Source organism: Phyllobacterium pellucidum, assembly GCF_013327855.1.
Taxonomy (GTDB): Bacteria; Pseudomonadota; Alphaproteobacteria; order Rhizobiales; family Rhizobiaceae; genus Phyllobacterium; species Phyllobacterium pellucidum.
This window is the reverse complement of sequence record NZ_JABUMX010000005.1, coordinates 114,796-230,138: the sequence shown is the minus strand read 5'-3', so window position 1 is coordinate 230,138 and position 115,343 is coordinate 114,796. Positions and strand designations below refer to the sequence as shown.

Genomic DNA, 115,343 nt, shown 5'->3' with positions numbered 1-115,343 from the left:
ACCCTCGCCAGGCACGATCGACTGGTCGTTGAGCTCAGACCCAAAATAGCGCGCATGCACGTCTGCCTCGACCGTTCGAGGATCGTTGGCGGCTTGCAGATACCGGGCAATAATCGCGTTCATGGGCGCGCGCTCGGGGCCGGCAATTTCCATCGTTCCGTTGAGGGGCTTGCTGGTGGCTACATCGGCCATCACATCGGCAACGTCGTCCGAGGCGATGGGCTGGAAAGCTGCGGGAGAAAGACGAGCGACGGTGCCGACTGTCGCCTCATCGGCGATGCCCTTCAGGAATTCAAAAAACTGGGTGGAATGGACGATCGTGTATGGAATTGGCGATTCCTTGATGAGTTTTTCCTGGGCAAGTTTGGCCCTGAAATAGCCATTTTCGGGCAGCCGTTCCGTTCCGACGATCGACAGGGCGACGTGGTGCTTTACGCCGGCCTTGGCTGCGGCGGCGAGAAGGTTGCGGCCCGACGTTTCGAAGAACTCAAGCACAGCCTTGTCTTCCCATGAAGGCGCGTTTGCCAGGTCGACGACGACCTCGGCGCCGACGAGCGCTTCCGCCAGGCCTTCACCTGTGATGGTGTTCACACCGGTGTTTGGCGACACGGCGAGCACCTCGTGTCCCCTGTTGCGCAGGCGTAGCGCGGTCTTCGACCCTATGAGCCCGGTCCCACCAATAATGACAATCTTCATAACCTATCTCCTTCGTTGTCGGCGTTTTCGACAATGAATGGAGAGACAAAATCATTCTATAATACGCGGGGCGTAGCGACCTAACCGCATTGGTTAGCAGCATCATGCCTAATTATAGGAGTGATCTAGCTGCCGGGTGTCACCAGCGTCAGTGTTGGAAAGTAGGTACGGTATCGTCCGACGTCACGCGTAAGCAAAGTCAACCGGGCCACGGCCGCCTGGGCCCCTATGAAAAAGTCAGGCAGCACGCCTGTGCGGGCCCCACCTGCCTTGCGATATTGCATGAAGACTTTACCGGCAAGGAAGAGTGCTTCTCTCGGGATCGGTATTATTTCCAGTCCGGCCTCATCAATGAATGCGTCGAGGTGTTCGATGCGATTGTAGCGAACCGCAAGTTCGGCGTAGACAACGTCGTTGATCAGCAGGGGGCCCCGCAACGACGCGGCCTCCAACTGCGCGATCGACCAGTCGGCCCATTTCGGGTCGTTGGTGACAAGATCGAGCAACACATTGGTATCAACGAGGATCACTTCTCACCGCGGGTGAGGGCAAGGATCGCATCCGTATCGAGACCCGAACCAGCGTGGCCGCGCAGGCTCCCAAAGCGGCTCTTCGGCTGCTTGTTGTCTGCGCGGGTAATGACGACGCTGCCATCGACCGCGCGGTGGAAATCGACCTTGCTGCCCGGCCCGATTCCCAGGAAGTCACGCACGGGCTTGGGGATCGTAACTTGCCCTTTCGTCGTCACGGTGGTGGTCATTCTGTGCCTCTGGTAATGCTCTTGTCGTAGAAGGTATTACTTTTGGGCAGGGGATTCAAGCGGTCAGTGGAGCCTATGGCGCCACGCGCCACGTGCGGATCATCGACACACTCTATGTGCCGGATTTACGGTCATCGTCCGCTGACGCCCTGCCGCTGCGGCCTTGCGTCGCCCGCAAAAGGTTGTCGCGCAGTTTCGTCACCGATTTCTGCACTTCTGGAAAATCCTCACCAAGTCCGGTGGCGTCAACAACCGACGCGGCAGGAATCTTATCGAGAAGTTTCCGTCCGGCAGGCAGTAGGCTCACGCGCACCTGCCGTTCGTCCGCTGGATCGCGGCGACGTTGCAGATAGCCTGTTGTCTCGAGTTTCTTGAGAATGGGCGTCAGCGTATTGGATTCGAGAAATAATTTCTCACCAAGCGCGCCAACGGTCAGATCGTCCCCTTCAGAAAGCGCGACCAGAGCGATATACTGGGTATAGGTCAGGCCAAGCTTGTCGAGAATGGGTTTGTATGCACGGCCAAACGCCAAATTTGCCGAGTAAACTGCGAAACACAGAAAATTCGACAGCTGTCGACGCTCGTCGGCGGGCACCGTGGAAGAGGGCGCGGTTAAGTCCGGGGCTTTGGCTTTCGAAACAGACATGACGCCTCCTGGGACATAATTTGGATTAATCCTATATAGATCGCATACGATTAAATCGCAATGGTATTGACATCAGGGTTGCATCTGACTATTTACATCGCATCCGAAAGGATCGGATACGATGTAATAACACGAGGATTTGACGATGACCGAGAAGCTCCTTTTTACTGGAAAGACCCATAACACGAGCGGGCGCGACGGCAATACGCGCAGCAGCGACGGCAAGCTAGATCTCAAGGTTCCGCAGCCGCATCCTGCCGCCGAAAATCTGTTCGGCGCCGCTTGGTCCGCTTGCTACATGGGAGCGATTGAGGTCGCCGCCGCCCAAAGGAATATCAAGCTTCCAGCAGCAACGGAAGTTGACGCCGAAATCGACCTGAATGTCGATGAGGGCTCCTATTTTCTCCGGGCGCGACTCAATGTAAGCGTGCCGGGAATCGACCGCGCTCTAGCCGAAGAGTTGCTCGAAGCGGCTCATTCGATTTGCCCCTATTCCAAGGCGGTGCACGGCAATATTGAAGTCGCGACCAAACTCCTATGAGGCAGATCGGCCGGTCTGTTCAAACATGGCGGGCCGACCACTTTGGTAAAAGTGACATCCCAACAGGAGCGCGTTCGATGATCGATGACTATGGAAGGTCAAGCCCGGCCTACAGCGAGTTTTCGCGCGTGCTGGACCCCGCCATCTATGAGGCTTTGCCGGACGATTGGATCATCGGAATAACGGACGTCATCGATTCAACCTCTGCGATCGGGTCAGGGCGATATGAAGACGTAAACTACGCCGGGGCGACGATCATAGCCGCGCTCGGAAATGCTTGGGAGTCGTTCGATTTTCCGTTTGTGTTTCGGGGCGACGGAGCCGCTTTCGCATTGCCGCCACACGGCCATAGGATCGCAACATCGGTGATGCGGCAGGTCTCAAGATTTGCGCAAAGCGATCTCAATCTCAAGTTGCGAACTGGTCTAGTGCCTATAGGAGACATTCGCGCCGCTGGACGCGATGTCAGAATCGCCCGCTACGCGGCGTCGGAACAGGCCACCTATGCGATGTTTGCCGGAGGCGGGGTGAAATGGGCCGAGCAGCAAATCAAGAGCGGGCGTTTTCTCGTCGAGCAGGGTACAGACAAGACCAAGCCTGACCTGTCTGGACTTACCTGTGACTGGACACCCTTTCCCAGCCGGCGAGGGAAGATCCTGTCACTTCTGGTAGAGCCGTCGGAAAATACGCACCCCGAAGCCTTCGCCAAGGTCGCGCGAGCGGTCCTTGCAGTCTTCGATACCGGTTCGCGCCGCTCTCATCCGCTTCCCGAGGAGATAGGCATCCCAAGGGACAGCAAGAAATACATCGATGCGAAAATGTGGGCGGAGATCGCTTCCAATTCCGATTTCCGCAAGTTTGACGATGGGTTGCGCCTGACGCTGGATTGCACAACCGAACAAATCGAGACAGTGGAAGCCTTGCTCATCGAGGCAAGGGCGCGCGGCGAAATCAACTTCGGACTGCATCGACAGTCGCATGCCCTGATGACCTGTCTGGTACCATCGGGACAGCCCAATTCGCATTTGCATTTCCTCGACGGATTGGGCGGGGGCTATACCAAGGCGGCGCAGATGCTGGAAGCAGCTGAGCGCCGTGAAACGTCAACATCGGGCAGGGGTTAGTCACCGGGTTGGGACGACCGCCATCGGCGCGTCGATACAAGCGCCAAGGCAAGCGATGTTACCGTAACGTACTTGTCGGTGGATATGTTTGCAAAGGATCATCGATCCCGCACGCACGCCGTTCATTCCTGTTGTTGGCATCGCGGCGTGGTGATTTTCGCACGGGCCACATCTTCAGAGTGCATGAGATGCTACCGGCGTAATCTTAAGCGTATCACGTGAAGGACATGTCTCTCTGTTTGGGCCCGACCAACGGGAGCACTACAATGGCAGACACAGAATATCCCAACGAGCATTCATCAGTGCCGGCGGTCAGACCTATCCGACAAAGCCGGCGCGAATTCTTGAGCACTGTCTCACTGGGGATTGCGGCTGCAACCACGGCGAGCCTTTTTGCCGGACCGGACGCCATGGCCGCGACGGAAGAAATCCGCCCGTTCACGGTGAACATTCCGGACGCCCAACTCGAAGATCTGCGTCGACGCATCGCCGCTACCAAACTGCCGCCGCAAGAAGTGGTGACGGATGCAACACAAGGTGTGCAACTCGCGACGATCAAGGCACTCGCCGGCTATTGGGGAACGGATTACGACTGGCGCAAAGTCGAGGCCCGGCTCAACGCCTTGCCGCAGTTTACAACCGAGATTGACGGGCTGGAGATTCACTTTATCCACGCCCGTTCTAAACATGAGAACGCATTGCCGCTCATCGTCACACATGGGTGGCCCGGCTCGATCATCGAGCAATTGAAGATCATTGACCCGCTCACAAATCCGACAGCATACGGCGGCACCGAAAAGGACGCCTTTCATGTCGTCATACCGTCGATGCCCGGCTACGGCTTTTCCGGTAAGCCGACCACTACAGGCTGGGACGCCGTCCGCATCGCAGCCGCCTGGACCGCGTTGATGAAGCGCCTCGGCTACACGAAATTTGTCGCGCAGGGCGGTGATTGGGGCGCGCTAATTGTCGATCAGATGGGCGTGCAGGCGCCGCCGGAACTGATCGGCATTCATACCAATATGGCCGGCGCAGTGCCGCCTGAGATCGATAAGGCGGCTTTCGCAGGAGCGGCGCCTCCCGAGGGACTCTCGCCTGAAGAGAAGAATGCCTATGACCAGCTTGCCTTCTTCTACAAGCATGGGCTGGCTTACGCGCAGGAGATGGGGAACCGACCCCAGACCCTTTATGCGATTGAGGATTCGCCCGTCGGTCTCGCCGCCTGGATACTCGATCACGACATCCGCAGTTATGAACTCATCACGCGCATCTTCGACGGTAAAACCGAGGGCCTTACGCGAGACGACATTCTCGACAACATTACGCTCTACTGGCTGACGAATACGGGCGTATCTTCGGCTCGTCTCTATTGGGAAAACAAGCTTCCATTCTTCGCGCCGAAGAACGTCACCATCCCGGTGGCAGTAAGCGCTTTCCCCGACGAGATCTATACGGCGCCGCGTAGTTGGGTGGAGAAGGCGTATCCCAAGCTGATCCACTACAACAAGCTCGACAAGGGCGGCCACTTCGCCGCCTGGGAACAGCCGGCGCTGTTCACTACCGAACTTAGAACGGGGCTCCAGTCGCTGCGCTAACCAGCAATCAACGGGGCGGCGGCAATGTGCGGCCGCCCCATTGTGCCGCGAAGTCTTGGAAGAGTTCCGTCGATGCCTCGGCTTTTCCTGGAGGTTCAGCCCTTTGCTGCAGCTTCCAGTCCGGCAATGTCGAATTTCTTCATCTTGAGCATGGCTTCGGTGACACGCTTGGCCTTCGCCGGGTCCGGGTCGCTCATCAATTCACCGAGGCGCTTGGGGGTGATTTGCCAGGACAACCCCCAGCGATCGCGCAACCATCCGCATTGCTCCGTCGAGCCTCCGTCCTGCAATGCTTCCCAAAGGCGGTCGATCTCACCTTGGGTCTCGCACTCGACGATGATCGAAAAACTGTGATTGAACGGATCGAGCGGTCCGGCTTCGATAGCCATGTAGCGCTGATCGCCGAGGGTAAAGCCTGCGAGTTTAACGCTCCCCGCCGGTCCGCTTGGCGTATCTGCCGGAATGGTCGAGACCCATTCGACGGAAGAGCCGCCAATCAGCGAGGTGTAGAAGCGGACTGCCGCCTCCATGTCTTTCTCGAACCAAAGATGTTGCGTAACCTTCATCGTGTAACCTCCTGTTGAATGGACTTCTGTCAGTAGGACGAAGTTGGAGCTTCCATACCGACAGTTCCCACGCAAAAAATCGAACGAAAGTTTGGTATGGCCCCACGTGGGCACGATACCGTTGTCCGCGTCAACTGTCCGGTTGATGCGAACGCCTGGAGGGATGATGAAACCCGTAAATCCTTGATCGACTGGGCTATTCATGTCTCTATTCAGCCTTCGATCGGGCGAGGCATGCTGCGGGCGTCAAGTATCAGGGCAGCCAGCCAAAAAGGTGCAGGACTGGGCAACAGAAGAAAGTGGAGCGGGCACTGTGCAAAAGAACTTGACTCGGGTCGGACCCGGCTACCCGCAGGTCGTTGTCCTCTTCGGGGCAACGGGCGATCTCTCCCGTCGCAAGCTTCTGCCGGGCCTGTTTCATCTCGTCAGGGCTGGCTTTATACCCGGGTGCCGCATCGTCGGTGTTTCGCTCGATGAGATCGATGCCGACGGTTTCCGCGCCATCGCACGCGAGTCGCTCAGCACGTTCCTGACCCGCAAATTCACCGAGACCGAATGGGAAGATTTCTCTTCATCGCTTGACTATGTCCCGCTTTCTGCCGGCGCGGGCTTGTTGAAGGAAGCGGTGAATAAGGCAGAGGAGGCGCTTGGGCCGGAAACGCGGCGCGTGCATTATCTTTCCGTGCCGCCAAGGGCGGCGCTCTCGGCCGTGCAACTCCTTGCTGAGGCGAAACTCGTTGAGGGTTGCCGCATCATTATGGAAAAGCCGTTCGGCACGGACCTTGTCAGTGCGATGGAACTGAACAAGAGACTGCACGAGGTTTTCGACGAAAAGCAGATTTTCCGTATCGACCACTTCCTCGGCAAGGAACCGGCGCAGAACATCCTCGCTTTCCGCTTCGCCAACGGGCTTTTCGAGCCAATCTGGAACCGCAACTTCATAAACCATGTGCAGATCGACGTTCCGGAGACGCTGGGCCTTTCCACCCGCGCGGCCTTCTACGAGACGACGGGCGCCTATCGCGACATGGTGGTGACCCACCTCTTTCAGATCCTGGCCTTTATGGCGATGGAACCGCCCACGGCCTTGGAGCCGGCGCCGATCTCGGAGGAAAAGAACAAGGTGTTCCGCTCCATGCTGCCGATCGAGCCACGCGATGTCGTGCGCGGCCAATATATCGGCTACCGCAAGGAGCCGGGAGTTGATCCGGAGAGTGACACCGATACCTTCATCGCCCTCAAATGTGCCATCGACAATTGGCGCTGGGCGGGCGTGCCCTTCTTCCTGCGCACGGGAAAACGTCTTGCGGAGGGCCAGCGCATCATCTCGATCGCCTTCCGAGAGCCTCCCAAGTCGATGTTTCCGGCCGGCTCGGGTGTTGGGGCGCAAGGACCGGACCACCTCACGTTCGACCTTGCGGATGCCTCAAAGGTCTCGTTGTCCTTCTATGGCAAGCGACCTGGCCCAGGGTTCAGGCTCGACAAGCTGTCGTTGCAGTTCGCAATGAGCGAAACCGGTCTGATCGGCGAAGTGCTCGAGGCCTACGAGCGCCTGATCCTCGACGCCATGCGTGGCGATCACACGCTGTTTACCACCGCCGAGGGTATAGAGCGGCTCTGGGAAATCTCGCAACCGCTCTTGGAAAACCCGCCGCCGGTGCGCCTCTATGATCAGGGCGGCTGGGGCCCGAAATCGATCCACCAACTCATCGCGCCTCATGCCTGGCGCCTGCCGTTCGAGCGGGCCTGGCGAGATCCGGCGAAGGAGTAGTCGGCGGACTTGTCAGCCTTTCCAGGCGAATGCATTCCGCGACAGCTTTGCGCCCACGTCCGACCTTAAGCCAGTGATGTTGGGACCCGGCAACAAATACAGCGCCTAGCCGAAACCTGCCGGAGCCATCGCGTGGCGGGGTGGGGCTCCAACCCGTCTACCACTTGAATTGTACGCATTGACCGTCGCGCAATTCTGGATCAACCTAAACGTGCAGAGATACGCAGCGGCCGTGGGCGGAGGCGGCTGTGATGCTCTCCGTCGAACGGACAGGGCCACAATTGCTCTCGCCCTGCAACGGCTGAAAGCCTCATATTCAATCCGCATTGGAAAACCGCGTTTCAGACAGCCAACAGGCATAGGCGATCAGCAGTGACAACAGCTGCCGGACCATTGAGGCGTAGCTTATTCAGGAAATACTTCACAACGATTTTTGCTGCAGTTCTGCTGCCCATCATTGTCGGCGGAACGATCGAGGCCTGGCTTGGGTATCGCGACCAGCGCGCCTCCATTGATTCCAGGCTCTTGTCGGAGGCGCGCGCATCGTCGGAACGCATCAGCAGTTTCCTGAACTCAATCATTGACCAGATGGGATGGGCCGTCCAGTTGCCCGTCGCCTCTGTGAGCCCTGAAGAACGGCGGTTCGACGCCCTTCGCCTGCTGCGCCAAGCGCCCGCCATCACCGAGTTCGCGCAGGCAGACCGCCAGGGCAAGGAACTCCTGCGCGTCTCCCGCATCGTGCCGGACATCATGGACAGCGGACGCGATCTGTCGCGCGAAGCCAGCTTTCAGGAGCTGATGGAAAACGGGAGCCGGTTTGGGTCGGTCCATTTCTCGCGAGGATCGGAGCCTTATATGGCTATCGCGATTGCCGGCGAGAAGAGCAGCACCGGGGTGGCGATCGCGGAAGTCAACCTGAAGCTGATCTGGAGCGTGATCGCCAACATCAGGGTCGGCCAGAAGGGACACGCCCATGTCCGCGACCGCATAGGGCGGCTGATCGCGCACCCCGAAATTGTCCGGGTGCTTCGTGGCGAGGACCCGGGAGACCTTATGGCAGTTCCCGAACGGCCGGCTGTGGCCGATGATATAACGCAGGTGCCCGTCGGTTCGAACCCGGTGATAGTCCGGCGCGGGGATAGCGGGGCGTGGGTGATCGCCGGTAGCGCCATCGTTCCCGGACCAAATTGGACCGTGTATGTCGAGCAACCCCTATCGGAGGCGTTCGCACCCATCTACGCCGCGTTGTGGCGGACGGGCATCCTCCTGATCGCAGGTATTGCGGTGTCGGCTGCACTCGCATACGTGCTCGCAGGCAGAATCACCGGTCCCATCCGCCTGCTGGAACAGGGCGCCACCAAAATCGGTGCGGGACAGTTCGATCATCGCGTTCGCATCGACAGCGGCGATGAACTCCAGGAACTGGCGGAACGATTTAACACAATGGCGGATGAAATCGCGCTTTCGAAAGAGCGTTCGGAGCGCATCGCCCGACTGAGGCAGTTTCTTGCGCCGCAAGTGGCGGAGTTGATTGAGATCGAGGGCTCCGAGAAACTGCTGGAGAGCAAGCAGGCCGATGTCGTGGTGGTGTTCGGGGACCTGCGCAATTTTACAGCCTTCTCGGCGAAAGCGGAGCCGGGCGAAATCATGGCGGTGCTGGAAGAGTTCTTCACCGTGCTCGGTCAGCTGGTGCAGAAGCACGAAGCGACGCAAACCGGCTTTTCTGGTGATGGTTTTATGCTGCTATTGAACGCCCCCGTGCCCTGTGACGATCCAGTAGGGCTTGCAGCGCGCATGGCGGTGGATATACAGGAGGCGGTTCAGGAACTCGTCTTCCGCTGGACTTCCGTCGGCTATGGCATTGGGTTCGGGATGGGGATGGCAGCCGGTGCCGCGACGGTAGGTCGGATCGGCTATGAGGGGCGGCTCGAATACACGGCTATCGGACCCGTGGTCAATCTGGCGTCGCGCCTTTGCTCCGCGGCGAAAGATGGGCAGATCCTCATCGACGCTGCTACCGCACGGCAGATCGGACCTGCTTTTCCACTGGATGACCTTGGAGAGCGCCTGTTGAAAGGGTTCGAGGCAGACACCCGCGTATTCGCCATCAAGATGAAAGAGGGACGGGTGTGCGAATAGATGAGCTTACTCAATCACCTCGTCCGCCATCAGTAAAATCGAGCGGGGCACTTCTATTCCGAGGGCTTTGGCTGTGGAAAGGTTGACCGCAAGTTCAAACACGGTCGGCTGGATGACCGGCAATTCAGAAGCAGCCGCGCCCTTGACCATTCGCGCGGCATAGACGCCCGCCTGACGATAGGCCTCCGAGAAGCTCGAGGCGTAACTGATTAGACCGCCGTCGATCACATAGTCCTTCTGGTCATAGATGGCGGGGAGCTTGTGCTTGGCCGCGAGTTTGACGATCGTAGAGCGCTGGCTCGTCAGGAAGGGACTGCCGCCGATCACGACCGCGTCGGCTCCTGCTGCGGACATCCGATCGAAGGCAGCTTCAAGCTCCTCGACGCCACTGACTTCTGCAACAATCAGCCGCCGTCCAATCGAGGTAATTGCAGACTCGGCCTTGGCGCGATTTGCTTCGAACCCGGGATATTTCGTGTCAATCAGCAAGGAGACATCGACCGCGGTGGGCGCCAGTTCCATCAGGATTTCGGTTCGCTTACCCGCAAGCTCGCCGCCGCCGAAGAACGTGACCCCTGTCAAATTGGCGCTCGGCCGGGCCAGATTATCGACGAGGCCCGCCTTGACCGGATCGTCTGCCGACACGAAAACGATGGGGATGTCGGATGTAGCGGCTCGCGCCGCTTCCACAGCGACGCTGTTGCCCACGATCACGGAGACTTTGGCAGACACCAGTTCCGCTGCGATCTGCGGCAGCAGTTCCGGCTTGTTGTCGGCCCAGCGATATTCGATCACGACGGTCTCGCCCTCAACCAGGCCTTCTTCGGCCACCCCCTTGCGGAAGGCCTCCACAAGGGAAGCGAAGGGTCCGGCAGGCGAACTCCTGAAGAAGGCGATCACCGGCAGATCGGCGGCGCGGGCCGGCGGCGCGCCCTTAAATGGGAGCACAAGAAATGCTCCCGCCATCGCCCCGACCAGCGCTCGACGCCCGATCCCCGCACCCTGTTTCATGGATTTGCCCCCAGACCTGAATGGCGCTGCCCTGTGGCGGGGCATCTCGGCTCCGCTGCCCGCACGTTCGTGAATTTAAACATCCCTCCGAGCTCCTCACATCCTATCAGCAAGCAGCCGAACGGCAACGGGGGCGGCGGTACCCACAACGGGAATGATTTTCGCTTTGCGCCCGCGTATCGGTGTCGCAGCGGCTCTCATAGAGCGCGGTCAATAGGGCCAATACCGGCGGATAGCCTCAAGTTGTCGCGGAGCGATCACACTTGAGGCGTCGCAGTGCAGGCCAAGCCGGTCGATAAGCGCGCCACTCCGGCCAATGATTCCGTTCGGTATATGGCCTGTCTGGCATTCGACCGTGAAACTGCGCACGGCTTGCCCGCCTATGCCTTCTTGCGGGCGGAATACGCCGGATGGTGCACTGTTCGCCAATGTGCGACATTGAATTTCAATGTGATTGACGATCTCGAAACGGTCGACGAAGACATTCAAACGCGCAACGAATGTGTTGGCGCCCATACAGTTCACGCGGTTCGAGTGACCACCATTGCCGCCGGTTGCGCCGGGATTGCTGATCGGCATCAGTGTCGTACCGTCTGCCTTAAGTCTTTTGCAGGCCGGTGCAATTGCGTCGAGTGCACTGCCCGTTCTCATATTAAAGCCGATCAGGACATGATTTGGGGGACACAAGATCTTGAAGGGGCTGCCCCCGGAGCCGCCGACTTGCGTTGTCTGGCTTGCGCCATGGGCGACCGTTGTCAGGGCAAAGAAAATTAAGCCGACGCTGCGAGCCAAAGCGCTCATGGAAACCTCCTTTATATCTCGGACTGTTCGCTATGATCTTGTTCTACCAGCGACACATCTTGTCCGCGTCAACCGTTCGGTTGATGCGGGCCAGATCCGTATGATCCGAGGGGATTAGCCGACGAGGGCGTTGGAGTAGCCGGCAACCAATTTCACCAGATCGGACTGCCGGGCGCTGCCAGTCTTGTGGAACAGGCGTTGGAGGTGCGTCTTCACCGTTGCCTCAGAAAGTCCAAGGACCGCTGCCACGTCCGCAACGCCGCCGACCTCGATGATTGCAAAGAGAACCCGCAATTCCGCCGGCGTCAGGCGAAACTCCTGCGCGACCGCCTCCGGCGGCGAGGGCAAATCCAGTGCAGCTTTGTGAATGAAGACGGTTGCCACGGCCTCGTAGGAGATACCCGCCCGACGCCGCGCACCGGAGGTCAGGGTTAGCACGTTGGCGACATACCGCTCACCATTGTGCGCCCTTAGCGGCACTGCGATGCCCCTCCGGCCCAACGTCGCATCGCCGCCGCCCGAAGCGTTGAAGCTGTCCAGCAACGCCCGGTCAGCCGCCTGGTCGATCGCCCCAAGTCGGCCCTTGCGCGCTCTCACAACACTCGCTTCGGCCACCATGATGTGGCCGCTGACATTGGCGTGGACGACGCGGCCGGTGCCGTCGACCATGAACATCGCGGACGCAAGCGTATCGAGGCTGTCCGCAAGCGCTGCGGCCTCGACCTTCTTGAGATCGATCACTCTTCCGATCAGAAGCGCCCGACGGACATGCGGGACGATGAGGTCGAACCGTTGGCGCATCCGGTCGTCGACCATACCGTCGCTCATCCGGCGGAATACGGTGAAAAGTGCGCAACCGGTCGGCGTTTTTTCGAGGTTTGTGAACAGACCATCCATGTAGCCCTGGGGCAGCAGGAATTCCTTAAAAAACCGCGTCCGGCAGAACTCTTGGCGTGGGAGGACATCAGGAACCCAGTGTGTCTCTTCGACATCGAAAAATATCACGGTTGGAAAGATCGGGTTAATCTTAAAGTATTTATCAGAATAGAGTTGAATATACTGAGGATCTTGATTGGCAGCGAAGTAAAAATCAGGGTTTTTTCCAACCGCACTGTGCGAAATAAGATTGGCCGAGCACCCGCCGATGAACCCGCAGGCGAGATCAAACACTCTTGGCCACAGGTCAGGGTTTAGTGCGGCATCATAAATTTTGCCGACCAGCGTCGAGAACCCCTCAATCTCGGACATGTGAACAATCCGTGTTCTGGCCCCGTATTGATAGACAAATAGCACAAGGTGCACGTGGCCGCATCCCGTTCGTGATTATCCGAGAAAGTTCGTCAAGCCGCGAGCCAGACAGGAAAGTGCACCTTGGGGCCGGCCAGTGCGGGTAGGCAGAAGCCTCTCTTCACTTTACTGGCTAACACTGAATTATATGTATAATACGAGTTATTCAGGAAAGGTTCGCCCCATTACGATGAAAGTCACCACCGCCGAATTCATCCGCCATTTTGGCCGGTTCCACGATCAGGCGCGAAAAGAGCCAGTCATCCTGACCAAGCACGGACAACGCCTGACCGATCCCCCCGGATGAGCCGACGACGACCGCGTTATAATTTTCTCGAAGGCTATTCATTGATGTCGCCGGCAATTGGAAGACAAAGAACGCGCGGGCCTCACTTGCGAAATTCGACGTGGGTTCGCGCCACTGGAAACCCGTACTTGCTCACCCACGCATCGTTGATCAACAACCCATTGCTCTGCAACGTCATCCTGTCATGAAACCGGACGCGATTTTTACGGGTGTTGCCGTCAAGATAGACGTCATAGCTGAAGCGCGCCGTGTCACCGTTCACCCTTACAAAAGCACGCCCGACCACGTCTTCGCGGGTGCCAAGGTATGTCGTGGGGCTTGTCTTGACGAATTGCCAGGTCTTGCGGTCCTTCTGACCGTCCGCGTAGGTGAAATCCTCTCGGAGAAGCAGACGCTTGCCGTTCCACCGGCCGGTCAGCCGAACTTTGAAGCTTTTTTTAACGCCGTTGATGGCACTGAATTGTCCCTCCGCGCGAGTATGCCCGATGAAGTACTTCTCCAGCACAAGGTCGTTTGCCGAAGCGGTGGTGAAAAGGCTGCTGGCAATGAAGGCAATGGCAATCGTCAAACACTGGCGCAAGGTTTTCTCCTTCGTCATTCGGATACGTCTGGATACGCAAAGCGCTCGGTTTTGGATGACGAGCGCGATTTCTGGGATCGTTCAATGTTTTGGCGCAGCTTGTGCTGGGCTGCCTCGTCAAGCGGGAAGTTCCACATGATGCCAATCGCTGCCAGTTTGAAGGCGATCGGTAGCCAGGCATAGAGCGTGCTCAACACATGAAGAGCGAATGCGCCGGATTGGCCCTGAGCCTGTGCATGAAAACCGGACCACTGCAGGATCGGAAACACCAGCCCGACCGCAAGAGCCAGTGAAAACTTGGTGGCCAGACTCCAGGCCGCGAAATATATCCCCGTTCTTTGACTGCCGGAGGTGGCTGTATCGATGTCAACCACATCCGCCTGGATCGAAGCGGGCAGGGCGAGGTCAAATCCGAGAAGCAGTCCGGTGAAGCCGCAGATCGCGGCAAAGGGGCCGACATCACCCCGGTCAAGAAAGCCGCTGAAGGCAAACACCAGACATGCGACGCCCATGGCATAACACCATGCCCTATGTTTGCCGACGATCTTTGCCGCCCATGCGGCAAGCGGGACGCCCACAATCCCGCAGATAAAATACAGAAAAAGCAACGGACCGCGCATACTCGGTGCGTCCAGGCGGTCCGATACGAAATAGAGAAAAAGGGTGGCGGGAATGGCGTTGGCAAGACCATTGAGGACGAATGCCAGCAGGAGGCGCAGGAATGCATGGTTGCCGATTAGCGCTTGCACGCCTTTCATCAGGGTGACGCTTCTCGTGGATCGATTGCGCGGCTCGGCCACGCACCACACCGCAATTAAGCCGGCAACCGGTAGCAACACCGCGACGACGACCCCGACAGCCGCAAGTCCGTGGAAGGTGAGGGTGAGGTCGAGCCCGACGGCAAAGGGCAACACTATAGCGAGCAGGGTGCCGGCCAGTGTCGCGCTTTCACGAAACGCGGCAACTGTCGAGCGGCCTTTGTAATCGGTCGCGAGCTCGGCGCCCCAAGCCGTATAGGGAAGGATTGTGGCGGTATGTCCAACCGACAGGACGACGCCCCAACTGAACAGATAGTACACGCCGGCGTCTGTCGGCGGCCAGAAGACCATGAGCGCGGCGGTTGCGGTGACGGGTATCGACAGGACGAACAGGCTGCGCCTTCGCCCGAAAGCCGGGGAATAGCGATCCGAAAACCACCCGATGATTGGATCGCTTGCAGCATCGAAGAGCCGTATTAGAAGCAGCACTGAACCGAGCGTCGCAAGGGATATGCCCGTAACCTCGCTGTAAAACGTGGGCACAATCATATAGAGCGGCAGCGTAAGAGCGGCGATGGGAATGGCCGGCAAGGCATAGGCGATGTACCGACCCAATCCGATGGGCCTCAATGAATTTGTCATCCGCCTATGCGGGCTGTGCCGGCCGTCCCGTCGTCCCGCAGCCACGCAATCCTATTGATGGCGATCTTGCGGACTGCAAAACAGAATTGCTTCCCGTCGTACCATGTCGGCCATTTCTGGCACAGCACATTGCCTTGGATCCACCATTTTCCCGCTTCCCGCGGCGCGAACATCCGAGCAATGGATATCCCTGAAATATTGCCGATGACTGTTCCGTTGGATTGATAAATCAGCGGAAGCTCGACACCAAACGGTGTTGAGAGATAAACCCTTTGACCGCTAATCAGCTCTCTGATGTCGGCTCCGGACAAGCTTTGAGCCTTCGTTGGATGGACTAGCGCCAAGACGATAAGCGCCGACGGGAGAACAGATCTTTTGAGACGTACAACCATTTGCAAAACCCTTCAGCAGCGACGAATTGGGTACAGGCGTTGTAGTCATCGGCATTGTCCAAAATTATTTTGGGCCAAGCTGATTTCGAACGCTTTAATTACGTCGCGACACGGGCGTTGGATTACCCTTGAGCAGGATTTTCCAAGTCTTTTATTCAACAGGTGGTTTTAGACATGCCTGAGATATTTCGGTGTACAAACGTGGTTTCGGTTTCGAAAATGACTGCGTAAACATCAGCTCCCATGGATCGATAGGCTTTTGCAATGGATGGCCTCGCTCATATGGAACGGGCGAATTTCCGATGCCGTCAACGAATTGACTTTACTGCGAAAGGTCTGCGCGCGCTCGGGATTGGGGCATTGCTGGGGAAAGCGGAAGGCGGCACGTCGTGGTTGACTATGCGCAAGGTAACTTGCGATCCGCTCGATTACTCGGGATAGGACTCAGCGCCCTCGGGCATCGACTTTTTGAAAAGAATGAATACCAAGGGGTTTCCGGGCTCCGACATTGCATCGCTGCGCTGGCCTGTTACCTCCCCGGCAACGCTGCTCGTATACTCCGCAACAACCTCGCCGAAGCTATTGCGCTGGATGGCAACTTTTTGTCCGGCTTCAACTTTGTCGTTAAGTTTGACCAAATGCTCGACCAGCCCGCCTGCGGTCGCCAGGACCGGGAAGGCGCTGTTACCGACAAAGACAGTCACGTCCTTGCCTGTACGCCCCATTGACCCGGCGATGATGCCATGATGCTTGAGGACGTTCATCGTGCCTTCGACGAAGAGGGAGCTCATCTCGGTATCGAGGTGGCGCGCAGCACCGATTTCCGGCGTAAACGACGGAATGCCCACGTCCATGAACGCGTTGTGCAGAACGCCGGGATAAACGTGATTGTCGAAAATCTGACCGACGGGATAGAGCTCCACCATCGCCTTGACCTCCGGCACATCCATGCCGCCGAGGTTAAATGCAGTGACTTCAAATCCAGTTGTCCCGGTGTGGAAATCGATCGCGAAGTCGGCATTCGGCCGCAACAGCCGGTTGAACAAAAGCCCGGCGTGCCGGCTGGGTGCGGTGGCGCCGTTCTCGTTGCCGGGCCACTCGCGATTCATATCGGTGAGATCAATGCCTCTGCCCTGATTGGGCCATCTCCGCTGCATGCTCTCGAGGGCGGGGCGGGAGATATCCGTGACCGCCATCACAGTACCCGACATTTCCGCAGGATTGAGCTGGTTCATCACTGTCTGGACCGTATGCACAGAACTCATCTCATCCCCGTGCACGCCACTTGTCAGGATGCCGTGCTTCCCCGGTTTTGCTCCCTTAGCCACCGTCACAGAAACATACCAATGCTGTCCAGTCGGCATCTCAACACCCTGAAAATACAAAAGGTGCTTCTTGCCTGGCTCCAGGTCATTGACGTCGAGCCTACTGATGACCTTTTTGCCTTCGATGACATCGCCAGTGTAGACGGTTCCGGAGGCCGGATTGGCAGGGGGTGTGGCTTGGGCTTGAGCATTCGCAGTGCCAGCGTTGCCGGCGAGCGCCGCCGACGCGCCGACCGTGGCAATGGATGCGATCATGAAATCGCGGCGATCGAGGCGGCCTTTCGATTTGTCCGACATGAGGGATCGTCCTTTGTCATCTGAGAAACTGCGTAAGAACAACGACGTACACGTGGTCACAGGTATCTTCCGCAACCTAGACCACAACCAGCTACTCGCAAAGTTGCTTATTTCTGTGGGGCTGTGCGGGAGGGGCCCAAGCAAGTGGTGGAGCGGGCACAAAAAGAAAGAACAGCCAACCAAATTGACTGGCGCCCGGCGCTTTGCGAGTGCCGGGTAAATTAATCACAAAGGGGAACGACTTCTGTTTGAGATGGTTAGCTCTTAAATAGGAGCTACCGACATGCGTGCACTTTGCTGGCATGGAAAGGGCGATGTCCGAATTGACACTGTTCCCGATCCCAAGATTGAACATCCACGTGATGCGATCATCAAGATAACCTGTTGTGCGATATGCGGGTCCGATCTGCATCTGCTGGACGGCTACCAGCCCACGATGGAAAAAGGCGATATTCTCGGCCACGAGAACATGGGTGAGGTTATTGAACTTGGTTCTGACGTCACCAATCTGAAAATTGGTGATCGCGTTGTTGTACCTTTTACAATCAGCTGCGGCGAATGCTGGTTTTGCAAGCAAGGAATGTTCTCGTGTTGCGATCGCACCAATCCCAACGCTGAGTTGGCTGTCAAAGCCATGGGTCACTCGCCCGCAGGCCTGTTCGGGTTCAGTCACATGCTTGGTGGGTATAGTGGCGGCCAGGCGGAATATCTGCGGGTTCCGATGGCGGATATCGGGCCTATCAAGATTCCCGACAGCGTGACGGACGAACAGGCCCTGTTTTTGTCCGATATTTTTCCGACCGGATACATGGCCGCTGAAAATGCGCAGATCGAGCCGGGTGATACGGTTGCGATCTGGGGATGCGGACCGGTTGGTCAGTTCGCCATCCGCTCCGCGCTCATGATGGGCGCTGGGCGGGTCATTGCGATCGACGAAGTTCCGGAAAGGCTTGCGATGGCCGAAGAGGGTGGAGCCGAGACGATCGATTTTTCCAAAACGGATGTCTACGACGAGTTGATGGCAAGGACCGAAAAGCGCGGACCTGATAGCTGTATTGATGCTGTCGGCTGCGAGGCCTCCGGCCATGGTGCGACGGACGCGATAATCGACAAGGTCAAGGCCGCGACGTACCTTGCTACTGATCGGGTCCACGTCCTTCGAGAAGCCATCATGAGCTGCCGCAAGGGCGGAACCCTCTCGATACCGGGTGTGTACGTCGGTATGGGCGACAAGATTCCACTTGGTGCCGCGATGAACAAAGGGTTAACCTTCAAGATGGGGCAGACACACGTTCAGAAATATACGAAACCATTGCTGGAGAAGATCGAGGCTGGCGAAATAGATCCGAGCTTTGTCGTCACACATCCCTCCGCACTTGAAGACGCGCCTGAAATGTACAAGAAATTCCGCGACAAAGAGGATGGCGTAATCAAAGTAGTGCTGCGTCCATAATTACAGTGCCGCACATAATAAAGACCTAGACCGGCCCGCATGTTTCTTGACTAAACAAACTGCAAGCCCGCCACTTCCGTCGGTTCCACCCAATGCGTTTTTACTTTGACGGATTGGCGGAACAGTGGGACCGCAGGGACCGGCCCTTGGCTTTTATCGAAAGACCACGCCCGCCCGCCGGCCACAAGGCCACCGGAGCCACTGCCAGAGAGCGATCGAGTAGGTTGCTTGACCTTTTTTGGTGCGGCCGTGGTGAATATCTGCGCGGCTCGTCCTCCGGAGAAGACATCATTCTCTGTTTCATCTACTCTCGATCCAGTTTGGAGAACTACCATGTTGGGTCATCTATCGATCGCGGCAATCAGCGCCTTGATGCTTGTAAGCAATGAGCCATCCACGCCTGGAGCGTCGGTGGGCGTGGGCAACCCCTATCCGGTCAGCAACTACAAGTGCGAGGACGGCACGCATCTGGCAGTACGTCTCCTTGGCGATCGGGCTTCGGTATCCGTCAACGGCGCGACAGAGGTCGAGCTGCCCTTGATGGGGCCCGGTGGAACGACTTTTTCGAATGGCCGCCAGACGCTGAGTATCGTGCAGGGGAAGCTATCGTGGGGCGTTGGCCGAGCCGTGCCGTCCGAATGCACTGGAGGTTGAGCGCTTCGTCGCCAGGGCTTGATCGGTCTTCCTCAAGCCGTCGCAATAAGAGGCGATACAGCCGGCGGCCCCTCCCATCATGCCTCATCGGGATTTCGATCTTCACCGGTGAAGTCGACTGAGGTAAAACGCCCGTGCGGAGGGGGCGCTTTCGGTCGCGCGTCGATCGCCGCGCGCAGCAAGAAAGAACATTCTGACATTCGCTCCTGGCTCAACATTGGCGCTGCGCTGCACCGGCCGGCGTCGAAGCACGTGCCGCGACGGAAGTCACGCTTGGGCGAAGGTTACAGCCCAGATTTCTCGATGAGAAATTCATTCAATGCGTTTGACATGGTGGTCCGGCGATGGGCTGCGTAAACCTTCAGGAATTTATAGTTTTCCTCATCGAGGTTCTTGACCGGCTTTCGATCTGATTCCGCGCCGGAACCACATTGGTTCTGGGCTGCGACGATGCCGGCGGCTCACTTGTTTACACCGCATCCGCCTTTCGCCCTGACCGAGCGGGCGAGCAAGACGTTCCGGCAGCCGCCCCGATGGGCGTCCGGAATGAGCAAAGGCAGAAGGCAAGTCGAGAATGGCGCGGCAAGAGACCAAAACCCGGGCAATGCATGTTCGCCCTTGGCTTCCACTTTAGCAATGCCTGTCACCGCTCTTGCACAGGGGGCAAAGGCGCCGCTTTCCTCGTGGTCCGACGGTGATGCCAAGGCAAGGATCATCGATTTCGTGAAGGCCGTTACCACCGAAGAGAATGCCGACTTCGTCGACCTCGACAACCGAATTGCCGTCTTTGACAATGACGGCACGCTCTGGGGCGAGCAGCCGATGTATGTCCAGCTCGCATTTGTCCTCGACCGCGTGAAAGCCCTCGTGCCGGAGCATCCGGAATGGCAGACCACCGAACCGTTCAAATCTGTCCTTTCAGGAGATTTGAACGGTGTCGCGGCGTCGGGCGAGCGCGGACTTGTCGAACTTGTGGCGGCAACCCACGCCGGCATGACAAGTGAGGAGTTCAGCAAGATTGTTGCTGACTGGATCGCCAAGGCACGTCATCCCAAACTCGACAAACCGTACACGTCGCTCATCTTCCAGCCTATGCTCGAGGTCATCGACTATCTCAAACAGAACGGCTTCAAGGTGTTCATCGTATCCGGCGGTGGCATTGAATTCATGCGTCCATGGACTGACAAAGTCTATGGGATACCAGCCGAGAATGTCATAGGATCGAGTATCAAGACCAAGTACGAAGTTCGTGACGGGAAGCCTGTAATCATTCGCCTGCCGGAGATCGATTTCATCGACGATAAGGCCGGCAAGCCGGTTGGCATTAACAGATTCATCGGGCGGCAGCCGATTGCAGCTTTCGGCAATTCCGACGGTGACTTCGAAATGCTGGAATGGACGACATCCGGTTCCGGCCGGCGACTGGGCCTTCTTGTTCACCACGATGACGGAGAACGGGAATACGCCTATGATCGCAAGTCACACTTTGGCCGCCTCGACCGTGGTCTGGACGAGGGTCCGAAGCGAGGATGGACCATCGCCAGCATGAAGACCGATTGGAAAAGCATCTATCCCGAATAGGTTGGACTTGTGCCGCCAACCAGAATGTGAGGAGAACCATGATGCCATTTCACAGGAATGCGATTGCTCTTATCGCAACGGCGGCCTTGATGCTGTCGGCGGCACCATGGTGCAGCGCCTTGGCTCAAACCCAACCTGCGCCGGCAACGGCGACCGCCGCGATTGAAGAGCCATCCTTGCTGACGGAGGACGAACTGGAAACCCTTGTTGCGCGCATCGCCCTTTATCCCGATGATCTTGTCGCGCTGGTGCTCTCCGCAACAGTCAATCCATTGCAGATTGTGCAAGCCGCGCGGTTCATGGACCAGGTCAAAAGCAAGCCCGAGCTGAAACCCGATTCCAGTTGGGATGGCAGTATCGTTTCCCTGCTCAATTATCCGACCGTTCTGACCATGATGAACGACGATCTCGCGTGGACCGAGCAGCTTGGCGAAGCCGTCGCCAACCAGCAGAAGGATGTTCTCGTCGCAATCCAGCAGTTGCGTGACAAGGCGGTGGCCGACGGCACGATCAAATCGGACAGCAAGGTGATCGTCGAAACCAAGAATGACAATGTCATCATCCGGCCGGCGCAAAAGGAAGTAACCTACGTTCCGACCTACGACCCGGTCATTTTGACCAACCCGACCTATGTCGCGACCGCGCCGATCGTCTACGGCGACCCGTATCCTTCCTATTATTATCCTTACGCTCCCTATTGGAGCGGCTTTGTCACCGGTGCGGTCTTTGGCGCAGCGGTGGACTGGGACAACTGGCATTCCTGGAGCGGCGATGACATCGATATCGACATCGACAACATCAACCGCAACGACTTCAACTTCGACAGGAACAACATCAACAACCTCAACTTCGACAGGAACAAGTTCAATTTCGATCGCGATTCCGTCGCCAATAACATTCGCGAGAACCGGGGCAACCGCCTCGATGTGAAAAACAATCTGCAGAACCGCGAACGGACGGGTAACCTGGCTGGTGCGAAATCCAAGATCCAGGCCAGCGATATTCGGCGCGATGTACAGCAGGGCCTCAAGCAGAAAGGCGGCGGCAACATCGCCAACAAGGTTCAGGGGCAGGTTGCAAACCGCGATATCGGGCAGAGAGCAGGAGCCAATCGCCCAAACAAGGGTCAGGTTGCCAATCGGGACCGACCCGGCAATGCGGGACAGCTCAAGAACGCCAACCGTCCGACCAACAGGGCGGCCGGGCGCATTGACAACCGTCCGAGGCAGCCAAGCGCGCTGGGCAACTACGGTGCCGGCCGCGACACGCGTATTGCATCGCAGCGTGGCAATGTCAGCCGCAATGTCGGCGGCGGAGCGAGGGTCGGGCACGGTGGTGGTGGACCGCGCATTTCCCATGGTGGTGGAGGCCGACGGCAGGGCGGCGGCGGCCGAGGTGGCGGTGGTCGAGGCGGCGGGCGCCGTTAGCTCGAACGCTGCCAACCGAGTTTCGTTTTGAAGGGATTTCAAAATGTATCGCACAACTCTGAAAATGTTCGTCCTCGCCGCAGTGCTTGCAGCGCTGCCCGTGACCACGTCGTTCGCGGCGGAACAGTCGCTCCAGCGCTTTGTCGGCCCGGAGGCTGAAACATTCAAGGATCCGGGCGACGCGCTCGATGCGCTGAAGAAGGGGCTGGAAGCCAAGGACGTTGACGCTCTGGCGAAGTTGCTCGGACTGAATGCCGAGCAGGCCAGGAAATCGGAAGATTTGGGCGATCGGCTCGCGGAACTGCTGCAGGCATCGAAGGAACGCACGGAGCTGAAAGATCGCGATGACGGCGCCAAGGAAGTCATCCTGGGCAGCCGTGTCTGGCCGTTTCCGTTTCCACTGGTCAAGCACGATGCGGGCTGGCAGTTCGACACTGTTGCAGGTCTTGAGGAAATCCTCTCGCGCCGGATAGGCGAGAACGAGTTGCAGGCGATCCAGACCGCTCGCGATGAAGTTCGCGCCCAGGATACCTACGCCGAGGAAGATCATGATGGGGACGGCGTTCTTGAATTTGCGCAAAAACTCATCAGCGAGCCCGGAAAACAGGACGGCCTCTATTGGAAATCTGATGGCGGCGAAGAAAGTCCGGCCGGCAGCTTTGCCGATCCGGCTAAGGTCGAGGGTGCAGCCGCATCGGACCATGGCTATTTCGGCTATCGTTATCGCATCCTCAAGTCCCAAGGCAGCAATATTGCCGGTGGCAAATACGATTTCGTCATCAACGGCAACATGATTGCCGGACATGCCTTGATCGCCTGGCCGGCAATCTATGGCGAGACCGGCGTGATGACCTTTGTCGTCAGTCATCACGGGACGGTCTATGAAAAGGACCTTGGGCCGCAAACCGCCAAGCTGGTCAAGCAAATCAACGTCTTCAATCCCGACAAGACCTGGGAGGAAGTCGAAGAATGAGTGAAACCAGGGCGCGCATTGGCAAACAAGTTGCTGCGAGCGAAAGCACGCTTGCTCAACCAAGCGCTGCCGCAAAACGGAACGACGCCACAAGCCGGGCAGGCATGGTCCGCATCGATGCAAAGACATTCCTGATGGGATCCAACGACCATTATCCGGAAGAGGCGCCAGCGCATCCCGTATATGTTGACGGATTCTGGATCGATATCATGCCGGTGACGAACAGGCAGTTCCTGGAGTTCGTCAACGCTACCGGGCATGTAACTGTCGCGGAGAAAAAACCGGTTGCTGCGGACTATCCCGGTGCGGCGCAGAAAAACCTCCGGGCGGGTTCCATGGTCTTCATCGCGCCGTCGCACATCGTCAGCAAGCCTGATATCTATCAATGGTGGAACTATCTGCTTGGCGCAAGCTGGCGCCATCCCTATGGCCGCAAAACCAGCATCGCTACCATCCTTGACCATCCCGTCGTCCACGTCGCCTATGATGATGCCAAAGCCTACGCGGCCTGGGCAGGCAAGGAACTTCCGACCGAAGCCGAATGGGAACTTGCCGCGCGGGGTGGACTGGAGGCTGCGGAGTATGCCTGGGGAAGCGAATTTATCCCCAATGGCCAACACATGGCGAACACGTGGCAGGGCCGTTTTCCCAACGAGAACCTCGAAGAGGACGGATTCTACCGAACCTCGCCGGTGGGGCATTTCCCGGCCAACTGCTATGGCATTCATGACATGATCGGGAATGTCTGGGAGTGGACAGTAGACTATTGGTCGGATGCCCATCCCGAGCCGGCCGCGAAGGCCTGTTGCATTCCGGAAAATCCACGGCGTGCTGAAGCGCAGGCGAGCTTTGATCCCAGTCAACCTGAAGTCAAGATTGCCCGCCGCGTTGTAAAAGGCGGTTCGCACCTTTGCGCGCCAAACTACTGCCGCCGCTATCGGCCGGCCGCGCGCCACGCGCAGCAGGAGGAATCGGCGACATCACATATCGGTTTCCGCTGCATCGTGAGGCAATAGCTGTATCGTAAGCGGCTGGCGGCTGGCTGGGCGCTAGTTCCATAATACGCCTTATGCAAGTGTGTGTAGCCGCAAAGTTGAAGTGTCCTGTTTCTGCAAAGTAAGAATGTCACTCTTCCGGCGTTTTTGATGACGTGGGAGATGCGGATGGGACTGATTGTAATGAGCGAGCGCGATTTGCAGCGGATCGAGGTTTGTCGAAGGTGGTCGACGACCGGATGACGATTGCTCCGACGTCGCCATTCAGCGAGAACTCACATGTTCAATATTACACCGATCGTACACTCATGCCTATTTACGAGAGCCAGGACTTCAATTCGCACTTGTCACTCGCTGCGACCGCACAAAGTTTCTTAAATTCTTCCTTTGCAATCATGCTTACTCAGCGTTCTCTGCGGCCAACTCCAGAGCGATCAGAAGTTTTATCATCTTGTGCTTCTGGAGAGCACGTTGATAGTCTTTGGTCATCCGAACATTTTGTGCTTCTGCCAATTCACAATTCAATCTCGACAGTTCGAACGTAGCAACAGTGTTGTCATCGACCAGAACGGTAAAGATGTCCTCCCCTTGCTCTGGTATCCAATCCAAGACATATGCCGAATACATTTTCGGAAACGCGCGTCTAATTGAGTTCAGCAGGCGACGATTAGCGCTGTCGTTGAAAAGCGCATGGTGACTGCTCTGAAGTTCATCACTCTCACGTCCACTCCGAATCAGCTTCATTCAATTCTCACCGGTGTAACCGTAACAAGATTGCCGAAGCGGTCCGTCAATATTGTCATTGTTGACGCCACTTGAAACCCATTAAATCGGCGCGTTATCGACACCGGTGCCAATTTAACGAATACACCGACTGGTAACGACGTTTTCTATATCAAGCCCGATCGCAACAAACGGCCTTGTCATTTATCGGTCCTCCATAGAGTTTGTGAGGGGCTGATTTTGGGGGGAATCGATGACCGGGCTGTTGATGAAACTTGACTATGAAGAAGAGCGTCCAGCGGCGACATCTGACACAGCGCCATGAGGCACCATTGCCAATCCTTTTCTTTGGGAGATGCGTAGATGTGGCGGCTTGTTCCGACGAAGTATCAGTTCGGCCTGGTTCTCGCTGGCGTGGTGCTGAGTTTCTACCTCGCCCAGTATGCATATGGATATGTGTTCGGTGACATGCCCGCGACCCCTGAAAATTGGTCGCTCGTATTTCTGGCGTCAGCGGCGATCCTTGCTGGTCTCGTGCAGTTGATTTGGAGCCTTGCCTGGCATTGGCTTCCCTCGCTGCAGCGCCACACCTTCCCTGATCTCAATGGCACATGGACCGGCCAAGTGGTCTCGACCTATTCGGATCCGGCGACTGGAATTCAGGTGCCGCCTATTCCAGTCGCGATTGCCATACGGCAGGGATTCTTCTCCACGTCGGTTACGTTCAAGTCCGGGGAGACGAAGTCGCAAACGACGCAATGCTTCCTGAAGCCGTTCTACCAGATTGGCAAGTTTCGTATCTGGTATATCTACGATACCGATCCCCAGGCGCAGTTTCGCAGCCGCAGCATGCCGCATGAGGGCGTGTGCTACCTCGATCTCTACTTCGATGAAGATAGAAACAAATTGCGGGGGACCTATCATACCGAGCGCAAGACGACCGGCGAGATCGTCGTCGCACGGTCCTTCAACCGGCAGCGCTGATCGAAACAGAGGCGCGGCAGGCCGTTGGCCAGCGCCGCAGCGCCGGCCCTCGCCTAACGAATGCCAGCGCGCAGGAATGCCTGGATGAATTGTCTCTGAAAGATTAGGAAGGCGATCATCAGCGGAGCGACGACCATGACCGTAGCCGCGCTGATCGTCGAGATGTTAACGCCGCTCTCTGGTGCGCCAAACAACGAAAGACCAACGGTAACGGGCCGCGTTTCGGCGGAATTAGTGACGATCAATGGCCACAGGAAGTTGTTCCAGTGGGTCGCCACCGAGACCAGAGCATAGGCGAGGTAAACCGGCTTCGCGGCAGGAACATATACCCGCCAGAGCACGCCAAGCCAGCTGCAGCCTTCGATGCGCGCGGCTTCCTCGAGTTCGACCGGAACCGATTTGAACGCCTGGCGCAGAAGGAAGATGCCAAAGGCGCTGGCGACGTAGGGCAAGCCCATGCCTGCAATCGTGTCGAAGAGGGACAGGCGCGAAATCATCGCATAGTTCTCGACGATCAGGACTTCCGGCAGGATGAAAAGCTGCAGGAGGACGAGCATGAAAACGAGTTCCCGTCCAATGAATTCGAAGCGTGCGAATGCATAGCCGGCAAGGGTACAGAGGATAAGCTGGCCGACCAGTGTGAAGCTGACCAGGAGCAGCGTGTTGCGGAAGTAGAGCCCCCAGGGCGCGGCATTCCAGGCGTTTTGATAATTGTCCAGCGTCGGCGCGACGCTGCCGCTGAAATCGAGCGCATGGCCGGAGGGCATCAACGACGCCCAAACCGCAAAAAGCAGCGGCGCGATCCAGATCAGGGCCAGGAGCCACGCTCCAGCGGCATCAAGGAAACCGTCGAGCCGCAGGCTGCGACGGGCGGTGGGAACAGCAATGGTCATCGGTAATGTATCCGGCGGTCGAGGACGCGGAATTGAAAGACCGCCACTGCTCCAAGCGCGAGTAGAACCAAGGCCGTCATGGCGGCTGCGTGCGGACGGTCGAAATAGGCAAATGCCATTTCCCAAATCCAGTAGAGCACCAGCTTGGTGGCGTTGTTCGGTCCGCCCTTGGTGAGAATGAAGAGATGGTCGATCAGTTTGACTGAGTTGATCAGCGCGTTGATGAAGATGAAAGCGGTCGTCGGCATCAAAAGGGGAAACAGTACGCGCCTCGCATAGGAGATCCGGCCCGCGCCCTCGATGGCTGCGGCTTCCTTGAGATCGGGAGGTATCGTCTGCAGGGCGGCGAGATAGAAGATCATGAAGAAGCCGGCTTCTTTCCAGATCGTGACGACGATCACCGCCCACAGCGCCGTGCCCGGCTGGCCCAGCCAGTTCGTCGGTGCAATGCCGAAGAGGCTCGTGATGCTGTCAATCACGCCAAGGCCCGGCGTATAGAAGAAGAGCCAGATATTCGCGGCGGCTATCATCGGCAGCATCGTCGGGGTGAAATAGGCACCGCGCACGATACCGCGCAGCGGAATGCTGGCATTGGCCCAGAGAGCCATGGCAAGGGCGATCGCAATCGAAAAGGGAATTGTAACCCCGGCATAGACCGCATTGTTACGAACGACGGTCCAGAAGGCGGGGTCATTGATCAGGTCGGAATAGTTTCCGAGGCCGGTGAACGCCGCCGGAAGCCTCGCCGTTTCCGACGAGAAGAAACTCGACCACACTGTGGTGATCGTCGGAATGAATGCGAAGATCGTGAGCAGGATCAGAGCGGGAGCCGCCAGCATCCATCCATAGAGTGATTGCCTGCGTTTTTGATAGACGGCTATTTGATCCATGCGACTGCTCTCGAGTAGTGTCTGAAATTGCTGGAACGGAGGAACTCCTCCGTTCCAGCCTGGCATGCGTTACTTCTGATAAGGCTTGAGCAGGTCGTCGGCGGTCGCCTGTGCGGCCTTCAGCGCATCGGCTGAGCTTTGCGTGCCGGTCAGGGCAGCCTGGACGGCATTGTTCAAGGCTTCGCGAACGCGGGCTGTTTTCCAGGTGGAGAACTCCGGAATTGCAACCTTGAGCTGGTCACGGGCGACCAGGGCTTGCGGAAACTCCTTACCATAGGCCTTAAGCTTTTCCGTCTCGTAGGCGGCTGGGCTGACGCCGACATAGCCGGTCTCGATCGACCACTGCGCGGCGCGCTCCGGCGCGGTCAGATAGCGGATCAACTTGAGCGAAGCGGCGCGTTCTTCCTCGGAAGCCTTCTTGAACAGGTAGAAGTTGCCGCCACCGGTTGGCGAGCCGGGCTGCTTGTTGGCCGGGAGCTCGGCAACGCCGAAATCGAATTTCGCCTCTTTCTTGACAGCGGCAAGGTTGCCCGTCGTATGCCACATCATAGCGGTCTGGCCCTGGACGAACGCCTGACGCAGTGTGCCCCATTCGATGAGACCTTCCGGCGAGATTTTCTTCTCGGTCGAGAATGAACGCCAGAATTCGAGCGCTTCGACGACGGCAGGATCATCGAAACTGACCTTCGTGCCATCCTTGCTCATCAGTTCCTTGCCGTTCTCGATGGCGAAGCACTGCAGCATCCAGTAAGGATAGCCGGTGCTCGGGACCATTAGGCCGTAATGCCCGTCCTTGGTCAGGGCCTTGGCCGCCATCACCATTTCGTCCCAGGTCTTCGGCGCCTTCTCGGGGTCGAGGCCAGCCTGGCGAAACATGTTCTTGTTGTAGAACATGACGATCGTCGAACGCTGGAACGGGATGCCCCATGTCTTGCCTTCGACGCGGCCATTGGCCATCAATGCCGGATAGAAACTGTTCAGCCATTTCTTTTCGTCGTCCGTCTTGACGATGTCTTCGAACGGTACGATCAGGTCCTGTTCGATCAGATCGTAGGCGTCGATCGAGAAAAGCACCGAAAGTTGCGCCGGCTGGCCACTCTGAATGGCGGAGAGCGCGCGAACGCGCGTATCGTCATAATTGCCGGAATAGACGGCGTTGACCTTGATCTCCGGATTTTCCTTCTGGAAACCTTCGATCATTCCGTCGACAACCTTGGTGAGCGGGCCACCGACGGCGATCGGGTAATACATGGTCAGTTCAGTCTGCGAAAAGGCCGGCATGGCGGTGGCCGTCAACAATGTCGCCGAAAGAAGGGCAGCAGTTGTGAAATGTCTCATGAAAAGTTTCCTCTTTGAATGATTAATTGAAAGCAGTCAAGGATGTTGGGGGCAGCGTTTTTACGGCTGACTGACCAATTGGAGTGTATTTGGCAGGCATCGGCCGCTTTCGCGGTCAAACCAATTGGCGGAGGCAGGCGACCAGTTGAGCGAAAGGCGAGTTCCCGGAGCCTTTTCGTTTCGACCTGGCAACCGCGCTATCACTTGCTCGGCGCCGTCGACAGCAAGATAGACATAGGTTTCGGCGCCAAGAAACTCGCTGAAGACAACCGTGGCAGGGAGTCGGCCGCTGCCCTCGGGTAAAAGAATGAAATCTTCGGCCCTGACGCCAAGCTGAAGAGATTTTGCGTTGAGGCCGGCGGGCAAGATTCCCGCCGCCTGCAGGTTGAAAGGCAGAATATCGGCCGGGAGTAGCGTCATCGCCGGACTGCCGATGAAGCTCGCGGTGAAGGCGCTTGCCGGCCGCTCGTAGAGCTCGGCGGGCGGTCCCATATGTTCGACACGTCCCTGATTGAGGAGCACGATCTGGTCGGCCATGCCCATGGCTTCCGTCTGGTCATGGGTTACGTAAACCAGCGTCATGCCGAGCCGGCGCTGCAGGGAGCGTATCTCCTGGCGTACGGAGTGCCGGAGCTTGGCGTCGAGATTGGAGAGCGGCTCGTCCATCAGGCAAAGTGGCTGGCGGGCGACGATAGCCCGCGCGAGGGCAACGCGTTGCCGCTGCCCGCCAGATAACTGGGCGGCCTTCCGGTCGGCGTAGCCGTTGAGACCGGTTAGGTCGAGGGCTTCGGCAAGGCGCGCTTCTCGTTCCTTCTTGGCCATGCCCCGCACGCGCAACCCGAATACGATGTTCTCGGCGACATTGAGATGGGGAAAGAGAGCATAAGATTGAAATACCATCGTCAGTCCGCGCTCCGAGGGACCCAGAGCCGTAACATCGCGCCCGCCGATTTCGATACGGCCGCTGTCCGGCGGCTCAAGCCCGGCTATCAGTCGAAGCGTCGTCGACTTTCCACAGCCGGACGGGCCGAGCAGGACCGTGAATCCACCTTCGGGGATATCGATCGAAAGGCTGTTGACCCCGCCGCCTCCATCGAACCTGCGGGTAATATTCTTGAGGCGAACGAAGGGTTGTCCGGTCATTTTGAATCTTCGTTCGCCAGGCGCAGCTTTGCCGCAATGGTGCTGTCAGCAAGGAGCGGAGTAACGGCGACGTCCGGCAATGCGTTGAGTACGATCATGTCGGGGTCGGCGAGAGACCCTCCGCGCGCCGGCGCCAGACGGCCAAACTTGCTTGTATCCGCGACCAGAATGGACGTCCGGCAGTTCTGGAGCATCGCAGCACGGACCAAAACCTCGGGACGGTCGAAATCCACAAAAGTGCCATCGGGATCGATGCCGCCGACGCCAAAGACCGCGAAGTCCACGCGGTAGTTGCGATACATCTCCTCGACATGCGGTCCCAGAAAATCGAGGTCAGGCAGGCGCATCACGCCGCCCGGCATGATGATGCGGTTCGAGGGGTTTGCACTCAGCGTCACCGCCACATTGACGTTGTTGGTGATGACAGTCAGGTCTTCGTGGTTGAGCATCGCCCGCGCCACGAATTCCGGCGTCGTTCCGATACCGAATGATACGGAGGAGCGGCTCGGGATCATGTTTGCGACGCAAATACTGATCGCTTTTTTTCTTCGGGATAGCTTATCCGGCGTGAATCATAGGAAAGATTGATCGACGGCGCGTCGATGTATTCCGCGCCCCCGTGCCTTCTGCGCAGGAGATTGGCATCACAAAGCTCGTTGATATTGCGCCGGATCGTTTGCGGCGTGACCATGAAATGATCGGCAAGGGTTTGGACTGATAAAAAACCGCGTTGGCGAATAAGTTCGACGATGTCCTGTTGCCTTGCAGATATATTCATTATGCGTATCCGAATGTTCATATGAACGATGAACACTCGTTATATGGGTTAAATGACAACTAGATTTCAGTTTTGTGTCATTCATGTGAAAGTGCTTGGTAGCCCGTCAAAAACGGGCTACCCGCAATTTACCTAGCGAAGAAAATCGCACACTATTTGGACGTGAAGAAAGTCAAAAGAACCTTGCCCTTGTCACCCACCAGGCAAACGAATCGATCGGGCTTGCCGGATTTTGTGCCGCGGACGACGTAGGATTCTCCAAGAACAACCGTCTTGAGCGGCACGTCTTCAATTTTCGCCGTCGTGGCCGATACTGCGACACTCTCGAGATCGATTGTGAGATCTGTGATATCCGGAGATTTCTGCTGGAGAGCGATCAAACCCGTGGATTTACAAGCGTCGATGACCGGATCGGCGGCTTGGGCATATGCAGCAGGAGCAAGAAGCGAGAGAAGAGCGGTTGCGAAATAGAGCTTCTTCATCAATTTCAATTCCTCAAAAATGGCATGGAAAAATTGCCTGGTTCAAATACGTCAATAAAACGCTCCTCGATTCAATTTTGTTCCACGGCGAAAAATGACTGCAACGGCTGGGGTAAGGCCTGGTCACTCCGGCAGGGCAAACACCGGGCACGGCATGGCAATGCCGCGCAATTTGTGATCCCCAAGCGGCACGAGCGGCCTTGTCGTTTCCGCCTCGAACGCCCCTGACAACAATACCTTATGGCCGAGCGGACGGCACAGGCCCTCCAGGCGGCTCACAAGATTTACGGCGGAGCCGATCGCGGTGAAATCAAGCCGGTCGGCGGTCCCGATATTTCCCCAAAGCATCTCGCCGAGATGCAGCGCGGTGCCGAAGGACAAGGGCTGCAATCCTTTGGCGCTGCGGGATCGGTTCAGATGGTCCATGCCCGCACGTGCGGCGACGACGGCACGCAGCGCCGCGTCGCAGGAGGCAGCAGCGTTTCGCGTTCCGATAGGAAAGACAGCAAGGACACCGTCGCCGATGAACTTCAGAACCTCGCCGTCAAAGGCGTGGACGGCCCCGGCAATGCGATCGAACCAGGCGTCGAGGGCGGCAATCACATCCTTGGGTTCCGAGGCCTCTGACAGCTCGGTGAAGCCGCGCAGATCGGCATAAAGCAGCACCGCCCGGATCGTTTCGCCGCGTTCCCGTCGCGAGCGGCCGGCCAAGACCCGCGCAGCGCTGCGCTTGCCAAGATATGCTGTCAGCAACACGGCAAGGGTCGAACGCGTTGCCAGTAGTGCCAGAGGCGTAGCGGCAAAGCGCGCCACTTCCCGGAGCAACGCCGACTCGGCCGCGCTGAACGGCTGCTTGGCCGCCCAGCCCAGTATCGCAGCGTCAGTGGAGCCGCCAGTAAAATCCACCTGCACATGCGTGCCGATACCCGTCAGCCAGTTGCGCGCGAGTTCGGCCGGGTCAGGGTCGGCTGGGCCAGCCAGGCCGAGCGCCTCGATGACCTCCCCCGCGTCGGCGCGCCACAGGAAGGTGCGTTGTTTGATGATCGGGTGCGGTGCCGATAGCGTAAGCGTACCGCCGGCCAGCGATATATTGTCGGCAGCAATCTGTGCGGCGAGTTCCTTCAGCAAGGCAGCACCATCCTGGAACTGAATTGCGTTGTCGATCAGGAAGGAAAGTGAAGATGGCATTCCCATGCGTGTCACTATGGAACGGCATTGCGCCCCTGTCATGGGATTTGATCCTTGTCTCGGGCCGCGATTGGCTTAAATTACCACTCAAGGTTGAATGAAATGTGCCATTGAGGGAAGCCGACGATGAGCGAGACGCTTCAACGGGAAATCGAGATAGCAGCGCCGCAGGCAACAGTATTCGCCTTTTTTACCGATCCGGACAAGATCCTGCGCTGGATGGGCACCAAGGCGACGGTGGACCCGCAGCCAGGCGGCATCTATCTCGTCAGCATGGATGACGCGCATACGGCCCGTGGCCATTTTACGGAAGTTATCCCCGTGCATCGCCTCGCATACAGCTTTGGCTGGGAGGGAAGCGAGACCGTGCCGCCTGAGTCCGGTCTTATCGAGATCGACCTTATCGAAAAGGAAGGCGGCACTTTGGTGCGTTTCACCCATGGCGGCCTGCCGGACGAAAAGGAAAGAGCGAGCCACGAAAAGGGCTGGAATCATTATCTGGACCGGCTTGCCATCGCAGCGGCCGGGGGCGACCCCGGACCGGACATGCCTGTCGAATAACCGGGCTAGAACGACCCGAGAACCGTTCCAAGTCCGATAACGGCAACTAGGGCGATGAGCGCGCCGACAATTGCCGCCATGACGATATCGACGTAGCTCTCCTTGTGCGTCGAACCGCATACCGCGAGCAACGTCACGACGGCACCATTGTGCGGCAGACTGTCGAGCGTACCTGCGCCGATGACCGCGACGCGATGCATCAGACCCGGATCGAGGCCGATCTCCTTGGCGATCGTCATATAGGCGGGTCCGAGCGCATCGAGTGCTATCGTCAATCCGCCCGACGCGGACCCGGTCAGAGCGGCGAGGATATTGGTCGCGAGCGCCAGCGACACCAGCGGACCGCCTTCGATGCCGAGCACCCAGTTCTTGACGACTTCGAATGCCGGCAGCCCGGCTACGACGGCGCCGAACCCGACGAGGCTGGCAACGCTGAGGATCGGCAGCACCGAAGCATTGGCACCGGCATCCATCGTAGCGCGCAAGCTCGGCAAGCGCCTGTGGCTGGTCGCGATCAGGACAAGGATGGCCGTCGCCAGCGCCACGATCACGGACCATACGCCGCCAACTGCGGCAAGCGATGTGTTTCCCCATCGGGCGTCCTGCAGGAATGACACGTCCATCCTCGGGAGGACCACGAAGGACATGATCAAATTGGTCAGGACCACCACCACCAGCGGCAGGGCAGCCAGCCGGAACGACGGCAGGCTGCTCGTATGGCCACCGCGCTTGATCTCGCCGGGATCGAACTCCCGGGCGGTGGTTGCTCGCTCGCGAACAAGTTCATTCTCGGCAGCATCGTTGGGGTTAATGGAGCCGGCGTAATTGTAGCCCTCCCCTTTCAGCCTGGCTTTGGCTTCGGCCCGGCTGAGCCACCACATGCCGAATGCCAGCATGATGGCCGAAGCAATCAGCCCCAGTCCCGGTGCGGCAAAGGGGTTGGTGCCAAAAAAGGGCATGGGAATTGCGTTCTGGATTGCGGGGGTTCCCGGCATGGCCGACATCGTGAAGGTGGAGGTACCGAGCGCGATCGCGGCCGGCATCAGCCGATGCGGTATATTGGCCGCCTTGAACAAGGCGTGTCCCATGGGCGCCAGCACGAAGAAGGCGACAAACAGGCTGACACCGCCATAGGTGATGAAGGCTCCTGCGAGAACAATCGCAAGGATTGCCCGCTGCGTGCCCAGTTTCTCGGTCATATAGGCGGCAATCGCTTCGACCGAGCCGCTTGATTCCATAAGCTTGCCGAAAAGGGCGCCGAGCAAAAAGATGGGAAAGAACTGTGCAACGAACTGGGCGGCGTTGCTCATGAATGTCTGCGTCCAGTTTGCAAGCAGCGGTTCGCCGGCAAGCAAGGCCGCCAGAAGCGCGCAAAGGGGAGCAAGGAGCAAGATGCTCCAGCCGCGATAAGCAAGCCAGATGAGCAGACCGAGCGCGATCAGGATGCCAAGAATGCCCATCGGACGTCACACCTGTTCGAGGATGGTATCAAGAAGGCTGTCGATATCGAAGGAAGATCGAACGCCGAGATCAGTGCCATGATCCTTGAGGAATGCTTCGGCGCAGGCGTGACCTTCGAGCCGCAGCATCGTCAGGAATTCCCACTCCGCATTGAGCTTTGAGGACACGCCGAGTTCGACCATCTTCGGGCTTGTAATGCGATGGATGCGCATGTCGGCCCATTGTTCGACCCACTCCGCGTGTTCGAGCCCGCCCTCCTCTGCGATGAGGCGCTGAAACATTGCAAGGCCGCGAAGCTCCTTCTTGAGGCTGGAATTGAAGGAGATTTCGTTGAGCCGGTTGAGAATGTCAGGGGCCGTCTTTGGCACGCCCGGCCGCTCGATAGGATTGATCTGGATGAGCACCGTGTCGCGCGCCTTGCTCTCCCGAATGATCGGCGTCAGCAATGGATTGCCGGAAAATCCGCCATCCCAATATGGATCGCCATCGATCTCGACGGCCTGATGAATGAGGGGTAGACAGGCCGAGGCCAAAAGGACATCGACATGCATTTCGGCATTGCGGAACACGCGGGGCAGACCAGTCCGCACATTGGTCGCATTCACGAAGATCTTGATTTCAGACTGCTTCAGCCGATCGAAATCAATACATTCCTCAAGAACGTCGCGAAGAGGATTGAGGTTGGCCGGATTGGTTTGATAGGGCGAGAACAGCCGGCTGAAGATATCGTAGAACAGATAGCCTGGCGAATTATCGAGAGACCAGTTGCCGACCATCTTGTCTAACGGCGTCCGCTGGATCGGACTGTATTTTGCTGCATCGCTGACGCGGCGCCAAAACACTTCCAGCGCGGTCTTTGCGCCTTCAGCACCATTCAAGGCGTAGCCTGACACGAGCGCAGCGGCGTTCATTGCTCCGGCCGACGTTCCTGTCACGCTTTCGATCGTCAGCCATGGCTCGTCGAGCAATCGCTCGATGACGCCCCATGTGAAGGCGCCGTGGGCCCCGCCGCCTTGCAGGGCGAGGTCGATTGGCAGAGGGTTTCGCGATTTAGCGTTGGAAGCTTCAGACCTGTCGTCACTCGCCGCGCCCATGGACCCTACCCCGCCAGAAACTTGCGAAGCCAAAACGCTGCAAGGGCAGCATGCCGTTGCAACTCAAGCGAGCAAAATCCGGCTCTTTAGGTTGAACTATGCTGCAGTGCAGCAAGCTTGGCAAGTGGGAGTCAGAAATTCGCGCGCAGGTGCACGAAACGGGTCGACGATAACTTGCTTATTTCGGCTTGCGGATGGCTCTCACCTTGCTTTCACTGCCATCGCCGCAGAAAAACCGGTCTTTCCCATCGGACTCGAGGCCTGACACGCCCGAGCCCTCCGGCATGTCGATGCGTTGCAGGACTTCTCCCGTCTTCGGATCGATGCGCCGGACATCGCTATGGTCGCCTTCCCAGGTGCCGTGCCAAAGCTCACCGTCCACCCAGGTAACACCCGTGACGAAGCGGTTGGACTCGATCGTCCGCAGGATTGCACCGCTTTCGGGGTCGATCTGGTAGATTTTCCGGCCGCGATGCTGCCCGACCCACAGCGTATCCTCGGCCCAGGCCAAGCCGGAATCGCCGCCATTGCCTGGCGCCGGGATCGTCGCGACGACTTCACCCGTCTCTGGATCTATCTTCTGGATGCGATTTTCGGCGATTTGATAGATATATTTACCGTCGAAGGCTGTTCCGGCATCCGCGGGGACATCGATCGACCGCACGACCTTTCCGGCAGCGGGGTCGAGAGCATTGATCCTCTCGCCAGATGCAAACCACACGTGTTGACCGTCATAGGTGACGCCATGGACGCGTTCCACGCCGGGAAACGGTCCATACTCGCGGAGAATTTCAGCTTGGGAGTGTTTCATCGCTATATCCTAGCCGTTCATCAATGGACCGGGGAGTAACAAAGTTGACGGAAATCCCGGTATGGACGGGATCATCCATCTGCGCGCCGGCCCGCGACCGAAGGCCTGTACTTTGCCGGCAGTCGCCAAGGCTTCGAGCGCCCTCTGAACGGTGCGAGGGCCAGTTCCAAGAGCAATTGCCAGGGCGGAACTCGACCATGCTTCGCCGTCGGCAAGCAAGGCGAGCAGCGAGCCATATTGCTCTTCGACAGGCGGAGCGAGGATGACCGCGGCTTGAGCACGCAGCGGATGCAGTGCAAAGCCTTCGCCGGTCGCTTTTATATCCGCAATTGCGTGAAGCTCGCTGCGGAGCCGGCCGATCTCGACGCGCAGGCGAGCACGGTGCGATTCATCGGCCTCCTTGCCCCCAAAGGCGCTGGCAATCAGGTCACGTCGCGACGCATCGCCTGGCCAGTTCTCGCAGAGGGCGCGGGCGAGTGCGAACAACACCGGTCGGCTGGCCAGCGAAACGCGGGCGCTTGAATCGCGTATCTCGTAGCGGCAAGCATCGACGACGAGAGTGTCCGACGCGTAAAGCGCCTCGACATCTTCGAGCCGGACAAGCCGCTCATGGCTGCGCGCGATGAGGCGCGCGGCGGGCATCACCATCACGCGCGAGACGCTTTCAACTTCTGCGACAAGTGCCGGGATACGGGCCTGCATTGCCGCATCGGCCGCGCGCTGCAGGGCGACGCGAGCAGCTTTGGTCTGCAAGCGCCGGATGGCAATTCCGGCAATCACCAACTCGTAGGCGGCGCGCAAGGGCGGGGGAAGCCTCGTCGCATCGCGATCGCCGAGCAATTGCTCCGCTTGATCGACATGACCGATCAAAACCAGCCGCCGAGCTTCCACGTGGCGAGCATGCGCGGCATTCAATCGGTCTCCATGCGCCTCGAGCACGGCCCGGGCGCTGGCCAATGTCTTGATGGGTCCGGCAAGGTCCCGAGAGACGAGTGCAATCTCCGCCTCGGCGACGATGCAGCGCGCCCTGGCGACGGCTTCGCGCGGCCCGAATGCGCGCGCGGCAGACTTTAACAGCGCTCTGGCGCGAGCAAAATCACCGAGCTGCGCCATTGCGATGCCGCGTAGCGCCAGTGCCGGTGCGTCGTCACGAAGCGCGACCCGCTTCAATGCGCCGAGGAGATCTCCGGTCGCGAGCAGCCGTGCGGCGGCGGTAATCATCGAGTCCATGCAGATCCCGTCAAACTTGTAACTCTCGGCATTTCCACCGCCATCCTAGTCTGCCCATCACCGGCACCCGCTCGCAATGGCGATGCTACGATAAAAGCAGGAGAAGGAGAATGACTGCATCCAAGGTCACTGCACGCTCGCCGAAGCTTAATCTGCTGCTGCGTATTGCGGACGGACTGAGCTACGCAGCGACGCCTGCCTTTGTTTTGATGGCGGTGCTGACGGCAAGTGGCACGGCGGATATGTGCGGCTCCGTTCAAAGCATGTCCCCGCTCAATGATATGGCTATTATGTATCTGCTTATGAGCGTCTTCCATCTGCCGCCATGGCTGCGCCTTGCTGCGAGGCGTGGAAGCTCACATCTTCGCGTTTAAGTATTGTCCGTATATAGTGGCGACAACACGGGGACATCGCCATGAACAAGCAGGATGTCATTGCGCTCTTCGCGCATCTCGAGCACGGCGACGGCGCAAATTTCTTCGCGCATGTTGCCGATGATGTCGATTGGATCGTAGAGGGCACCCACCCGCTTGCGGGCCACTATCACAGCAAGAAGGATTTCGTCGCCGGCACGTTTCAAAAGCTGGCGAAGGTGCTGCCCGACGGCGTACAACTCACTGTTCAGAATGTCCTGATTGATGGCGCATGGGCGGTGGTCGAACTCCGGTCGATGGCGACGGCCCATAGCGGCCTGCGGTTTGACAACCGCTATTGCTGGCTGTGCCGGTTTGCTGATGCCAAGATCGTCGAAGTGCGCGCTTATCTCGATAGTTGGCTGGTCGGTGAACTGTTCAGGCAAAATCCAATCGACGATGAAGCCCCCGCGTAGCCATTGCACCGGGCGGGAAGGCTGAAAAGGCCGACATATTCAAGCGAGCATGCAGAAAATCCTTGATTTATCGCTTTGCGTGTCGCCGTATCAATAACAACCAGATGATATTTCTAGTTGAGTTTAGGTGATCATAAGAAAACGACCAGAGACTTTTCCTCAGGGGACGCATGCGGAAGTCGCTACAACTGGATTTTAAAGCCATTCAGGCCGAATTGCGCACCAGGCCCATCATCCGCAGCAGCGAAGCGTGGGGTCCGACAGAAGACATCTTTGCAACGCGGCATCATCAATACCGGCGAATAGACGATTCGACGGTGTTGCATGTTATGGATTTCCAAGTCGTGCAGCCTTACGCGATAGATACATCGCGAAAAAATCTGGTGTGCATCCAGATTATTCTTACCGGTACCTATAATCGCCTGGCCAGCGACTATGTCGACACTGTCAATTCGGCCTCGGTGCAGATCACCAACTTTCCGCGATCGGTGAGCGAAGCGCGTGCCGGCGAAAGGCTGCGAGGCATCCTGATTGCCGTGGAGCGGTCCCATTTGCTAGAGCATTTCGGCGTCAACCTGGATCGGATCCCGGTTGCCTACCGGCCCATCTTTGCGTCGGATGTGGGCATGGTCCAGGCCATGAAAATTCCGGCGGTGAGTTCGGTTCGCATATCCGCGGAGCAAATCCTCTCGTGCAAATATCAGGAGCCGTTGCGAAGTATCTATTTCATCAACAAGACCACGGAAATCATCTGCGACATCGTCTACCAACTCAACAGCATGCTTCCCTCAAGGTCACGCATCGCGCAGGCACCAAGCGTGTTTCACGCTATCGAAGCCGCGGCAGCGATTTACAGACGCGAGTTGCACCGGCCACCGACACTGGAGCAACTCGCTATCCGTGTGGGCGTGAATCGCAATGCGCTCGTGAGCGGTTTTCTGGAAAATTTCGGAGTAACGCCGCACGCCTTCTCACTCAACCTGCGCATGGAGGAGGCGCAGAATTTTCTGCGCAACAGCAATCTGTCGATCAGCGAGATCGCACGCCGTGTCGGGTATGGCGGCTATGCGAGCTTTTCGCGCGCCTTCAGCGAGCACTTCGGCCATGCGCCGTCGGCCGTCAAGGATGAGGGTGAAAGGCCGATTGCCGGTTCCCATGCATCCGCAATCGGGATCGATGCCCGGCATGGCAACTGAGGCGGACGAACCCACAGCGGAACCCGGTACTTCAATCGACCGCGCTCGAATGAGCGCGCTCGTTGCAACCTTTTTCGGCAATACGCTCGAGTGGTTCGATTTTGTGACATACGGCATCCTCGCGACTTATATTGCACGGGCTTTCTTCCGCGCTGACAACGGTGATACCGCGTTGCTGGAGACGTTCGCGGTCTTTGGCGTCGGTTTCGTGTTACGACCTTTGGGGGCGATCGTGACCGGTTGGGTCGGCGATACCTACGGTCGAAAACCCGCATTTCTTTTGACCATCGTCACCATGACGGCCGGCACCTTGATGATCGCGTTCCTGCCGACCTACGCGATGATCGGTATGACGGCTCCGCTTCTGTTGCTGCTGGCGCGTCTTCTGCAGGGCTTTTCGGCCGGCGGAGAACTTGGTGTTGCGATTTCCTTTCTTTCGGAGTGGTCACCGCCCGGAAGACGCGGTTTTTTCAGCAGCTTTCTTTCAATGACAGTGGCGCTCGGCAGCCTTCTTGCCAGCGGAATTGCCGCCATCCTTATTTCATTCCTGCAACCTGAAGACATGGCGGCCTGGGGATGGCGTATACCCTTTCTGATTGGGGGATTGCTCGGGCTGATCGGCCGGTGGATGCGGGCCAGCGTCGATGAGACGCCCGCTTACCGGCAACTGCAACGCACACGTCCGGAAAAAAGCAGTGCTCCAATCCCAAGATCGGACCTTGTGCGCGGCCTGCTTGCATTCGGCCTTACCATTCACTGGACGGTCTGTTTCTATATGTTCCTCGTCTATCTTCCGACGTATGCGCGGGTGCAGGCCGGTATCGCTCCGGCTTTGGCCGCGTGGTCAAACACCATATGCCTGCTGACGATCGTCATCCTCGTTCCAATTGTCGGGCTATTGTCGGACCGGCACGGAAGGCGGCCGTTCCTCATCATGTCATGTTCGACAATTGCATTGATGACCCTTCCGGCGCTCTGGCTGATCCTTACGACGAAAAGCTTCGCGGTCATTGTCCCCGTACAGATTGTCTTCGGACTGGCCATTGCTCTTTATTCGGGCCCCGCCCCGGCGCTCATGGCCGAACTCTTTCCAACACAAAATCGCGCGAGGCTGGCGGCGACATCCTACGCCTTCGCGGCCGCCCTGTTTGGAGGCTTTGCGCCCTTTATTGCCGACTGGCTGATCAACGTGACGGGGAGTCCGTACGCCCCTGCGCTCTACGTGGTATCCGCGTCACTCGTCAGCCTGCTGGTGGTCCTTCGCATTCCTGAAACTGCTGGAAAGTCATTCCATTAGTCGCGGTGGCAGACGTTGCAATTTGGCACGGCGCTGTATCGAATTTTCCAACCCGTCTTTACCCGACCCGCTCTGACGCTGACAATTCCAGTACCAACGAGCGGAAGAATTGCCCAGGGCACTGCGTGGAGAGGGGAATGACGCAATGGGATACGAAAATGCCCTAAATCCCCATGCGCTGGCGGAAACCGTATCCGCCAATATGATTGCCGGCCTGTCGCAATCGCCACTCACCGACTTCGGCCTACCCGACCGCAGCGGCATCCCGACCTTCGAATTCGACACGCGCGATGTTCCGGTAGAACTCAGGTTCGAGGCCTGGCGCAGGAGTTTCTCATCCATATTCGCCATCGACGAGCCCGATGACCGCGCATCCGGCTTCAATGGCCGGCAGTTGATATGGGATTTCGGATCTCTTGTATTTGCTCGTATCAATACTGAACCCTTGCGTCTTGTGAGTGCCGACACGCCCAAAACTCCGATCGACCACTGGGCCATGACGCTGCCCCTCGACGGCAGGATCAACACCGCCTGCACATCCCGCGTCTTTGGCGGCGGCGCTGGCGTCATCCAGGTTCACGCACTCGGAACCCCGTTTGAATGCCATATGGCTGCCGGCGAAATGTTGATCCTGTTTATCCCGCGCGATTTTTGCAGCGAGGTTGCCCATGCCTTGAGGGGAGCAGAGTTTTCGGCGATTGATACCGCGATGGGGCGGCTCCTGTCGGATTATTTCATTGGTCTCGCGAAGCGGTTGCCCATCATCGACGCAGCAAACCTGCCCGAACTTGTCGCCGCCACGCGAGCCATGATCCGCGCATGCGTCTTGCCATCAAGCGACCATGTCGAAGAGGCGCAGGGGACTGTCGTGCGCGTGTTGCTCGAACGCGCACGGGGCATCATTCAGTCGCGACTGTTTGATCCGACGTTCAATGCTGAAGCCCTGAGGCGCGAGCTCGCCATCTCGCGCACCGGCCTTTACCGGATGTTCGAACCCTTTGGCGGCGTGATGCACTATGTCCAGCATCGGCGGCTTCTCGATGCACATGCCGCGCTCGCCGATCCGAACGATGGCCGGCGCATCATAGAGATAGCCGAGCAACGCTGCTTCAGTGACGGAGCTGAATTCAGCCGCGCCTTCAAGCGTGAGTTCGGGTACACACCGAGCGAGGCACGCCTTAGCGGCAAGGAACGTCCCTCGACCCATCCGGCAGCCGATCTCATGGCAAGCGCTCCCGAAGACAGGCTGAGCCTTCTCCTGCGCCGACTTCACGGCTGATAAAACAACCCTGGTAGCCAGATGACTAGCATTGCTGCATTCATCTGCCGGGCGTAGATTTGGCACGACCGAATTGGGTCCGGGTGATGGTGGCACGCGATGAGAATCGGCATTGCATTCGATCTTCGTGATGACTACGCGAACGCCGGATATGACGAGGAAGACATTGTCGAGTTCGACAGTATAGAGACCATTGAGGCTATTGAAGCGGCTTTACTCTCGCTTGGTCACAAAACGGAACGCATCGGCTCTGCGTTGACGCTCGCACAGCGGCTCCAAAATGGTGATCGATGGGATCTGGTCTACAATTCGGCTGAAGGAATGCACGGCTTTGGACGCGAGGCCCTGGCTCCCACCTTGTTGGACTCCTATGGCGTGCCTTACGCCTTTTCCGATCCCCTCACCCTGACGATAACGCTGCACAAAGCCACTGCGAAACATGTCGTTCGCGACTGTGGCATTCCCACGCCGGATTTCGCCGTTGTGGAAACGCCGGGCGATGTTGAACGTATTGCATTGCCATATCCTCTGTTCATAAAACCCATCGCGGAAGGTACCAGCAAGGGGATCTCGGCGGCATCAAAGGTCCATGATCCGGAAGAGCTTCGAAAGGGGTGCGAAAGGCTGCTTGCGCGACACAAGCAGCCGGTATTGGTCGAAGTCTATTTGCCAGGCCGCGAATTCACGGTTGGCATCCTCGGAACCGGCAAACAGGCTCGTGTACTTGGAATCATGGAAATAATGGTGAGAGATGGGCCCGAGCCCGAAATCTACTCATATCAGAACAAGAAGAACTTTGACGACAGGGTCACTGTCAGGCTCGTGGACGACGCGGCAGGCGCAGAGGCGACGCGGCTCGCGCTCGCGGCATGGAAACATCTGGGATGCCGCGATGCAGGTCGCATAGACATACGCTGCGACCATGCCGGCACAGCCCATTTCCTTGAGGCAAATCCGCTTCCAGGCATGCATCCGAGAGATTCGGATTTGCCCCTGCTCGCCCGGATGAAAGGCATGTCATATCAGGGGTTGATCGAGCAGATCATACTCTCCGCTTCAACCAGACATGCATTCCAATCCGGGCAGCGCAATCCCCTATAAAACCGGCGATTTTCAGCGCTTTCCAGCGCCGTTCTAATGCCTTTGGCCATCCTTCCTGTGCCTACCCTACTCATGGTATGATGGGAGTGCTGGGGGAAGCAAAGATGCAGCGCAGGCTTGTCACGATACTGGCCGCTGACGCCGTCGGGTACAGTCGTCTCGTCGGCAAGGATGAAGATGCGGCCCTCAAGCTCTTCAAGGAATGTGCGACAATCATCGACGAGCGGGTTCGGGCCCATAACGGCCGCGTATTTGGCGGCGCCGGCGATAGCGTCGTCGCGGAATTTCCAAGCCCTGTTGAAGCAATGCGGTGCGCCATCGAAATCCAGAGCCAGATAGCGCACCTGGATGAAAAACTCTCCGAAGATTGGCGCATGCTGTTTCGCGTCGGCCTCAACCTTGGCGATGCTGTTGTCGAACAGGACAATCTTCTCGGGGAAGCCGTAAACGTTGCTGCCCGCCTCGAAGGCTTGTCCGAGCCGGGCGGAATTTGCGTTTCGGGGAGCCTCTATGAACAGGTGAAGCACCTTCCGGATGTCGGATTTCAAGATCTCGGCACAAAGAGACTGAAAAATATCCCGCTGCCGGTCCATGCCTACTCTGTCAAGAGCATCCATTCAAAGCGCTCCCGCAAACGCCTGCCTATGTGGGGACTGGCGGCGGCAACGACAGCCTTGCTTGCCGTCATCGCGCTGCCAATCTGGTGGAAGTACGTACCGGGCGTTTCAGGCAATCAGACTACCGGGGCGCAAATCGTGGCTTCCTCGCAGCCTTCGATCGCAGTGTTGCCGCTGGACAATATAAGCGGCGACCCCTCGCAGGAATATTATAGCGATGGCGTCACCAATGACATTACCAGCGATCTTTCCAAGTTTTCCGGCCTTCTCGTCGCCGCATACAATTCGTCGTCGACCTTCAAGAACAAGCCTGCCAAGATACAGGATATCGGGAAGGCTCTGGGTGTGCGCTACGTCCTTGAGGGCACCGTTCAAAAGACGGCCGAGCGGCTCCGCATCAATGCCCAGCTTATCGATGCCGAAACCGGTTATCACGTGTGGGCCGACCGCTACGATCAGCCGCTCGGAGACACTTTTGCGGTGCAGGAAGGCATTACAAAAAATATAGTGACGACGCTTGCGGTCAAAGTGACGGACGCCGAGGAGCGCCGCACCCGCCTGAAGCCTCCGGCAAACATGGATGCCTACGACTACTACCTCAAAGGCAAGCAGATATGGGCCGACCCGACCAAAGTCACGGCGGAAGGCAATGAGGAAGCACGTCAACTCTTTGAGAAGGCCATCGAACTGGACCCGAACTATTCGGCGCCCTATGCGGAACTATCCTATGTCTATGTGCGTGCCTATCAGAGCGGCCTCGACGATGGCGGCAAGGCGAATCTCGACAAGGCGGAAGCTTTGGCGGAGAAGGCCCTCGCACTCAGTGATAATGCCAACAGTCATTGGTATCTTGCCATCGTCGCCTGGAACAAGGGCAACTTCGATAAGAGTTTCAGCGAGTATGAGGCCGCGCGACAGATAAATCCAAACGATCCGGATCTCGCCGCGGATATGGCGGAGGCGCTTATCTATGGTGGAGAACCGCTGAGGGCCATTGAGCAGATCGAAGAAGCCAAGAAGCGCAACGTAAGGGTCCCGTTCTGGTACTTTTGGAACGAGGGCAAAGCCAGATACATGGCGGGCCAATACCAGCAGGCCATTGACGCCATCAACAAGATTGCCTCGCCGCCAAACGATGTTCGCCTAATCACCGCTGCAAGCAAAGCCCAACTCGGCGACATTGCTGGCGCCAAGGCGATCATGGCCGAATTCAGCAAGATCGACCCGGATTGGTCGATCGAAAAATCGGCCGAATACTACTACCGAAACGACAGCGATCGTCAGCATTGGCTGGACGGATTGCGTAAAGCGGGATTGAAGGAGAATTAGCCCCGACAAGCAAATAGACACCTCGGACAAACGTTGACATTCCTCGAAACAGAGCGGCAAAATTGCACCGTAACTTGTAATTATTGCCCACTTCGGTGGATGTCTTTTCTTGGCGAATGAAGCTGAGAGAGCTCTTTTAAATTTGTACTTGAGCTGATCTCAGACTGGCAGTGCACCCCCGTTCGGACAGTTCCGCCAAGGTGTCACCTGCCATTGATACCCTGTCTTATGAGTTAAGCATTGAATTGAGTAAACGAGCCGGCGTTCAAACGAGCGCATGAGCTTTCAATGTAACGATCAAAAGGGGGAATATCATGCCAACCGCTAAACAATATTGCCACGACGCACGTCAGCAGGAACTAACGCCTGCAGGAAATATAGAAGCTGCAAGGCTTTACGGCCTCGCGATCAAGGAAGACGAAGGCTATTTGCCCGCTTACGCGGAGTGTTCCTATGTGCACCTGCGCGCCTTTCAGAACAACTGGCCGCCCAAGCTCCGAACGAATGATTCGATTACTGAAGCAGCGAACCTGGCCGATAAAGCAGTCGCATTGAGCAACGATCCCGACAGTGACTGGCACCTTGATTTCAGGGGGCTCTGGTACCGCGCGATGGTGTCGTGGAACGCAGGCGATTTCAAGCGAAGCTTCGACGAATATGATGCGGCACGCTCGCGTATAACGGATCCCGTCTGGAAGATTAAAAACACCGCCGAGCTTGATGCCGACAAGGCCGAGGCCCTGATCTACTACGGCAATCCAGGCGCGGCTATGGACCTGATCCTCGGGGCAGAAGCTGCTTATCCCGACTATCCATGGTGGTTGAAATGGCTTGCGGCCCGCGCGCACTATCAGCTTGGGAACTATACTGAAGCGATCAATGAAATCAACAGCATCGACCCCGCCAAAAAGCCCAATGACGTTCTCCTGATTTTGGCCGCGAGTGAAGCCCGGCGTGGGAACATTGATGACGCGAAGACCATAATGGCAGAGTTCAGCAAGAATGATCCTGATTGGACGGTGGAACTGTCGGAATCCTACATCTACGGCGACCCGGATCAAAAAACGCATTGGATCGATGGGCTGCGTATGGCCGAGCTTAGGGAAAACTGAGCTTTCGCCGCATGTTGAGGAGTTTTTAAGGCTCCCAGGGGTCTGCCGCCGCGGAACGGAGCCCCCCTTGGATAGAGATGAACCGCACGCCAACTCGGCGTACGGCGTTAATTTCATGACACGTAACAGACCTTTGAATATTCGCTGGGCGTCGGAAAATTCGCAGTGAACATTTCCGAATTGACGCGGGCTAATAGCTTGCAAATAAACATTGTTCATGATTATATTGAATGAACGTTCAATAAATACTGGTGAACTTATGCAAGCGCGCGACTTAACGATTCCGAAAGGTTGGGACCGGCGGGGATTGCCGGCCTGGTCCTATAACAGCCCGGCGCTCCTGGAACTGGAGAAAGAACATATTTTCCGCAGCCATTGGCAGATTGCCGGTCACATTTCCGATGTGCCGAATGTCGGAGATTACGTAACACTCGACGTCGTCGGCGAGCGGGCGCTTATTGTGCGCGGCAAGGACGGTGAAGTGCGCGGCTTTCACAACATCTGCCGCCATCGGGGCTCGCGCGTTGTCACGGACAATAAGGGCACCTGTAACAATGCGCTGGTTTGCCCTTTCCATGGCTGGGTCTACAATCTCGACGGGACGCTGCGCGGCGCCGCCCGGCCGCGCTCGTTCCCTGATCTCGACAAGACTGAATTCGGGCTGCTGCCGCTCGACCTCGAAATCTGGATGGGATTTATCTTCGTTCGCTTCCGCGAGGGCAGTCAGCCGGCGGTCGCCACGTTGATGCAGCCTTTCGAGCAGGAACTCTCACATTACCGCATTGCCGAAATGGTGCCCGCCGGTTTTTGGAAGCAGAAGTCTCCGGTCAACTGGAAATCGGTGCGCGACGTCGACAATGAAGGCTACCATGTCGCGATGGCGCACCCTGCCCTGCAGGACCTTTACGGCTCGACATATTACGACGAGCCCTTCATCGATGGCGTATCGCGTTCCTTTGCCCGTTACAACCCGCATGCGGGGCGTCGCTGGAGCGTGCGCAACTACATCAAGATTGCACCGGAAGCGACGCATCTCCCCGAGCATTTGCGCAAGGCCTGGATCTATTACGGGTTCTTCCCGAATGCAGTCATCGCGGTGACCCCTGAAGGCGCGCAATACTACCAGGAGTTTCCGCTCTCCACGGGCGAGACGCTGCTGCGTGGCGCAGTCTTCCGGTACAGGGATGAAAGCCGCGAGCAAGCTGCGGCGCGCTATCTTGCCTCGCGCATCGACCGCGAGACCAACTCCGAGGATATCCAGCTGACCAAATGGTCGAACGAGTCGATGATGTCGAAATCCTTCTCCGGCTTCTACCTGTCGGATCTCGAATATACGGTGCGTTCGCACCACGACCATCTGCGCAAGGTTCTGCCGGTCTTGAACGTCGACAAGGCGCCGGATGAACGCGAGGTCTCGGCCCTCAACAAAAGTCTCTGCGCCCGCCATTGAAACGAGGCGATCAGCAAATGAAAACTGCCCGGCAAGTAACTTGCCGGGCCGATTTCATTTGAGGTCTTATGACCGAGCTCAGCCCTGCCAGACGCCCTCTCTTCTCAAATCGTCCATGGTGCGCGAGATGCCTTCGCGCAGGATCGCCACCATGTCGTCGATCTGGTCGCGGGTTATGACAAGCGGCGGCGACATCACGCACATGTTGATGAGCGGCCGCACCAGCAGCCCAAGTTCATGGCAATGCGCATCGATACGCATGCCGACACTGGTGTCGAGTTCGAGCGGGTTCTTGCTTTCGCGGTCGGCAACGCATTCGACGCAGGCCATGAGACCGGTGCCGCGCACCTCGCCGACAAGCGGCAATTCCTCCAATGTGCGGAGTTGTTCCTGGAAATAGGGCGCGATGGCCTGGGCATGCGCCAGGATGCCGCCTTCGAGCAGATCGAGATTGGCGAGAGCCACGGCGCAGCCGACCGGATGGCTGGTATAGGTGAGCCCATGGGCGTACATCGCGGTCGGATGATTGGAGCGGCGAAGTTCCGCCAGCAGGCGCTCCGATACGACCATGCCCCCCAAAGGAAAATAGCCGGAGGTGACGCCCTTGGCGAAGGTGATGATATCCGGGTCAAGGCCGAATTCCTCACCGGACGAGAACACGTGGCCGAGGCGGCCAAAGGCGGTTACGACTTCGTCGGCGATGAACAGGATGTCATTGTCGCGGCAAATCTTGCGGATGCGCGGCAGATAGTCATCGGGCGGCACGATCACGCCGCCGGACGCCTGGATGGGCTCGCCAATGAAAGCGCCGATCTTGTCGGCGCCGATGCGGCTCACCGTTTCCTCGAACTCGGCAACAAGCATGTTGGAGAAGATGGCAAGACTCATGCCCTCTGGCCTGCGGAAAGGATTGGGCGACGACAGCTTGACGACGAGGTCATCAGCTCCATCCATCCAGTCGCGGTCACGAGGACGTCCGTTAAGCGAAGCGGAAAGATAGGTGGAGCCGTGATAGGCGCCGCCGCGCGACAAAATGAGCTTCTTTTCCGGACGGCCACGCACATTATTGTAAAACTGCATGAAGCGCAGTGCGCTCTCGACTGCTGACGAGCCGCCTGTCGTGAAGAACACATGATTGAGATCGCCCGGAGCATAATCGGCGATACGCTTCGCCAGGACCGCCGAGGGTTCGCTCATCGTATACCACGGCGTATTGTAGGAGAGCAGCATTGCCTGCTCGTACATGACGCTTGCCAGTTCCTCGCGGCGGTGGCCGGCATTGACGCACCACATGCCTGCCGGACCGTCGATGAGCCGTTTTCCCGCGCCGTCAGTGATGTAGATGCCCTCGCCCCCACGAATAAGCGGGCGTGCTTCCGCACCGACTTCGCCGGCCGTGGGCCAGGGTTGGACGAGGTGACGCTTTGCGAGCTCAACCACGTCCTGAGCGTTGGATTGGGCCGTTTCCCTGATTGCGTCCGTCATTTGCTTCGCAGCAGCCACGCCGTCCTCGCTTTCCGATATCCCCACAGATTTTCGATACCAATTATCGGAAATAAAACATATTTCTCGAATATATTGAATGTTCGTTCAATCAATATGTCAGAAATAGTTCTTGATTTCAACGGTAGATTGAGCGCATGATGAAGGAAAGATGGCGACTAACGGGAACGCGCCACATTTCGGAATGGGATAGAATGCTTCATTGTTGTTGTAATCTGTTCAATCTGTATGGACCGTGCCAATGACGGTACCTGCAGAAACAATTGTCGCCATGCCTCCTGAACGAGGCCGAAAAAGAAACTGGCTGCAATCCGAATCTGCGACGGGCCTCGGCCTCATTAGTCCGACACTCATCTACGCCCTGATCTTCCTCGTGGTGCCGATTCTTCTCGTCATCGCCAACAGCTTCTGGACCCAGCACTATCTGGTTGTCGACAGAACCTTCACCCTCGAAAACTACCGGATCGCAGTGACAGATCCGATATACCGCGATCTTCTCATGCGATCGCTGTGGATCTCGCTTCTGGTCAGCTTCTTCACGGTGGTCCTCGCCTACCCTATCGCGTTTTTCATTTCCTTTCATGGCGGCAGGCACAAGGGGCTGTGGCTGTTCCTGATCACCATCCCGTTCTGGACCAGCTATTTGCTGCGCGTCATGTCGTGGAAGGTGATCCTTGGCTATAACGGCGTCCTCAACGCCACCCTCATGGGGCTCGGCATCACCGACCAGCCGTCGGATGCTTTTCTCTACAATACGAGTGCAGTGGTCATCACGCTTACCCATGCATGGGCGACGTTTGCGGTCTTGCCGATCTTCGTGTCGCTGGAAAAGATCGACCGCACGCTGATCGAGGCCGCGACCGATCTCGGCGATGGTCCGGTCCGGCGCTTCCTGCGCATAACATTGCCGCTTTCAGCGCCCGGCATCATTTCGGCGGTACTCATCGTGATGATCCCGACCGTTGGCGATTTCGTGACACCGAAGCTCGTCGGCGGCAAGGACGGCGTGATGATCGCCAATGCCATCCAGGCACAGTTCGGCAAGGCTGCGAACTGGCCACTCGGCGCCGCGCTTTCGGTTACAACCATGGCGGTTGTGACGGCGATTGCTGCGGCCGTCGTCCTCACCATCCGCACGGCCGCGAGGCGCATAAGATGACGGCTTTGCGTAAAATGCTCCCGAGCTGGCTGACAGCCTATGCCGTGCTCTATATCGGCTTCCTCTATTTGCCGGTGATCTTCCTGCCGATCTTCTCCATCAACACGGCAGCGACGCCGAAATTCCCGCTCAGCGGCTATACGCTCAAATGGTACCGCGACCTCGCCACGACCCCTGCCCTGACGGACGCCGCCTGGAACAGCCTCATGGTCGCAGTTTCGGCTTCACTTCTCGCCACGATGTTCGGCATTTGCGCGGCGCGGGCGATCACGCGCTATCGCTTTCCTGCCCGCCGCAGCATTAACGGCCTGCTCATGGCGCCGCTTGTCCTGCCGGAAATCATCATTGCCGTTTCGATGCTGCTCGTCATGCTGCAGCTTGGGCTCAATCTGTCCTTGATCACAGTGGTGTTCGGACATGTGCTGATCTGCATTCCCTATTCGCTCAGCGTTCTCACCTCCGGTTTCGAGGGCTTCGACAGAAGCCTTGAGGAAGCATCTGCCGATCTCGGGGAATCGCCATTCGGCACATTCCGCCGCGTAACCTTGCCGATGGTCGCCCCGGCGATCATTTCAAGTCTGCTCGTCTCCTTCACCATATCGCTCGATGAATTCATCATGGCGTTTTTCCTCACCGGGACTGATGCAACGCTACCCGTCTATATCTGGGGCCAGCTCAGATTTGCCGCCAAGCTCCCCGGCGTCCTTGCGCTCGGTACGCTGCTCCTGATCGCCTCCGTCATTCTACTGACCATTGCCGAAATTGTGCGCCGCCGTGCCAGCCGCCGCACCCAGAACATGGGAGGCTTGATTGCCTGAACGTACGATGATCGAAATATCCCGCGTGACGCGCAGCTACGGCGCCTTCAAGGCGCTCGACGAGACATCGCTCTCGATCCGCGAGGGTGAATTCTTTTCACTGCTCGGACCCTCCGGCTGCGGCAAGACCACCTTGCTGCGCATGATAGCAGGATTCGATACGCCAACGAGTGGCACGATCTCCGTCGACGGCCAGCCAATGGATGGGATCCCGGCCAATCGACGCCCGACCAATATGGTGTTCCAGAGCTACGCAATCTTTCCGCATCTGAACGTCGAGCAAAATGTCAGCTATGGCCTGAAGCGGCTCCGTCTAAATCCTTCCGAAGAACAGCGGCGCGTCGAGGAGGCGCTTGCCCAGGTTTCGCTCGGTGGGCTCGGCAAACGCGGCGCCACTGAACTTTCCGGCGGCCAGCGGCAACGCGTTGCGCTCGCGCGGGCGCTCGTCATGCGGCCAAAGGTGCTGCTCCTCGACGAGCCGCTCTCTGCGCTCGACAAGAAACTGCGTGAGCAGATGCAGGTGGAGTTGCGCCGGCTGCAGCAGGCAGTGGGCATTACCTTCATCCTCGTCACCCACGACCAGTATGAGGCGCTCGCCATGTCCGATCGTATCGCCGTCATGTTCGGTGGCAGGATTGCACAGGTGGCGACGCCGAAGGAAATCTACCAGCGGCCTACCAATTGCCAGGTCGCGGATTTTCTTGGCGGCATGAATTTCGTCAAGGCCAACATCGTCGAAGAAAATGGCAGCACCATCACGCTCGATACCCCGGTGTTCGGGCGCGTCAAGACCGACAAGCCGGTAGCGTTTGCCCGCAATGGCAATGCGGCGACGCTCGGCATTCGCCCGGAACGGCTGCGCGTTCTGTGGGACGACGCAACGGACAAGCATGAGGTGGCGGGGAAAGTGGTGGACCGGCACTATTTCGGGGAAATCACGCACCTGGTCATCGAGATCCCCGGCTTCGAAAAGCCCCTGTCCGTCACCGAGACGAATAATTTCGGCGCGGACGATATTCCTGTCGGCGCGCCGATCAGGCTGGCCTACGATCCGGATGCGCTCGTCGCGCTTGCGGACTGAAGCGAAACGATGGCTTGGGCGGCAGCTGACCTGCCGGCGACGATCGCGCCTTCGATGTAACCGGGAAAGGACAGCGAAAGTTCCGATGCGCCGAACGTGATACCCGGCAAGCCTTGTCTCAACACATTCTCCGTTTCAGTGTCGGATGTTCCAACGTCAATGACATCGGAATAACCGCCACCGCTCCACGCATCGTGCGACCAGTTCCTTAAAAGGATGTCCAGCGGCTTGCCTGCCTCCGGTCCAAGGGCCCTGCTCAGCCGCAACAGCACTGCATCCCTAAGACCATTTTCTCCCAAGGCAGGCCATTCAACGGCGCAGCGTCCGCCTACGAACACCACGAGGGTGGGATGTTCCTGATCCTGACTGATGTCGCAGGCGAACAGTCCATGTGGTTCGAGGAAAATCACGCTTCCACTCAAATTTTCAGTGCGCCAGAAAGGCGTTCTGTAGCGAAGCAGCAGCTTGGCCACGGTCCCACTCTTCCAGGCAGCAAGAGCGTGGGAGATCGGTCCGGGTAGCGCCGGTTCAAACGCTATCTTGCGCACCATGGTCGGCGGGACAGTGAGAATGACGTGCTGCGTAGCGAAGCGCTGGCGCGCCGTATCCACCTCAAAACCCGATCCCTGCCGTACGATCCGCTCGACCGCGTACCCCGGCTTCAATCTGCTCCCTAGTTCCCTGCCAAGGTCTGCGGCGAGCGAATGCATCGACTCCTTCAGAAAATACTGAAGCTCCGAGACCTTGTTGGTGATCCGCTCATCATTATCGACAAGGAACCAGAACGGCATGCCCTCGGCCGCGCGGCACCACAGGCCTTCAACGAGCGACAGGAACATTAATTTTGCGTCCGGTGGGTCGCCTTGACGCTGCAGCCATTCTGCCACGCTCAGGCCAGCGAGCGACGGATCGCGCGGATCGAGCTGGCGCAGGCGTCGGCGAATGGCTGCGGAACCTGCAGAAATATGCGCTGCATCATGCCGGCCATGCGGCGGAGGCTGGGCCATGGTATCACCGCCCTTTGGCGGCTCGAGAAACGTCTTGCCGCAGGCTCGAGCGAGGCCAGTGATTTCCTTCATGTCCTCGCAGAAGAACTGGCCGCCGACGTCAACCAATTCTCCGAGCCCGTTGCTCTTGGCCTCGACCCGACCCCCGACGCGGTCACGTGCCTCCAGAACAACGTAATCGACGCCGGCGCTGTGCAATTCGCGGGCGGCGGAAAGACCAGCAAAGCCGGCCCCCACGACGACGACATCGGTCTCTGTGACCTTTGGGTTCAATAGCCCGCCTTGATCTTCTCGAACTCGGCAATCATCTTCGCCTTGAGCTCGTTGGGAAGCGGCGATTGGAACAGAACGTTCTTCGTCGTTTCCTGGTTGTTCGCATAGCCCTTTTCTTCGAGGAGTTTCGGATCGACGGAAGCCATGCCCTTACCGTTGGCCATGCCGTAACCCCAATCCTTGACCATGTAATTGGCAATGGCCGGGTCATTTACCGCATTGAGAAAATCGTAAGCCTTTTGCTCGGAGCCCGGTGCATCCTTGAAGCGGACATAGCCGCAGACCCATGTCGAGATGCCTTCATCAGTATCGGGCTTGCGTGCGACTGGCGTGCCATTCATGCTGAGCTGGGTCGCCGCATCATTCCATGCCCAGGCGAGATCGACCTCACCGCCGCCCATGGCCTGTACGATCTCCGTCGTGTCGGTCCAGTAGAGCCGGACGTTCTTGTGCACGGCGCGGAGGAAGTCTGACGCTTCCTTGAACTGTTCATCGGTCATTTTCGTCCAGTCGTGGAGGCCGATGGCCAGGCTGGCGAGGGCATAGGCATCGTCGACATTGTCGTCGATTGATACGCGCCCCTTGAACTTCGGATCGGCAAAGGCCTTGAGCGATTGGACGTCCTTTGCATCCACCTTCTCGGTATTATAGGTGAGCGAGGTATTGCCCCAGTCCCATGGCATGAACCATGCCTGGCCGTCGGCGGTGGTGGCCAGGTCGTTCATGGCCATGATGTCGGGAAGGAGATCATTCCAGCCGGCAATCTTTGATGTGTCGAGTGGCTGCAGCAGGCCGGCATCACGCCATTTGGCGACGCTTTGCGAGCATGGATGACCGAGATCGGCCTTGAAGCCTGAACGAACCTTCTCGAACGCCTCGTCCTCGTCGCCGAAGAAGGCGAAGGTCGGCGAATCGCCATTCTTGGCTGTGTAGCCCGGATGGAAAGACGGCTCCTCGTAGCCCGCCCAGTCGAAGACGATCAGATCGCCGTCGGCCGCAAGGGCGATTGTCGCCGCCGTTGCCGATAGTGCGGCTATTCCCAAAAATACGCTTACGCTTCTGCCAAGTCCTGTCATGGTTCATTCCCCATTTTGATTGTTAGGCAATTTTTCTCGCGCGCAGCTCTTCCCTGGAAAAGTGCTTCGGAAACACCGAAACGAGGTGATCGCATGCCGCCGCATAGGCGGTCGCGCGCGTGACATTTTCCGTTCCCATCAGCAGCCGCAACCACAGGCCTTCGAGCATTGCGCTCAACGCCAGCGCCGCAGAGATCGGGTCGAAGTCATAATCTCCGCTCGACTTCAATGCCGTGCAGATATCGATGATGACATTCTGGTAGTCCTCATCACGTGCGCCGCAGAGACTCTGATAAGTTGGCCGAGACTTGGCCTCGCCCCAGAAGGCGCACCAGGCGGCAAGCTTGCGCTTGTTGCAGATCGCACGATCGAAATCGGCGGCAACGACGCTCGCCAATTGCCGGGCCGGGTCGTCCCCTCCCTTGGCGAGCGCATTGCGCCAGTGAACCGCATATTCCTCGGACATGTATTGCAGGGTCGCGACGAGGAGTTTTTCCTTGCTCTCGAAGTGGAAGTTGACAATGCCGCGCGACAGGCCCGCACCATCGGCAACATCCGCCATCGTTGTTTCCGAATAGCCGCGCTTGGCCAGCGAATCGATCGTCGCCTCGATGAGCTGAAGCTGCCGCGTCTCCTTCGAGGCCTTTCGGCCGCGTTTGCCTGGCTCTGCTTCCTTGATTGGTGTGACCTTCATTCTTGACCCTTCCTGCATCGCGCCGGCTTGCAGCTGCACCCGGTCAACGGATGAGTGAAGCGATGGGATGCATTGTCAAGCTTGGTCTGCATCATATTGGGCGCCAGGAACTCCAAGGTAGCTATCGTCGCGATCCATGCGATCGGGCAGAGATTAACCGACTGTCTCCAAAACGCAATCAAATTTGTTGAACATTCATTCAATATCCGCTGGACAGAAGACAATTTTCCGTGTGAAATTATGCAATAAGAAAATAAGGTGGAACGAAATCGCATGAAAAGCTGGGATGCAATTGTCATCGGCGCCGGGCACAACGGCCTCGTAAATGCCTGCTACCTGCAGCGCGCCGGCCTTGATGTGCTGGTCGTCGAAAAGAACGACTGGATAGGCGGCGCCGCGACCAGCCGTTCGCTGACGCCCGGCTACCTCTACTCCAACTGTTCCTATGTGTGTTCGCTGTTCCGCCCGGAGATCATGCGCGATCTCGAGCTACCCCGCTTCGGACTTCAGGTCATTTCGTACGAAGGCGGCGCGGTCTTCACTCAGGACGGCGATTATCTTGCCAATTACCGTGATCATAATGCGCATCGGCGCGAGTTTGCCCGCTTTTCGCCGCGCGACGCCGAGGCCTATGACCGCTATGCCCGCGACGTGACGCGCCAGTGCAGGTTCATTCAGCCGCTCTTGATGCGCACGGCTGCCGATCCGACGAGCCTGCGCCCCCGCGACATTTCCGAACTCATGTTTCTCGCCAAGAAATTCTCCGGTCTTGGAGCAAAGGAGATGGCAGACACGCTGCGTTTCTGGACGATGTCGATTTCAGACTTCCTCGACGAATATTTCGAGACCGACGTGATCAAGGCGAATTTCGCCCTGTCAGGTATCATAGGAACAGCGCTTGGTCCTATGTCGCCCGGCACGGCCTATGTGCTCCTGCATCACTATATGGGGGAAGTCGATGGTTCGGTCGGCGCATGGGGTTATGCACGCGGCGGTATGGGAGCCGTCACCAAAGCGCTCTCCGCGTCGCTCGAAGCATCCGGCGGTACGATCCGCACCGGAGCCGAGGTGGACCGGGTGCTCGTCCGCAATGGTATCGCCAAAGGGATCGTTCTCGCCAATGGCGACGAAATTCACGGCAAGATGGTCATCTCCAATGCTGACGTCAAACGAACCTTCCTGAAGCTTGTGGAGGAAAAGGAACTCCCCTCCCCGTTCCTGCGCCGCGTGAAGAACTTCAAGATGCGCGGATCGTCAGGCAAGGTGAATATAGCCCTCGACTCCATGCCGGAATTTCCGGCATTGCCGAAGGACTCTCCCGTCTATCGCGGCGACATGCACTTTACCGACACTGTCGAGCGCATGGAGCGTGGCTATGACGACTGGAAAGCCGGACGCTGGTCGGCCGATCCGTTCCTCGACATGGTCATTCCGACGACGCTGGACCCCACCATGGCGCCGCCCGGCAAGCATTTCATGAGCTGCTTCGTGCAGTACTGTCCGCCCAAGGTCGAGGGCCGGGAATGGACCGATGCCGACCGGGACGCCTTTGGCGAAACGGTCATCTCGCAGATCGCCGACTATTCGCCCGGGTTTCGCGATCGCATCGTGCACATGGAAATCCGTACCCCCCGTGAGATCGAAGCGGAAGTCGGCCTGACCGAAGGTAACATCTTCCAGGGTGAACTCACCTTCGACCAATTGCTCTTCAATCGACCGGTGCCTGGATACGCGCAGTACCGGTCTCCAATTGGGGGTCTTTACATGTGCGGTTCATCGACCCATCCGGGCGGCGGCGTGATGGGCGCCCCCGGACGAAATGCTGCAGCCGAAATCCTCCGCGACCTGAAGCGCGGCACCAAACATATGAGCCCTGCCCATGACGTCATTTGATGCAATCGTAATCGGCGGCGGCCATAACGGACTGGTCGCAGCGGCAACGCTGGGCCGATCGGGGCGCAAGGTGCTGGTCCTTGAGGCAAGAAACGATACCGGGGGCGGCACGCGGACCGAGGAATTCGCACCTGGATTTTCCGTCTCCACCCTCGCCCATGTCATCAACCGTCTCCATCCCGAAGTGGTGAGTTCGCTGGAGCTCGAACGCAACGGCCTGCGGGTTGCGCAGACCGACTTCATGCCGAGCATCGGGCTTTCCGCCACGGGGCAACCGCTTGTGCTGACCGGTGCCTACGGGGAAGGCGTTCAAGGTGCTACGCCCTCCGATACCGTTGCGTGGCGAGGATTGCGCGAACAGCTTTTGCAGTTCGCCGGGATCCTGAAGCCGATGCTGATCCGCCGTCCTCCCGACCTTCGCGGCAATATGGCATTGTCGGAAACCGCAGCCCTCGCAATGCTCGGCGTTTCGTTGAAACGACTTGGCAAGGAGGGGATGCGGGACTTCCTGCGCATGCTGCTGATGAACGTTTCGGACGTCCTCGACGAACATCTTGAGGATGACCGGCTGAAGGGCCTCCTCGCCTTCGACGCAACGCTCGGCAGTCACCTTGGCCCGCGCTCTCCCACCTCGCTGCTCGGGCTCTACTATCGATTGACAGGCGAAGTCGCCGGCGCCTCGGGCGCCCAGGTCGGCGCTGCAGGTGGGGCTGATGCTGTCATCGCCGCAATTCGTTCTGCCGCAGAGAAAGCCGGCGTGCGCGTACGCTCCAATGCGCCGGTCGGTGGCATATTGGTCGAACGCGGCAAGGCCGTCGGGGCGGTCCTCGAAAACGGCGAAATCCTGCGCGCCAATACGGTTGTCTCGGCGATCAGCGCGAAGACGACTTTCCTCAATCTCGTGGGAACCCGCAATCTCGATACGGGCTTCGTTCGCCGCGTCAGCAATATCCGCACCCACGGCAATGCCGCCAAACTCCACCTTGCACTCGACAAATTGCCACAGTTTCTCGGCGTCGATGATGCCGGCCGTCGCGGTCGTCTCGTCATTGCTCCTTCGGTTGATCATGTCGAGCGTTCTTTCAACCCGTCGAAATACGGTGAGTTTTCGCCCGAGCCGGTCATGGAAATCACCTTGCCGAGCCTCGTCGACGCCTCGCTCGCGCCGGAGGGCGCCTGCACATTGTCGGCGATTGTGCAATATGCGCCCTACGCCCTGAAAGAGGGGTGGGCCACTGGCAAGCCAAAACTTCAGGCGGCGATCATCGCACAACTGGAGCGATACGCCCCTGGCATCGGCCGCTCGATCCGCCATGCCGAACTGCTGACCCCGGTCGATATCGAACAGCGCTATCGTATTCCCGGCGGTCATTGGCACCATGGCGAATTGCAGGCTGACCAGATGCTGATGTCGCGTCCCGTCTTCGGCGCCGAGGGGTACGACACCCCCATCGACTGGCTTTACCTCGCCGGTGCGGGCTCGCATCCGGGCGGCGGCATATCCGGAGTACCGGGCCTCAACGCCGCGCGCCGCATCATTGCAATGAAGGGCTGAGACCATGGAACACACACCTTTGAGCAAGCTCTTGCCAGCCCGCACGCGCAAACAGGGTCATTTTCGCAAGCCGCTGATTGCAACGCCTTTCCAGCCGCGCCTTGAAGCCCTGATGCAGAGCGAGGAATGGCACGCCTGGGGCGGCTACAAGGCGCCCATGTCGCTGTGGGACGAGGAACTCGAATACTTCGCGATCCGCAGCCAGGCCGCATTGTTCGATATTTCGCCCATGGTGAAATATCGCATCGATGGCCCGGATGCGGAGGCCTATCTCGATCGCCTGACGTTGCGCGATGTGACCAGGCTCAAGCCGGGACGCGTCCATTATACCGCCTGGTGCGACGACGAGGGGCATGTGCTGGACGATGGCACTCTTTTCCGGCTTGCGCAAAACCGGTTCCGCCTGTGCTGTCAGGAGCGACATTTGCCCTGGCTCCTCGATAGCGCGATCGGCTTCGATGTCACCGTTGTCGAAGAGACGGAAGCGGTGGCGGCACTGGCGTTGCAGGGCCCTGCTTCGTTCGCGGTGTTGCGCGACGCAGGTTTCGAAGGTGTCGAAGCGCTCAAGGTTTTTGATCTTGCCGAATTCGCCCATGAGACCGGTACTGTCACCATATCGCGCACCGGATTCACCGGCGATCTTGGCTACGAACTCTTCATCGAGGCAAAGGCGGCGCTCAGCCTCTGGGACCGGCTTTTCCGTGCCGGCGAGCGGCGGGGCCTTCGAGCGATAGGCTATGCGGCGCTCAATCGTGCCCGCATCGAAGCGGGCTTGATCGTTGCCAATGCCGACTTCATCACCGCCGACCACGCGCTGCGCGCTGATCGCACGCGCATGCCGGACGAGATCGGCCTCGGCTTCATGATCGACTTTAAGAAGGGCCATTTCAACGGCCGCAAGGCAATCGAGCGAGCGCGGTTCAAGAAGCAGTTGCGCCATGTCCTTGTTGGGCTGGAAATCGAAGGCAACATCCCGGCCGAACATGCAATCGTCTATCACAAGGGCAAGCGTGAAGTCGGTCTTGTCAGTGCCGCCATCTGGTCACCCCTTGCCAAGCGCAATATTGCGATCGCGAGTCTCGAACGGCCCTATGGCGATACGGTCACCGAGGATCTTTGGGTCGAGATCTATGCGATGCGCGAACTGCGCTACGAAAAGATGATGAAGCGGGCCAAGGTCGTGGCGAGGCCGTTCATCAAGCTCGACCGGCGCACGGCCAATCCGCCCGGGGATTTCTGATGCATGGGTCTGGCGAGGAAGCCCGCGAGCAATTTGCCCTGCTCAATACGCCGCTGGGACAGAAATGGTCAGGCCGCGCCCGCTACGCTGCGGCCATGTATTTCAACAAACGCGGCGAATTGAGCGATGAGGCTCTCGAGATATACCGGATTTGCGCGCGGATGGACGGTGAAGACCCGATTGCCGTTTTGAAATCCCAGCATGTAGGCATCGCCTGGCTCAACAGGCTCAATGAAGCATATCAGTAGTATTAATGTCACTAAACGAGAAAATATCAAGCAAGACGCGTTCAAACTGAGACAAGGCAATTGCATTCATCAAGCATATCGAAATACTTCCGTGATGGGAGTTCGTCATGGGGCAAATGACACTCTGGGACCAGGACTGATGGAAAGGGGAACTTTCGCATGAATATAAAGAGCTTGCTTCTCGGCTCAGCCGCCGCCCTCATAAGTGCATCGGGCGCCTATGCCGCCGATGCTGTCGTGGTCGCCGAACCGGAACCGGTCGAATATGTCCGTGTTTGCGACGCCTATGGCGCCGGGTTTTTCTATATACCTGGAACAGAGACCTGCCTGAAGATCGATGGCTATGTCCGCTACGATGCCGCCGTCGGCGATGATCCATATGACGGCACCAATGTCGGCGCCGACGACAACGAAACCTGGTACAAGAAGACACGTGCCGAAATTAGGTTTGATGCCCGTTCCGAAACCGAACTCGGCACCTTGCGTTCCTATGCGGAAACACGTGTGGAATTCGAAAACGGATCGGATATCGGCGCGACGCTTTCCCAGGCCTTCATCGAACTCGGTGGCTTTCGCATCGGCACGGCCGACGAACTCTTCGGTTCATGGACCAATTATGCCGGCAACATCATCAATGACGATGTGATCAACTATCAGTCCGGCGAGAGCAATCAGGTCAGCTACACGTTTACGGGCGGCAACGGCTTCTCCGCCATGATCGGCGCCGAACAGGGCCAGGATGACGTCACCGGTCTCGGCGGCAACTACGTCATTGAAGATTATATGCCGCATGTCCTGGCGGGCGCGAAATGGGAACAGAACTGGGGCGGCATTTCCGGCGTCGCCGGCTATGATTCCAACGTTGAGGAATTCGCGGGTAAGTTGCGCCTTGATGTAAAGTTCAGTGAGACGTTCTCAGCTTTCGTCATGGGCGGCTACCAGTCGGACTATGATGACAATTTTGATCCGGATACGGGCGACGTCGATCCCAACAATCGCAACTGGTTCGGCACCTGGGAAGGCGATTGGGCTGCCTGGGCCGGCGTTACCGCAGCTCTCACGGACAAGGCAAACCTCAACGGCCAGGCTGCTTATGAATCGGAAGGGACCTGGGCGCTGGCCGCCAACGTCGAATACACGCTGGTCCCCGGCTTGGTCATCACGCCGGAAATCAACTACACGAAGTTTGACGGCGCGCGCCGGGCATTCTCCGAGGCCAATGGCGGCGGCGACGACGCGCTCGGCGGAACGATCCGTTTCCAGCGCAACTTCTAACGCTCGATTGTCGATGAATTGGAAACGGCCCCGTTGGGGCCGTTTTTCTTGGGGCCAACCCGGCGTTCTCCGGCCTGAACGCGAGCGTCAGCGAAAACCCTGTTGTTTGTCCGAAAACTGCAATATGCTGCATATCAAGACATTCAAGTTTCAGGACATCGATATGCACACCATCGGTTTCGTCGTCTTCCCTGACTTTCAAGTCATGGGATTTGCTGCGCTCACTGCATTCGAGATCGCCAATCTCACGGTCAACGAGCCGGTGTACACCATCAGCCTGCTCTCCGAGACCGGCGGCATGGTGCGTGCCTCGGCCGGCTTCAATGTGGAGACGGAGCCCTTCGGCAAGTCGACCTTTGACACGGTCATCTTCGGTGCCGGGACGTCATTGCAACCGGCAACCCCAGGGCTCCTCGACTTTGTGCAGAAATCGACGCAGAGATCGCGCCGGATTGCCGCGCCATGCCTCGGCGCCTTTACGCTTGCCGAGGCAGGCATCCTCGATGATCGGCGGGCGACGACGCATTGGGCCTTCGCCCGCGAACTTCATAACCGCTTTCCCCGGGTGAAGGTGGAAGAGGACCGTATTTTCATAATCGATGGCCCTGTCTGGACCTCTGCCGGCATGACCGCTGGCATCGATCTGGCATTAGCGATGGTCGAGAAGGATCTCGGTGCTGAAGTAGCGCGCACAGTCGCCCGAAAACTTGTTGTGTATCATCGCCGTGCCGGGGGCCAGTCGCAGTTTTCCGCTTTGCTCGAGCTTGATCCGAAATCTGATCGCATCCAGAAGGCTGTCGATTTCGCCAAGCAGAACCTCAAGACAGACCTTTCGGTCGAAGATCTGGCGGATGCGGCGAACTTGAGTCCGCGCCAGTTCAGCCGGGCATTTCGCGCGGAAACCGGTCAGTCGCCTGCGAAGGCTGTCGAAAATCTGCGTGTGGAAACCGCGCGCCTGCTGATGGAGCAAGGCCGCCTCTCCATGGATATGATCGCAAATGAGACCGGCTTTGCCGACCGCGAGCGGATGCGCCGCGCGTTTCTGCGCGCTTTCGGCCAGCCTCCGCAGGCCATGCGGCGGATCTCCAGACTTTCCGCCTAAGCCGATCCAAAAAGCCGCTTCAGGTTCAGTAATCTCCGAGCGGAGCAATGTGATTTGGAGGTGCTAGATTGCGCAACCCTTGAGAAAGATTTCAGCGCACATTTTTGCGCGGGCGGCAATTTCTTCGCTCTGCGGCGCGGGTTCCTGGCGCAGCATCGCCGCCCGCTGCGGCTCCATCACCATCATTCCGCGCAGCATGCCACTGGCAGCATGCGGATCGGTGAGCGCTATTAGCCCCCGCTTGATCTGATCACGGAGCCAGGACTCCATCACCGTATTCGTTTTGACGATAGCCCGCTCATAGAACGATGCCGCGAGCTCGGGAAACCTGTCGGATTCGCCAATGACAAGCCGGATAATATCAATCGTATCGTGCGAGAGCGTCAGCATGCCGTAGGCCGTCAGAATGCGTTCGAGACCTTCTCTCATATCCTCGTTTGCGTGCGCATCGGGATTGACCGCAAGGAAAAAGCGACCGATTCGATCGGAAATCATACAGGCAAACAGATCCGCCTTGGTGGGAAAAAGCCGGTAAAGGGTCTTGGTGGAAACGCCGGCGTTTTGCGCGATCGCGCTGATGCTCGCAGCGGCGTAGCCGCTCTCATGAAACTGCGCATTGGCAGCTTCGATGATGAGGCTCTTTGTATCATCGTCGCACCGGATTTGCGGGCGACCCCTAGGGCGCTTCTCGATCTTGTGAATTACGACCATCCTTATTTTCCAAAATATTATTGACAAGTCATTTATAGAGCGTATTTTGGAAAACATCAAGTTTCCTAAATGGAAATTATCGACAAAGGCCGCAGCCCGATGTGACGGCGACCCGTAAATTCGGAGATCAAAATGAGCAAGCTGCATGCCTTGAACAATAATGTCGCCAAGCCCGACGAAACTGCACCAACCGCGGAAGCCGGCAGGCCCGTACTCGTGCCAGACGTGATGCCGGCACCCGCGGCCGACGCAAAGCCGGCGCGAAAACGCGGCCGACGTCTGCTGTTCGGGACCGCCGCGATCGTCCTGCTGGCCGGCGGCGTCTACTACGGCCACAATTACTGGACGGTTGGCCGTTTCAACGTCGAAACTGACGACGCCTATGTCAAGGCGGACAATAGTTCGGTCGCTCCCAAAATCTCGGGCTACATCGCCGAAGTTCTGGTCAAGGACAACGAAACGGTGAAGGCCGGTCAGCCCCTCGCACGCATTGACGATCGCGATTTCAAGACCGCGCTCGAACAAGCAAAGGGCGATGTCGCTGCCGCCGAGGCGACGATCGAAGCAAAGCAAGCCTCGCTCGAGATTCAGGAGTCGGTCATCGCAGCCGCGCGAGCCACGGTCGATGTCGATCAGGCCAATGCAATCTTTGCCGAACAGAACAACAAGCGTTATGCGACGCTCGCAACCAGCGGCTATGGCAACATCCAGAATGCACAGCAGGCTGCCTCGCAGATCGCGGCGGCAAAGGCCACGGTCGTTCGCGATAGCGCTGCCCTGGACGCTGCGACCAAGCAGGTTGACCTGCTCAAGGCCGAACTTGCGCAGGCAAAGGCGGCTCTGGAGCATGATCTTGCTGTTCAACACCAGGCCGAACTCAACCTGTCCTATGCCACGATAATTGCGCCTGTCGATGGTGTCGTGGGCAACCGTACGCTGCGGGTCGGACAATATGTCCAGGCTGGAACGCAGCTCATGACGGTGGTGCCGACAGCTTCGGTCTACGTCATTGCCAATTACAAGGAAACGCAGCTTACCGATGTCCATGCGGGCCAGGCGGTCGATATCGACGTCGATATGTTTCCGGACCGGGTCTATCACGGTCACGTCGATAGCCTTGCTCCGGCGAGTGGACAGGAATTTGCGCTCCTGCCGCCGGACAATGCGACCGGCAACTTCACCAAGGTCGTGCAGCGCATTCCCGTGAAGATCGTCCTCGACGCCGATAGTGCCGCGGCCGGGGACCTGCGGCCCGGCATGTCCGTTCAACCAAGCATCGACACCAAGCCCGACGCTGCCCAGCGTCAGAGCCGTTGATGGCCGGCAGGAGGATCGTGTCATGTCTGCCGTCACATTCAACGCCCCAGCCGTGCCGCAGCCGCGCGCAAGCACAAAGGAGTGGATAGCCGTACTCGCCGGCATGATCGGCGCGTTCATGGCAATCCTCAACATCCAGATTACCAATGCATCGCTGCTCGATATCGAAGGCGGCATCGGCACCGGCGTCGATAACGGCGCCTGGATCTCGACGTCCTACCTCATCGGCGAAATCGTCGTCATCCCGCTTACGGCCTACTTCAGCAGCGTTTTTTCGTTTCGCCGCTACATGCTGGTGAACACGATATTATTCCCGCTGTTTTCGATCGCCTGTGCCTTCACGCATGATCTCGGCTCGATGATCGTCATGCGCGGCCTGCAGGGTTTTGCCGGCGGCGTGCTTATCCCCATGGCCTTCACCATGGTGCTGACGAAGCTGCCAAAGGCACAACAGCCGGTCGGCCTTGCGCTGTTCGCCCTGTCCGTCACTTTCGCTCCGGCGGTTGGCCCGACGATCGGCGGCTACCTTACCGAGAATTACGGTTGGCAAACGATCTTCTTCATCAACGCGGTTCCGAGCGCCGTCATGGCGGTTGCTCTGGCAGCAACGCTGGACAAGGCGCCGATGCAGCTTCATCTGCTGAAGGAGGGCGACTGGGCCGGCATTTTCACCATGGCTATCGGCCTTTCGGCTCTGCAAACCGTGCTCGAAGAGGGCAACAAGGATGACTGGTTCTCTTCGCCCTTCATCCTGAAGCTCAGCGCTGTCGCCGTCGTCTTTCTGGTGACTTTCATCTGGATTGAATTGACCGTCGACAAGCCCCTGGTGAAACTCAGCCTCTTGAAGCAGCGCAACTTCGCCATCGGTGTCGTCGTCAACGTTCTGGTCGGCGTCGCCCTGTTCGGCACCGTCTATATCCTGCCCCAATACCTTGGGCAGGTGCAGCGCTACAATGCCGAGCAGATCGGCAATGTCCTTGCCTGGACCGGTCTGCCGCAATTGCTGCTGATCCCGCTGGTACCGATGCTGATGAAACGTTTCGACGCCCGTTACATCGGCTTTCTCGGCATAAGCATCTTCGCTGTCAGCTGTTTCATGAACGTCATGCTTTCACCCGACAATGCCGGCGACCAATTCTGGATCCCGAACATTGTTCGTGCAATCGGGCAGGCGCTTGTCCTAACGCCGATCACTGCCATCACCACGGCCGGGATCGCCGCTGCCGACGCCGCTGCAGCATCGGGTTTGACGAACATGCTGCGCAATCTCGGCGGCGCGGTCGGTACGGCAACGCTCGGAACCGTTCTGACCAAGCGGGAACAGTTCCACTCGAACATCATCGGCCAGTCTGTTACCCTGGCGCGCGACGAGGTTCATCAGCGCCTCGACCAGTTGACGGGTTATTTCATCGCCCACGGCGTTTCCGATCACGCCCTGGCCGCCCAACAGGCCGTCGTCGTCCTTGGCCGGCTTGTCAAGCGACAGGCGTTGATCCTCGGCTTCGGCGACACCTTTGCGGTTATTGGCGTCCTGCTTGCTATTGCGGCAATTGCCCTATTGTTCGCCGAAAAGCCGAAAGGCCCTGCAGCGGCCGGCGCACACTGAAGGCTGCCAATGCCTCGCGCCTTGCCAATTGCGCGCAGGGCCATTAACTCGTGGCATGGCATTTACACTGCGGCAACTGCAATATTTCGTAGCGGTGGCGGAGCAAGGCTCCGTCACCAGAGCAGCACAGAATCTTTCCATATCGCAGTCATCCATCACCGAAGCAGTGAAGGAACTTGAAAACGACCTTGGCGTCGAACTTTTCGAGAGGCATCCGCGCGGGCTTGATATCACCTATAACGGGCACCAGTTCCTGCGGCACGCGACGAAGATCCTCGCCGACGTTTCCGATGCGCGCCGGTCTTTTTCCAACGATGCGCCAGCCATGGGTGGAAAGCTGCACCTTGGCGTCACCTCGCTGGTGGCAGGGTATGTGCTGTCCGACCTGCTTGCCCGGTTTCGCCGTGCCAGTCCCGGCGTCGAAGTGAGCGCCATCGAGGACAATGGTTCCTATCTCGAACATCTGCTCATCGGAGGCGAGTTGGACGTCGCCGTGATGGTGATCTCCAACCTGCGCGATCGGATGGCGCTACAGGCTGAAATTATCGAGACCTCGCCTTATCGATTGTGGCTGCCCCTCGGGCATCCGCTGGTCAGCGCCGACATCATTTCGATCAACGATATCGCCAAGGAGCCGTTGATCATGCTGACCGTCGACGAAATCGAGGAGAATACCGGCAAGCTTTTGACCGCTCTTGGTGCCCGTCCGCACGTGGCCTTTCGCACGCGCTCGGTTGAAGCCGTGCGCAGTCTCGTGGCGACGGGTGCTGGCATCGCCCTTCTTCCCGATCTCGTGTACCGCCCGTGGTCACTGGAAGGCGACCGCATCGAAAGCCGCGACGTTTCGGGCGCCCTCCCCGTCGTGCAGGTCGGCATGGTCTGGCGCAAGGGCTCGAGCCTGCCGCAGGCGGCGCGGGATTTCGTCGGCATAGCCGAAGCGCTTCGTAGCGGGCGCACCCGTTAACATTGGCGATATCGGAATTTCCGATACCTACCTTCTCGTAAATGAATTTGCGAATGCAGCGAAACAGAGGCAGTCTCTTCTCAGGGAACATGGCTCGCAAAATCGCGGCCGAATCGGGGAGATTCGAACATGAAGCAGCTACTCAAATCCTGCACTGCGCTAACGCTTTCGTTGGTGTTCGCGACACAGGTCATGGCGCAGGAAGCGCTGAAGGAACTCGGCAAAGGTGAAGGTGAAGTCTCGATCGTCGCCTGGCCTGGCTATATCGAACGAGGCGACACAGACAAGAACTACGACTGGGTGACCGGCTTCGAAAAGGAAACCGGCTGCAAGGTCACCGTTAAGACGGCGGCCACATCCGACGAGATGGTAGCGTTGATGAACGAAGGCGGCTTCGATCTTGTGACCGCATCCGGAGATTCGACACGGCGCCTGATCGCAGGCAAGCGGGTCCAACCAATCAACACGGACCTCATCCCGAGCTGGAAGACCATCGACGAGCGCATGCAAAATGCGCCATGGCATACGATTGATGGCGTCCATTACGGCGTCCCCTATGTCTGGGGCCCGAATATCCTCATGTACAATACGGATGTTTTCAAGGACAAGGCACCGACGAGCTGGAGCGTGGTGTTCGAGGAAATGAATCTGCCGGACGGGAAGTCCAACAAGGGCCGCATTCAGGCTTACGACGGTCCAATCCACATCGCCGACGCTGCCAACTACCTGATGTTCCACAAGCCCGAGCTTGGCATCAAGGATCCCTATGAATTGAATGAGGATCAATACAAGGCGGCGCTCGACATCTTGCGCGTCCAGCGCACGCTCGCCGGCCGCTACTGGCACGATGCGATGGTACAGGTTGACGATTTCAAGAATGAGGGTGTTGTCGCATCGGGATCCTGGCCGTTCCAGGTCAATCTTCTGAAAGGCGAGAAACAGCCGGTCGCATCGGTTTTCCCTGAGGAGGGAACGACAGGCTGGGCCGATACGACCATGCTGCACGCCGACAGCAAGCATCCCAACTGCGCCTATATGTGGATCGAACATTCACTTTCGCCCAAGGTGCAGGGTGACGTTTCGGCATGGTTCGGCGCCAATCCTTCGGTCGGTGCTGCCTGCAAAGGCAATGAGCTGCTGACGGAGGAGGGCTGCGCCGCCAACGGCTATAACGACTTCGCCAAGATCAAGTTCTGGAAGACGCCGGTTGCCAAGTGTGAATCACAGGGCCAATGCATTCCCTACAACCGCTGGGTCTCGGACTATATCGCCGTCATTGGCGGACGCTGAGACCGGTCACTGCCGCTGCGCCGCTTAATGTTTGCAGATTTGTCGACCGGCCTGGATGCCGGTCGATCGCGAACCGCATAGGCTAGGCCCGGACCAATCATAACCCAACTTAGTGGAGCAAGGCCATGACACCTGCTGTTCTATTCCAGAACGTATCCCGCCATTTCGGTGCCGTTCGTGCGGTAGATGCAGTTGATCTGGCAGTCGCTGAAGGCGAGTTCTTCGCAATGCTTGGCCCATCGGGATCGGGCAAGACGACGTGCCTGCGGCTGATGGCCGGGTTCGAACAACCGACGAGTGGTCACATCGAGATCTTCGGAGAAACCGCCGAGGGCGTTCCCCCTTACAAGCGCAGCGTCAACACTGTGTTTCAGGACTACGCACTGTTTCCGCACCTCAATATTCTCGACAACGTTGCCTACGGGCTCATGGTGAAGGGCGCAGGCAAGGACGAGCGGCGCAAGGCCGCGGAGGACGCCCTCGCCATGGTGAAGCTTCCCGGCTATGGCTCGCGGCGTCCGGGTCAGTTGTCGGGCGGTCAGCGCCAGCGCGTGGCGCTGGCGCGTGCGCTCGTAAACAAGCCGAAGGTACTTCTGCTTGACGAGCCTCTCGGCGCGCTCGATCTGAAGTTGCGCGAGCAGATGCAGGAGGAACTGAAGTCCCTGCAGAAGTCGCTTGGCATCACCTTTGTCTTCGTTACCCACGACCAAGGCGAGGCCTTGTCGATGGCCGACCGCATTGCTGTGTTCAATGAAGGGAAAATTCAACAGCTTGGCACACCGGAGGAGGTGTACAAGCGACCGCAGACGCGCTTCGTCGCCGACTTCGTCGGTTCGTCGAACGTGTTGCCGCCGGAATTCGTCAGCCAGTTTGGCGCTGCCAACCGCTATGCAAGCCTGCGCCCCGAAGCTATCACGCTCGGCCGCGCTGGCGACGGCAAGCTGGTGCTTGACGGCACCGTCGTGTCGCGCAGCTTCCTTGGTGCGACCAACCGCATCCTCGTCAGCGTCAATGGCACGCGCATCCACGTGATGAGCCCGGCCGCAGCGACGGTCCCCGCCGAAGGCGGGCGCGTAACATTGAGTTTCGACCGGGCCGATCTCCACCTGATGGACCAGGCGTCATGAGCGCCATCGCGCAACAACGATCAACCCTCACCGATCGCGGCAGCCTGAGCGGGCGGCTCTCGGACTTCCTGTGGAAGCATCCGCATGTTTTGCTCATGCTCCTGCTCGCCCCGCCGCTGCTGTGGCTCGGCATAATCTATCTCGGTTCCCTCTTTGCGCTCCTGCTGCAAAGCTTCTTTTCCATTGACGACTATTCAGGGCTTATCAACTACCAGTTTACACTTGCCACGTATGGCCAGTTGCTCAACGAAGCCAATTTGGACATCATCCTCCGGACGGTTCTCATGGCTTCGATCGTGACGCTGGTTTCGGCGGTCATTGCCTTTCCCATCGCCTACTATGCTGCGCGCTATGCGCAAGGAAAATGGAAGGCCTTCTTCTACCTCGGCGTGATGTTGCCGCTCTGGTCGAGCTACCTCGTGAAGATCTATGCCTGGAAACTGATCCTCGCCAAGGAAGGCATCCTCACCTGGGTTCTGACCAAGCTCAATCTGATGTGGCTGCTCGACGCCTGGCTCTCCCTCCCGGTCATCGGCGGCAACTCCCTATCGGTCAGCTATACGGGGACGTTCATCGTCTTCGTCTATGTCTGGATGCCGTTCATGATCCTCCCGATCCAGGCAGCGCTCGAACGCGTGCCCGGCAACCTAATCGAAGCTTCTTCCGACCTTGGGGCCACGCCGCAACAAACCTTCCGCCATGTCCTTTTCCCGCTTGCCCTTCCCGGAATCGTTGCTGGCTCGATCTTCACCTTCTCGCTGACGCTCGGCGACTACATCATTCCGCAGATCATTGGTTCGTCGCGCCTGTTTATTGGGCAGGCGGTCTATGCGCAGCAGGGCACGGCGGGCAACATACCGCTGGCAGCGGCGTTCACCGTTGTTCCTATCGTGATCATGGGCTTCTATCTCTGGATGGCGCGGCGCATGGGGGCATTCGATGCGCTCTGATCGCTCTGCTCCGCTCGGACTGAAGATCGCTGCCGGTTGCGGCCTCCTCTTCCTGCATGTGCCGCTGCTTCTGATCTTTCTCTATGCCTTCACGACCGAAGACAAGAGCTACCAGTTCCCGCCGCCCGGCCTGACCCTCCAATGGTTCGCTGTCACCTGGGAGCGGCCCGATGTCTGGCAGGCGCTGTTTCTCTCCGTGCGTGTCGCGACGGTATCGACTATACTGGCGCTAATTCTCGGCACGCTTTGCGCCGCCGCCGTGAGCCAGACGCGCTTCTTCGGCCGCGAGACAATTTCGCTCCTCGTCATCCTGCCGATCGCGCTGCCCGGCATCATCACCGGCATTGCGCTGCGTTCCGCCTTCAGCCTGGCCGATATACCCTTCTCGTTCTGGACCATCGTCCTTGGTCACGCGACCTTCTGCATCGTCGTCGTCTACAACAATGCAGTGGCCCGCTTCCGCCGCGTTTCCGGCTCGCTGATGGAAGCATCGATGGACCTCGGCGCCAACGGCTTCCAGACGTTCCGCTACATCATCCTGCCGAACATCGGAACCGCCCTGTTGGCCGGGGGCATGCTCGCTTTCGCCCTGTCGTTCGACGAGGTGATCGTCACCACCTTTACCGGTGGCCAACAATCGACACTGCCGATCTGGATGCTGCAGGAGCTTATTCGTCCGCGCCAGAGGCCCGTCACCAACGTCGTGGCAATGGTTGTGGTGCTCGTGACGTTCCTGCCGATCCTTGCCGCCTATTACCTCACACGTGACGGCGACCAGATCGCCGGTTCAGGCAAATAATAAGACTATGGGAGAACATGTCATGGATACGCAATTGCTCATCGGGTCAAGGTTCGAAGCCGGAACGGAAACGGAGGAACAGATCCTCAACCCCAAGACCGGCGCCAGGATCATCGATCTCGCCGAGGCTTCCCACAGCCAGATCGACGCGGCGGTCGATGCTGCCGAACGAGCTTTCCTGGGCTGGTCGCGCACAACGCCGGCCGAGCGCGCGGGGTATCTTCTGAAGATTGCGGATGCGATCGAAGCGGAGGCGGACGGTTTTGCCGCGCTCGAAGCACTGAATTGCGGCAAGCCGATCAATGCGGTGCGCAACGATGAACTGCCGGCCATCATCGACTGCTGGCGGTTTTTTGCCGGAGCAGTTCGAACATTGACCTCCCCTGTTGCCGGAGAATATCTGCCCGGACATACCTCCATGATCCGCCGCGATGCGATCGGCATCGTCGGCTCGATTGCCCCATGGAATTATCCATTGATGATGATGGCCTGGAAGCTCGCGCCAGCGATCGCGGGGGGCAACACAGTCGTGTTCAAGCCATCGGAGCAGACACCGCTTACAGCCTTGAAAATGGCGCGCCTGCTCGCCGGAATATTGCCTGAAGGTGTCGTGAACATCATCCTTGGCCGCGGCGAGACCGTCGGCAACGCCCTTATCAACCATCCGAAGATCGCCATGGTTTCCATTACCGGTGACATTGCGACAGGCAAGAAAGTCTTGCAGGCGGCGGCCAAGACCGTCAAGCGCACCCATCTCGAGCTTGGCGGCAAAGCGCCGGTGATCGTATATGGAGACGCCGACCTTGAAGCCGTCGTCAATGGCATCCGCACGTTCGGCTACTACAATGCCGGCCAGGACTGCACTGCGGCCTGCCGCATCTACGCGCAGGACAGCATTTATGAGCGCCTTGTAGCCGACCTGTCTTCGGCGGTGTCGACAATCCGCTATAACGACCCTGATGACACGGTCAACGAGATCGGGCCGCTGATCTCGGGACGCCAGCGCGACCGGGTTGCGAGCTTCGTCGAACGGGCAACTGAACAGAAGCACATCGAGATCACGACGGGCGGCGGCCCCGGCAGCACCAATGGATTTTTCTTTCAGCCGACGGTGGTCGCCGGCGCCACGCAGGAAGACGAAATCGTGCGCCGGGAAGTGTTCGGACCGGTCGTTTCCGTGACACGGTTCAAAGAGGACGAGCAGGCAGTTAGCTGGGCCAATGACAGCGATTACGGTCTGGCGTCGTCGGTCTGGACTCGCGACATCACCAAGGCGATGCAGGCAGCATCACGCCTGCAGTATGGCTGCACCTGGATCAACACGCATTTCATGCTCACCAACGAGATGCCGCATGGCGGCGTGAAGCAGTCAGGCTACGGCAAGGACATGTCCGTCTATGCGCTGGAGGACTATACGGCCGTGCGCCACATCATGATCAATCATGGGTAAGGCCTTGCGCCTTGTAAAAAAAGAAGCGGGGCCAAGGGTCGGCCCCGCCGCGTCGATCAGCTGCGGATGAATGCGAGAAGGTCCGCGTTGATTGTCTCCGCGTGCGTCGTCGGCATGCCGTGCGGGAAGCCCTTGTAGGTCTTGAGCGTTCCATTCTGCAAAAGCTTTGCCGACAAAGGAGCAGAATCGGCATAAGGAACGATCTGGTCGTCGTCGCCGTGCATCACGAGTACCGGGACCTTGATCTTCTTCAGATCTTCGGTGAAATCGGTCTGCGAGAAGGCGACGATGCCGTCATAATGCGCCTTGGCGCCGCCCATCATGCCCTGACGCCACCAGTTCTGAATCACGGCCTCCGACACATTTGCGCCGGGTCTGTTGTAGCCGTAGAACGGGCCGGCGGCTATCGCACGATAGAAATCGCTGCGGCCTGCGGCGAGCTGCTTCTGGAAGTCGTCGAATACATCCTTCGGCAGTCCGCCGGGGTTGGCGTCGGTCTTGACCATGAGCGGCGGGACGGCACTCAGGATCGCCGCCTTGGCTACCCGGCTTTCGCCATGACGCGCAATATAGTGCACGACTTCCCCGCCGCCGGTGGAATGGCCGACGTGAATGGCGTTCTTCAGGTCGAGCTTTTCGGTCAATGCAGCAAGATCATCGGCATAATGATCCATGTCGTGGCCGTCGCTCACCTGACTTGAACGCCCGTGACCGCGCCGATCATGGGCGATGACGCGAAAACCGTTGTTGGCGAAGAACATCATCTGCGCATCCCAATCGTCCGCCGATAGCGGCCACCCGTGGCTGAAGACGATGGGCTGCCCTGCTCCCCAGTCCTTGTAGAAAATCTCGACCCCATCCTTTGTGTTGATCGTTGGCATATCGCTCTCTCCTGACGGTTTGAATTGGACGGACGGAGGGTATTGCAGCCGCGCCCGAAAGCAAATGCCATCTAGACACAACTTATCGGGGAAATATTCCGATCGAAGTCAATCATTGGCTGCTCTACGTAGTTTTCTCGGCAGAGCCTAGGGTTAGTGCTGATTGCGGCGTGCTGATCCTCTCAATATTGTCGATATCTCAAGTTCCCCTCTCTAGACTTGAAACTTGGCCCGCCGCTGCTGCAAACCCCTGGCAGCGGCGGGCGCATTTGTTTCTAGCGTGAGGTGGCTTGTAGCAAGGGACGAGGCCTGCTGAATGGATCGCACGCAATCGTTTGGTACAGACATGCGCACTCTGCGTATCAGTGCGTCGTTGCGCCCCGTACCCGCCCCGGCGTCTCCCCGTAAGCCTTTTTGAAGGCCTTTATGAAGTGCCCCGCGGTCTCAAAGCCTACCTCAATGGCGATCTCGATCAGCGGCGCCTTGGTCTGCAGGAGCAGCGCCCGTGCGCGATGCAGTCTCAACGCCATATAGGCCTGGGCGGGCGAGCGGCCTGTCTTTTCATGGAAGAGACGCTCCAATTGGCGACGCGAGATGCCGACAGACGCTGCGAGGTCGGGGATGCTGATAATGTCCTCGACATGCCGTTCCATGGTGATCAGGATCGACTTCAGGCGATCGTCGCTGCAGTCGATATCCAGCGGCCTGCGCGGCTGAATATCCAGCGCAGTTCGTGCCCGTTCTATCTGCAGCACTTCGAGCGCGTTGCGTTCGGCGTCCCTGCTGATCGACTGGCGCACGATCGACGCCGCCAGATCGGCGGCACTGGTGCCGCCAGCACATGATCCGCGCGCCTTGTCGAGGTTGTACAGTCGATCCGAACGTACCGCCAGATCAGGAAAGCGCTCCCTGAATGCCTGGTAGTGTAGCCAGCTGACGCACGTCTCATGATGATCCATCAATCCGGCTTCCGCTAGAATGAACGATCCGGTGCACACGCCGATCAGAGGCACCTTTTGCAGATCTGCCCGCTTGAGGAAAGCGATCGTGTCGTTGTCGATGGGGCGTTCTACGGTCAACAGCCCCCCGACCACCACGATGTAGCTGAACTGGCCGGGATCAACGAAATCCGACGTCGGAGCCACCTCGACGCCGCAACTTGACGTGATCAGATGCCGGGTGCTGCCGAGCACCTGCCAGTCGGCATGCACCCGTCCAGAACGGTCGAGCTCATCGCTTGCCAGCCGCAACGTATCGACGAACATGGCAAAGGCCGACAGAGTGAAGGAACGCGCGAGCACGAAGCCGATTTTCAATCGCGCCGTCTCGGAGGTCAGGGGTCTCGCATTCATCCGTCAGTCCTTCTATGGCGTCGTCGATAATGCCTTGGCCTTGCGGTAAGCGGCATCAAGACCGGTGTCCACCGCGGCGTCAAAGCCCCCTTGCCGCATGGCAATGATGCCTGCCGCCGTCGTCCCCTTATAGTCCACGAACGATTTGACCGTCTCGGATGGCGATGCGCCGTTGAACTCCTGAAGCCGGCCAGCGCCAATGATCACCTGCTGTGCGGCGCGTCGCGCGACGTCAGGGGAAACACCCCGGGCGACCGCATGATTCATCATCGCTTCGGCGAGCAAGGCCGGGAATGCAGCGCCCGAACCCGACATGGCGGTGAAGTAATCAATGTGCTCCTCCTGGCTGACCGCGTCGACCACGCCGCAACTGCGGAACAGCCTCGCTATCGTATCGCTATCTCCGGGTTCAGGCGAATCGATGAAGAAGGGGGTATAGGAATAGCCGAGTTCTGCTGCCGCATTGGGCAGTGCGCGGGCTACCCTGTTGCTGCCGGTTCGTTGCTTGATGTCCTTGATCGTCACACCGGCCATTACCGACACCACTAATTTTCCCGCGGCGTCGATATCGACAGCATTCCAGTCGTTCGGCCGCACCGAGAGCACAATGACATCAGAATTATTTACGAGTTGCGTGTTGTCAGACGTCCAATGACAGCCGAGCGAATTTTCTGGTCGTCCGCTGCGGAACGAGCAAGTGAGCCGTTCAGACCCGACTGTTCCCGAACCGACAAGAGCTTTCGCTATGGCTGTTCCCAGCCACCCCGACCCTCCAATGATGCCTACGCGACCGATGTCAACCATGCGGGGACCTCCTTGCTTTCAAGCATCATACGCGATCTGCGGTTCCATGACCGCGACATATGGTTGTCGTCTTACGGCTTTACACGTCTGAGACGCTGGCCAAGCGAGACAAGCCATTGTAAAACCGCGCTCCGATCCCGGTGAACGAGACAGGTATGGCTCAAACTCAATCAGCAAACATCGGCACGTGGTATATCGATCCCGATGCAGAAGACAAGATGGCCCACGGTCATGCGCCGATCTGGCGGCACCTTATCGACCTTATCGTCGAGAAGGATCTTACCGCCAAGAGCGTGCTTGATTTCGGTTGCAATCAAGGTGGCCTTCTGAGGCATCTCTATGCGATCCGGCCCTTTCACAAAGCTCTTGGCGTCGATATCGCCGACACGTCCGTCGCCAAAGCCGAGGCACTGAAAGGCAACCTGCCAATCCAGCATCAGGCCACAAGCAGTCTTACGGGTTGGGCGGATCAATTCGATGTCGCGATCAGTCACGAAGTAATCTACCTCGTTCCCGATATCGATGCGCATGCCGCGGACATCTGGCAGGCGCTGAAGCGCGGCGGCGTCTATTATGCGGTAACCGGCTGTCATATGGACAATCCGCTGTGGCCGAAATGGCGCGAGCTTGTGGCCAAGCGGACCAATACGATCGTACAGGATCGCTCGATCACGGATTACGGGCGCGCCTTCGAGAAGGCGGGTTTCGGAGTTTCGGCGCGCAAGCTTGAATTCAATGGTTTTATCCCCTTCGTGGCCGATGGTTGGACCCCGAATTTCGCCGACGCGCTCGAATATTATACGCAGACCAAGATCGTCTTCCGATTGGTCAAACCATAGGCCGCTGCCACCTGGCAAGCTCGACGTCAAAGTGCGGCGGGCTGTCGGCGGCGACTTGAACGAAACGGCCTCTCACGCGAAAAATATCCTGGATCAACCCGCTGCCGGCCAGGTCTTCCGGCAAGCCGTCAAATCGAAGCCTGCCCTTCTCCAACAATGAAATGCGGTCGCTAACGGCGATCGCCTGGTTGATGTCGTGGATTGCCATGACGATGGTGACGCCTTTTTCGCGGCTGAGGCGGTGGATAAGGTCAAGGACTTCCACCTGGTAGCCGATATCGAGGAAGGATGTCGGTTCATCGAGGAGAAGAATGGCTGCTTCCTGCGCCAAAGCGGCCGATATCCAGGCCCGCTGGCGCTCGCCGCCCGAAAGCTCGTTGAGGCTGCGGTCGGCGAGACCGCCCAATCCAGTGCTTTCTAGCGCCCAGTCGATGGCTTTTTCGTCCGTGCTGTCGTAGGAGCGGAATAATCCCACATGCGGATAGCGCCCTTGCCGAACGAGTTGGGCCACGGTCAATTCGTCCGGCGCTGCCGGCTGTTGCGGCAGGAATGCGAGCTTCTTGGCAAGCGCTCGCCGTGACAAGGTTGCGACCGGCGTTTCGCCAAGGAGCACCCGGCCCTCGACCGGTCGGATCAATCCGGCCAAAGCATGAAGGGCAGTGCTCTTGCCCGAACCGTTAGGGCCAATGAGCGCGCGGATTTCTCCCTGCTCCAGCGAAAGGCCGAACTGGTTGAGCGCCTTGCGCTCTCCATAGGCAACCGACACGTTGGAACAGGACAGTGGCATGAGCGGTCTCACGTGGTTTTGCGCAACAATGCTAGAAGTAGGGGGACGCCGACAATGGCGGTCACAACCCCGATGGGAATTTCCTCGGCCTGTCCGAGCAAACGCCCGATCAGATCGCCAAGCGTGACGACAATGGCGCCGAGGCCTATCGTTAGCGCCAGCGACAGCACAAAGTTTCGGCCGGCAATGAATTTTGCCATATGAGGCACGATCAGGCCAACGAAGACAAGCGGCCCGACCGCTCCGACGGCGCTTGAAGCGAGCATGCAGACAACGACAAGAACGATGGAAAACTGGCGGCGATAAGCAAGCCCGAACGATTGCGCCACCGTTGCATCGAAATGCAGGAGGCGCAGCGGCCGATAGATGACTGGAAGCATTAACAGGCCGGCAATCGTAAAGGGCAGCAGGAAGAGCGCATGGTCCCAGGTCCGGGCATAAAGGCTTCCGGACAACCATTCCAGAATGATCTCGATGCGTGCCGAGCCCCATCCTGCGATAAGGCCGATGGCTATCGCATGCAGCACCGCGCCGACCGCCACGCCGCAGAGCGTGATACGCATGGCGCTGAGACCGAGGCGAAATGCCAGCAGGTAGATGATGCCACCCGCTAGCAGTCCCCCGGCAAGCCCCGCCGCCGGAAGCCAAGCCACCGGCAACTCTGCAAGCGTGTTCGAGCCCGGTTGGAAGATATAGACGGTGAACATCAGGAAGGTCGTTACCGAAAGCGTGGCCCCTTGCGAGATCCCCATCAGCGATGGGTCCGCAAGCGGGTTGCGTGTGATTGCCTGGAGAAGGAACCCCGCCAATGCAAAATGAATTCCTGCCAATACGCCGGTTACGATGCGTGGAAGCCTGATATCGAGGATGATCGCCCGGGCCTCATCGGATCCGTTGCCCTTCAGGACAGCCATGATGTCGTTGTGGGAAATATCGGCGACGCCCAGCAACGCCGCTGCGACGATCGAAGCGGTGGTAACGGCGACCAGAGCGAAAACGATCCAGCCGGCGTTCGAGCCCGCTCGCGTGGAGGCAACTGCATTCATCGCTCAGCGCCCGAAAGATTGAGCCGGCCGCGCTGGACAAGGTAGATGAAGATAGGGCCGCCGATCAGCGCCGTGATTATCCCGACCGGCAATTCCCGCGGGACGGCGATGCTGCGTCCAACAACATCGGCAAAGGTGACGATGAGCGCACCGATGACCGCGCTCAACCCGATGTCCCAGCCAGTCCCGCCTGGTCTGAGAAGGCGCGCAATGTGGGGTGCTGCAAGGCCGACAAAGGCAACCGGACCGGCGATCGGCGTGATACCCGCGACCGGGATAATCGCCAGAATGAGAATGACCGGCTTCCACAGCCCAAGCTGCAGGCCCATTCCGGCAGCGGCATGGTCGCTCAGCATGAACATTCCGATTACACGACGAAAAACGAGCGCCCCGACGACACCTGTTACCGTCCAGGGAAGCATATGCATGAGATGTGTCCAGGTCCTTCCCTGAAAACCGCCCGATAGCCAGAACAGCAGTGATGCGGCCTGCGGCCCCGTCAGCAACAGGACATATGTGGTTATCGCGCCGAGAAACAGGGAAACGCTGACACCGCCAAGTGCCAGTTGCAGCGGACGCCCCTGCCCGCCGCGTGAAACCCAGAACGTCACGGAAGAAGCCGCGAGCCCGCCCAGCAGCCCGATGACCGGGTAATAAACCGGGGAGAGCCACGGCACGAACACGAAGCAACAAACGATCGGCGCAACGGCTCCGGCCGTCGCGCCGGTAATGCCGGGATCGGCCAGCGGATTGCGCGTCAGCGTCTGCAACAGGTAGCCTGAAACGGCGAGCCCCGCACCGCCTGCGGCAGCCGTCAGGCTCCGCGGCAGCCGCAGCGTCCACACGAGGATTGAATCGATCTTGCCATCGGGCGCGACAAGAACATGGAAAACCGTCGCGACCGATAGTGTTTTTGCGCCAACCAGCAAACCGACGGCGATCGTCGCCACGCAGGCCAGCACGATAAGCCCAATGAGCAGGAATGATCGGCTTGGGCTCATTCGTCGGACTGGCCGTCAGTCCTGGACGGTCGCGGGAATGATCTTTGCCGCTTCCGCACGGACATCGACGGCCGGGAAGGTGTCCGGATAGAGATAGTGCGCCGCTTCCCTCAGAACGATCTCGCGGGCGATCGGACCATTTGTTTCGACCCACTGATCACCGACATAGAAAACCCGGTTGTTCTTGACGGCTGAGAGCTGCGACCAGATCGGATTGCTTTCGTGGGGGCGGTCCGGCCCGGAATCGTAGACGAAGATGACCTCCGGATCTTTCTCCAGCATGGTCTCGAGACTGAGATCGATACCGAACTCGCCGCCCGGCGACTTCGGGCCGGCGATATTGTCGCCCCCTATAGCCGCCACGATGGAGGCGGATGTGTTTTCGGTATGGAACGCAAACGGCGTTGCTCCACCCCACATGATCATGAAACGCGGGTGGACATCCTTCGGTGCCTTGGCTGCGAAGTCGGCCAGATTCTTGCGGAAGTCGGTATTCAGCTTCTCACCCCGCTCGGGCTGGCCGAGCAGTTTCGAAATCTCGGCAACTTCCTTATAGCTTTCGTCGAGCAACTCCATGTTGTAAGCCACATAGGGTGCGATGCCCTGCAACTGCGCAGCGTTGCCGACGGTATAGCGGCGGATTGCGATGATGAGGTCGGGCTTTGCTTCGGAAAGTAGTTCAAGGTTCGGTTTGGCCCGCTGTCCGATCCGCTTCATCTGCGAGGTCAGGCCAAGCAAGAAATCCGGTTCGCGGCCCGCTGTCATATATGTGCTTGCGACCGGCTTGACGCCGAGGGCCAGCGCGATGTCATCGGCGAAGTAGGAGATCGAGGCGATGCGCTTCGGTTGTGCAGGAACTTCGACCGTGACGCCGCGATCATCGACAATCGACATCTTGCCTGGATCGGCAGCGAAAGCGCTGCCTGAAGCCAATAATGCCGCGATACCGAGCGCGCGCGCACGCTTGAATAAAATCCTTGCCACGAAAGCCTCCTTGCTGGTTTGCGATTTCATAAACTGCAAAGAGGAGTTTCACAATCATATTTAAGTCTAATAGCGGCGGAACACCCTTTCCCGCCCGCTCGCCTCAAAAGCAGGTTTCATTGCATCCCGTATTCACTTTGCTTTTGGACGCCGGCTTGTGACAAGCGCGCGATAGCAGCGCCATTGGCATCGAAAATGTGGACGTCTTGCGGTCGCGCGGTAAAGCGAATCTTGTCCGTCCTGGCGTAAGTGCCTGTACCGTCTACCTTGATGAGATATTTTCGATCAGAGCCCGGCATATCGACATAGAGAATTTGTACTTCGCCGAGGTGTTCGACAAAATCGATGGTACCAGTAAACACCGGCCCATTCGTTTTTGCATCCGCGATCTGTGTATTTTCAGGACGAATACCGATGCTGAGCCGATCCTCAGCAGAAACGCCAGCGGGCAGCACACCAAGATCGAGAGCGACCCCGCAATCCAGCTTGCATTTCGCGGAGCCCGACAAGTCTTTTTCGAGTTTCCCCTCCAATATGTTCATCGAAGGCGACCCGATGAACTGCGCAACGAAAAGATTGGCAGGATTTTTGTAAAGCTCGATCGGTGTTCCAACCTGCTCGATGTTTCCGTCTTTGAAGACGACGATGCGGTCGGCCAAAGTCATGGCCTCGACTTGGTCATGTGTCACGTAGATCATGGTGACGTCCGGCATGCTCTGCTTCAGCTTCGCAATCTCGATCCGGGTCGCCACGCGCAGCGCCGCATCGAGATTGGACAATGGTTCATCGAAGAGAAACACGCGCGGATCACGCACGATGGCGCGGCCGATGGCAACACGTTGCCTCTGCCCGCCGGAAAGAGCCTTCGGCAGCCTCTGCAGATAGCTGTCGAGCTGGAGGATGTTTGCTGCATTGCGCACACGTTTATCTATTTCGGCTTTGGGCAGGCCGGCAATGCGCAGACCGAAGGCCATATTTTCGAAGACAGTCATGTGCGGGTACAGGGCGTAGGACTGGAACACCATCGAAATGCCGCGCTTGGACGGCGCCACATTGTTGATCCGCTCGCCGTCAATGATGAGGTCGCCGGAGGTAATCGTTTCCAACCCGGCAATCGAGCGAAGCAGTGTCGATTTTCCACAGCCCGAGGGGCCCACAAAAACGATGAACTCACCGGATTTAATGTCGAGATCGATGCCGTGAAGGACCTCCAGATTGGAGTATGACTTACGTATGTTTCTCAGCGACAAGTCAGCCATCGTTCCGTTCCTTATATTTGCTTCCCATCACTCAGGGAGCAAGATTGGCCAGAAATCGCGTGATCCGATCCGGCTTCTGATTGAGAATTTCCACGTCATTCTTGCGGCGAATGGCGCCCCTGACGATTTTTGCACCGACATATCGCAACGGTTCGGGCGGGAGCTTCGTCCGGCGACCGATACCGACCAACCCGCATCTGCTCCACTTGTCGTCGCGTCCCAAAACGAGGCTTGCCATGATGCGGCCGGCGACGGGCGTCTGGGCAATTCCGGTGCCGTTGAAACCGACAGCGTAAAAGATGTTCCGGTGCTCTTTCAGATGATCGAAAACCGGCAGATGCTGGGCAGTGCAGTCGATTGGTCCGCTCCAATCATATTGCACCTCAACTTCTTTAAGTTGCGGATAGACGCGGTGCAGCTCGCGGATATTGTCCAAACCCTTGTCTCCGCTCCGGTTGAAGCTGGAGCCGATGCGGTCCTGATACGCAATGCCGCCGGTTCCCCGGCCGAAGATCACCCGGCCTGAAGGGGTGCGCTGGTAGTAGAGCACGTGGTGTTGGGCATCGCAGATCGATGCACCGTCGACCCAACCGATCTCATCCAGAATGTCGGCAGCAGGCGCGGTTGCGATGAGCTGACTGCTGACCACATAGAGATAGGGGTGCAGTTCCGGAATCGCCGAAAGCCATGCGTTGGCAGCGAGGACGATCTTCTTGGCAGACAACGTACCCTGAGCCGTGCGCAATTGCGGTTGTGCCCCAGGTACGATCTCCAGAACCGGACTCTGTTCGTGAATAATGACGCCGTTCGAGATTGCAAGCTGGCGCAAACCCAGCGCCAGCTTTGCCGGCTGGACTGTCCCAGCCCGTTCTTCCACGATGCCAAGGTAGGACGCAGAAGAACCGGTCCGCTTCAGCATATCGGCCCGGTCAAGGGTCCGAAATCGCTTCTCGCCCAACGTCCGGGTGAGATCATAGGCCTTCGACCACGCCCCTTCCTGGGCGGCGGAACTTGCCGTCCACAACCAGCCGTCCAGTCGCAAATCCATGTCGATGGTGCCCGAATCCTGCAGGGTCTTGAGTTCATCGATGGCGTCGGCAGTAGCGCGGCACAACATGAGCGCGTCTTCAGTACCCACGAGTTCCCGTAGCATGTCGATCTCGGCGAACCAGGTGTGGACCTGTCCCCCATTCCTGCCCGAAGCGCCCGACCCGCAAAAATCAGCTTCGAGGATCGTAACGCGCGTCTCGGGCGCATGCTCTTTTATCCGCAGCGCAGTCCACAGGCCAGCGTAACCACCGCCGACGATCGCAATATCGCACGTCTCGCTGCCCTTGAGCGGTGTCGTTGCGGCATCGGCGGCAATACTCTGCAACCAAAAGGACCGGTCTTCTCTTGGGGCCGCAACCGGCGGTCTCATTTTGATACTGCTCATGCTCAAGCCCTTTGCGCGGTACGGATGACGCTGTCGTATTTGTCGAGAAGCCATTGGGGTATCGGCAGGATCACCTGGGGAAATCCGCCGAGATGCGTACAGGTTTCCGCGGCCCGCGCGGCCGAACGATTGAGCGCGGTTTCCTCCGAGCAGCCTTCTACAAAACGGCTAACGATGAATGTTGCGATGAAGCTGTCGCCGGCGCCGCAGGTATCAACGACAGATACCGGCACCGAATCCGCGAAGAACAGAGGGCTGCCATTATCGTAGAAGGAGCCGCGCTTGCCGCATGTGACCACGACTTCGCGGGCCCCTGCCCGCTTGAACTTTTCGATGAGCGGCTTGACCGGTTCGTCCGGATCGTCTGGACCTGACGCAAAAACCAGCGGTACATTATCCAGCGGCAAATCGAAGTGTCGTGTCGACACGTCGACGCTGAACCTTACGCCATCCGCCACAAGCCGGCGCACCAGCTCTTCGCTCGCATTTGTGCCGAGATGGACCCAGTCGGCCCGCAGCAGCGCATCATAATGTTCGCCCTTGGGGAAATAGTCTGCCCCGACGCCGAGGGACTCGAGCAGGAAGCGCCGCTCGCCGGCATCGTCGGCAAGGAGGGTTACCGCGGAACTCCCTGTCAGCAATTCCACGTCGCCCGGAGCGAGGCCGACACGCTCGATCTCGTCGAGCATGATCTCGGCTTCTTCATCATGGCCGAGGGCGCCGAAATAGCGCGCATTGTGGCCGTGTCGTTGCCATTGAACCGCGACATTGAGCGCATTTCCTCCTACCGTGACGAAGCCTTTGGTCAGGTAGGCATCAAGGCAATTGTCGCCGACAGCAATCAGCGTTGGACTGGCGTTCTGCATCATTGCTCCGCACGGTCAAGAAGAGGAGCAATCGCGGTCAGACAACGTTGCAAGGCCGCGACGGGATCGAGCGCATAAGATCCATTGCCGAACGGTTCGAAGGTAAGGGTCCCCGTAAAGGAACTCGCATCGAGTTCGGCGAGATAGTCGTGCAATGGCAGGTTGCCATCGCCCCAGACCAGGTGGCCGGCCGGCGTCCCGTCAACGATATGAACATGGGAAAGGCGCTCGCCGAACTTCTCGACATAGGCGCCGACGCTGTCCTTCGCCGTTGCCATGGCCACGATATCGAGAACGACGTCGACATTATCTGCGTCGAGCTCGCGCCAGAAGGCAAAGAGATCATCCGCGTTGTTGACGATATTGCTCTCGGTTCGTTGCAGTGGTTCCAGAAGACAGGCAACCCCATTGCTCCTGGCGTGCCGGGCAATCGTGTTGACTGACTCGATCGAACGAGCCCAGGCGCGCTCGCGGCTTTCATTTTCAAACCCGCGGCCTGGGGTCAGAAACAGGTATTTCGCACCAAGTTCAGCACAAATATCGGCAGCGTGGAGAAAGCGCTCCACGCTCTTTGCGCGATAGGTGTCGTCGCCCGATGCGATGTTGATGGGATAGAGCACCTGTTCCGGCGTGAAGCAGTGAACCGACAACTGATTGTCGACGAGGACGGCCTTCAATTCCCTCAGGCGCGAATTGCTATCGTTGAAGAGGTCGAGGTGGGGAGCAATTCCCCAAAGCTCCATGCGGCTGAATCCCATCCGGCGCAGCTGCTCCGCGACCCACCGGAACGGGTGGTGCTGAAAGGAGAAATTTGCTCCGATGAGTTGTTCACGTCTCAACATTTCCCGCTCCCCTTATTTGCCGATGCCTTCGGCAAGGCCCCGGATGAAGAAGCGCTGCGCGGCGAAGAAAACGATGACGATGGGAAGTGCTGACAATGTCATCGCAGCGAAGACGATGGCGTAATTGGTTCCGTGTTTCGCCATGATCGATGTCAGGCCGACAGGCAGTGTCTGCAAGTCTGCGCCGCTCGTGAAAATCATCGCGAAGAGATATTCATTCCAGGCGAAAAGCACGTGCAGGATGACACAGGATACAAGTATCGGCTTGCACAGCGGCAGGATCACCTTCCAAAAGATCTGGCCCTCGGTCGCACCGTCCATGATCGCTGCCTCATCGAGATCGCGTGGGAGTCCGAGCATGTAGGCGCGAATGAGAAAGGTCGTGAACGGGATGCGGAAGGCTGTATAAAGAATGATCAGCGCCCAATAGGTGTTGTAGAGGCCGAGATCCTGCATCATGCGCACGAGCGGGATTACCGCGACAGTCGGGCTGAGCATGAGGCCGCCAAGCACGATGCCCACGAAATAAGGCTTCCCGGGCAAGCTTGAGCGCGTCAGGCCGTATGCGGTCCACGCGCTTACGAGAACGGTGCAGATGGCGGAACCAAGCGTCACGATTATGCTCGTCGCAATGTAATTGCGGATGCCCTGGTTCCAGGCAGAAATATAGTTTCCGATCGTAAAGCTGGTCGGAAGCGCAAATGGATTGCCGAAGATCTCCGAGTTGCTCTTGAAGCCGTTCAGGGCCATCCAGATCAATGGATAGATGACGATGACGCCGAGGCTGACAAGAAAGGTGACAAGGCAGACCTTTGCCAACATTTGAACGAAATCGACCGGTTCCCTCTCGGGGGATTGAAGGGTGACGCTCACAGATGCACCCTCCGCTTCCTTGTGTACCAGAGCTGGGCGAAGCCGGTCAGCAAGGTGATTACGAAGATCACGGTTGCCACGGCGGCGCCATAGCCAAAGTCGTTTTCGATGAAGCCCTGTTGATAGAGCCAGGTTCCAAGCACCTGGCTGGAATTGTTCGGACCGCCGGCCGTCATGACCATGACCTCGTTGAAAACCTGGAAGGCGCCGGTGATCGTGACAATGACCATCAGGCCTGTCATCTCGCGTGTCAGAGGCATGGTGATGTTCCACAGGCGCCGCCAGGTGCCAGCCCCGTCCATGATCGCTGCATCATAAAGTTCGCGCGGTATCTTCTGGATCGCAATGCCGAACAACAGCGTCGAATAGCCGAAACCCTGCCATTGGCTCATGGCTATGATTGCATAGATCGCCGTATGCTCTTCGCCGAGCCACGCCCGCGACCAATTCCCGAGGCCAATCTGTGTGAGAAAGGAGTCAAGCAGACCGATGTCCGGCTGATAGATGAAGTAGAACAGCAGGCCGGTGACGGTGATCGAAATCGCAGAGGGGATGAAATAGACGGCGCGCCAGAACCTGCGCCATCTTTCGTTGTCGAGTCCTTCGATGAGCGCGGCGAGCACGAATGCACCAAATACCTGGAAAACAATCGAGATGACCGCATAAAGCGTGTTGTTGAGGATCGCGGTCCAGACGATCGGATCGCTCTGGAGCCGGCGATAGTTGTCGAGGCCGACAAAGGCGGTTTCGCCGGTGAAAATATCCTGGTTCTTCGTGCTGACGATGAAGTTGTCGATGATTGGATAATAGACGAACCAAAGGATCAGAACGAATGCGACCAGCACCCAGCGGAACGACAGCAAGCCCGACAAGGGGCTGGTCTGATCATTCCCGGCTTTCCTCTGCAGGGTGAAGCCGATAGCGGCGGCTTCACCCTTATAGTCATGCTTCACGACAGTCATTGTCTGAGAGCTTTCTTACTTTGAAGAAGCCGCAGCTTTCTTCACTTGTTCCATGACCTGCTCGGGTGTCTGCGAGCCGCCGATGAGTGCCTGCAGGCCCGAAAGCCAGGCAGCCGCCACGCGCGGTGGGTTGGCCGTATCGAGCCAGGGCATGAGATAGGAAGAGTCTGCGATAACTTTCAGGCCACCGACGACCGCCGGATTCATCGTATCGGCGGAATATCCTCCGACGGTCGCACTCGGCTGGCCATAAGGCGGAGCCGACAGAACCTTGCCATTATCTGCAGAAGTGACGAACTTCATGAAGTCGATGGCAAGCGGAATGTTCTTCGAAGCGGCATTGATCATGTAACCTTCCGGCGCGCCTTCGATCGACTTCACGTCGCCCTTTGCGTCCTTCGGTGCCGGCAGTTTGAAGTAGCCGAAATCGTCCCGCTTCAAGGCGCCGTCGGCAGTGCTCTGATCGAACTCGATGATTTCCTGATAATACATGGCCGACTTGGCATTGGAGAACTGCTGCAGCGCCGATGCATAGGACGAGCCGTTCGTCCCGGAACCATCCGAACATTCATCGATCAACTGCTTGAACTGGGTCAGGCTCAGCACATAGCCCGGATCGGAGTAGTCGGCGGTGGCCGGCGTGAAATCCTTTTCGAGCGTCGCCTGCGGCACGTTATAGGAGAGCAGTTGCCCGGCATAATGAACCGCCGGCCAGCCTTCCTTGTTGCCGAAGGAGATCGGTGTGACGCCCGACTTGCGTAGGGCCGCGCAGGCGGTGAGCAATTCATCAAAAGTCTTGGGTTCGGAAACGCCAGCTTTTTCGAACAGCGGCTTGCTGTAGCCCATGAACTTGGCGTCGAGATAGAGCGGAATGCCATAGAGCTTGCCATTGTACTGGAAGGCGCTGACTGCGGCGCCGGCAAGTTGCTTGCCCCAGGCGGTATCGGGACCGATCACCTTGCTAAGGTCGACCGCGCGATTGCCGCGGACGAAGTTTTCGCCCCAGCTGCCGGTCCAGGAGAAATAGATATCAGGCAAGGAATTGGACGCAACGAGAGCCTTCGTCTTGCCCTTCACGCTGTCGTCGCTCTCCTGAATAAGTTCGACTTTGACGCCTGGATGAAGCTTTTCATATTCCTTGGCGGCATCGACGAAAAACGGAGAAAGCTGCTGCAGACCGAACTTAGTGAGAATGCTGAGCGTGCCCGAATATTCAACTTTTGCATCCGGATCCGCGACGACCGGGTCTTTTGCCAGCGCGACATTTGCGCTGCCGGCAATCAATCCGGCCGCCATGAAAGAAGCGAGACTCGTCGTGCTTAAAAACGTGGTGCTTTTCATTTCGCAGTTCCTCTCTTTTTTGATCTTTCGTTTCTGTGAATGAATCAATCCCGATCCGACATGATCGGATCGGGACAATCTCAGTATTCGACGCGCTTGTAGTAGCGGCGCGTTGTCAGCGGATGGTCGCGCAAACCTTCGAGATGGGCGCTCAGACGCTCCAGCATGGTGGCGAGGATAATCGGAGAGATCAGCTTGCGCGTATTCTCGGAAATTCCCGGCAGCTTGACAGCGGCTGCGTCCAGAACCCGAACCTTGTCGGTATAGCGTTTTGCGAAATTTTCGACGCGATCGGTCAGTGGGCGGCAGGCATCCTCACCCTTGAAGATGAACAGGCTGACACCGGGCTCGACCAACTCCAGCGTGCCGTGGAAGAAATCGGACGCATGAACCGGACGTGTGCGGATCCACTGCATTTCCTCAAGGATGCACATCCCGTAATAATGCGCTTCCGGCCAGACCGAACCTGCGCCGGTGAAGATGTGATAGGTCTCGTCCTTGATTTCCTGGGCGAGCCCGGCAGCGCCAGCCTCGTAATCTTCCTTCACCGATACGAGCAATTCCGGCAGCTTCTTAAGCTCTGCCACAGTCGCATCGAAGTCCGCAAATTCACCACGCTCAGCCAGCAGGGCGAGAACGATCAGGAGAGTTTGCAGGTAGAACGATTCCGAGGATGTATCGTCTTCGGCGAAGTTGGTGAAATTGTAGTCCGCATCGAGGCCGAGAGGCGTGTTCTTATGCCCGGTGAGGGAAAGCGTCTTTACGCCGCGCTCCTTCAGGAAAGCCATAAGCTGGACGCTTTCCTTGGTTGTTCCCGATAGCGACGGAAGAATGACGAGCGCCCGTTCATCAAGGCCAGCCGGCGCTTCGAGAACGACCTGCGCCGGAAATGCCGCGGAGACCGGGAAGACAGTGCCGTTGCGGGCAAACTCGATCGCCGGCTGCGTCAGAAACTGCACGCCGCCCGTGCCCATGAAGAAAATCCGTTCGAGGCCATCGTCGAGCAGCTTGCGCACCAGGGTGCGCACGTCATCGGCGATTGCGACTGCGCCACTTTGTATCTTCACAAAGCGATCTTTATCGAAGTTGAGCATTAGAACCTTCCCGTTTGCGCATATCAACACCGCTGGAGAGCGAGGTACCGTCTTGCGCGAATGTTCGTTAAGACAATGTGAGATCGATCTCACACATATTTAGCGCACAAGAATTTCACGCTGACAAGTGGGTTGGAGTGTTTTTTTGCTGAGATGCGCGGTGTGGCTCAAACGTCCTGTCGACGGCTCACCGAACCTCTGACCAACAGCTTGGTTTCAAAGCGAATTTGTCTTGTCTGGCGGCTATGTCCGGAGAGCCGTTCAAAAAGGAGCCGGGCTGCTGCAAGGCCGATTTCCGACACCGGCTGTGCAACGACTGTGATCTGCGGATCGGTAAATGTCGCCAGGTTGAAGTCGTCGAATCCGATGAGCGACACGTCATGCGGGATGGAGATTCCCATCGAACGAAAGGCCAACAGCGCGCCTTGGGTCATCAAACTGTCGACGGTGAAGAGTGCAGTCGGTGGCGATTTCTGGCTGAACAGTCGAATGGTCGCATCGATCGCGTGTTCGACTGTCGATTGGGATACGGAAATCATCCTGTCGTCCGGGTTGATGCCTGCGGCGACAAGCGCGCTCTGATAGCCGCTCAGGCGTGCGCGCGACGTGAAGATGCGCGTATCGTCCTGCAGAAGGCCGATACGTCGGTGGCCCATGGCGATGAGGTATTCGATGGCCTTGCGCGCTCCGCCTTCATTATCGACGACGACACTGTCGCAATCGATTCCTTGCACAACACGGTCGATCAGCACCAGCGGGACGTTTTCCTCGATCAGGCGCTTAAGATGGATGTTGTTCTCGTCCGATGTCGGCGCGACGATGAAGCCGCGTATGCTCAGGGATTGCAGGCTCGCCAGCAAGGAGACTTCCTGTTCCAGTTGCTCTTCGCTGCTGCCGATAATCAGATTGTACCGGCTTCGACGCGCCAAAGCCTCGATATCGTGCGCGATCCGGGCGAAAAATGGATTCTGAATGTCACCGAGAATGCAGCCGATGATCGGCAATTGGCCGTTGCGCAGCGCCTGTGCCAGGCGATTGCCCCTGTAACCCAGCTTTTCCGCCGCTTCCTGGACGCGCTGCGCGGTCTCGTCGCCAACGTAACCATAGCTGTTGAGCGCACGGGCAGCCGTCGCACGGGAGACGTTCGCAAAAGCTGCCACATCCTTCAACGTCGCTGGTTTCTGAGCCATTTCAACCTTCTCGAAGCACGAATAGTGCGCCGCTTTCGCCCCTTTTATCCTCGGGATGCCGGTTAGCATAGGCGGGGCGCGATAGAATTCGGCATCGAAGGGAGAGCGAGTCTCCGCTTCATGCAACCAGAAATAAATTATGCTGTGAAATGTCGCCTTTGCGACGGGGACGGTTTTGCCCGGGTGCTGCCTGAGCCCAAGGTTCCGTCTTGCGTGCGGCTACTATTCAGGACAATACGGAATGCGGCAGGACAAACGGCGTGCCCGGCGCCGGAAATGCGCCGACCTTCAGCGCACAATCATAGACACGCAGGATGCGCTCGTCCGTGAGCACCTCGGCCGGCGTGCCGACGCAATCGGTATGACCGCGATTCATGATAACGACCTTGTCGCCGTACATCGCGGTCAGATTGAGATCATGCAGGATCGCAACGACCCCTCCCCCGCGTTCAGCAAAGTCGCGCGCGATCCGCATGATGATCAGCTGATGCTTGATGTCCAGGCTCGAGACCGGCTCATCGAGGAAAAGAAAACGCGGCTGTCCGTCAAGCACGGGTTGCCAGACCTGGCAGAGAACGCGGGCAAGTTGCACACGCTGTTGCTCGCCGCCTGAGAGCTCCTGGTAGAACCGGCCGCCGAATCCGGCAAGATCCACAAGGTCCAGCGCAAGATCCGGCAAATCTCTTGCCGCCCCTGCACCGGTACGACCGGCGATCACTCCCAGCTTGACGATTTCCCGGACGGTGAACGGAAATGAGAGCGAGGTGGCTTGCGGCAGGATGGCGCGCGCGGCAGCCATCTGCCAGGGTTTCATCCTGTCGATCGGTGTACCGTTGAGGCTGATGCGGCCCGTAAATGGCAGGTCGCCCGCCATCGCCCGAAGCAAAGTCGTCTTGCCCGATCCGTTCGGCCCTACGACGACGGTGAATTTTCCGGCTTCAGCCGTGAAAGCAGCGCAGTCGATGATCTTTTTGCGGCCAAGGAAGACAGTTACGTCGCTCACGTCAATGCAATGGGAATTCGCCATTGTGCGGGTCCTAGAGATCGAGGATGCCGCGTCTGCGCAGCAATATCCAGAGGAAGAATGGTGCTCCAACAGCGGCGGTGACAATGCCTATCGGCAGTTCCGAGGGTGCCACGATCGTCCGGCTCACCGTATCGGCAAGCAGCAGCATGCATGCGCCGAGCAGCGCCGCGGCTGGCAGGAGGTAGCGGTGATCCGGGCCGATAACGATGCGCAGAAGATGCGGTACGACAATCCCCACAAAGCCTATGCCACCGCTGACTGCAACGGATGCGCCGGTCGCCGCGGCGACTGTGACGATGGCAACATACTTCAGCCTTTGCACCGGAATGCCGAGGTGGCCGGCGGATGCTTCACCGAGGGCGAGCCCGTTCAGGCCTTGCGCGAGGAACGGGGAGGCAAGCAGCGAGACGATGATGAACGGTCCGGCTGCCGCGATCTTGATCCAACTGGCGCCGGCAAGGGAACCAAGCCCCCAGAAGGTGAGATCACGCAACTGCCTGTCATCGGCAACGTAGACCAGTATGCCCATATAGGCGCCGGCCATGGCGCCGAGCGCGATGCCGGCGAGCAGCATCGTCGCGATCGACGTTTGTCCGCGCCGGGTCGCTACCCGGTAGAGAATCGCAGTGAAACTCAAGGCGCCTGCAAACGCTGCAAGCGGCAGGGCGTAACTACCGAAGAATGCGATCATGGGCGCGAGCGCCGTGCCGCCAAGCACGATCATGCTCACCGCGCCAAGTCCTGCGCCAGCCGAGACCCCGACAATGCCGGGATCGGCGAGGGGATTGCGGAAGAGGCCCTGCATCACCGCCCCGGAGACCGCAAGTGAGGCACCGATCAGTGCGCCAAGGATGACCCGCGGCAATCTGATGTCGTAGACGATGATCCGGTCGCGGAGCGATACCGCGTCCAGACTGTCCTGCGAAGCGGAGAACAAACCGGAGAGCACTGATAGAGCGGACGCATCCGATGCGCCGGCAGTGAGGCTGAACGCCATGGAAGCCAGAAGGCAGCCACACAAGATGACGATGACTGCCCTTGCCAGATGGGATCGATCGCCATCGGCGAGATGCCTCGTCGATGTCTGGCGCCGCTCCATGAGTTTTGTGGTCAAGGCTTCGCTCATTGGCTGAGTTTGTCGCCATAAATTGCCTTGGCAAGATCATGCACGGCGTTGGGTGTGCGTGGACCGAAACCTAGGAGATATTGCCCGTTCATGCGTATAATCGATTTCGAAGCGCCGGCCGGTGTCGCGGCAATGGCCTTGTTGGCAAGCAGGTCAGCGTTGGCGGCCGCATGATCCCCTCCCCTGTCCATAACGAGAATGACATCCGGTTTGGCGATAATAATCGCCTCGTCGGTCAGCGGCTTATAGCCCTCAAAGCCGCTGATCGCATTTTCGGCACCTGCAAGTTCGATGATCCCGTTGGCAGCGGTCTTGGTGCCGGAACTAAGGATCTTGCCGCCCTGCGCGCTGAGGATGAACAGGACCCGTTTGCGCTCCTGAATATCCTTGGTCTCGGCCGCAGCTGATGCGAGCTTCGTTTCAAGTTCGCCGGCAAGCGCTTTCGCCTTGGCCTCGGCTCCGAGGGCTTTGCCGACGACCTCGACTTTCGCGACAATGCCCGGGCCCGAATAGCTCTCCGGCACTGCCACCATGGGAACGCTCGCCTTCTTCAGGACATCGATCGTCTCTTTTGGTCCACTGCCTTCGACGGCGATGATTGCCGTCGGATTGATCGAGAGCACACCCTCGGGAGACAGTGCGCGCATATAACCGATGTCGGGAAGCTTGGTCGCTGCATCAGGGAACGTACTCGTCGAGTCCCTGCCGACGAGCCGAGACTCTTCGCCCAGCGCATAGATGATCTCGGTGATCGAATCGCCAATCGACACAATACGGCTCGCATCGGGCAACGCACCAGTAACCTCTTCGGCCTGGGTTGGCACAAGCGTTGTCAACAGGAAGCCGGCGCAGACAATTGTCCTGAGTGTCATGGTCGCCTCACGCCGCTGCATGCATGAGGTTGGGAAGATTTTCCACAAGGTCGCGCCAGTCACTGCGTTCGCCCGATCCTTCGGCCCGCTTGCCGAAAAACTGCACGATCAACGCGCCTTTCGCATCGTAAGCCTCCAGGGATGTTACGTGGCCATCTTTAGTCGGCTTACGTACGGCCCATACTTCGGCGATGTGATCGGTTCGCAGATGCATATGGAACGTCTCGTCGAGGATGTTGATCCAGGGCCCCATGGGCTTCACCGCCTGGATCGGTCCGCTGTGAATCTGAATGCAACCGCGATTGCCGATAAAGCACATGATCGGCATTTCGCCCTTGGCCGCCTGGTGCAGCATCGTGGTCACCGTCTGCCCGTCGAGACGCCAAGCGAAATCGTCGCCGATGACTTGCACCGCCTGGTGGCGCGTCATGCTCAACGACCGCAATATGCCGAAGAATTCGTGGACGTCGCGCATTTTCTTCCAGCGATCACGCAGGCTGGATGCGTCGAGCTCTTCGATTGCCAGTTTCTTTTCCTCGATTTCGGGCAATGAAGTCAGTTCGATTGTCTGCGATTGGTCGTCGAGGCGCAGCTTGGCGACCAGCACTTCATACGCATCGAGGCTGGAAGCCGGCCGCAAATGAATCTTGTGTATTGCTTCGCCCGCTGCGTCGAAGAATTGCAGGCTGCGGCGGACGCTACCGTCCTCGTCTTCCTTGGCAACTGCGAAGCCGTGGGCCCAATGGCTCTGAAAGATTCGCATGTCGATTTGTTCGCCGAGAACGATGCTAGCATGTTTGCTGACATGGGCGTTTTCGTAAGTGCCGATCTTCTCATGCACGGCGCTTTCGTTACGGGTAAGCGCCATTACTTCGCCAAGTGAAGCAATCTTGGTCAGAAACGTCTCGATGCGCGGGCTGATGCGCACGACGCTGATTCCGCAATAGGCAGCGACGAGCTCGGCTTCCGAGACGCCGAGCTGCTGCGCAAGGTCCCGCTCGCGCATTTTCGGATTTTCAGCACGAGCCTGCCGAATGGTTTCGGGAGTAGATTTTACTGGTTCAGCCATGACGAGCGCCCCTTGATGTTTTGTCCTCGAATGAAAGTCTGAAGCGGGCAAGAATGCCATTTTTCAAACTTGACTCTTAAAGTCACCTTTATTACTCAACACAAAGAAGAGTCAACCAGTCAAGATTTGAAATGACCTTCTAGAAACAATCGTTTGCAAGCGAGCAATGAGCTTTTTCAAGAGCGCCTTTAAGCCAGCCAGCATTCAGACTCTGGAGAGAATGGGTAATTATGGGGCTTATTGCACGGAATACGGCTGCTCTGCTCGGCGGAGCGGCGCTGATGGTAATGATTGGCTCGGCGGTTGCGGGGGCGCAGCAGGTCACTCCAAATGCACAACCGGGGGCGCAACAGCCCGTGGGTGAAGCTGCAAAGAAGGGTCGCGTGACGCTGCTGCAGCGACTGGTGATCGGCGCCGGCGTCGACAAGATCGCGATCGATACGCCGCAGGCTGTTACCGTGGTCGATCAGGAACAGATGGATCAGGACCAGCCGACGACGATCGGCGATACGCTGCGCGACGTGCCCGGTGTCACCGCCATCGGCAGCGACCGCATTTTTGGCGAGGCGTTCAACATCCGTGGTATCGGCGGAGCTGCGGCGGCGGACGAATCGAAGATCATCATCAATGTCGATGGCACGCCCAAATTCTACGAGCAGTACCGCATGGGATCCTTTTTCAGCGATCCCGAGCTTTACAAGCAGGTCGAAGTCCTGCGCGGCCCGGCTTCGTCTACCCTCTACGGTTCCGGGGCCCTCGGCGGTGTCATCAATCTGACGACGAAAGACGCAGCAGATTTTCTGGTGAACGGTCAGAACAATTCCGTGCGCGTAAAGAGCGCCTATGATTCCAATGGTACGGGCATTCTCGGCTCAACCATTTATGCGACGCGCCTGAACGAGAATTTCGAATTCCTTGGGATGGGCAATTATCGCCAGGGCGACGATTACAAGGACGGCGATGGCGACACGATCCAGGGTTCGAATTTCGAATCCTGGTCTGGTCTGGCGAAAGGCACCTATCGTTTCGGCGATGGTAACGAACAGACCATCCGCCTTTCCTATCAGCGCTGGCAGGGCAGCGGCGACGACCAGGCCTATTCTCAGACCGACAATTTTGATTTTGGAACAGTCGATCGCAAGGTAACCGACCAGACGGCCGTCTTCAGCTACGAGAATCCCGCCAGCGACAATCCATGGCTCAATCTCAAGTTCGAACTCTCCTATTCGGACACTGCGAACGAACAGACCAATGCTTCGGGAATAGGCATGCCCGACCAGCTGTTCGACGATTCGGATTATTCGTACCAGACGTTGCAGGCGCGTCTTGAGAATACCTTTGAGTACAAGGCTGACGATTTCGAGAACTACCTGACGATCGGCACGCAAATCAGCCGTCAGGATCGCGACGCCGAATCGCTCGGCGGTATCAAGCCTGGGCCGATTCTGTTCCATCCTGAGGGAACCGAAAACAAGTACGGATTCTACGCCCAGGACGAATTCGTGTGGCGGGAAAAGCTGACCTTGATCCCCGGCATCCGTTATGACTACCGCGATACATCGCCGGGTGAAGGTATCGCCAGTGCCGAAGACACCTCGGATGATGCAATTTCGCCGAAGCTTGCAGCGCTTTACAAGTTCAACGACAGCTTCTCGGTGTTCGGGTCGGTGGCCCACACGGAACGGTTCCCGACCATCGATGAGTTCTACTCAACGTCGGGTCCTGGACGCGGGACCTATCCAGGCGGTCGCACTGCCAGCCTGGATCTCGAGAAGGAGACGTCGAACAATTACGAAGCCGGCTTTTCTGTCGCCGGTTATGATCTGATGCGGGCCGGCGATACGTTGCAACTGAAGACCACCGGGTTCTACAACCAGATCCGCAACCTCATCAGCACCAATCCAAACAACCGCAGCCGCTTGCCCGTCACCTACTACGTCAACATCGCCGAAGCGAAAATTTACGGCGTGGAGGTTGAAGGGTCCTATGACGCTGAGGTCTTCTTCACTCGCCTCGCCTACAGCAACATAAAGGGCGAGGACGAGCAGACGGGTGCTCCGCTGACAACGATCCCCGCGCAGCAACTGACGATGACTGTTGGCGGCCGGATGGTCGATTACGGCGTGGAGTATGGCTGGCGCGGCCAATTCGCCGCTCACACCGATACAGGCTTCACCGGCCAGCCGACACCGGGCTACGGCGTTCACGACATCTTCACAAGCTGGAAGCCCGCAGACGGCAAATATGCCGGTTTCGAAGCCCGCTTCGCTGTCGAGAACATCTTCGATCGGCAATACCGCGAGAATCTGTCCGGCACAGATGCCAAGGGCCGGACCTTCAAACTCACCTTGGCCAAACAATTTGGATGGTAACCATGAAATTTGCAGCAAGTCTTGGCTTTAGCATGACCGCTGTTACAGCCATATCACTTCTTGCCGCAACGGGGCTGGCGTCGGGGGAAGAGTCCACCCCGGCGCCAGCCCTGACTCTCGAATTGAATGCGCTGCAGCCCTCCGAAAAGGGCTGCCGCCTTACCTTTGTCGTCAGCAATAACCTCAAAGCTCCGCTCGACAAGGCCGCCTTCGAGATCGCTCTGTTCAACGAAGCGAACGTTGTCGACCGCATCACGGTGCTTGACTTCAAGGATCTCCCCGAAGGCAAGACCAAGGTGCGGCGCTTCGATCTCGGCGACACGGACTGTGCCAAGGTGACGCGTGTCCTCATCAACGACGCTACGGAGTGCTCCGGCGCCGGGATCGACCCGAAAGCCTGTATTCGGCAGTTGAAGCCCATCACCAAATCATCGGTGCAGTTCGGGAGCTGAGTGATGGCCTACGCGCTGGCATTTCGTTCCGAGCCCCAGCCTGTCAGGCTGGCGGAACCGCCAGCGCTGCATCTTGTCTCCGATACCAGTCTGCTCCTCTCCTACGCGCATCCCGAAGAGCATCAGCAACTACCGGGCGCGTCGGCGATGGAACTTTCACCGGATGCCAACGCAGGCGAAAGCCTGTCAAGCACGCCGGTGCCTGTCGCAACAAGCTGGTATCGCAAGCTCCTTCTGTCGTGCGGCTTTCATGCCGCGCTGGTACTCTTCATGGTCGGGTTCATCGCAGACGAAGTCCTGATTGCTGGAAGCCAGCAGACCATGGCGTCTTTGCTTGGCGACGGCGCCGTCGACATGAACAGCTCAGGTGAGCCGGATCAACTTCCTGATGCGACCAATGTCACACTGATATCGATGCAGGCACCAATCCCGATACCGGTGGAAAATGTCGAAGTACCGCCCTCCCCTGCCGCAAGCGACGCCCCAATTGAGACACCGGTACCTGCGGAAGAGATTAAGCCTGTTGAACCGGCAGAAAATGTCACGGCCGTCGAGGAGACGCCAGCAACCGTTGCACCCGCTGACGCATTGGAAGTGCTTGCGGTGCAGGTTCCGTCTGAACACGGCAGCGTCGCCCCGGTAACGCAGACGGCGGACGTTAAGACCGCTGCAGTCCAGCCGGTTGAAGAGCCTGCCGAGAGTTCGGCGGAAGCGCCGCACATCGTGGAGAAGACCGACCCCGCCCCGGTTCAAAAACCCGTGCAGCGAACGGCAAAAATAGAGAGCGAAGCAAAGCCGGCTAAGCCATCCAAGCGACTAGCAGCACAGGGCCGTAAGGGCTCGAATGAGCGCACAGCGCGCGTCGGCGTTGCCGACGGCAAGAGCGATGGCGACAAAAGTTCTGATGGCAACGCCAAAGGAAAGTCCACCGTTGAGGGAAATGCGGCGGTATCCAACTATCCGGGTACGGTGACGTCGAAGCTTCGGCGCGCTTTGCGCCGCCAGGGGCGATTGCGCGGTGAGTTGATCGTTTCCTTCGTCGTCGCCAATAATGGCAGCGTATCGAGCGTTGCGGTCGGCCGCAGTTCTGGCAATCCCGCCGTCGATCGGGCGGGGATTGAGACAGTCAGGCGTGCTGCGCCCTTCCCTCCGATCCCCGCCGACGCCAAACGCTCGAGCTGGGCGTTTGACGTTCCCCTCGCCTTTGGCGGTTAAGTCGATTACGCGTCTTTCACTTCCATGAATCGCATGTGATTGTTGAAGGGGTCGGTTACCTCGACTTCAAGCCGAGTGCCCTCGTCATGAAGTCCAGGCTTCATGTAACGGTAGTTTTTTGCCGAAAGTTCTGCGTGGAACGTTCGTATCCCCTTCATGTAGATAACCATGTTGCCACCCGGCGTTGCATCGCCTGCATGTTCGGACAGGTGTAGCCGCAGACCGCCACGGGAGATTTGCGTGTAAAGCGGAAAGTTGTCGCCGTAGCGATGTTCCCAATCGACCTTGAAGCCCAGGAACCCCAGATAGAATTCGTGCGCCTTCGCCACGTCGAATATTCTGACGATTGGGACAGCCTGTTCAAAGGCGATAGCACTGTTTTCCGCCACGCCATCGATCCGCGCGGCGAGGATGTTCCAGTTCGCCAGGCCAAACTGCCGGGCCACAATCTCGAGTGCTTCGCTTTGTTTGATGGCCTGTTCGCGTTCGGCGAATGCATCTCTCAGCACTTTCGCCATAGCTTTCGCATTGCGGTAATCACGCATAACGTTTCCTTTCATCCGGCGAAATTCATACCCGTGCCCGCGTTGCAGATAATTCCGCCCGACGTTTGGAAGGTCAGGAAACATTATGCGAAGGCGTTCACCATGCTCCATTTCTGGAGTGCGGACGGCAGGCGCACCTTCAGGCCATGAGAGCACTTTAGTGAAGGAAATCGTAATTGTCAGGAGGCGGGAATGTGTTTCCCGCAATATTTCTGGAGATGAGGCCGTGGCTGTCCGCGTGGCTGGCTGTTGCCTTTGGAGGGTATATTCCAGTGCGAAGAACGAGGGATGCTGGCTCTATACCAGGCGTTATGGCGACGACGATCTCCCCGCCCCTATCGTAAGGCTGCGGCAGTCCGGAGCCTAACTCAAGGGATGCAGGTGGCTTTAAATTACCAAAGTTGTCCGCGGACAACAGCCGCTCTGGCCGCCAATTCACGCCATGGTTAAATGTTTGTGAATTCTTTACGAATCGGGCCATATTGTAACTGCGCAGTTTGAGCTAAAGTTTCGTCAATTGCGCAGTTCGAGGATCACCGATGTTACAGTCACCAATCCAAAGCGGCGAGCAGGAGCACCTGCCATCGATGTTGTCCGCGGATTCGCTGGAATTGTCACGCCAGCTCCAGCTTCATCAGCAGAAGATATTTCCCCCAACGTCCCAGAAAAGCATCCGGCAGTTCACGCCGGCCGAGGCCGCCTACTATATCGGTATTGGTGAAGGCTATCTGCGGCAGGTGGCATCGGAAGGACATGGACCGGAACCCCTCGCAAACGGCAGGCGGATGTATACGCCAGCCGATATGGAGCGGATCCGGCGCTCCCTCGACGAAAAGAACGGATCGCAAAAATACGTACCCAACCGCCGGTCTGGGGAAAAGCTGCAAGTCATCGCGGTGATGAACTTCAAGGGCGGGTCGGCCAAGACGACAACCTCTGCGCATCTGGCGCAATATCTCGCGCTGCGCGGCCAGCGCGTTCTGGCGGTGGATCTCGATCCGCAGGCTTCGCTGTCGGCGCTCTTCGGCCATCAACCGGAACTCGACGTAGGCGAGAGCGAAACGCTCTACGGTGCGATACGCTACGAGGACCCGCGGCCGATCGCAGAGATCGTTCGGGCCACATATACACAAAACCTCCATATCGTGCCGGGCAATCTGGAACTCATGGAGTTCGAGCATGAAACGCCACGGGCAATCACATCGGGATCGGCGGAGACGATGTTCTTCGCGCGCATAGGCGAGGTGCTCGCCGACATTGAAAGCCTTTACGACGTCGTTATCATCGATTGCCCGCCACAGCTCGGCTTCCTGACGATGTCGGCATTGTGCGCAGCAACGTCGGTTTTGATTACCGTGCATCCGCAAATGCTCGACGTGATGTCCATGTCGCAGTTTCTAGCCATGACCAGCGAGATGATGGCCGTGGTCGAGCGGGCAGGCGGCCGCACAAGCTATGACTGGATGCGCTATCTCGTGACGCGCTACGAGCCCAATGATGGTCCGCAGAACCAGATGACCGGATTCATGCGGGCGATCTTCGGCAATCGAATGCTACACAATCCCATGCTGAAATCGACCGCGATTTCCGATGCGGGCGTGACCAAACAGACGCTCTATGAAGTCGAACGGAGCCAGTTTACGCGGGGCACCTACGACCGGGCGATGGAGTCGCTCAACGCTGTCAATTCCGAAATCGAAGGCCTCCTCAACGCTACCTGGGGGAGGAAATAATGGCCCGCAAGAACCTCATCGGGGTTTCCGCCGCCGAGAGTGCCGCCCCGGATACGGCAACGCCAATGACGGCCACGAGACCGCTCGCCGGCTTTGTCGCCCCTGCCGTGCGGAGCACGCCCATTGGCGGCATCACAAAGACGCTCGGTAGCATCACGCAGAAGTTCGAGCGCGCGCAGGATATCGAGAAGCAACTGGCCGAAGGTCAGACGATTGTCGAGCTTGACCCCGCCATCGTTGACGGATCTTTCATCAGCGATCGCCTTGGCATCGATGCGGCGGAACTTGCCGAACTCGTTGAACAGATCAAGAGCCACGGCCAGCAAGTGCCGATCCTCGTGCGTCCACACCCGCAGGATAAGGGCCGCTATCAGGTCGCCTACGGTCACCGCCGGCTGGCGGCGGTAAGGCAGCTGGGCACCAAGGTTCGCGCCGTCATCCGGGAGCTTTCCGATGATCAGCTGGTTGTCAGTCAGGGCCAGGAGAATAATGCGCGAACCAACCTGTCCTATATCGAGCGGGCCCTCTTTGCGGTTCGTCTCGAAGAACGGTCGTTCTCGCGCGATACGATCATGGCTGCGCTTGGCGTGGACAAGGCGGCTCTTTCGAAGATGATCTCGGTTGTACGTCAAATTCCGGTCGAACTTATTGAGGCAATCGGCGCGGCACCGGGGGTCGGGAGGCGGCGGTGGATGGAGTTTGCCGAGCTGGCGCCGAAATCAAGGCTCAAGGACTTATTGGCGTTGTTGTCCGCGGACAACTGCAGAGCCATGTCCAGTGACCAGCGCTTTCAAAAAGCCGTCGAGATCGTGAGGCGAAGGCCTGACAAGGCGCGAGCAGCCACCGCGGCCAAGGTTTGGGCTCCAAGTGACAGGTCTGTCAGCGTTACGCTGAAAACAACTGCAAAGAAGGCCACGGTTACGCTCGAGGCGAGCAACGGCCCACGCTTTGCCGAATGGATCGCCGACAATCTGGGAGATCTCTATGAGGCTTTCAGGAAGTCAGCCAAGGAAACAACGGGAGACTAAACCGCAAAAGAAAAAGGCCCCCAAACGTTGCCGTCGTGGAAGCCCTTCTCATCTGTAGCAACTTGAGAATCGCATTTCCCCGAATCACTGTCAAGAGTCATTGGCGTCGTTTTGGCGAGTTGAGTTCTTTTGCCTTTTTGAAAAGGTGAAACGAGATGCTCGGAAATCTCATAACGACGCCCTTCGGGCGGCGGGCGATGTCGCTTGGCCAGTTGGAGGCCCAGCGCCAGGCGCAGACGGTGGATCAGGACAAGACGGCCGACAAATGGCAGATCTATCGTTGGCTGTGCGAAGGCAAGGACATCATCGGCATCGGCGATCGGGCGCTTGCCGTTCTCAATGCGCTGTTGTCGTTCCTGCCGGACAATGAACTTTCCAGCGCTAACGGGCTCGTCGTCTTTCCATCGAACGTGCAGCTCTCAATGCGCGCGCACGGCATGGCGAGCGCCACCTTGCGCCGGCATCTGGCAGCGCTGGTCGAATGCGGCCTGATTACCCGCAAGGACAGCCCCAACGGCAAGCGCTATTCGCACAAGGGCAGGGGAGGGGAGATTACCGACGCTTTCGGCTTCTCGCTGGCGCCGCTGCTTGTCCGCGCCGAGGAGATCGAAGCCGCAGCAGAAAGTGTGCGCGCTGAAAAACGGGCGCTGAAGCTCGTGCGCGAGCGTATTACCCTGCATCGCCGCGATATCGCCAAGCTGATCGAGGTTGCCGTTGCCGAAGCCATCCCAGGCGACTGGGCGACGCTGTGGCAGCGTTTGCGCGCCCTGGTCGAGGCCATCCCGCGCCAGGCTATCCTCGCCGCGCTGGAGCCGATCCTCGCCGCAATGGCCGATTTGCATGAGGAAGTTGCTATCCTTCTGGAAAACAACATTAATACCAAGAATACGAGCGGCAATGAGTCTCAGAGTGAGCCGCAACAACAGAATTCAAATACCGACTCTCCATCTGACTTTGAACCCGGCTCAAGAAAAAGCCAAGGCGCGAAATCCGAGCCCATCCGGCAGAAGGCCGAGGATGTCACCAAAACCTATCCATTGGGTCTGGTGATGAAGGCCTGTCCGGAAATTGCCGACTATGCGCCGGCCGGCATCGACAACTGGCGCGGCTTTATGGCGACGGCGGCGCAGGTGCGAGGTTACCTTGGCATTTCGCCCTCGGCCTATGCGGAGGCGCTCGACGTCTTTGGCGAGGAAAACACCGCCATCGTCATCGCCCTGATCCTCGAACGAGCCCAGCACATCAATTCCGCCGGAGGCTATCTGCGGGCCTTGACCGAAAAGGCGCGGGCAGGGGAGTTTACCGTCGGCCCCATGCTGATGGCGGCGCTCAAAGCCAATGGGATACGCCCGACGCTGGTGGCAGGGGAATGAGGATCTATGGTGTCTCAATTCACGCCCAGAAGGCCGAGTTTCCTTTCCCGGTGGAGCACATATTTGACCGAGGAAACAGCCGCGCACGATCCGTGCCGCGTACTTTAAGCGACCGTCGGATGGTCAATTCGACACAAAAGGCGATTGGTTGACTCAAAATGCATTCGTCCAGCGTAACATCCAAGACACAGAAACGAATGTCTCGTTAGGTTCAATTATCACGAATATATGCCAATAAAACAATTTGTTAACCATAACGCGACCTTGGGCTCGAAAGATAGTTGGCACCTTTGTCACCCGGCCGAGCGATGAGCGTCAACGATGAGAACATGCCAGGCGCTGGCTAATTCCTGAAATCAAGGGTCATCTCGATTCGGTTGGCGCTGTTCTGGCCCGAATACACCTGGAATGATCCTCCTAGGCTCTCGACACGATCCCGCAGCCCGTTGAGACCCATGCCTTCGCGCCAGACGGGGGGCTCCCTGTCTTGAAGGTTGTTTCCGCTTTTAACTGAAACGTTAAGCTGCATGCCGTCAAAGGTACATATGACTGATTGTTCGTGACCGCGCGCATGGCGGAACGCGTTGGTCAACCCTTCCTGAACGAAGCGATAGACGCAGATTTTGATGGCAAGGGGGAGGGGCTCCGTGATTGGCAGGCAGTCTACGTCCACTTTGGTATTCGTTCGCTGTTCGTGACTTCGCGCAACGCGAAAAATCAAATCGGAAAGTGCCAGCTTCTCGATATCCGGCAACATCAGGCCTTTCGAGATCGAACGTATCTCATCCAGTGCTTCCGAAAGCGCGCCGCCGATTTTCTTGAGCTCAATTTTCCGCGCGGCTCCATTCGGGGCACGGTGTACCTCATCCAGTTTTAGTGCCGCCAGCGTTATCAACTGCGCCGGACCATCATGCAGATCGGCGCCGATGTTGCGAAGCGCCCTTTCATTGAACTCGGCAACACGGCTTGAGGCTTGCTGCGATCGCTCGCGCAGGCGACGATTGTGCTCGGAAATCTGTTCGATCTTTTTAAGGCGCTGCACGAGACCGGCTTTCTGCACATCGATCAACCGGCTGCCGCGATAGACGATTCCAAACAGCCCGAGAACGATAAGGAGGGTCGCCGCCACGATGGCCAGCCAAGTGCGTCTTTGCACAAGGGTAAGCTTTTCCTCAAGTTGGCTGGGTACCTCGTGGATCTCGGCAACGGCAATAATATCGCCTGAAAGGAGTTCGCGAATAGGGACGTAAATTTCGAGATAGGATTTGTTGAATTCCCGCACCGTGTGTTCGGCGGCCGACAGGTCCGCATACTGCGCCGATACTTCTCCGGCAAGAGCGTCGACGAGGCCATGCGGTGCGGTAAACCTTCGCCCGATAATCTCCGCCGATCTCGAATAGACGATCAGGCCGTCATCCTTCCAGATCTCGAGGTGCGGAAACCTTTTGCTGAATTCATCGCCGCCCAGCAAAGCGTCCAGCCTTTGGATCTGTTCTGCCGACAGAGATTCAACCGTTGCGAGGTCGTGAACAAGAGGGGTGATCAAGCTTTGGAGAAACAGTGCGGTCGCACTGGCGGTGTCTTCGACAGTAACCTTCGATACGATGTTCGAAACAACGGACCCTGCAAGAAACATGGCTCCGAGCATGAACACGCCGCCGGCAAGGGCAAATTGCGTTGACAGGCTTTTCTCGCCAAACCACGCCTTGATTTCTTGCCTCCATTTACCTTGCAAGCATTCCTCCCGAAGCTAGCCGATCAGACCCTAATATACGGCAGGAACGCGCGACCGCTAGGAGATTAGGACATGTGTTCCATAGGCCGTTGGTCCAATCGACCATCAGCCTTAGGTCTGATTCATTTTCCGACCTTGCGACAATGCGATTTACGACCTGGAACAGTGGAATTGGGCAGACCTTGTTCCGTTACACCCGTGACCCGTTCGAGAGATGCTTCCCACAATGCCCGCTTCGTCTTTGAAGCAGAGGCGAGGACAACAGCATAGTTCCGTGGGAGACTGTCATGGTAACGTTGGTAAAGCACGATCTCGAGTTTATCCTTAAGCAGATCAAGATAGCGGAAGCGCACGCAGCGGGCGGTGACCTGGCCGAACTGGTGGCAGGCTATAATGGCAATGATGGCCTTACCCAGGCGCACCTGCTTCCCTATGGTCTTCGCACCGTCGATGGCAGCTATAACAATCTCATCCCTGGCCGGGAGAGTTGGGGCGCAGCCGACCAGAGCTTCCCCGGTATTTTTGACCCGAACTACATGAACGATGCTGACGGCGACAGTCTCGTCTTCGGCCCTGGCATGATCTATGACAACAACGATTATGGCGTTGGCGGCAGCGGCGGTGGTGATGGCCGGCCCGCAAGCGGGACGGGCCCCGGCCAGACCTATGCCCCAGGCAGCGGAACGGTGATCGATGCCGATCCCCGCCTCATTTCCAATCTGATCGTCGATCAGACCCTCAACAATCCAGCCGCGATCAGTGCGGCCCTGATGCATGCAGGGGTGAGAGGCGCCGCACTGACGACGGCACTCACCGAAATCGTCAACGCCCATACCATTCTCAAGGCCATTCCGGCTCCGGGACCAGGCCAGACACCGCCGAATGCCTATACACTTGCCAAGGGCGTGCTCGATGGCTTGCTGCAGGAGCATGGTATCGAGATGGACGGCAACAGCGTTCTTCTTCCCAACGTGTCTCCCGACGACGGCCTTTCCTCGCCCTACAATGGTTGGATGACCATCTTCGGCCAGTTTTTCGACCATGGTCTCGATCTGGTCGCTAAGGGCGGCAATGGCACAGTCTATGTGCCGCTACAGCCGGACGATCCGCTCTACGTTTCCGGCAGTCACACCAATTTCATGGCATTGACCCGCGTGACCGTTGATGCTGGCCGTGACGGCCTGATCGGTACTGCCGATGACGGACTTGGCCTCGATGGCATTGCCAATACGGCCGACGATGGTCCCGCGCATCCGGTCAACCTGACGACGCCGTGGGTCGATCAGAACCAGACTTATGGCTCAACTGCCTCCAAGCAGGTTTTCATGCGCGAGTATGTTGCCGGTCCAGATGGCAAGCCGATTGCCACGGGTTATTTGCTGGAAGGCACCGCAGGGGGCCTTGCGACCTGGGCGGACATCAAGGCGCAAGCCGCCAACGTTCTCGGCATTCGTCTTACCGATGCTGATGTCGGCAAAATTCCCCTGATAGCGGCGGACGAATACGGCAACTTCATACCTGGACCAAACGGCTATCCGCAACTCGTCGTCGGGCTTGGCCCAGATGGCCAATTGGGAACGGCGGACGATGTGCTGCGCGAGGGTAACCCGGCCGAACCCGTCAGCACCCAAGGCGCCATTCTGACGGGCCATGCGTTCCTCGACGACATCGCTCATGCGGCAGTTCCCATCCTTGACGCGTTGGGAGCCCTGCAGGCCGATACCGACTCAGGCATAGGGTATTTCAATGCCGATGGTACGGCCGGCGGCTTCAACACCCGCGGCGGTCAATTGGCTTACGACAATGAAATGCTTGACGCTCATTATGTGGCAGGCGACGGCAGAGCCAATGAAAACATCGCGCTGACGGCCGTCCATCACGTTTTCCATTCCGAGCACAATCGCCTTATCGATCAGACCAAGGAGATTGCGCTTGCGTCGGGGGATCTCGATTTCCTCAACGACTGGTTGCTCGTCGATGTTGCTGCCATGCCTGCAACTCCGGAGGAACTGGCTGCGCTTGTCTGGGATGGCGAGCGCCTGTTTCAGGCTGGACGCTTCACCAACGAAATGGAATATCAGCATCTGGTCTTCGAGGAATTCGGCCGCATGATGCAGCCGGATATCGATGCCTTCGTGTTCGAACCTTCAGCCGATATCAATCCGAGCATCGCGGCCGAATTTGCGCACGTTGTCTACCGGTTCGGCCATTCGATGCTGCGCGAGGATATAGCCCGCATTTCCCTCGATGAGAATGGCGATCCCGTCGTGGACGATCTCGCGCTCTTCGATGGCTTCCTCAATCCGGTTGCCTTTGCCAATGCAGGCGATGCCGACACGGCCGCCGGAGCGATTATCCGCGGCATGACCAGGCAGACGGGCAATGAGATCGATGAATTCGTGACCGACGTGCTGCGCAACCAATTGCTCGGCGTACCGCTCGATCTTGCCACGATCAACATCGCCCGCGGACGCGATGTGGGAACGCCGCCACTGAATGCAGCGCGCCAGAAATTTTATGATGGAACAGGCGATACGCTGCTCAAGCCCTATCAAAGTTGGGCGGACTTTGCGCTTAACCTCAAGAATCCCGCATCGATCATCAACTTCATTGCGGCCTATGGCACGCATGACAGCATCACCCAGGCCTTGACGGTCGAGGCCAAGCGCTCAGCTGCAACGCTCCTCGTGCTTGGGGGCGCTGGCGCTCCAGCCGACCGGCTCGATTTCCTCAATGCTTCGGGAAGTTACGCGGGCGGGGTTCTGGGCGGCCTCAACAATGTCGACTTCTGGATAGGTGGTCTTGCCGAGAAGAAGATGTCGTTCGGCGGCATGCTCGGCTCGACCTTCAGTTTTGTATTTCAGATGACGATGGAGAACCTGCAGGACGCCGACCGGTTCTATTATCTGTCGCGTACCCAGGGTCTTAATCTTCTCAACGAGCTTGAGAACAACACGTTTGCAGAGATCGTCATGCGCAATACCGATCTCGGCGAGCCGGGATCGACGGCGCTCCCTGGCAATGTGTTCTCTGCGTTCCAGATGCCGACGCTCGAAATGGACATCAGCAAGCAGCTAGGCGCCGACCCGGTCCAGGACGATCCCACCCTGCAGGCCTTCTCACGGCTGGTGGAACGTCGCGACGCCAATGGCAACCTGATCAACGACACGGTGACGGATGCAAGCTACATCCGCGTCAACAGCAATGAGCATTTTACCATCGGCGGCACCGAAAACGACGACACGATCATTTCCGGGGGCGGTGACGATGCCATCTGGGGGCGGGGCGGCAATGACCGGATCGAGGCGGGCTACGGTGTCGACAAGGTTTTTGGCGGTGATGGCGATGACATCATCACCAATGCCGGCACCGACATCGGCGAGGCCGATTTCCTTCATGGCAATGCGGGCAATGACGTCATCCATGGCGGTTCCGGCCTGTCGCTGATCTTCGGCAACGAGGGCAACGACTTCATCATCACTGGTCCCGACGGCAAGGAAGCGTTCGGCGGTACTGGCAACGATTTCATCCTCGGCGGTACCGGCGGCGACTTCCTTCTGGGTAATGAGGGCGATGACTGGCTCGAAGGCGGCCAACGCTTCGATACGCTTGCGGGCGAAAACTCTGAACTGTTTTTCAACTCCTCCATCATCGGCCACGATGTCCTCAACGGCGGCAGCGGCGACACCGACTACGATGGTGAATCCGGCGATGACATCATGTTCCAGAGCGAGGGTATCCAGCGTAGCAACGGCATGGCCGGTTTTGACTGGGCCATTCACAAGGGCGATGTCAACGCGGCAAATTCCGATCTCGGCATACCGCTCTTTGCAACCCAGGAAGCCTTCATTCTCCGCGATCGCTTCGATCTGGTCGAGGGCTTGTCAGGCTGGATACATGACGACACCCTCACGGGTCGTCGCGAAGCTGTGAACACACGTGCCGAAGCCACTGGCACCGCGGCAATCCCCGGCCCGGACTCCGCGCTCGACTCCTATTCCAATGCACTTCTTGAAAAGAACGTGGATCTCATCACAGGCCTTAGGGCTCTCGTGGCCCACATTGCGCGTACATCGCAAACCGGCAACAACGGTGTGGTCGAACAGGTTGTCATGGATACGGCCGACGCCTCCGACATCCTTCTTGGCGGCGGGGGCGACGACATCATCAAAGGTCTCGCCGGCAACGATGTGATCGACGGCGACAAATGGCTCAATGTGCGCATTCTGGTGACGCCGCTGCCGGGTCAGGCCTGGACAGCGTTCAGCGTCGACAGCATGACGGAACTTGCCCCGCGCATGCTTTCGGGAGAAATCAAGCCGGGACAATTGTCGATCGTCCGCGAAATACTGGACGGCAATGTCGCCGGTGATATCGACACGGCAGTTTATACCGACGTTCGCGCCAACTATACGTTCGGGCTGAACAGTGATGCGAGCCTCTATATCGACCATAGCGGTTTTGTCGAGCCGCAGCAGGACGATGATGCAGGGGAGAACGAGGCCAATCCAAACCCCGTATCGGATGGTCGCGATACCGTGCGCGGTATCGAGAAGCTGCGCTTCACCGACGGCGTACTCAACGTAATCGAAGGTACGGCGGCATCGGAAACGCTGAATGGTACCGGCGACGACGATCTCATTGTGGGCAAGGGCGGCAACGACATACTCAACGGTCTTGCCGGGAACGACATTCTGTTGGGAGGGACTGGTAACGATACGCTGAACGGCGGCAGCGGCGACGACACCTATGCGTTCGGCCTTGGCGATGGCAGTGACACAATCACAGAAACCAGTGGTACCGACCGCATCTCTATCGCGGCTGGCGCGCTTACGGGCCTGGCCTTCAGCGAACTCACGTCACCCGCCAGCGCCAATGACAATCTCCTGATCCAGTTCAACGGCCAGCAAATTACGGTTGTCGATCATTTCGACCAATCGGGCGAGGCGGTGGAGTTCGTCAACTTCAATGGCGGTACCTATGAGGGTTATGCGCTCGATGGCGATTTCGCCATCAGCATCGACGACAACGGAACTCGCACCGCAGCAGCAGGGGTGAATACGGTGCTTGCCGGAACGTCCGGCGGCGATGACCTCGTGGGCAATGACGGCAACGACCTGCTGTTTGGCAATGCCGGCGATGACGATCTTGACGGCGGTGCCGGGGACGACCTTCTCGTCGGTGGGTCGGGCAATGACGAATTGATCGGCGGTCTTGGAGCCGACACGATGGTCGGGGGTACCAACAATGATGTTTACCAGGTCGATGACGCCGGAGACGTCGTCATCGAAGCGTTGAACGAAGGAACCGATACGGTTGAAACTACACTTGCCGCCTACACCCTCGGCGCAAATGTCGAGAATCTAACCTTCACCGGCGCTGGCGCCTTTGCCGGCACGGGCAATCAGCTCGCCAATCGTATCGAAGGCGGTGACGGAATCGATACCCTGATAGGCCTCGATGGCAACGACACCTATATCGTGACAGCCGGCGACGTGATCGTAGAAACTGCGACGGGCGGCACGGATACCGTTCAGACCGACCAGACCTACCAGCTCGGTGCATTTGTGGAAAACCTTACCCTTGGCGGCAATGGGGACATCAACGGCACTGGCAACTCGGAAACCAATGTCATCAACGGCAATGGCGGCGACAACCAGCTCTTCGGTGCGGGCGGCAATGACACGATCAATGGCGGTGGCGGCAACGATTTCATCGATGGTGGCACGGGAAATGATACGATCAATGCCGGAACCGGCGACAACGTCATTGTCGGCGGCGACGGCAACGATATCATCAACCTCACCACTTCGAACGGCACCGACGATATTATCCGCTATACCGCCAGCAACTTCGGCGCCGATATTATCAATGGCTTCGATGCAAATGCAGCGCAGGGTCAGGATCGTATCGATCTCAGCGCTTTCGGCCTGTCCGCATCCGACATCGGAACGACGAGCGCATCCCGCATTCAGATCGAGGATATAGAAGACGGCGCAGTCGACGATACGCTGATCACGATCCGTGATGCGGGCAGTAACGTCATCGGCTCGATCAGGCTGGAGGAGGTCGACAACAGCACCGTCACCGCTGCCGACTTCATCTTTACGACGCCGTCCACGCCCGTGACAGGCAATGATTTCGGCACAACAATCACGGGGACCAACGGTAACAATACGCTCGACGGCAATCTCGGCAATGACATCATCAACGCGCTCGGCGGCGACGACATCATTATCTGGAATGCCAATGCCTCTGGTGCCACCGATGGACGGGATATCGTCAATGGCGGCACCGAAGGAACGGCAGGGGATACATTCGTTATCAACGGGAATGCCTTGGCCGAGACATACCGGATCTATACGCTCGCTGCATGGGATGCGGTTCCTGGAAATAACCTTTCCAGCTTCAATGGGCGCACGCCCGAAATAGTCATTACGCGCAATGGAACCGGCTTTGCCAATGTCATTGCCGAGCTGACCGATATCGAGGAAATCCGCATCAACGGTGTTGATCCGGCAGCCTCAGGTACGGCCGGTGGAGACACCATCGAAATCATCGGGGATTTCTCCGCTACGAGCCTCCGTCCCAATACGATCACGATCGAGGGTACGATCGGGGACGACATGGTCGATATCACCTCGCTCGGCTCTGCGCACCGCATTGTCTTCCGGTCGAATGGTGGCAATGACACGATCGTGGGTTCACTCCGTCCGCAGGATGTGATCGCACTCCCGGCTGGCACGTCGATCGCGGATTATGAAGTTTCGATCAGCGAAACAGGACAGACCACGCTTGTCGGCGACGACTACAGCATCACTTTCACAGCACTCGAGGGCATGCCGCAGTTTGCCGATGAGGACTATGATCCGGACGGCGATGACGACGACTATCCGCATCTTCCCGGCGATGACGATGACGACGACGATAGCGACGGTGACGATGATGATGACGATGTCGATGCCCCAGGCGAATCGACTGGCCAGCACACGGGTGTCGGTACTTCCGGCGACGATGTTCTCGTCGGAACTGCCAATGAAGATACGATCCTCGGCCTTGCCGGCAATGACAGTGCTCTTGGCGGTTCAGGCCGGGACATAATCCGCGGCGCGGATGGCGACGATTATCTTAGCGGCGAAGGCGGCCGGGACATGCTGTTCGGCGGCGCGGGGAACGACGATCTCTTTGGCGGCGGCGACGACGATATGCTCTACGGAGACGCGGGCGCCGACCGGATCTTCGGTGGCGATGGTCGCGATATCATTGATGGCGGGGCAGGCGACGATATTGCTCATGGCGGCGCGGGAAACGACCATTTCGTAGCGTCCGCCAATGACGGCAACGATGTCTACTACGGCGATGAATCATCCGCCTGCTCTGTCGGCAGCGACACACTGGATATGGCGGCAATTACCGCCAACATCAATGTCGATCTCGGCTCAGGTTTCATGGGCCGGGGTAGCGCAACGAGCAGCCTTACCGGCAGCGACACGCTCTGGAGCATCGAGAATGTCATCACCGGTAGTGGCAATGATACGATAGTTGCAAGCGCGGCCGTCAACGTCATGGACGGAGGCGCGGGCAACGATACGTTCCGCTTCCTTTCCGCCGACGATGCCGACGGCGATACCATCCATAGCTTCCAGCCCGGCGACAAAATCGACCTCAGCGGCATTGATGCCAAGGGTTCCATTGCCGGAAATCAGGCCTTCACGTTGGTCACGGGATCGGGGTTCAACGCCGAGGGTGCGCTGAAGGTTACGCATGAAGTGCGCGGCGACGGCGACTACACCGTGGTTCACGGCAATCAGGATGGTGGAAGCGGCGCGGAGTTCAAGATCAGCATCAAGGGAACACACACGCTGACTGCATCGGACTTCGAACTGTAATTGCTTGATGGCGGGCCATGCCGGCCCGCCAGCCCTCCATAAGAAATCGCAAAGATCGGGGATCAGTAATGGCCAAGAGCAACAACCGGACCGCCAAAAACAGCGACGCAACCCAACAATTTGTCAAAGGCCTGCGCAGCGTATTTTTCTTTGTTTTCTCGCTGTCAGGCGTCATCAACATTCTTGCTCTGACCGGCTCGTTCTACATGCTGCAGATCTATGATCGGGCATTGACCAGCGGAAGCATACCGACACTCGTCGCCCTCTCGCTCCTGGCAATTGGACTCTATCTGTTCCAGGGCCTGTTTGATGTCATTCGCTCCCAGATCCTCGTCCGGGTGGGAGCGCGGCTTGACAAGAAGCTTGCTCCCCTTGCTCATCAGGTTGCAATCGACATGCCGCGCTTCGGCTTTTCGACCGCGGAAGCACTCGAGCGTGGCCGCGACGTCGACACGGTCCGCGGCTTTCTGGGAAGCCAGGGACCGGTTGCGCTGTTCGATCTGCCGTGGATGCCGCTCTACCTCGTCTTCGTCTACCTTCTGCATCCGATGCTTGGCGCCTTGACCCTGGGCGGGGCATTCATCCTTGTCTGCCTGACTGTCGCCACCGAACTCATGACGCGCCGGCTGGCAGGCGCCTCGCACCAGTCCGCGATTGCCCGCAATGCTATCGCCGATTCCAATGCCCGCAACGCCGATATCCTGTGTGCAATGGGTTTTGCCCACCGCGCCATCGACCGCTTCACCGAGGCCAATGCGCAACATCTGCAGCTTCAGACCCGCACAAATGACATCAGCGGCACCTTCGGCGCGATCTCCCGCGTGCTGCGGATGATCCTGCAATCGGCCATTCTCGGCCTCGGTGCCTATCTCACGATCCAAGGCGAACTCTCGTCCGGCGCCATTATCGCGGCGTCGGTAGCGTCGGCGCGGGCGATGGCCCCGGTTGACCTCGCCATATCCAACTGGAAAGGCGTCGTTGCTGCCCGTGGCGCATGGCAGCGCATCAGGGAAACGGTCATCGCGCTCAGCAATGCCGACCTCCCGATGGACCTTCCGACCCCTTGTATGAGCCTCAAGGTAGAAAAGATTACCGTTGCCGCTCCCGGGACGGGTCGCGTTCTCCTGAGCGACGTCAGCTTTGAGATCAAGGCCGGCGACGCACTCGGTATCGTAGGCCCGAGCGGCGGCGGCAAGACCACGCTGATCCGGGCCCTGACCGGCATCTGGCCCGTGCTTCGCGGCAGTGTGCGGCTTGACGATGCTGAACTCACCCAATGGCGCAGCGATGTCATTGGCGACCACATCGGCTATCTGCCCCAGGATGTGGGATTGCTCGATGGTACGATCGAGGAAAATATCTGCCGGCTTGCGCCGCAGCCCGATCCGCGCGCTATCGTCGAAGCGGCGCGCAATGCCGGGATTCACGAGATGATCGTGCGTATGCCTGACGGCTACCACACGCAACTGGGTCCGCAGGGCACGGCTCTTTCGGCCGGACAGCGGCAGCGCATCGGCCTTGCCCGATCACTTTACGGCAATCCATTCGTTGTGCTGCTCGACGAACCCAATTCCAATCTCGATGCGGAAGGGGAAGCGGCGCTGACGCGCGCCATCCAGGACATCCGTGCCCGTGGCGGCATCGCGATCGTAATCGCTCATCGGCCGAGCGCTCTTGCTGCGGTCAATCTCGTTGCCGTCGTTCAGGCCGGCAAACTGACGGCATTTGGCGAGAGAAACGAAATACTTGGAGCCTCGGCTCAACCAGTCGAAAAGCGACCGGTCCGCGCCGAGCAAGCGGAAAGGGTACCGGCATGATCATCGACGTCAAATCAACCAAGGTCGATGGTGTGGAGGCCGATCCGCAGGCCCGCTATCTCCTTTCAGAGAAAAAGCGATCCTCCCTGCCGCGATATGTCATCATCGTGCTGACCGGCATAATGCTGTATCTGAAGAGCTTCTGGCCGGATGACCAGAAATCGGCGGCAAGCGAGGAAAGCGAACCTGAAGCCGACGTGCAGGATGCGACCCCGCCCGTTCTGAAGCTCGTCGGAAACTATGATACCTGGGCGGATGATGTGTCCGACGTGGCCGGTTTGGCAGTACG

General features: G+C 58.3%; 102 protein-coding genes (2 of these 102 only partly in view). 49 read left to right on the top strand and 53 right to left on the bottom strand.

All coding sequences use genetic code 11. The annotated features are described in order from the left end of the window. The 4 genes from HQ945_RS19425 to HQ945_RS19410 form a co-directional block, all read right to left on the bottom strand. Nucleotides 1–696, bottom strand: the 5' portion of a protein-coding gene (locus tag HQ945_RS19425) for an SDR family oxidoreductase (protein WP_113281074.1). It extends 60 nt beyond the left edge of the window; 696 of the gene's 756 nt are visible here — the first part of the coding sequence; the start codon lies at nucleotides 694–696; its stop codon lies off the left edge, out of view. Nucleotides 697–821: 125 nt separating this feature from the next. Then, a complete protein-coding gene (locus HQ945_RS19420) occupies nucleotides 822–1,226 on the bottom strand; it encodes a PIN domain-containing protein (protein WP_113281075.1) in 405 nt (134 codons plus the stop codon). Beyond that, complete coding sequence (locus tag HQ945_RS19415) at nucleotides 1,223–1,456, bottom strand: AbrB/MazE/SpoVT family DNA-binding domain-containing protein (protein ID WP_113281076.1); 234 nt, start codon at nucleotides 1,454–1,456, stop codon at nucleotides 1,223–1,225. The genes HQ945_RS19420 and HQ945_RS19415 overlap by 4 nt, the downstream gene beginning before the upstream one ends. A gap of 112 nt (nucleotides 1,457–1,568) precedes the next feature. After that, a complete protein-coding gene (locus HQ945_RS19410) occupies nucleotides 1,569–2,102 on the bottom strand; it encodes a MarR family winged helix-turn-helix transcriptional regulator (RefSeq protein WP_113281077.1) in 534 nt (177 codons plus the stop codon). A gap of 145 nt (nucleotides 2,103–2,247) precedes the next feature. Here HQ945_RS19410 and HQ945_RS19405 point away from each other — a divergent pair, with 145 nt between their 5' ends. From HQ945_RS19405 to HQ945_RS19395, 3 genes are all read left to right on the top strand, one after another. Further along, the gene (locus tag HQ945_RS19405; RefSeq protein ID WP_113281078.1) at nucleotides 2,248–2,643 is read left to right on the top strand and encodes an Ohr family peroxiredoxin; all 396 of its coding nucleotides are present in this window, start codon (nucleotides 2,248–2,250) and stop codon (nucleotides 2,641–2,643) included. 77 nt (nucleotides 2,644–2,720) lie between these two features. Next, the gene (locus HQ945_RS19400; protein ID WP_113281079.1) at nucleotides 2,721–3,767 is read left to right on the top strand and encodes a DUF3095 family protein; all 1,047 of its coding nucleotides are present in this window, start codon (nucleotides 2,721–2,723) and stop codon (nucleotides 3,765–3,767) included. 266 nt (nucleotides 3,768–4,033) lie between these two features. Further along, nucleotides 4,034–5,362, top strand: a complete 1,329-nt coding sequence (locus HQ945_RS19395) for an epoxide hydrolase family protein (protein ID WP_113281080.1) — start codon at nucleotides 4,034–4,036, stop codon at nucleotides 5,360–5,362. Nucleotides 5,363–5,457: 95 nt separating this feature from the next. Here the strand turns inward: HQ945_RS19395 and HQ945_RS19390 are convergent, their stop codons facing one another. Beyond that, on the bottom strand, nucleotides 5,458–5,928 hold the full coding sequence (locus HQ945_RS19390) for a VOC family protein (protein WP_113281081.1): 471 nt from the start codon (nucleotides 5,926–5,928) through the stop codon (nucleotides 5,458–5,460). 313 nt (nucleotides 5,929–6,241) lie between these two features. Between HQ945_RS19390 and zwf the strand changes: the two genes are divergently transcribed. Together zwf and HQ945_RS19380 are read left to right on the top strand one after the other, a co-directional pair. Beyond that, complete coding sequence (gene zwf / locus HQ945_RS19385; protein ID WP_113281082.1) at nucleotides 6,242–7,699, top strand: glucose-6-phosphate dehydrogenase; 1,458 nt, start codon at nucleotides 6,242–6,244, stop codon at nucleotides 7,697–7,699. A 372-nt stretch (nucleotides 7,700–8,071) separates the two neighbouring features. After that, nucleotides 8,072–9,838, top strand: a complete 1,767-nt coding sequence (locus tag HQ945_RS19380) for an adenylate/guanylate cyclase domain-containing protein (RefSeq protein WP_343051273.1) — start codon at nucleotides 8,072–8,074, stop codon at nucleotides 9,836–9,838. 6 nt (nucleotides 9,839–9,844) lie between these two features. Here HQ945_RS19380 and HQ945_RS19375 read toward each other — a convergent pair whose 3' ends face one another. The 8 genes from HQ945_RS19375 to HQ945_RS19340 form a co-directional block, all read right to left on the bottom strand. After that, entirely contained in the window at nucleotides 9,845–10,849 is a 1,005-nt protein-coding gene (locus HQ945_RS19375) for an ABC transporter substrate-binding protein (protein ID WP_162737213.1), read from the bottom strand. Nucleotides 10,850–11,059: 210 nt separating this feature from the next. Then, nucleotides 11,060–11,650, bottom strand: coding sequence for a jacalin family lectin (locus tag HQ945_RS19370; RefSeq protein ID WP_027232802.1), 591 nt, complete (start codon nucleotides 11,648–11,650; stop codon nucleotides 11,060–11,062). A gap of 114 nt (nucleotides 11,651–11,764) precedes the next feature. Further along, nucleotides 11,765–12,943, bottom strand: coding sequence for a LuxR C-terminal-related transcriptional regulator (locus tag HQ945_RS23155; protein ID WP_174208417.1), 1,179 nt, complete (start codon nucleotides 12,941–12,943; stop codon nucleotides 11,765–11,767). Nucleotides 12,944–13,103: 160 nt separating this feature from the next. Beyond that, complete coding sequence (locus HQ945_RS19360; protein WP_174208416.1) at nucleotides 13,104–13,286, bottom strand: hypothetical protein; 183 nt, start codon at nucleotides 13,284–13,286, stop codon at nucleotides 13,104–13,106. Between the two features lie 40 nt (nucleotides 13,287–13,326). Further along, the gene (locus HQ945_RS19355; protein ID WP_246272727.1) at nucleotides 13,327–13,824 is read right to left on the bottom strand and encodes a DUF3833 family protein; all 498 of its coding nucleotides are present in this window, start codon (nucleotides 13,822–13,824) and stop codon (nucleotides 13,327–13,329) included. Between the two features lie 14 nt (nucleotides 13,825–13,838). Beyond that, nucleotides 13,839–15,224 carry an MFS transporter gene (locus HQ945_RS19350; protein ID WP_174208414.1) on the bottom strand — a complete coding sequence of 462 codons (1,386 nt, stop codon included), beginning with the start codon at nucleotides 15,222–15,224 and terminating at the stop codon, nucleotides 13,839–13,841. Next, the gene (locus HQ945_RS19345; RefSeq protein WP_246272726.1) at nucleotides 15,221–15,535 is read right to left on the bottom strand and encodes a hypothetical protein; all 315 of its coding nucleotides are present in this window, start codon (nucleotides 15,533–15,535) and stop codon (nucleotides 15,221–15,223) included. The genes HQ945_RS19350 and HQ945_RS19345 overlap by 4 nt, the downstream gene beginning before the upstream one ends. 509 nt (nucleotides 15,536–16,044) lie before the next feature. After that, nucleotides 16,045–17,238, bottom strand: a complete 1,194-nt coding sequence (locus HQ945_RS19340) for a succinylglutamate desuccinylase/aspartoacylase family protein (protein ID WP_113280948.1) — start codon at nucleotides 17,236–17,238, stop codon at nucleotides 16,045–16,047. Between the two features lie 283 nt (nucleotides 17,239–17,521). Between HQ945_RS19340 and HQ945_RS19335 the strand changes: the two genes are divergently transcribed. From HQ945_RS19335 to HQ945_RS19310, 6 genes are all read left to right on the top strand, one after another. After that, nucleotides 17,522–18,691 (top strand): zinc-dependent alcohol dehydrogenase, encoded by a 1,170-nt coding sequence (locus HQ945_RS19335; RefSeq protein ID WP_113280950.1) that lies wholly within the window; start codon nucleotides 17,522–17,524, stop codon nucleotides 18,689–18,691. 333 nt (nucleotides 18,692–19,024) lie between these two features. Continuing rightward, nucleotides 19,025–19,345 (top strand): hypothetical protein, encoded by a 321-nt coding sequence (locus tag HQ945_RS19330; RefSeq protein ID WP_174208413.1) that lies wholly within the window; start codon nucleotides 19,025–19,027, stop codon nucleotides 19,343–19,345. Between the two features lie 636 nt (nucleotides 19,346–19,981). Further along, nucleotides 19,982–20,926: an HAD family hydrolase gene (locus HQ945_RS19325; protein ID WP_113280951.1), complete on the top strand. Its 945-nt coding sequence runs from the start codon at nucleotides 19,982–19,984 to the stop codon at nucleotides 20,924–20,926. Nucleotides 20,927–20,967: 41 nt separating this feature from the next. Beyond that, nucleotides 20,968–22,353 (top strand): DUF3300 domain-containing protein, encoded by a 1,386-nt coding sequence (locus tag HQ945_RS19320; protein WP_246272725.1) that lies wholly within the window; start codon nucleotides 20,968–20,970, stop codon nucleotides 22,351–22,353. Between the two features lie 43 nt (nucleotides 22,354–22,396). Then, nucleotides 22,397–23,326 carry a DUF2950 domain-containing protein gene (locus tag HQ945_RS19315; RefSeq protein WP_113280953.1) on the top strand — a complete coding sequence of 310 codons (930 nt, stop codon included), beginning with the start codon at nucleotides 22,397–22,399 and terminating at the stop codon, nucleotides 23,324–23,326. Nucleotides 23,327–23,430: 104 nt separating this feature from the next. Next, a complete protein-coding gene (locus tag HQ945_RS19310; RefSeq protein ID WP_091923039.1) occupies nucleotides 23,431–24,342 on the top strand; it encodes a formylglycine-generating enzyme family protein in 912 nt (303 codons plus the stop codon). 378 nt (nucleotides 24,343–24,720) lie between these two features. Here HQ945_RS19310 and HQ945_RS19305 read toward each other — a convergent pair whose 3' ends face one another. Further along, a complete protein-coding gene (locus HQ945_RS19305) occupies nucleotides 24,721–25,065 on the bottom strand; it encodes a hypothetical protein (RefSeq protein ID WP_113280954.1) in 345 nt (114 codons plus the stop codon). A 342-nt stretch (nucleotides 25,066–25,407) separates the two neighbouring features. Between HQ945_RS19305 and HQ945_RS19300 the strand changes: the two genes are divergently transcribed. Continuing rightward, nucleotides 25,408–26,028 carry a Cap15 family cyclic dinucleotide receptor domain-containing protein gene (locus HQ945_RS19300; protein ID WP_091951598.1) on the top strand — a complete coding sequence of 207 codons (621 nt, stop codon included), beginning with the start codon at nucleotides 25,408–25,410 and terminating at the stop codon, nucleotides 26,026–26,028. 53 nt (nucleotides 26,029–26,081) lie between these two features. Here HQ945_RS19300 and HQ945_RS19295 read toward each other — a convergent pair whose 3' ends face one another. The 8 genes from HQ945_RS19295 to HQ945_RS19260 all read right to left on the bottom strand — a co-directional run bounded on the left by HQ945_RS19295 (nucleotide 26,082) and on the right by HQ945_RS19260 (nucleotide 32,746). Further along, nucleotides 26,082–26,921 carry a carbohydrate ABC transporter permease gene (locus HQ945_RS19295; protein ID WP_113280955.1) on the bottom strand — a complete coding sequence of 280 codons (840 nt, stop codon included), beginning with the start codon at nucleotides 26,919–26,921 and terminating at the stop codon, nucleotides 26,082–26,084. Next, on the bottom strand, nucleotides 26,918–27,811 hold the full coding sequence (locus HQ945_RS19290; protein ID WP_113280956.1) for a carbohydrate ABC transporter permease: 894 nt from the start codon (nucleotides 27,809–27,811) through the stop codon (nucleotides 26,918–26,920). Before HQ945_RS19290 ends, HQ945_RS19295 begins: the two co-directional genes overlap by 4 nt. 69 nt (nucleotides 27,812–27,880) lie before the next feature. Continuing rightward, the gene (locus HQ945_RS19285) at nucleotides 27,881–29,149 is read right to left on the bottom strand and encodes an ABC transporter substrate-binding protein (protein ID WP_113280957.1); all 1,269 of its coding nucleotides are present in this window, start codon (nucleotides 29,147–29,149) and stop codon (nucleotides 27,881–27,883) included. A gap of 60 nt (nucleotides 29,150–29,209) precedes the next feature. Then, on the bottom strand, nucleotides 29,210–30,292 hold the full coding sequence (locus HQ945_RS19280) for an ABC transporter ATP-binding protein (RefSeq protein WP_036814885.1): 1,083 nt from the start codon (nucleotides 30,290–30,292) through the stop codon (nucleotides 29,210–29,212). Beyond that, the gene (locus tag HQ945_RS19275; RefSeq protein WP_174208412.1) at nucleotides 30,289–30,807 is read right to left on the bottom strand and encodes a DeoR/GlpR family DNA-binding transcription regulator; all 519 of its coding nucleotides are present in this window, start codon (nucleotides 30,805–30,807) and stop codon (nucleotides 30,289–30,291) included. The genes HQ945_RS19280 and HQ945_RS19275 overlap by 4 nt, the downstream gene beginning before the upstream one ends. Continuing rightward, complete coding sequence (locus HQ945_RS19270) at nucleotides 30,804–31,106, bottom strand: DeoR family transcriptional regulator (protein WP_174208411.1); 303 nt, start codon at nucleotides 31,104–31,106, stop codon at nucleotides 30,804–30,806. The genes HQ945_RS19275 and HQ945_RS19270 overlap by 4 nt, the downstream gene beginning before the upstream one ends. A 116-nt stretch (nucleotides 31,107–31,222) precedes the next feature. Continuing rightward, nucleotides 31,223–31,552 carry a hypothetical protein gene (locus HQ945_RS19265; RefSeq protein ID WP_113280958.1) on the bottom strand — a complete coding sequence of 110 codons (330 nt, stop codon included), beginning with the start codon at nucleotides 31,550–31,552 and terminating at the stop codon, nucleotides 31,223–31,225. Between the two features lie 123 nt (nucleotides 31,553–31,675). Then, nucleotides 31,676–32,746 carry an adenylate/guanylate cyclase domain-containing protein gene (locus HQ945_RS19260; RefSeq protein WP_113280959.1) on the bottom strand — a complete coding sequence of 357 codons (1,071 nt, stop codon included), beginning with the start codon at nucleotides 32,744–32,746 and terminating at the stop codon, nucleotides 31,676–31,678. A 120-nt stretch (nucleotides 32,747–32,866) separates the two neighbouring features. On the opposite strand from HQ945_RS19260, the gene HQ945_RS19255 reads away from it, so the two are divergent. After that, the gene (locus HQ945_RS19255) at nucleotides 32,867–33,301 is read left to right on the top strand and encodes an SRPBCC family protein (protein WP_027232628.1); all 435 of its coding nucleotides are present in this window, start codon (nucleotides 32,867–32,869) and stop codon (nucleotides 33,299–33,301) included. A gap of 5 nt (nucleotides 33,302–33,306) precedes the next feature. Here HQ945_RS19255 and HQ945_RS19250 read toward each other — a convergent pair whose 3' ends face one another. From HQ945_RS19250 to HQ945_RS19235, 4 genes are all read right to left on the bottom strand, one after another. After that, nucleotides 33,307–34,761 (bottom strand): GntP family permease, encoded by a 1,455-nt coding sequence (locus HQ945_RS19250; RefSeq protein ID WP_113280960.1) that lies wholly within the window; start codon nucleotides 34,759–34,761, stop codon nucleotides 33,307–33,309. Nucleotides 34,762–34,767: 6 nt separating this feature from the next. Continuing rightward, nucleotides 34,768–35,856: a patatin-like phospholipase family protein gene (locus HQ945_RS19245; RefSeq protein ID WP_113280961.1), complete on the bottom strand. Its 1,089-nt coding sequence runs from the start codon at nucleotides 35,854–35,856 to the stop codon at nucleotides 34,768–34,770. Nucleotides 35,857–36,034: 178 nt separating this feature from the next. Beyond that, on the bottom strand, nucleotides 36,035–36,667 hold the full coding sequence (locus HQ945_RS19240) for a Vgb family protein (protein WP_113280962.1): 633 nt from the start codon (nucleotides 36,665–36,667) through the stop codon (nucleotides 36,035–36,037). 9 nt (nucleotides 36,668–36,676) lie between these two features. Continuing rightward, nucleotides 36,677–37,897 (bottom strand): ATP-binding protein, encoded by a 1,221-nt coding sequence (locus tag HQ945_RS19235; RefSeq protein WP_113280963.1) that lies wholly within the window; start codon nucleotides 37,895–37,897, stop codon nucleotides 36,677–36,679. A 110-nt stretch (nucleotides 37,898–38,007) separates the two neighbouring features. Between HQ945_RS19235 and HQ945_RS19230 the strand changes: the two genes are divergently transcribed. The 9 genes from HQ945_RS19230 (at nucleotide 38,008) to HQ945_RS19190 (ending at nucleotide 48,107) form a co-directional block, all read left to right on the top strand. Beyond that, nucleotides 38,008–38,271, top strand: a complete 264-nt coding sequence (locus HQ945_RS19230; protein WP_162737204.1) for a hypothetical protein — start codon at nucleotides 38,008–38,010, stop codon at nucleotides 38,269–38,271. A 41-nt stretch (nucleotides 38,272–38,312) separates the two neighbouring features. Continuing rightward, nucleotides 38,313–38,726, top strand: a complete 414-nt coding sequence (locus HQ945_RS19225) for a nuclear transport factor 2 family protein (RefSeq protein WP_113280964.1) — start codon at nucleotides 38,313–38,315, stop codon at nucleotides 38,724–38,726. Between the two features lie 329 nt (nucleotides 38,727–39,055). Next, nucleotides 39,056–39,922, top strand: a complete 867-nt coding sequence (locus HQ945_RS19220; RefSeq protein ID WP_174208410.1) for a helix-turn-helix transcriptional regulator — start codon at nucleotides 39,056–39,058, stop codon at nucleotides 39,920–39,922. Beyond that, nucleotides 39,912–41,219 carry an MFS transporter gene (locus tag HQ945_RS19215; protein WP_246272724.1) on the top strand — a complete coding sequence of 436 codons (1,308 nt, stop codon included), beginning with the start codon at nucleotides 39,912–39,914 and terminating at the stop codon, nucleotides 41,217–41,219. Before HQ945_RS19220 ends, HQ945_RS19215 begins: the two co-directional genes overlap by 11 nt. Before the next feature lie 145 nt (nucleotides 41,220–41,364). After that, on the top strand, nucleotides 41,365–42,498 hold the full coding sequence (locus HQ945_RS19210; protein ID WP_113280966.1) for a helix-turn-helix domain-containing protein: 1,134 nt from the start codon (nucleotides 41,365–41,367) through the stop codon (nucleotides 42,496–42,498). Between the two features lie 99 nt (nucleotides 42,499–42,597). Further along, nucleotides 42,598–43,599 (top strand): D-alanine--D-alanine ligase family protein, encoded by a 1,002-nt coding sequence (locus HQ945_RS19205; RefSeq protein WP_113280967.1) that lies wholly within the window; start codon nucleotides 42,598–42,600, stop codon nucleotides 43,597–43,599. Nucleotides 43,600–43,703: 104 nt separating this feature from the next. Next, the gene (locus HQ945_RS19200) at nucleotides 43,704–45,545 is read left to right on the top strand and encodes an adenylate/guanylate cyclase domain-containing protein (protein ID WP_162737206.1); all 1,842 of its coding nucleotides are present in this window, start codon (nucleotides 43,704–43,706) and stop codon (nucleotides 45,543–45,545) included. 314 nt (nucleotides 45,546–45,859) lie between these two features. Next, nucleotides 45,860–46,657, top strand: coding sequence for a tetratricopeptide repeat protein (locus HQ945_RS19195; protein ID WP_113280968.1), 798 nt, complete (start codon nucleotides 45,860–45,862; stop codon nucleotides 46,655–46,657). 259 nt (nucleotides 46,658–46,916) lie between these two features. After that, nucleotides 46,917–48,107 carry an aromatic ring-hydroxylating oxygenase subunit alpha gene (locus HQ945_RS19190; protein ID WP_113280969.1) on the top strand — a complete coding sequence of 397 codons (1,191 nt, stop codon included), beginning with the start codon at nucleotides 46,917–46,919 and terminating at the stop codon, nucleotides 48,105–48,107. Nucleotides 48,108–48,185: 78 nt separating this feature from the next. Here HQ945_RS19190 and HQ945_RS19185 read toward each other — a convergent pair whose 3' ends face one another. Continuing rightward, nucleotides 48,186–49,592: an aminotransferase gene (locus HQ945_RS19185; RefSeq protein ID WP_113281088.1), complete on the bottom strand. Its 1,407-nt coding sequence runs from the start codon at nucleotides 49,590–49,592 to the stop codon at nucleotides 48,186–48,188. Nucleotides 49,593–49,851: 259 nt separating this feature from the next. On the opposite strand from HQ945_RS19185, the gene HQ945_RS19180 reads away from it, so the two are divergent. Genes HQ945_RS19180 through HQ945_RS19170 form a run of 3 tightly spaced genes read left to right on the top strand, consistent with a single transcriptional unit; the run spans nucleotide 49,852 to nucleotide 52,668 of the window. Continuing rightward, complete coding sequence (locus HQ945_RS19180; RefSeq protein ID WP_113280970.1) at nucleotides 49,852–50,769, top strand: ABC transporter permease; 918 nt, start codon at nucleotides 49,852–49,854, stop codon at nucleotides 50,767–50,769. Next, nucleotides 50,766–51,587: an ABC transporter permease gene (locus HQ945_RS19175; RefSeq protein ID WP_027232642.1), complete on the top strand. Its 822-nt coding sequence runs from the start codon at nucleotides 50,766–50,768 to the stop codon at nucleotides 51,585–51,587. The genes HQ945_RS19180 and HQ945_RS19175 overlap by 4 nt, the downstream gene beginning before the upstream one ends. 7 nt (nucleotides 51,588–51,594) lie before the next feature. Continuing rightward, nucleotides 51,595–52,668: an ABC transporter ATP-binding protein gene (locus HQ945_RS19170; RefSeq protein WP_113280971.1), complete on the top strand. Its 1,074-nt coding sequence runs from the start codon at nucleotides 51,595–51,597 to the stop codon at nucleotides 52,666–52,668. Here the strand turns inward: HQ945_RS19170 and HQ945_RS19165 are convergent. Genes HQ945_RS19165 through HQ945_RS19155 form a run of 3 tightly spaced genes read right to left on the bottom strand, consistent with a single transcriptional unit; the run spans nucleotide 52,632 to nucleotide 55,718 of the window. After that, on the bottom strand, nucleotides 52,632–53,948 hold the full coding sequence (locus tag HQ945_RS19165; protein WP_174208409.1) for a flavin monoamine oxidase family protein: 1,317 nt from the start codon (nucleotides 53,946–53,948) through the stop codon (nucleotides 52,632–52,634). The two genes, HQ945_RS19170 and HQ945_RS19165, sit on opposite strands and share 37 nt — an antisense overlap. After that, nucleotides 53,945–55,024 (bottom strand): extracellular solute-binding protein, encoded by a 1,080-nt coding sequence (locus HQ945_RS19160; RefSeq protein WP_113280973.1) that lies wholly within the window; start codon nucleotides 55,022–55,024, stop codon nucleotides 53,945–53,947. Before HQ945_RS19160 ends, HQ945_RS19165 begins: the two co-directional genes overlap by 4 nt. 22 nt (nucleotides 55,025–55,046) lie before the next feature. Beyond that, nucleotides 55,047–55,718, bottom strand: coding sequence for a TetR family transcriptional regulator C-terminal domain-containing protein (locus HQ945_RS19155; RefSeq protein ID WP_246272723.1), 672 nt, complete (start codon nucleotides 55,716–55,718; stop codon nucleotides 55,047–55,049). 273 nt (nucleotides 55,719–55,991) lie between these two features. Here HQ945_RS19155 and HQ945_RS19150 point away from each other — a divergent pair, with 273 nt between their 5' ends. From HQ945_RS19150 to HQ945_RS19125, 6 genes are all read left to right on the top strand, one after another. Then, complete coding sequence (locus HQ945_RS19150) at nucleotides 55,992–57,611, top strand: phytoene desaturase family protein (protein ID WP_113280975.1); 1,620 nt, start codon at nucleotides 55,992–55,994, stop codon at nucleotides 57,609–57,611. Continuing rightward, a complete protein-coding gene (locus HQ945_RS19145) occupies nucleotides 57,598–59,166 on the top strand; it encodes a phytoene desaturase family protein (RefSeq protein ID WP_174208408.1) in 1,569 nt (522 codons plus the stop codon). The genes HQ945_RS19150 and HQ945_RS19145 overlap by 14 nt, the downstream gene beginning before the upstream one ends. 4 nt (nucleotides 59,167–59,170) lie before the next feature. Next, complete coding sequence (locus HQ945_RS19140) at nucleotides 59,171–60,406, top strand: aminomethyl transferase family protein (RefSeq protein WP_113280977.1); 1,236 nt, start codon at nucleotides 59,171–59,173, stop codon at nucleotides 60,404–60,406. Next, nucleotides 60,406–60,654: a hypothetical protein gene (locus HQ945_RS19135; RefSeq protein ID WP_113280978.1), complete on the top strand. Its 249-nt coding sequence runs from the start codon at nucleotides 60,406–60,408 to the stop codon at nucleotides 60,652–60,654. Before HQ945_RS19140 ends, HQ945_RS19135 begins: the two co-directional genes overlap by 1 nt. A gap of 159 nt (nucleotides 60,655–60,813) precedes the next feature. Further along, the gene (locus tag HQ945_RS19130; RefSeq protein WP_113280979.1) at nucleotides 60,814–61,929 is read left to right on the top strand and encodes a porin; all 1,116 of its coding nucleotides are present in this window, start codon (nucleotides 60,814–60,816) and stop codon (nucleotides 61,927–61,929) included. 163 nt (nucleotides 61,930–62,092) lie between these two features. Continuing rightward, nucleotides 62,093–63,031: a GlxA family transcriptional regulator gene (locus HQ945_RS19125; RefSeq protein WP_113281089.1), complete on the top strand. Its 939-nt coding sequence runs from the start codon at nucleotides 62,093–62,095 to the stop codon at nucleotides 63,029–63,031. A gap of 63 nt (nucleotides 63,032–63,094) precedes the next feature. Here HQ945_RS19125 and HQ945_RS19120 read toward each other — a convergent pair whose 3' ends face one another. Next, nucleotides 63,095–63,742, bottom strand: a complete 648-nt coding sequence (locus tag HQ945_RS19120; RefSeq protein WP_113280980.1) for a TetR/AcrR family transcriptional regulator — start codon at nucleotides 63,740–63,742, stop codon at nucleotides 63,095–63,097. A 126-nt stretch (nucleotides 63,743–63,868) separates the two neighbouring features. Here HQ945_RS19120 and HQ945_RS19115 point away from each other — a divergent pair, with 126 nt between their 5' ends. The 8 genes from HQ945_RS19115 to HQ945_RS19080 all read left to right on the top strand — a co-directional run bounded on the left by HQ945_RS19115 (nucleotide 63,869) and on the right by HQ945_RS19080 (nucleotide 73,245). Continuing rightward, on the top strand, nucleotides 63,869–65,059 hold the full coding sequence (locus HQ945_RS19115; RefSeq protein WP_174208422.1) for an HlyD family secretion protein: 1,191 nt from the start codon (nucleotides 63,869–63,871) through the stop codon (nucleotides 65,057–65,059). A 22-nt stretch (nucleotides 65,060–65,081) separates the two neighbouring features. Beyond that, a complete protein-coding gene (locus HQ945_RS19110) occupies nucleotides 65,082–66,665 on the top strand; it encodes a DHA2 family efflux MFS transporter permease subunit (RefSeq protein ID WP_113280982.1) in 1,584 nt (527 codons plus the stop codon). Nucleotides 66,666–66,720: 55 nt separating this feature from the next. After that, nucleotides 66,721–67,629, top strand: a complete 909-nt coding sequence (locus tag HQ945_RS19105; protein WP_027232656.1) for a LysR family transcriptional regulator — start codon at nucleotides 66,721–66,723, stop codon at nucleotides 67,627–67,629. A gap of 129 nt (nucleotides 67,630–67,758) precedes the next feature. Continuing rightward, complete coding sequence (locus HQ945_RS19100; protein WP_091951515.1) at nucleotides 67,759–68,919, top strand: ABC transporter substrate-binding protein; 1,161 nt, start codon at nucleotides 67,759–67,761, stop codon at nucleotides 68,917–68,919. A gap of 125 nt (nucleotides 68,920–69,044) precedes the next feature. Then, nucleotides 69,045–70,046, top strand: a complete 1,002-nt coding sequence (locus tag HQ945_RS19095) for an ABC transporter ATP-binding protein (RefSeq protein WP_113280983.1) — start codon at nucleotides 69,045–69,047, stop codon at nucleotides 70,044–70,046. Beyond that, nucleotides 70,043–70,996, top strand: a complete 954-nt coding sequence (locus tag HQ945_RS19090) for an ABC transporter permease (RefSeq protein ID WP_113280984.1) — start codon at nucleotides 70,043–70,045, stop codon at nucleotides 70,994–70,996. Before HQ945_RS19095 ends, HQ945_RS19090 begins: the two co-directional genes overlap by 4 nt. Continuing rightward, nucleotides 70,986–71,795 (top strand): ABC transporter permease, encoded by an 810-nt coding sequence (locus HQ945_RS19085; RefSeq protein WP_091924331.1) that lies wholly within the window; start codon nucleotides 70,986–70,988, stop codon nucleotides 71,793–71,795. The genes HQ945_RS19090 and HQ945_RS19085 overlap by 11 nt, the downstream gene beginning before the upstream one ends. A gap of 22 nt (nucleotides 71,796–71,817) precedes the next feature. Next, nucleotides 71,818–73,245, top strand: a complete 1,428-nt coding sequence (locus HQ945_RS19080) for a gamma-aminobutyraldehyde dehydrogenase (protein ID WP_091924329.1) — start codon at nucleotides 71,818–71,820, stop codon at nucleotides 73,243–73,245. Nucleotides 73,246–73,301: 56 nt separating this feature from the next. On the opposite strand, the gene HQ945_RS19075 is transcribed toward HQ945_RS19080, so the two are convergent. The 3 genes from HQ945_RS19075 to HQ945_RS19065 form a co-directional block, all read right to left on the bottom strand. Next, nucleotides 73,302–74,126, bottom strand: coding sequence for an alpha/beta fold hydrolase (locus HQ945_RS19075; protein ID WP_027232662.1), 825 nt, complete (start codon nucleotides 74,124–74,126; stop codon nucleotides 73,302–73,304). Between the two features lie 362 nt (nucleotides 74,127–74,488). Beyond that, nucleotides 74,489–75,478 (bottom strand): GlxA family transcriptional regulator, encoded by a 990-nt coding sequence (locus tag HQ945_RS19070; RefSeq protein ID WP_027232663.1) that lies wholly within the window; start codon nucleotides 75,476–75,478, stop codon nucleotides 74,489–74,491. 12 nt (nucleotides 75,479–75,490) lie between these two features. Further along, nucleotides 75,491–76,282 carry a pyrroline-5-carboxylate reductase family protein gene (locus tag HQ945_RS19065; RefSeq protein WP_027232664.1) on the bottom strand — a complete coding sequence of 264 codons (792 nt, stop codon included), beginning with the start codon at nucleotides 76,280–76,282 and terminating at the stop codon, nucleotides 75,491–75,493. Nucleotides 76,283–76,437: 155 nt separating this feature from the next. Here HQ945_RS19065 and HQ945_RS19060 point away from each other — a divergent pair, with 155 nt between their 5' ends. Further along, entirely contained in the window at nucleotides 76,438–77,121 is a 684-nt protein-coding gene (locus tag HQ945_RS19060) for a class I SAM-dependent methyltransferase (protein ID WP_113280985.1), read from the top strand. On the opposite strand, the gene HQ945_RS19055 is transcribed toward HQ945_RS19060, so the two are convergent. The 17 genes from HQ945_RS19055 to HQ945_RS18975 form a co-directional block, all read right to left on the bottom strand. Beyond that, entirely contained in the window at nucleotides 77,111–77,908 is a 798-nt protein-coding gene (locus HQ945_RS19055) for an ABC transporter ATP-binding protein (RefSeq protein ID WP_113280986.1), read from the bottom strand. The two genes, HQ945_RS19060 and HQ945_RS19055, sit on opposite strands and share 11 nt — an antisense overlap. Nucleotides 77,909–77,916: 8 nt before the next feature. Further along, nucleotides 77,917–78,954, bottom strand: coding sequence for a FecCD family ABC transporter permease (locus HQ945_RS19050; RefSeq protein WP_113280987.1), 1,038 nt, complete (start codon nucleotides 78,952–78,954; stop codon nucleotides 77,917–77,919). Further along, complete coding sequence (locus HQ945_RS19045) at nucleotides 78,951–79,955, bottom strand: FecCD family ABC transporter permease (RefSeq protein WP_113280988.1); 1,005 nt, start codon at nucleotides 79,953–79,955, stop codon at nucleotides 78,951–78,953. The genes HQ945_RS19050 and HQ945_RS19045 overlap by 4 nt, the downstream gene beginning before the upstream one ends. A 15-nt stretch (nucleotides 79,956–79,970) precedes the next feature. After that, a complete protein-coding gene (locus tag HQ945_RS19040) occupies nucleotides 79,971–80,939 on the bottom strand; it encodes an ABC transporter substrate-binding protein (protein WP_343051271.1) in 969 nt (322 codons plus the stop codon). A 116-nt stretch (nucleotides 80,940–81,055) separates the two neighbouring features. Further along, the gene (locus HQ945_RS19035) at nucleotides 81,056–82,198 is read right to left on the bottom strand and encodes an ABC transporter ATP-binding protein (protein WP_113280990.1); all 1,143 of its coding nucleotides are present in this window, start codon (nucleotides 82,196–82,198) and stop codon (nucleotides 81,056–81,058) included. A gap of 31 nt (nucleotides 82,199–82,229) precedes the next feature. Beyond that, nucleotides 82,230–83,633 carry an NAD(P)/FAD-dependent oxidoreductase gene (locus HQ945_RS19030; RefSeq protein WP_113280991.1) on the bottom strand — a complete coding sequence of 468 codons (1,404 nt, stop codon included), beginning with the start codon at nucleotides 83,631–83,633 and terminating at the stop codon, nucleotides 82,230–82,232. A 2-nt stretch (nucleotides 83,634–83,635) separates the two neighbouring features. Next, nucleotides 83,636–84,499 carry a PfkB family carbohydrate kinase gene (locus tag HQ945_RS19025; RefSeq protein ID WP_174208407.1) on the bottom strand — a complete coding sequence of 288 codons (864 nt, stop codon included), beginning with the start codon at nucleotides 84,497–84,499 and terminating at the stop codon, nucleotides 83,636–83,638. Next, nucleotides 84,499–85,341 (bottom strand): sugar phosphate isomerase/epimerase family protein, encoded by an 843-nt coding sequence (locus tag HQ945_RS19020; protein ID WP_113280993.1) that lies wholly within the window; start codon nucleotides 85,339–85,341, stop codon nucleotides 84,499–84,501. Before HQ945_RS19020 ends, HQ945_RS19025 begins: the two co-directional genes overlap by 1 nt. Nucleotides 85,342–85,353: 12 nt before the next feature. Continuing rightward, nucleotides 85,354–86,214: a carbohydrate ABC transporter permease gene (locus HQ945_RS19015; protein WP_228020358.1), complete on the bottom strand. Its 861-nt coding sequence runs from the start codon at nucleotides 86,212–86,214 to the stop codon at nucleotides 85,354–85,356. Further along, nucleotides 86,211–87,176 carry a carbohydrate ABC transporter permease gene (locus HQ945_RS19010; RefSeq protein WP_027232674.1) on the bottom strand — a complete coding sequence of 322 codons (966 nt, stop codon included), beginning with the start codon at nucleotides 87,174–87,176 and terminating at the stop codon, nucleotides 86,211–86,213. Before HQ945_RS19010 ends, HQ945_RS19015 begins: the two co-directional genes overlap by 4 nt. A 15-nt stretch (nucleotides 87,177–87,191) precedes the next feature. Further along, nucleotides 87,192–88,517 carry an ABC transporter substrate-binding protein gene (locus tag HQ945_RS19005; RefSeq protein ID WP_027232675.1) on the bottom strand — a complete coding sequence of 442 codons (1,326 nt, stop codon included), beginning with the start codon at nucleotides 88,515–88,517 and terminating at the stop codon, nucleotides 87,192–87,194. A gap of 80 nt (nucleotides 88,518–88,597) precedes the next feature. Continuing rightward, nucleotides 88,598–89,611 (bottom strand): SIS domain-containing protein, encoded by a 1,014-nt coding sequence (locus HQ945_RS19000; protein WP_174208406.1) that lies wholly within the window; start codon nucleotides 89,609–89,611, stop codon nucleotides 88,598–88,600. A gap of 167 nt (nucleotides 89,612–89,778) precedes the next feature. Then, a complete protein-coding gene (locus HQ945_RS18995) occupies nucleotides 89,779–90,801 on the bottom strand; it encodes a LacI family DNA-binding transcriptional regulator (RefSeq protein WP_113280995.1) in 1,023 nt (340 codons plus the stop codon). Nucleotides 90,802–91,027: 226 nt separating this feature from the next. Then, a complete protein-coding gene (locus HQ945_RS18990) occupies nucleotides 91,028–91,828 on the bottom strand; it encodes a heme ABC transporter ATP-binding protein (RefSeq protein WP_091924296.1) in 801 nt (266 codons plus the stop codon). A gap of 10 nt (nucleotides 91,829–91,838) precedes the next feature. Next, nucleotides 91,839–92,927: a FecCD family ABC transporter permease gene (locus HQ945_RS18985; RefSeq protein WP_113281090.1), complete on the bottom strand. Its 1,089-nt coding sequence runs from the start codon at nucleotides 92,925–92,927 to the stop codon at nucleotides 91,839–91,841. A 23-nt stretch (nucleotides 92,928–92,950) separates the two neighbouring features. Beyond that, entirely contained in the window at nucleotides 92,951–93,826 is an 876-nt protein-coding gene (locus tag HQ945_RS18980; RefSeq protein WP_113281091.1) for a heme/hemin ABC transporter substrate-binding protein, read from the bottom strand. A gap of 7 nt (nucleotides 93,827–93,833) precedes the next feature. Further along, on the bottom strand, nucleotides 93,834–94,895 hold the full coding sequence (locus tag HQ945_RS18975) for a hemin-degrading factor (RefSeq protein WP_113281092.1): 1,062 nt from the start codon (nucleotides 94,893–94,895) through the stop codon (nucleotides 93,834–93,836). 230 nt (nucleotides 94,896–95,125) lie between these two features. Here HQ945_RS18975 and HQ945_RS18970 point away from each other — a divergent pair, with 230 nt between their 5' ends. Genes HQ945_RS18970 through HQ945_RS18960 form a run of 3 tightly spaced genes read left to right on the top strand, consistent with a single transcriptional unit; the run spans nucleotide 95,126 to nucleotide 98,934 of the window. Continuing rightward, nucleotides 95,126–97,267, top strand: a complete 2,142-nt coding sequence (locus HQ945_RS18970) for a TonB-dependent hemoglobin/transferrin/lactoferrin family receptor (protein WP_113280996.1) — start codon at nucleotides 95,126–95,128, stop codon at nucleotides 97,265–97,267. Between the two features lie 2 nt (nucleotides 97,268–97,269). Continuing rightward, complete coding sequence (locus tag HQ945_RS18965) at nucleotides 97,270–97,719, top strand: hypothetical protein (protein ID WP_091924289.1); 450 nt, start codon at nucleotides 97,270–97,272, stop codon at nucleotides 97,717–97,719. Between the two features lie 3 nt (nucleotides 97,720–97,722). Continuing rightward, nucleotides 97,723–98,934: an energy transducer TonB family protein gene (locus HQ945_RS18960; RefSeq protein WP_246272722.1), complete on the top strand. Its 1,212-nt coding sequence runs from the start codon at nucleotides 97,723–97,725 to the stop codon at nucleotides 98,932–98,934. Nucleotides 98,935–98,939: 5 nt separating this feature from the next. Here HQ945_RS18960 and HQ945_RS18955 read toward each other — a convergent pair whose 3' ends face one another. Beyond that, nucleotides 98,940–99,479, bottom strand: coding sequence for a glyoxalase superfamily protein (locus HQ945_RS18955; protein ID WP_113281094.1), 540 nt, complete (start codon nucleotides 99,477–99,479; stop codon nucleotides 98,940–98,942). A 539-nt stretch (nucleotides 99,480–100,018) separates the two neighbouring features. Here HQ945_RS18955 and repA point away from each other — a divergent pair. The 3 genes from repA (at nucleotide 100,019) to repC (ending at nucleotide 103,613) form a co-directional block, all read left to right on the top strand. Further along, nucleotides 100,019–101,212 (top strand): plasmid partitioning protein RepA, encoded by a 1,194-nt coding sequence (gene repA / locus HQ945_RS18950; RefSeq protein ID WP_113280997.1) that lies wholly within the window; start codon nucleotides 100,019–100,021, stop codon nucleotides 101,210–101,212. Beyond that, on the top strand, nucleotides 101,212–102,240 hold the full coding sequence (repB, locus tag HQ945_RS18945) for a plasmid partitioning protein RepB (protein WP_113280998.1): 1,029 nt from the start codon (nucleotides 101,212–101,214) through the stop codon (nucleotides 102,238–102,240). The genes repA and repB overlap by 1 nt, the downstream gene beginning before the upstream one ends. A 155-nt stretch (nucleotides 102,241–102,395) precedes the next feature. Then, the gene (gene repC / locus HQ945_RS18940) at nucleotides 102,396–103,613 is read left to right on the top strand and encodes a plasmid replication protein RepC (RefSeq protein ID WP_174208405.1); all 1,218 of its coding nucleotides are present in this window, start codon (nucleotides 102,396–102,398) and stop codon (nucleotides 103,611–103,613) included. A 343-nt stretch (nucleotides 103,614–103,956) separates the two neighbouring features. Here the strand turns inward: repC and HQ945_RS18935 are convergent, their stop codons facing one another. Further along, on the bottom strand, nucleotides 103,957–105,348 hold the full coding sequence (locus tag HQ945_RS18935; protein WP_174208404.1) for a sensor histidine kinase: 1,392 nt from the start codon (nucleotides 105,346–105,348) through the stop codon (nucleotides 103,957–103,959). A 287-nt stretch (nucleotides 105,349–105,635) separates the two neighbouring features. Between HQ945_RS18935 and HQ945_RS18930 the strand changes: the two genes are divergently transcribed. The 3 genes from HQ945_RS18930 to HQ945_RS23050 all read left to right on the top strand — a co-directional run. Then, on the top strand, nucleotides 105,636–113,237 hold the full coding sequence (locus tag HQ945_RS18930) for a peroxidase family protein (protein ID WP_174208403.1): 7,602 nt from the start codon (nucleotides 105,636–105,638) through the stop codon (nucleotides 113,235–113,237). 68 nt (nucleotides 113,238–113,305) lie between these two features. After that, on the top strand, nucleotides 113,306–115,054 hold the full coding sequence (locus HQ945_RS18925) for a type I secretion system permease/ATPase (RefSeq protein ID WP_174208402.1): 1,749 nt from the start codon (nucleotides 113,306–113,308) through the stop codon (nucleotides 115,052–115,054). Then, on the top strand, nucleotides 115,051–115,343 hold the 5' end (the start) of the coding sequence (locus HQ945_RS23050) for a calcium-binding protein (protein WP_113281003.1). It continues 1,984 nt past the right edge of the window; only the first 293 of its 2,277 coding nucleotides appear in the window; it begins with the start codon at nucleotides 115,051–115,053; its stop codon lies off the right edge, out of view. Before HQ945_RS18925 ends, HQ945_RS23050 begins: the two co-directional genes overlap by 4 nt.

Coding starts and splice junctions, on each gene's coding strand:
- HQ945_RS19305 (WP_113280954.1), bottom strand. CDS start 25,065: ATGAAGCTGATTCGGAGTGGACGTGAGAGTGATGAACTTCAGAGCAGT.
- HQ945_RS19030 (WP_113280991.1), bottom strand. CDS start 83,633: ATGAGCAGTATCAAAATGAGACCGCCGGTTGCGGCCCCAAGAGAAGAC.
- HQ945_RS19325 (WP_113280951.1), top strand. CDS start 19,982: ATGCCTGTCACCGCTCTTGCACAGGGGGCAAAGGCGCCGCTTTCCTCG.
- HQ945_RS18925 (WP_174208402.1), top strand. CDS start 113,306: ATGGCCAAGAGCAACAACCGGACCGCCAAAAACAGCGACGCAACCCAA.
- HQ945_RS19245 (WP_113280961.1), bottom strand. CDS start 35,856: ATGGGCGCGGCGAGTGACGACAGGTCTGAAGCTTCCAACGCTAAATCG.
- HQ945_RS19100 (WP_091951515.1), top strand. CDS start 67,759: ATGAAGCAGCTACTCAAATCCTGCACTGCGCTAACGCTTTCGTTGGTG.
- HQ945_RS19200 (WP_162737206.1), top strand. CDS start 43,704: ATGCAGCGCAGGCTTGTCACGATACTGGCCGCTGACGCCGTCGGGTAC.
- HQ945_RS19005 (WP_027232675.1), bottom strand. CDS start 88,517: ATGAAAAGCACCACGTTTTTAAGCACGACGAGTCTCGCTTCTTTCATG.
- HQ945_RS19120 (WP_113280980.1), bottom strand. CDS start 63,742: ATGGTCGTAATTCACAAGATCGAGAAGCGCCCTAGGGGTCGCCCGCAA.
- HQ945_RS19090 (WP_113280984.1), top strand. CDS start 70,043: ATGAGCGCCATCGCGCAACAACGATCAACCCTCACCGATCGCGGCAGC.
- HQ945_RS19065 (WP_027232664.1), bottom strand. CDS start 76,282: ATGGTTGACATCGGTCGCGTAGGCATCATTGGAGGGTCGGGGTGGCTG.
- HQ945_RS19300 (WP_091951598.1), top strand. CDS start 25,408: ATGTGGCGGCTTGTTCCGACGAAGTATCAGTTCGGCCTGGTTCTCGCT.
- HQ945_RS19055 (WP_113280986.1), bottom strand. CDS start 77,908: ATGCCACTGTCCTGTTCCAACGTGTCGGTTGCCTATGGAGAGCGCAAG.
- HQ945_RS19230 (WP_162737204.1), top strand. CDS start 38,008: ATGACTGCATCCAAGGTCACTGCACGCTCGCCGAAGCTTAATCTGCTG.
- HQ945_RS18930 (WP_174208403.1), top strand. CDS start 105,636: ATGGTAACGTTGGTAAAGCACGATCTCGAGTTTATCCTTAAGCAGATC.
- HQ945_RS19280 (WP_036814885.1), bottom strand. CDS start 30,292: ATGACCGGACAACCCTTCGTTCGCCTCAAGAATATTACCCGCAGGTTC.
- HQ945_RS19170 (WP_113280971.1), top strand. CDS start 51,595: ATGATCGAAATATCCCGCGTGACGCGCAGCTACGGCGCCTTCAAGGCG.
- HQ945_RS19135 (WP_113280978.1), top strand. CDS start 60,406: ATGCATGGGTCTGGCGAGGAAGCCCGCGAGCAATTTGCCCTGCTCAAT.
- HQ945_RS19125 (WP_113281089.1), top strand. CDS start 62,093: ATGCACACCATCGGTTTCGTCGTCTTCCCTGACTTTCAAGTCATGGGA.
- HQ945_RS19205 (WP_113280967.1), top strand. CDS start 42,598: ATGAGAATCGGCATTGCATTCGATCTTCGTGATGACTACGCGAACGCC.
- HQ945_RS19130 (WP_113280979.1), top strand. CDS start 60,814: ATGAATATAAAGAGCTTGCTTCTCGGCTCAGCCGCCGCCCTCATAAGT.
- HQ945_RS19330 (WP_174208413.1), top strand. CDS start 19,025: ATGTTGGGTCATCTATCGATCGCGGCAATCAGCGCCTTGATGCTTGTA.
- HQ945_RS18965 (WP_091924289.1), top strand. CDS start 97,270: ATGAAATTTGCAGCAAGTCTTGGCTTTAGCATGACCGCTGTTACAGCC.
- HQ945_RS18995 (WP_113280995.1), bottom strand. CDS start 90,801: ATGGCTCAGAAACCAGCGACGTTGAAGGATGTGGCAGCTTTTGCGAAC.
- HQ945_RS19020 (WP_113280993.1), bottom strand. CDS start 85,341: ATGTTGAGACGTGAACAACTCATCGGAGCAAATTTCTCCTTTCAGCAC.
- repB (WP_113280998.1), top strand. CDS start 101,212: ATGGCCCGCAAGAACCTCATCGGGGTTTCCGCCGCCGAGAGTGCCGCC.
- HQ945_RS19310 (WP_091923039.1), top strand. CDS start 23,431: ATGGTCCGCATCGATGCAAAGACATTCCTGATGGGATCCAACGACCAT.
- HQ945_RS18985 (WP_113281090.1), bottom strand. CDS start 92,927: ATGGAGCGGCGCCAGACATCGACGAGGCATCTCGCCGATGGCGATCGA.
- HQ945_RS19185 (WP_113281088.1), bottom strand. CDS start 49,592: ATGACGGACGCAATCAGGGAAACGGCCCAATCCAACGCTCAGGACGTG.
- HQ945_RS19000 (WP_174208406.1), bottom strand. CDS start 89,611: ATGCTCAACTTCGATAAAGATCGCTTTGTGAAGATACAAAGTGGCGCA.
- HQ945_RS19155 (WP_246272723.1), bottom strand. CDS start 55,718: ATGAAGGTCACACCAATCAAGGAAGCAGAGCCAGGCAAACGCGGCCGA.
- HQ945_RS19350 (WP_174208414.1), bottom strand. CDS start 15,224: ATGACAAATTCATTGAGGCCCATCGGATTGGGTCGGTACATCGCCTAT.
- HQ945_RS18980 (WP_113281091.1), bottom strand. CDS start 93,826: ATGACACTCAGGACAATTGTCTGCGCCGGCTTCCTGTTGACAACGCTT.
- HQ945_RS19395 (WP_113281080.1), top strand. CDS start 4,034: ATGGCAGACACAGAATATCCCAACGAGCATTCATCAGTGCCGGCGGTC.
- HQ945_RS19320 (WP_246272725.1), top strand. CDS start 20,968: ATGCCATTTCACAGGAATGCGATTGCTCTTATCGCAACGGCGGCCTTG.
- HQ945_RS19060 (WP_113280985.1), top strand. CDS start 76,438: ATGGCTCAAACTCAATCAGCAAACATCGGCACGTGGTATATCGATCCC.
- HQ945_RS19240 (WP_113280962.1), bottom strand. CDS start 36,667: ATGAAACACTCCCAAGCTGAAATTCTCCGCGAGTATGGACCGTTTCCC.
- HQ945_RS19215 (WP_246272724.1), top strand. CDS start 39,912: ATGGCAACTGAGGCGGACGAACCCACAGCGGAACCCGGTACTTCAATC.
- HQ945_RS19220 (WP_174208410.1), top strand. CDS start 39,056: ATGGATTTCCAAGTCGTGCAGCCTTACGCGATAGATACATCGCGAAAA.
- repA (WP_113280997.1), top strand. CDS start 100,019: ATGTTACAGTCACCAATCCAAAGCGGCGAGCAGGAGCACCTGCCATCG.
- HQ945_RS19410 (WP_113281077.1), bottom strand. CDS start 2,102: ATGTCTGTTTCGAAAGCCAAAGCCCCGGACTTAACCGCGCCCTCTTCC.
- HQ945_RS19285 (WP_113280957.1), bottom strand. CDS start 29,149: ATGAGACATTTCACAACTGCTGCCCTTCTTTCGGCGACATTGTTGACG.
- HQ945_RS18975 (WP_113281092.1), bottom strand. CDS start 94,895: ATGGCTGAACCAGTAAAATCTACTCCCGAAACCATTCGGCAGGCTCGT.
- HQ945_RS18990 (WP_091924296.1), bottom strand. CDS start 91,828: ATGGCGAATTCCCATTGCATTGACGTGAGCGACGTAACTGTCTTCCTT.
- HQ945_RS19210 (WP_113280966.1), top strand. CDS start 41,365: ATGGGATACGAAAATGCCCTAAATCCCCATGCGCTGGCGGAAACCGTA.
- HQ945_RS19025 (WP_174208407.1), bottom strand. CDS start 84,499: ATGCAGAACGCCAGTCCAACGCTGATTGCTGTCGGCGACAATTGCCTT.
- HQ945_RS19340 (WP_113280948.1), bottom strand. CDS start 17,238: ATGTCGGACAAATCGAAAGGCCGCCTCGATCGCCGCGATTTCATGATC.
- HQ945_RS19250 (WP_113280960.1), bottom strand. CDS start 34,761: ATGGGCATTCTTGGCATCCTGATCGCGCTCGGTCTGCTCATCTGGCTT.
- HQ945_RS19010 (WP_027232674.1), bottom strand. CDS start 87,176: ATGACTGTCGTGAAGCATGACTATAAGGGTGAAGCCGCCGCTATCGGC.
- HQ945_RS19070 (WP_027232663.1), bottom strand. CDS start 75,478: ATGAATGCGAGACCCCTGACCTCCGAGACGGCGCGATTGAAAATCGGC.
- HQ945_RS19275 (WP_174208412.1), bottom strand. CDS start 30,807: ATGATCCCGAGCCGCTCCTCCGTATCATTCGGTATCGGAACGACGCCG.
- HQ945_RS19370 (WP_027232802.1), bottom strand. CDS start 11,650: ATGAGCGCTTTGGCTCGCAGCGTCGGCTTAATTTTCTTTGCCCTGACA.
- HQ945_RS19190 (WP_113280969.1), top strand. CDS start 46,917: ATGCAAGCGCGCGACTTAACGATTCCGAAAGGTTGGGACCGGCGGGGA.
- HQ945_RS19290 (WP_113280956.1), bottom strand. CDS start 27,811: ATGGATCAAATAGCCGTCTATCAAAAACGCAGGCAATCACTCTATGGA.
- HQ945_RS19140 (WP_113280977.1), top strand. CDS start 59,171: ATGGAACACACACCTTTGAGCAAGCTCTTGCCAGCCCGCACGCGCAAA.
- HQ945_RS19375 (WP_162737213.1), bottom strand. CDS start 10,849: ATGAAACAGGGTGCGGGGATCGGGCGTCGAGCGCTGGTCGGGGCGATG.
- HQ945_RS19400 (WP_113281079.1), top strand. CDS start 2,721: ATGATCGATGACTATGGAAGGTCAAGCCCGGCCTACAGCGAGTTTTCG.
- HQ945_RS19145 (WP_174208408.1), top strand. CDS start 57,598: ATGACGTCATTTGATGCAATCGTAATCGGCGGCGGCCATAACGGACTG.
- HQ945_RS19235 (WP_113280963.1), bottom strand. CDS start 37,897: ATGGACTCGATGATTACCGCCGCCGCACGGCTGCTCGCGACCGGAGAT.
- HQ945_RS19335 (WP_113280950.1), top strand. CDS start 17,522: ATGCGTGCACTTTGCTGGCATGGAAAGGGCGATGTCCGAATTGACACT.
- HQ945_RS19295 (WP_113280955.1), bottom strand. CDS start 26,921: ATGACCATTGCTGTTCCCACCGCCCGTCGCAGCCTGCGGCTCGACGGT.
- HQ945_RS19075 (WP_027232662.1), bottom strand. CDS start 74,126: ATGCCAACGATCAACACAAAGGATGGGGTCGAGATTTTCTACAAGGAC.
- HQ945_RS19085 (WP_091924331.1), top strand. CDS start 70,986: ATGCGCTCTGATCGCTCTGCTCCGCTCGGACTGAAGATCGCTGCCGGT.
- HQ945_RS19045 (WP_113280988.1), bottom strand. CDS start 79,955: ATGAGCCCAAGCCGATCATTCCTGCTCATTGGGCTTATCGTGCTGGCC.
- HQ945_RS19080 (WP_091924329.1), top strand. CDS start 71,818: ATGGATACGCAATTGCTCATCGGGTCAAGGTTCGAAGCCGGAACGGAA.
- HQ945_RS19035 (WP_113280990.1), bottom strand. CDS start 82,198: ATGGCTGACTTGTCGCTGAGAAACATACGTAAGTCATACTCCAATCTG.
- HQ945_RS19390 (WP_113281081.1), bottom strand. CDS start 5,928: ATGAAGGTTACGCAACATCTTTGGTTCGAGAAAGACATGGAGGCGGCA.
- HQ945_RS19195 (WP_113280968.1), top strand. CDS start 45,860: ATGCCAACCGCTAAACAATATTGCCACGACGCACGTCAGCAGGAACTA.
- HQ945_RS19405 (WP_113281078.1), top strand. CDS start 2,248: ATGACCGAGAAGCTCCTTTTTACTGGAAAGACCCATAACACGAGCGGG.
- HQ945_RS19105 (WP_027232656.1), top strand. CDS start 66,721: ATGGCATTTACACTGCGGCAACTGCAATATTTCGTAGCGGTGGCGGAG.
- HQ945_RS19050 (WP_113280987.1), bottom strand. CDS start 78,954: ATGAATGCAGTTGCCTCCACGCGAGCGGGCTCGAACGCCGGCTGGATC.
- HQ945_RS19180 (WP_113280970.1), top strand. CDS start 49,852: ATGACGGTACCTGCAGAAACAATTGTCGCCATGCCTCCTGAACGAGGC.
- HQ945_RS19315 (WP_113280953.1), top strand. CDS start 22,397: ATGTATCGCACAACTCTGAAAATGTTCGTCCTCGCCGCAGTGCTTGCA.
- repC (WP_174208405.1), top strand. CDS start 102,396: ATGCTCGGAAATCTCATAACGACGCCCTTCGGGCGGCGGGCGATGTCG.
- HQ945_RS19360 (WP_174208416.1), bottom strand. CDS start 13,286: ATGAATAGCCTTCGAGAAAATTATAACGCGGTCGTCGTCGGCTCATCC.
- HQ945_RS19415 (WP_113281076.1), bottom strand. CDS start 1,456: ATGACCACCACCGTGACGACGAAAGGGCAAGTTACGATCCCCAAGCCC.
- HQ945_RS19260 (WP_113280959.1), bottom strand. CDS start 32,746: ATGGGAATGCCATCTTCACTTTCCTTCCTGATCGACAACGCAATTCAG.
- HQ945_RS19110 (WP_113280982.1), top strand. CDS start 65,082: ATGTCTGCCGTCACATTCAACGCCCCAGCCGTGCCGCAGCCGCGCGCA.
- HQ945_RS19175 (WP_027232642.1), top strand. CDS start 50,766: ATGACGGCTTTGCGTAAAATGCTCCCGAGCTGGCTGACAGCCTATGCC.
- HQ945_RS18970 (WP_113280996.1), top strand. CDS start 95,126: ATGGGGCTTATTGCACGGAATACGGCTGCTCTGCTCGGCGGAGCGGCG.
- HQ945_RS19225 (WP_113280964.1), top strand. CDS start 38,313: ATGAACAAGCAGGATGTCATTGCGCTCTTCGCGCATCTCGAGCACGGC.
- HQ945_RS19150 (WP_113280975.1), top strand. CDS start 55,992: ATGAAAAGCTGGGATGCAATTGTCATCGGCGCCGGGCACAACGGCCTC.
- HQ945_RS19160 (WP_113280973.1), bottom strand. CDS start 55,024: ATGACAGGACTTGGCAGAAGCGTAAGCGTATTTTTGGGAATAGCCGCA.
- HQ945_RS19095 (WP_113280983.1), top strand. CDS start 69,045: ATGACACCTGCTGTTCTATTCCAGAACGTATCCCGCCATTTCGGTGCC.
- HQ945_RS19265 (WP_113280958.1), bottom strand. CDS start 31,552: ATGAAGAAGCTCTATTTCGCAACCGCTCTTCTCTCGCTTCTTGCTCCT.
- HQ945_RS18955 (WP_113281094.1), bottom strand. CDS start 99,479: ATGCGTGATTACCGCAATGCGAAAGCTATGGCGAAAGTGCTGAGAGAT.
- HQ945_RS19255 (WP_027232628.1), top strand. CDS start 32,867: ATGAGCGAGACGCTTCAACGGGAAATCGAGATAGCAGCGCCGCAGGCA.
- HQ945_RS18960 (WP_246272722.1), top strand. CDS start 97,723: ATGGCCTACGCGCTGGCATTTCGTTCCGAGCCCCAGCCTGTCAGGCTG.